We start from the raw sequence: 114,044 nt of genomic DNA, 5'->3' as shown, positions 1-114,044 counted from the left end.
CCGCCCTGCTCGATCCGTCGATGGTGGTGGAGGCCGTCGATGCGCTGGTGCTTTCCGGCGGTTCCGCCTTCGGGCTCGATGCCGCAGGCGGCGTGCAGGCGGGCCTGCGCTCCATCGGACGCGGCTTTCAGGTCGGCAATGTCCGGGTGCCGATCGTGCCACAGGCGATCCTGATGGACCTTTTGAACGGCGGCAACAAGGACTGGGGCCTGCAATCGCCCTATCGCGACATGGGCTACGACGCCTTCAAGGCCGCCGCGAAAGGCCCATTCGAGCTTGGAACGGTGGGGGCCGGCACGGGCGCGACGACGGCAACGTTGAAAGGCGGCCTCGGCTCGGCCAGCGCGGAAACATCGCGCGGCCACCGGATCGCCGCCATCGTCGCCGTCAACGCCATGGGCTCGGCCACCATCGGCACCGGCCCGCATTTCTGGTCGGCGCCGTTCGAACAGGAGGGCGAGTTTGGCGGCAAGGGCATGCCGCAGAATTTCACCGCATCCGACATTGCGCTGAGGGCAAAGGGCGTCAATCTCACCGCCACCACCATCGGCGCCGTCGTCACCGATGCGGTGCTCAGCAAGGCGCAGGTTCATCGCCTGTCGATCCTGGCCCACGACGGCCTTGCACGGGCGGTTCTTCCCGCCCATCTGCCGGCCGATGGCGATACCATGTTTTCCGCAGCGACGAGGGCGAAGCCGCTTACCGATCTCGCCGATTTCATGGAACTGTGCCATCTGGCGACCATCGTCATGGCCCGCGCAATCGCCCGCGGCGTCTACGAAGCGACCGCACTTCCGGTGGAGAATGCTCAAGCCTCTTGGCGCGACCGCTTCGGTTGAAGTCCGAAAATCGAAAGCGATTTCAGCCCGGTTCGTAGATTAAGGAAGCCCTCGGTTCGTGGTTTCCCGCCCTCTGCCACCATCTTGCAGTGTCCCCGTGCAGCGGATACACGGCAAATGCCTGCCGTCAAAGCCTGTGACGGAAGAGCCAAGCCGAGACCGGCAGCGTGACTGAGGCGATGGCGGCGAGCGCCAGCAGTTCATATTTCACCTCCGCCAGCCCGGCCCCCTGCAGATAGACCTGGTGCACAATGCTGATCGCATAACGCAGCGGGTTGATGAGCGTCAGATATTGCAGGACATCCGGCATGTTTTCGATCGGCGTCGTCATGCCCGAGAGCAGCGAGAAGGGCATGATGGTGACGAAGGACGAGATCATCGCCTGCTGCATGGTGAGCGCGAGAGCCGACAGGAAGAGGCCGATGCCAACCACGGCCGTCAGGAACAGCACGAGCCCCATATAAAGCAGGAAATAACTGCCCTCGAAGGGAATGCGGAACCAGAACTGCGCCACGAGAAGGATGATGGTCGATTGCAGAAGGCCGACCATCATCGACGGGATCGCTTTGCCGATCATCACCTCGCCCGGCCGGAAAGGCGTCACCAGCAGCTGCTCGAACGTGCCCTCCTCGCGCTCGCGCGCCACAGAGAGCGATGTCAGCACCATGGTCATCGTCATGGTAATCATCGCGACCATCGAGGTAATCATGTTCCAGCGCGTCTCCAGATTCGGGTTGAACCACGCGCGGGTCGAAAGCTTCACCTGCCCCGGCGCGGAAATGCCACGCTCCTCGCGCCAGTCTTCCGCGAACCTCTGCGCGATCTGCGAGACATAGCCTTGCGCCGTGCCGGCCGTATTCGAATTGCGCCCGTCGGCAATCGCCTGGACCGACGCCGTTTCGCCGGCGTTGAGCTTCCGCTCGAAACCATCCTCGACCACCACAACCACCAGCGCCCGCCGCGCATCGATCTGCGGCGCGATATCGGTGTCGTTGCCAAGCGTCGCCACCCTGCGGAAAACGCCGGAACCGTCGAAATGGGCGATCAGTTCGCGCGATGCGCCGCTGCGATCGAGATCGAGCACCGCATAGGGCACATCGTTCAGGTCATAGGTCGCGGCATAGCCGAAGATCAGGCTCTGCAACAACGGCGGCACCACCAGAAGAAACCGCGCCCGCGGGTCCTTGAGCATGGCGAGCAGTTCCTTGCGGATCAGGGCGAGGATGCGAAAGAGCGTATCCATGCCGTTCACCTCAGGCTCTTCTGCGTCGAACGGACCGCAATCGTCATCAGAGCCAAGGCCATGCCGGCGAGCACCGCCGCATTCGGCAGCACGACGCTCCAGACATTGCCGGCCAGGAAAAGCGTCTGGAGCACGGAGACGAAATAACGCGCCGGAAAAATGTAGGAAATCAACCGCACCGTGTCCGGCATGCTGCGAATATCGAAAATGAAGCCCGACAGGATCAAAGCCGGCAGGAAGGAGACGATCAACGTGATCTGGCTGGAGACGAACTGGTTGCGCGTCACCGAGGAGATCACCAGCCCCATGCCGAGCGCCACCATGAGATAGAGCGAGGAGACGAAAATGAGCAGCGGCAGCGAGCCGCGCATCGGCACGTCGAACAGCACCTGACTTCCGGCAATCGAAAGCCCGAGCCCGAGCATGCCGAGCACGAAATAGGGAACCGTCTTGCCGAGCAGGATCTCGACGGGCCGGACCGGCGTGACGAACAGCGCCTCGAACGTGCCGCGCTCCCACTCCCGCGCCACCACGAGGGAGGTCAGAAGCGCGCCGATCAGTGTCATCACCAGCACGATCAGGCCGGGCACGAGGAAGTGCTGGCTGTTGTTGGCGGCGTTGAACCACAGGCGGCTTTCGACGACGACCTGCGGCACGCCGGCGGTAAGACGGCCATCCGCCTGATGCCGCGCCGCCCAGCTTCCGACCGCCCCTTGCGCATAGGAAAGCACGATGCGGGCCGTGTTGGCGTCTGTTCCGTTGACCACCACCTGAACCTCGGCCTTGCCGAGCGCCAGATCGCGGGCAAAATCGGCCGGGATACGCGCGATGCCGTCGATCTTCGCCGTCTTCAGCAACCGCTCGGCATCCACCATGGTCTTCACGTCGATGGTCGAGAAATATTCCGACAGGCTGAAACCGGCAGCGAGCTCGCGCGCCTCGTCGCTCGATTCTTCCATCACCACCGCAAGCGGCACCCGCTTGACGTCGAAGCTCAGGCCGTAGCCGAAGAGAATGAGCAACACCATCGGCATCACGATGCCGACGATGATGCTGCTCGGATCGCGCAGCACCTGATAGCTTTCCTTGCGGATCAGGGCCGCGATCCGCGCAAGGCTCGCAAGAGTTCCTCCAGTGCCGGACGTCGTGCCGCTCATGCCGCCTGCTCCCGTTTGTCGCCGTCGCGGCCGTTGCGCGCCACCTCGATGATGGCAATGAAGGCGTCCTCCATGGTCGGCTCGCGTCCATCAACCGCCGGCGCATGCGCCCGGATTTCGGCCGGCGTCCCCTGCGCCAGATCCCGCCCGCCATCCATGATGACGATGCGGTCGCAATATTCGGCCTCCTCCATGAAGTGGGTGGTGACGATGACGGTCACGCCCTGCTCCGACAGCGCCGAGATCCGCGCCCAGAATTCCCGCCGTGCCCTGGGGTCCGCGCCGCTGGTCGCCTCGTCGAGAAAGAGGATATCGGGCTCGTGCAGCAGCGCGGCCGCCATCGCCAGCCGCTGCTTATAACCGCCCGGCAACTGCCCGCTCGGCATGCCCGCGTGATCGGAAAGCTCGAATTCGGCCTTTGCCCACGCCACCCTTTCCCGCCGCAGCCTGCCGGAAAGGCCATAGGCGCGTGCAAAGAAATCGAGGTTTTCATCGGCGTTGAGGCTGCCGTAGAGGGAAAACTTCTGCGCCACATAGCCAAGACGTCGACGGGCCTCCGCCCGCGCGGTGAAGAGATCGGCGCCTGCCACATTCAGCTTGCCGTCGCTCGCGGGAAGAAGGCCGCAGAGCATGCGGAACGTGGTGCTTTTCCCCGCGCCGTTCGGCCCGAGCAGGCCGAAGATTTCGCCGCGCCGCACCGAGAAGCTGACATTGTCGACGGCGGTGAAATCGCCGAACCGCCGCGTCAGGTGTTCGGCGGCAACCGTGACGTCGCCATCCTTGCCCGTACGCGGGGTGAAGGACACCTTCGCCTCTTTCCGCTCCCCGGCAACTTCCGAGAAGATCGCCATGAACCCGTCTTCGAAACGCGGCGCAACGGCCGTGGCCTCCAGAGGTTCGCCTGAAAGACGCGGCACCGGCCTCTCCGGCTTGTCCATGACGAGCCGCACCTGTCCGGCCTCCGGCACGGCATCGATGACATCTGCCTCGCGCGCAAGCGTCACCTGCAGGCTACGGGCATTCATGCCCGCGGGCGGCGCGACAAGATGAACCCGCCCCGTCGCCCTAGCGGTGATCTCGTCGGGCGTTCCCTGCGCCAGCATCGCGCCCTCATGCATGACGACGGCGCGGTCGCAGAACTGGGCCTCGTCGAGATAGGAGGTGGCGACGATCACCGACAGCCTGTCTTCACGCACAAGCTTGAGCACGATTTCCCAAAGCTCGCGGCGCGACAGGGGATCGACGCCGACGGTCGGCTCGTCGAGAAGCAGCAGGTCCGGGGCGCGCACCAGCGTGCAGGCAAGGCCGAGCTTCTGCTTCATGCCGCCGGAGAGCTTTCCCGCCGGTCTCTGGGTAAAACGGCCGAGCGCGGTCATTTCCATCAGCCGCGCATAGATATCCTTGCGGGCGGCCCGGTCGACGCCATGGAGATCGGCATAGAGATCGAGGTTTTCCTGAACGGTCAGATCTTCATAGAGACCGAATTTCTGCGGCATGTAGCCGATGCGGTTCTGCACTGCCTGCGGGTCATCGGCGACCGGCCGGCCGAAGACATCGAGCCGCCCGCTATCGGCCGGCATCAGGCCGGCCACCAGACGGATCAGCGTCGTCTTGCCCGCACCGTCAGGCCCGACCAGCGCCGTCAGCGTTCCCTCTTCGACCGCAAACGAGATCCCGGCAAGCGCCTGGGTCACCTTGCCGGCCTTGTGGCGGAAGGCTTTGCGAAGATCCTCGACGAGAACGAGGCTCGCCCGGCCGTCGTTCGTCATGATCCCGCCCCCTCGACCGGTTTGCCGTCACCACCCGGGAAAATCACGGTCGCCGGCATGCCGAGCCGGAGCTGGTCGTGGGGATCTTCGACATGCACCCGCACTTCATAGACGAGGCTGGAGCGCAGTTCCTCGGTCTGCACCGTCTTCGGCGTGAATTCGGCGACCGGCGAGATGAAGCCGACCCGCCCGACAAAGGTCTTGTCGGGCGCACTGTCGACGGAGACTTGCGCCGCCATGCCCTCGCGGATCAGGCCGAGTTCACTCTCCGAGACATAGGCCCGGACCCGCTTGTCGCCGGTCATCGCAAGCGACAGCACCGCACGACTGGGCGTCGCGATCTCGCCCGGCTCCATCAGCTTCGAGCGGATGACGCCATCCGCCGGCGCCTTGAGTTCCATGTCGGCCAGTTGCTCCTTCAGAACCGCAAGCTGCGCCCTGGCACCGTCGAGCTGCGCCTCCGCCTGGGCGATCTTTTCCGCGCGCGGGCCGGCAAGAACGAGATCGAGGGTCCGACGGCTCACGATCACCTTGGCGGCCGCGATTTCGGAAGCCGCCTTCGCCTCGTCGAGCGACTGCTGGCTCGCCGTGCTGGTGCTGACGAGCTGGCGAACGCGATCATATTGCTGCTTGAGATTGGCGGCATCGGTCTCCGAGGCGACCAGGTTCGCCCGTGCCTGGGCAATCTCCTCGGGACGGCTGCCGTTGCGCAGTTCGGCGACCACCGCCTCGTTATAGGCAATCGTCGCTTCGGCCTGCGCGATCTGCGGCTCGAGATTGCCGGTGTCCTGCCGGGCGAGCACCTGCCCGGCATGAACGGCAGATCCTTCGTCCACCAGGATTTCTGCGACACGACGGCTAGCGTGGAAGGCAAGGTCGGCCTGATCGAACTCCACATTGCCATAGAGCGCAAAGCCCGCCGCAGCGCTCTGGCTTTCACGATAATACCAGGCAGCAGCTCCGGCCAAAGCAAGCAAAACCACTACAACAAGCGCTTTTCGCATCGTCAGTCTCCCGGTGCACCCCTCCAGCTAACGCCGTCTCGCACCATAAGTCAAATTCAAATTTGAATTTTACTTTTTTGTCGCAATCCGCTAGCCTACCAGGCATGAAGGAAAGCATGCACGAAACGGAAAAGCGGCGCAGACGCGACGACGGGATCGCGACCCGCCGGCTGCTGCTCGACGAGGCCGCGAGGATATTCTCGGAAAAGGGCGTCGGCCGCACCACGAGCAAGGAGATCACGGCCGCGGCCGGTACGAACACGGCGGCGGTGAATTACTATTTCGGCAGCATCGGCAAGCTCTACGAGGAACTGCTTGTCGACGCCCATGATAGGCTGGTCAGCCTCGACAGGCTGACCGCGGTGGCGAGCCTCGACATTCCTCCGCAGCAGCGGCTGGCGCGCCTGATCGAGATGGTCTCCACCATTCTGCTCGCCTCTCCGGGAGAGACGGCGTCCATCCGGCTGCTGATGAGGGAGATCTTCTCTCCCTCCCCCGCCTTCGAGGTCCTGAGGCAAAGAGCCATCCTGCCCAAGAAACGGGTTGTGACCAACCTCGTTGCCGAAACGCTCGACCTGCCCCCCGAACATCCCGCCGTGGCCTCGGCCACCATCGCCTGCATCGGTCCCTTCCTGATGCTGCTGATCGGCGAAAAGACCGTCATTCCGACGCTCTTTCCCAATCTCGGCCTTTCGCGGGACGAACTGCCGCAATTGACCCGCAGTATCACCACCTTCATGCTGGGTGGACTGAAGGCGCTAGCAGATGAGACACATACTACGTCTGGTTGACCGTCATTTGCGTGGGTGACTATAGTGCCGGCAGCGGCGCATGGTCGGCCGCGTCGCGGAATGCGGGTGTTTCGGCTTCGCGAATTCGTCATGAAGACGTTCTATCGCTTCATGACATGGAGTGAGTTGCCTCCTGTCGGAAGAGAGGAAAAGCATGTCGACTGCCAGCATGATCCGGGCCGGAGACCCATCCCTTTCCAATTTCGAAACGGCCATCGCGGCCTTCGGACCCGATGAAGGCTCCGAGGCGGAAGCCTTCGAGGCCCTGACCCGCATGAACGAGGCGATGATCGCGCCCCTGACCGGCGGCCTTTCGCCGGCGGCGATTTCGCTTGCGATCTATGACTGGGCGATCCATCTCGGCATGGCTCCGGGCAAGCGCCTCGAACTCGTGCAGAAGGCGCTCCGCAAGAGCAACCGCCTGCTGACCCATCTCGCGGCAACCGCGGTCGATCCGAAAACACCGCCCTGCATCGAACCGCTGCCGGGCGACGATCGCTTCACAGCGGAAGAGTGGCGGCATTTCCCCTATAACGCCATGGCCCAGTGCTTCCTGTTGAACCAGCAATGGTGGCACAATGTCACCACCGACGTTCCCGGCGTGACGCCCCATCATGAGGACGTGATCTCCTTTGCCACTCGCCAGATCCTCGACATCTTCTCGCCCTCGAACTTTGCGCTGACCAACCCCGTTGTCATGAAACGCGCGTTTGAGACCGGCGGCATGAACTTCTTCGACGGCTTCAGGAACTTCATCGAGGACGCCAATCGCGAACTGACGAAACAGCCGGTTGCCGGCACCGAGGATTTCGTGCCCGGCGAAACGGTCGCGACGACACCCGGTCGCGTCGTCTATCGCAACCGCCTGATCGAACTCATCCAGTATTCGCCTGTGACGGATGCGGTCCATGCCGAGCCCGTCCTGATCGTGCCGGCCTGGATCATGAAATATTACATTCTCGATCTGTCGCCGCAGAACTCGTTGGTCCGTTACCTTGTCGAGCAGGGCCACACCGTCTTCTGCATTTCCTGGCACAACCCGACCGCTGCCGACCGAGAACTCGGCCTGGACGATTATCGCCGCCTCGGCGTGATGGCCGCGCTCGATGCGATCAACGCCATTGTGCCGGAGCGAAAGGTGCATGCGACCGGCTATTGCCTCGGCGGAACCCTGCTTTCGATTGCCGCTGCCGCCATGGCGCGCGCAAGGGACGAGCGGCTCGCCTCCGTCACGCTGTTTGCCGCGCAGACCGATTTTTCCGAACCGGGGGAACTGGCGCTCTTCATCGACCACAGCCAGTTGCATTTTCTCGAAAGCGTGATGTGGAACCGGGGCTTCCTCTCCGCCGACCAGATGGCCGGCGCCTTCCAGCTTCTGCGCTCCAACGACCTGATCTGGTCGCGCGTGGTGCGCGACTACATGATGGGTGAGCGCACCCCGATGATCGATCTTATGGCGTGGAACGCGGACACGACCCGCATGCCATTCCGCATGCATGCGGAATATCTGCAGCGCCTCTATCTCGACAACGAACTCGCGGCCGGCCGCTTCATGGTCGACGATCATCCGGCGGCTTTGCAGAACATCCGCGTTCCCGTCTTTGCCGTCGGCACCGAACGGGACCATGTCGCACCGTGGAAATCCGTCTACAAGATCCACTACCTGACCGACACCGACGTCACCTTCGTGCTGACCAGCGGCGGCCACAATGCCGGCATCGTCAGCGAGCCGGGCCATCCGCACCGGCACTATCGCATCACCACCAAGCTTGCCTCCGATCCATGCGTCAGCGCCGAGGAATGGGCGGCCGATACCCCCGTGCAGGAAGGCTCCTGGTGGACGAAATGGTCGCAATGGCTTGCCGGACATTCCTCGCCGGAAAAGGTGGCCCCGCCGCCGATGGGATCGAGCGAAAACGGCTATAGCGCCAAGGAGGCGGCTCCCGGAACCTATGTCCACCAGAAGTGAGACCGAGATGCACCAGACCCTCCTGACGAACCGGATCTTCGAGGAAATCGAGATCGGCGACAGCGCCAGCCTTGAACGCACCATCGGACGCGACGACATCGACCTCTTCGCCAGCGTCTCCGGTGACTATAACCCGGCGCATGTCGATCCTGAATTCGCTGCCAAGGATTTCTTCGGCCACATCGTCGCCCACGGCATGTGGACGGCGGCCCTCGTCTCCGCCGTTCTCGGCACCAGACTACCCGGCCCCGGCACCATCTATCTCGGGCAGGACCTGCAATTCCGCAAGCCGGTTTCCCCGGGAGACACCGTCACCGCAAAGGTAACGGTCAAGGAAAAGCGGCCCGATAAGAACATCGTCCTGCTCGACACCCGCTGCACCAACCAGCATGGCGAGGAAGTCCTGCTCGGCACAGCCACCGTCATCGCCCCGTCGGAACGCATCGCCTGGCCGCAAAGCGCGCCCACCGCCATCGCCGTGCAGCGGCACAACCGTTTCGATCCGATCGTTGAAGAGGCCCGCGCCCTTCCTCTTGCGAAAACGGCCTTCGTTCACCCCTGCTCGCCGGAATCCATTCAGGCCGCCGTCGAGATGCGTGAAGAAGGTCTGCTGGACCCCATTCTTATCGGCCCCGAAGCAAAGATCCGCGCTGCGGCGGAAAAGGCTGGCCTTTCTCTCGACGCCTTCGAGATCATATCCGTGGAGCACAGCCACGCTGCCGCTGCCAAGGGCGCGGAACTGGCCGCCACCTGCAAGGTATCGACCCTGATGAAGGGCAGCCTCCATTCCGACGAACTGCTGGGCGCCGTCGTCGCGGCCGGTTCCGGGCTCAGGACCGACCGGCGCATCAGCCATGTCTACATGATGGACGTGCCCGCCTATTCCAAGCTGCTGGCCGTGACAGACGCCGCGATCAACATCGCCCCCTCGCTCGAGCAGAAGCGCGACATCTGCCAGAACGCCGTCGACCTCATGCATATGCTCGGCCTCGTCGAGCCCAAGGTCGCCGTTCTCGCCGCCGTCGAAACGGTCAACGACAAGATGCAGGCCACCCTCGATGCGGCCGCACTCACCGTCATGTCGTCGCGCGGGCAGATCACCGGCGCAAAGGTCGACGGACCGCTTGCCTTCGACAATGCCATCAATCTCGACGCCGCCCGCACCAAGGGGATCGTTTCGCCGGTCGCCGGGCAGGCCGACATCCTGCTGGTGCCCGACCTCGAAGCCGGCAATATGCTCGCCAAGCAGCTGATCTATTTCGCCGGAGCCGATGCGGCAGGCATCGTGCTCGGCGCGCGGGTACCCATCATCCTGACGAGCCGCGCCGACAGCCTGAAAGCCCGCATCACCTCCGCCGCCCTTGCAAAGCTGGTCGCCGCCAAGCGCGCCCATCCGGAACTGACGCCCCTATGACGGAAAGACTGCTGCTGACCTTCAATGCCGGTTCATCGACGGTGAAGATCGGCCTCTTCCGGCGCGAGGATGGCCGCGCCCGCCGCATCGGCAAGGGCATGATCGATTTCCGCCACAAGCCGCTGACCTTCCATCTCGTCGAGGGCCCGGAAACCTTCGACGTCCCGCTGGAGGCCGAAGGCGGCGACGTGCTGCACGAAGTGCTCGACGAGACCTTCGGCTGGCTTGCCAATCACTTCGACCTGAATGCCGTGACCGCCGTCGGCCATCGCGTCGTCCATGGCGGCGATATCTTCCCCGGACCTGTCCTCATCGATGACGAGGTGATCGCGAAGATCGCCTCTTTGACATCGCTCGCCCCCCTGCATCAGCCGCAGAACCTGCGGCTGATCGAGGCGATCCGGCATCTCAAGCCCCACTTGCCGCAAACGGCCTCCTTCGACACCGCTTTCCACCGCAGCCAGTCGCCAACCGTCCGGCGCTTCGCCATTCCCCGCGGATTCCATGACAGGGGCATCAAGCGCTACGGCTTCCACGGCCTGTCCTACAAGTTCATCGCGAGCGCCTTGGCCAAAGCCCATCCGGAACACGCCGCGGGACGCATCGTGGTCGCTCATCTCGGCAGCGGCGCAAGCATCTGCGCCATCGAGGGTGGGCTGAGCCGTGACACTTCCATGGGCTTTTCCACCATCGACGGCATCCCCATGGCGACCCGCTCCGGCGCGCTCGATGCCGGCGTCATCTTCCACTGGATGGGAGAACTCGGCCTTTCCCGCGAAGAGGTCGAGGACATCGTCTACCACAAGTCCGGCCTCCTCGGCCTTTCCGGCATCAGCGCCGACAGCCGGGTGCTGCTGGAAACCGATGCGGATGCCGCGCGGGAAGCCATCGACGTCTTCACCTTCCGCATAGCAGGCGAAATCGCGAGGCTGACCGCCACCATCGGCGGGCTCGACACGCTGGTCTTCACGGCCGGCATCGGCGAAAACCAGCCCCTCATCCGCCAGTCCGTCTGCGACCGGCTCACCTTCCTCGGCGTTGAAATCGACGACGCCGCCAATGCAGCGAATGCGGAAACGATCTCCTCGCCCTATTCCCCCGTCGCTGTCATGGTCATCGCCACCGACGAGGAACAGGTCATCGCCGACGAAGCCCTTTCGGTTCTTTGACATAGAAGCGTCACGCAGCACGGCTAAGGACGGGCGCGCGGTCGGGTTGGTGAGTCGCTCCTCCTCGCATACCCCGTGATGAGAAACAGGAGAGATGAGCCCGTGCTGATGGACATGACTTCCGACAACGGCGCTGCCGGCGAAACCTCCACCCTCGTTCTCACCAACGCCCGCATCGTGCTTGCCGATGAAATCCTCCATGGAACCGTGGTCGCGGAAAACGGCCGCATCGTCTCGGTCGATGCCGGACGGACCGCCACGGATGCCATCGACCTCGGCGGCGACTATCTTGTGCCGGGCCTTGTCGACATCCATACCGACCATTTCGAAAAGCACGTCTATCCGCGCGCCCATGTTCGCTGGGATTTCATGCGCGCAGCCCTTGCCCATGACGCCCAGATCATCGGCGGCGGCGTCACCACCGTCTTCGACAGTCTTTGCGTCGGCGCCACGACCGACAATCCGGAACGCGCCCAGATCCTCGCCCCGATGATCGACGCTCTGGAACGGGCGCAGGCCGGCGGCATGCTACGCTCGGAACACCTCATCCATCTCCGCTGCGAGATCACTGACCCGGAAACCCCGGCCCTTACGGCCGCCAATATCGATCGCCCCATCGTGCGCGTCATCTCGGTGATGGAGCATCTGCCGGGCATCCGCCAGAGCCGGGACGTCGACGCCTACGTCTCCCGCGCCGCGAAATCGACCGGCGAAAGCCACGATCTGGTGCGCGAGAAGATCAAGGTGCTCCTCGCCGAGAAGAGCCATATCGGTGAGACGGTCCGCCCGAAGGTGGTGGAACTCGCCCGCTCGCGCGGCCTGCCGCTCTTGAGCCACGACGACACCGATATCGAGCACGTCGATCTCGCTGCCGACGAAGGTGTCGCAATCTCCGAATTCCCCTGCACCATGGAAGCGGCCCGCGAAGCGCGCGCCCGTGCCATGCTGATCGTCGCCGGAGCCCCCAACATCCTGCGCGGCGGTTCCCAATCCGGCAACATCGCGGTACGCGACCTGCTCAACGAGAAGCTGGTCGATATCCTCGCATCGGATTACGTGCCGCGTTCGCTGCTCGACGCCGCCTTCATGATCGCCGCCGATCCCGCGCTCGACTACGACCTGCCGGCAGCACTGCGCATGGTGACGAAAACGCCGGCGGAAGCAGCCGGCCTTGGCGACCGCGGCGAAATCGCCGCCGGCAGGCGTGCGGACCTGCTGCATGTCGGCCTGCATGACGGCCATCCATTCCTGAAGGCGGTCTGGCGTCAGGGCGTGCGGGTCGCCTGAGGCGTCCCGCTAAACTAGGCTTCGTGACGGACAAAGCCTTCGCTCGCCACCATCAGCTTGCGGGTGTAATCGGTCGCGACATCGTGGCGGCGCAGCTGCTCGACGCTCAGCGTCTCCACCACCTTGCCGGACTTCATCACGGCGAGACGCTCGCACATATGGCTGATTACCGCGAGATCATGGCTGACCATGACGAAGGTCAGGCCACGATCCTTGCGGGCCTGTTCCAGGAGGTTCAGGATTTCCGCCTGGATCGAGGCGTCGAGCGCAGACGTCGGTTCGTCGAGCAGCAGGATCTTCGGCTCGAGGATCAGCGCGCGCGCAATCGCGATCCGCTGTCGCTGGCCGCCGGAAAGCTGGTGCGAGAAGCGGAAGCGGAAACCGGACCCCAGCCCCACCTCGTCGAGCGCACGCTCGATGCGGGCTTCCGTATCGGTGAAACCGTGGATCGCGAGCGGCTCCAGCAGCAAGCGGTCGACGGTCTGGCGCGGGTGCAGGGAACCGTACGGGTCCTGGAACACCATCTGCACCGTGCGATAGAACTCGTGATCCCGCCGCCAGCCGGAATAGGCCCGGCCATTGACTTCGAGGCTGCCGCTTTCGAAGCGGTTCAGCCCCGCGACGGCCCTGAGCAAAGTCGACTTGCCCGAACCGGATTCCCCGACGATGCCGAAGGACTCGCCCACCGGAATTTCGAGGCTGACCGTATCGAGCGCCCGGAATTCGTCGAAGGTCACGACCATGTTGCGAATGGAAAGTGCCGATACCGTCATAGCCTCCACTCCGCCTGACGCTCCAGAACCGGAAGTGGATGCCGGTCGCCCTCGATCTTCGGAAGACAGTTGAGAAGCCCCCTCGTATAGGGATGCTGCGCCTCGGAAAGCCGCGACGCCGCCAGTTCCTCCACCACCTTGCCGGCATACATGACCAGCACGCGATCGCAGAAGGAGGAAACGAGACGCAGATCGTGCGAAATGAAGACCAGCCCCATGCCGCGTTCGACCACCAGCTTGTCGAGAATGGCCAGCACTTCGAGCTGCACCGTCACGTCGAGCGCGGAGGTCGGTTCGTCGGCAATCAGCAGTTCCGGACCGCAGACCAGCATCATGGCGATCATGATGCGCTGGCCCATGCCGCCGGACACCTCGTGCGGATAAAGGTTGAACACGCGCTCCGGATCGCGGATCTGCACCGCTTCAAGCATGGCGAGAGCGCGCGCTTTGGCCTCGGAGCGGGAGACCTTCTCATGGGTCTTCAGCGTCTCCATGATCTGCCGGCCGATCGGCATGACCGGGTTCAGTGAGTATTTCGGGTCCTGCAGGATCATCGCGATCTTCTTGCCGCGCAGCCTGCGCCGCTCGGACGCCTGCATTTTGAGAAGATCGGCCTCCCCGAAGGCGAGGCGGTCGGCGGTGATGTTCGCGTGCTTCGGCGTCAGGCCCATGATCGCCCGGCCGGTCTGCGACTTGCCGGAACCGGATTCGCCGACAATGCCCAGCCGTTCGCGGCCGAGCGTGAAGTTCACCCCGCGCACGGCCTCGACCATGCCGGTCCGGGTTGGAAAGCTGACCCGGAGATTCTCGACGGTAAGCAGTGGCGTCACTGTCCCGCCTCCTTCGGATCGAGCGCATCGCGCAGGCCGTCGCCGAGCAGGTTGAAACCGAGGCTGACGACGAGAATGGCAAAACCCGGCATGCCCGCGACCCACCACTGGTCGAGGATGAAGCGACGGCCGGAAGCGATCATCGCGCCCCATTCCGGCAGCGGCGGCTGCGCGCCGAGACCGAGGAAGCCGAGACCGGCCGCCGTCAGGATGATGCCGGCCATGTCGAGCGTCACGCGCACGATCAGCGACGAGATGCAGAGCGGCATGATGTGGAAGAACACGATGCGCATCGGCGACGCGCCCATCAGCCGGACCGCGGAGATGTAATCCGAATTGCGGAAGGTCATCGTCTCGGCCCGCGCGATGCGGGCGTAAGGCGGCCATGAGGTGATCGCGATGGCAAGCACCGCGTTCTCGATGCCGGGACCGAGCGCAGCGACAAGCGCCAGCGCCAGAACGAGCTTCGGAAAGGCGAGGAAGATGTCGGTGGTCCGCATCAGCACGCCATCCACCCAGCCGCCGGCATAGCCGGAAACCGTCCCGACGATAAGGCCGATCGGCGCGGCGATGATGGCGACAAGCACGACGACGAAGAGCGTCAGCCGCGAGCCGTGGATGAGGCGCGAAAGGATATCGCGTCCCTGGTCGTCGGTTCCGAGCAGATAGCCTCCCGAACCCGGCGGCAGCAGCCGCGCGCCGCGGAGGTCCCCCTGGATCGGCGAATGCGGCGCCAGCACATCGGCGAAAACGGCGACGAGCAGCAGCGCGATGATGATGCCGAGACCGAGCACGGCCAGCCGGTTAGCCGAAAACTGCCGCCAGATCACATAGAGCCGGCCGAGCCGGGCCTGACGGCGTGATTGCGGCCGGTCGGACAACAGCCATTGCCTGAGGGTCGGTTTTGCAGTCATGTCGTTTGCGGTCATCGGCTGCGGGTCCTCGGATCGAGAATGCGATAGAGAACGTCCGACAGGATGTTGATGGCGATGAAGACGGAACCGATGATGATCGTCCCGCCAAGCACGGCATTCATGTCGGCATTCTGCAGCGAATTGGTGATGTAAAGGCCAAGCCCCGGCCAGGAGAAGATCGTTTCCGTCAGCACCGAGCCTTCGAGAAGCCCGGCATAGGAAAGCGCGATCACGGTAATCAGCGGCACCGCCGCGTTTCTGAGCGCGTGGAACCAGATGATCCGGGTCTCGGAAAGCCCCTTGGCGCGGGCGGCGACGATATATTCCTGCGACAGCTCGTTCAGCATGAAGCTGCGCGTCATGCGGCTGATATAGGCGAGCGAAAAATAGCCGAGCAACGCGCCGGGGAGGATGATGTGGCGGAACACGTCCCGAAAGACGTCCCACTGCCTCTGCATGGCGGAATCCAGCAGGAAGAAGCCGGTCACGGGCGTAAACGAATACTCGTAGACGATGTCCACGCGGCCCGGATAGGCCACCCATTTGAGCTTGGCGTAGAAGAGCACCAGAGCCAGAAGACCGAGCCAGAAGATCGGCACGGAATAGCCGATCAGCCCGATGATCCGCACGATCTGGTCGGCGAAGCTGCCACGCTTGACGGCGGCGAGAACACCGAGCGGCACGCCGAAAAAGGCGCCGATCAGGGTGCCGACCGTGGCAAGCTCGATGGTTGCCGGAAAGACGCGGCGGATATCGGTCATCACCGGATTGGTGGTCAGCACCGACGTCCCGAAGTCACCCGTCAGCGCCTGACGAATGTAAATGACGAACTGCTTGTAGAGGGGAAGGTTGAGCCCGAGCTCTTCCCGCACCCGCTCGACGACATGAGCCGGAGCACGGTCGCCGACAATCGCCAGCGCCGGATCGATCGGCACGACGCGGCCGATGAAGAAGGTCACGGCGAGCAGGCCGAGATAGGTCGTCACCACGGTCAGCAGGAACCGCAGCAACGAGAAGACGAGCGCCGAGGCGCGGGCGCCGGAGCGCCGCGCCTCGATCTTTGTTTCTATCAGGGCCAAGGGAGCTTAGTCCTTGGAGACGGTATAGACGAAGTTGGTGTCGAAGCTCGGGCCGAGCTTGAAGCCCTTGAGCTTGTCGGAATAGCCGGCAACCTCGATCTGCTGGAACAGCATGACGAAGGGACCTTTGGCGAGGACTTCCTTCTGCAGGTCTTCGTAGATCGCCGCACGCTTGGCCGAATCCTTCTCAAGGAGGGCGGCCTGCGTCTTGACGGTCAGATCCTTCGGGTCCCAGGCATTGCGCCATGCCAGCGTCTTGTTCTTGCCTTCGTCGGAATTGTCCGGGTTGAAGGTGAAGGTCTCGGCGTTGGAGTTCGGATCGAAATAGTCCGAGCCCCACTGGCCGATATAGATATCGTGCTGGCGGGCACGGTACTTGGTCAGCGTCTGCTTACCGTCGCCCGGAATAATTTCCAGCTTGATGCCGGCCTGGGCAAGCGTCTGCTGGACGTTTTCGGCGATGCCGGTCACCGGCTGCGTGTTGCGCACGTCCATGGTGACGGTGAAGCCGTCGGCAAGGCCGGCCTTCGCCAGCAGTTCCTTGGCCTTGGCAACGTCGAGCTTGTAAGGCTTGTCTTCGAGCGCACCGAGCTGGCCGGCGGGCAGGAAGGTCTGGTGAATGCTGCCAATGCCCTTGATGAGGGTTTCGCCGATCGCATCGTAGTCGACGAGATACTTGAAGGCCTCGATGACCTCGGGTTTCGCCAGCTTCTCGTTCTTCTGGTTGAGGCTGAAGTAATAGAGCGTGCCCTTCGGCGCGGACGTCGTTGCGATACCTTCCTTCTTGGTCACGGCGTCGAGGTCGCCGGGCTCGAGGTTGCGCGCAACGTCGATGTCGCCGTTTTCAAGGGCGAGGCGCTGGCCGGAACTTTCCTTCATGTGGCGATAGATGACGCGGGCGAGCTTCGGCTTTTCGCCGAAGAAATTGTCGTTCCGCTCCAGCACCACGACTTCGTTGGCACGCCATTCGCGGATCTTGAACGGACCGGACCCGGCATAGCCGGTCTTCAGATATTCGTTGCCGAAGTCGGTATCGTACTTGTATTCGTCGGTCGGCGTCACCGGCTTGGCGTTTTCCATCACCAGCTTCTTGTCGACGACAGAGGCAACGGTGGAGGTCAGCACGTTGAGCACGAAGCTCGGTGCATAGGCCTTGTCGACTGTCAACACGAAGGTGGTTTCGTCGGCGGCCTTCGCCTTTTCGGTGATGTTGTCGCCGGTGAGGCCGAACTGGGTCAGCAGGAATGCCGGGGACTTGTCGAGCTTGACGGCGCGTTCGAAGGAGAAGGCGACGTCTTCGGCGGTGATCGGGTTGCCGGAGGCGAATTTCAGGCCCGGTTTCAGCTTGAATGTATAGGTCAGGCCGTCATCGGAAATCGTCCAGCTATCGGCCAGCTCGCCGACGACCTTCGACGTGTCGTTCATGTCGAGATTGACGAGCTTCGAATAGGTGTTGGCCGTGACTTCGGCGGTCGAAAGCTCGAAGGCCTCGCCCGGATCGAGCGTGATGATATCGTCAAAGGCAAAGCCCTCGACCAGCGTGTCGGCGGGCGTGACTGCAAAAGCCTGCGGTGCTGCCGCCAGCAGCAAGGCCATCGCCGCGCTGGTCGTCATCAGGCGCATACGCCTGCTCAGCGAATTCATCATCGTAGTATCCCCTGTTTGTTAGGTTGGTGCCCTTCGGGCAACCGCTGGCTTATTCGTGCCAGGCGGATGCCAGAACCCTCAGCCAGTTTTCCCGGCAGATTTTTTTCAACTCCTCGTCAGCGTATCCGGCGGCTTTCAGGGCCGCAACCAGTTTCTGGTTGCCGGCCGCATCGGCGATATCGGCAGGAACGGTCGCCCCGTCGAAGTCGGAACCGAGCGCCACGCAATCGATGCCCATGCGGTTCACGAGATGGTCGATGTGACGGATCATGTCGGAAAGCGGCGTCTTGGCATCGTCGCGCGCATCGTCGCGCAGCATGGTCACGGCATAATTCAGGCCGACGAGACCGCGGCTTTCCTTGATCGCGTCGAGCTGCTTGTCGGTCAGGTTGCGCGCCACCGGCGTCAGTACATGGGCATTCGAATGGCTGGCGATCAGCGGCTGGTCGCTGACCTTCGCCACGTCCCAGAACCCCTTTTCGGTGATGTGGGCGAGATCGACCAGGATGCCCATCCGGTTGCAGGCCTTGACCAGCTCGAAGCCGAGATCGGTGAGCCCCGGCCCTGTGTCGGGAGACATGGGAAAAGCAAACGGCACGCCGTGACCGAAGATGTTGTTGCGGCTCCAGACCGGCCCGAGCGAACGCAGGCCGGCGGCATGGAAGGTTTCCAGCGCGTCGAGATCGTCATCGATGGCCTCGCAGCCTTCCATGTGCATGACGGCGGCGAAGATACCCTCTTCCATGGCCCTGCGGATTTCCGCGGTCGAACGGCAGAGACGCCACGCACCCGCCCGGTCGAGACGCAATGCGATCGACGCCATGTCGAGCGCGATGTCGAGCGAGGGCTGGCGCTGCAGCGGCGCTTCGAGAGGGGTCGCATAATGCCCTTTCTCGTCCGGCTCCTTCAGAACGAAATCGCCACCCGTCGAGGGGATGTAGATGGCACAGAGGCCGCCGGCCAATCCGCCCGCCTTGGCGCGGGGGCCATCGATATGTCCCTCGCTGGTGCCGTTGCGGAACTCGGCGACCGGATCGGTCCCATTTGCTCGGCTCCGCCAGAGCCTCAGCAGGACGTCATTATGTCCGTCGAACACCAGTTCCATCGAAAAGCACCTGTAATTACAAAACCTTGACGAAGCGATCGTCGTCGAACCATTTCACCGTAGCAAGCCGTCGGCGCCGCTTCAGCTATCTGATATATTAATGGTTGGACCAAAATCCCGGCGTGTTCAAGTACAAAAAAAGATTGCGAACAACACCGCCGTTCATCGACAGCCAGACGCGAAACGAGGGCTGGAGACGCACGAAACCTCATTCAAGAGAAGGTTTCCTGCAAAGCCAGTCGGTTGCCCGCGCATAGGCCTGGGCCAAATCCAGAACCGCGGCATCGGCGCGCGGCCGCCCGACGATCTGAATGCCTGCAGGCAATCCGCCCGGCCCGAAACCGGCCGGCATGGCCGCAACTGGCAAACCGGCCATGCTGGGTCCGATCACCACCTCCATCCAGCGATGATAGGTATCCATCTTCCGCCCATCGATTTCGCGCGGCCATGGAATATCGGCATCGAAGGGAAACACCTGCGCGGCCGGCAGGACCAGGTAGTCGTGACGTTCGAAAAGCCGCAGCATCGTCTGGTACCAGGCCGTCCTGACGGACGATGCCTCATAGATATCGTCGGCGGTCACCTTGAGGCCGGTGCGGATCTCGAACAGGATTTCGGGTTTGAGAAGCGCGCGTTCGGCCGGGTTCTCGTAGTGGCTGCGAAGCGACCCGGCCGTCAGCCAGCCGCGCAGCGTCGTCCACGCCCACCACAGGCGTTCCATGTCGAAATCCGGGAGAACCTCGCTGACCCGGCATCCCATCCGCTCGAAAACCGGAAGTGTTGCCCGGCAAAGTTCCAGCACGCCGGGCTCGAACGGCAGGTATCCGCCGAAATCGCCGAGCCAGCCGACCCGGAGCCCCTTCGGATCGAAATCCGCGCGAAGCCGCACAGGCTCCTCGGGAAACGACAGCGGATCACGACCGTCATGGCCGGACTGAACGTTGAGGAGCGCGGCAGCGTCAGCGACGCTGCGCGCCATCGGCCCGAGAACCGAAAGCTGGTTCATGTAGGCATCCTTGCCCGGCAGGCCGGGAATGCGCCCGAAACTCGGCCTGAAGCCGACGACGTTGTTGAACGCCGCAGGATTGCGCAGCGACCCCATCATGTCGCTGCCGTCGGCCACCGGCACGAGCCTTGCGGCAAGCGCCGCCCCTGCCCCGCCGCTCGAACCGCCGGCGCTCCTCGCGGTGTCATAGGGATTGCGCGTCACGCCGAAGATCGGATTGTAAGAGTGCGATCCGAAGCCCCATTCCGGCGTATTGGTCTTGCCGATCACGATTGCCCCGGCGCGTCTGATCCGCTCCACCTGGATATCGTCGAAATCCGGCACGAAATTCCTGTAGATCGGAGAACCGTAGGTGCAGGTTATGCCCTTCGCTTCGCTCAGATCCTTGATCGCGAACGGCATGCCATGCAGCCATCCGTGCGAGCGCCCTGCGGCAAGCTCCCGGTCCCGCTCGCGCGCATCGGCCAAGAGGTCTGCGGGCTGCCTGAGGCTGACGATGGCATTGATCTGCGGATTGAGCCGCTGAATGCGCTCGAGAACCCGTTCCATCGCCTCTTCGCAGGTGATGCGCTTCTGGTGGATGGCTCGGGAAAGCGACAGGGCATCGAGGTCGGCGGGATCGGTCACGTCATCATTCCAGGCTTGAGGATGCGGCCATCAGAAGCGCTTGCGCAGCATCCGTCAAGGATTGCCGATGGCAGCGACCGGTGGAGTGAAGGCGACGGCGGAAAAATCTCCACAAGGCCTGAAATAAAAATGGTCAATCGACCAATTTTGAGGCAACATGCCGAAATCCTGCCCGTTCACGGCAGGATCGCCGAGACCGGAACGATGGGAGCGCTCCGCGGCGAAAAGGAGGAAAATGGCGAGAGTCCGGGCCGTGAAGGTCAAGGGACGTGCCCAAGGGGAGGATTCCGGATGCATTTCAGGGCGTGGCACGCTTATTGCGTCGATGTCTGGGGTCGGTAAGCGCAGGGCGGCAGCCTTGCCGCATGCCGGCTGAAGTGAAACAGTGCCGGAAAATTCCACCTAAAAACCGGGGATATTTCTTGAGTTCGACATCGAAGAAGGCCGCGATCGAAATCCGCGGGGTAAGCCGGCTCTACGGCGCCGGAAACGCACAGGTCACCGCCCTTGGCGGAGTCTTTCTCACCATTCAGGAAAATGAATTCTTCACGTTGCTCGGCCCCTCCGGTTGCGGCAAGACCACGCTTCTGAGGCTGATCGCCGGCTTCGATTTTCCGACCTCCGGCGAGATCCTGCTGCATGGCGAGGACATCGCGCCGCTGCCCCCCTTCAAGCGCCCGGTCAACACCGTCTTCCAGTCCTACGCGCTCTTTCCGCACATGACGGTTGCGGAAAACATCGCCTTCGGCCTGAAGATGCTCGGACGCCCTGCCGACGAGATCAGGACGCGGGTCGCCGAAATGCTGGAACTCGTGCACATGACGCCGATGCGCGACCGTCAGGTCAGCCAGATTTCCGGCGGCCAGCAGCAGCGCGTGGCGCTCGCCCGCGCGCTTGCTCCCAAACCGAAGGTGCTGCTGCTCGACGAACCGCTTTCGGCGCTCGACTACAAGCTGCGCAAGGAAATGCAGATCGAGTTGAAGCGCGTGCAGGCCGAAACCGGCATCACCTTCATCTTCGTCACCCATGACCAGGAGGAAGCGCTGACCATGTCCGACCGCATCGCGGTCATGTCGGCCGGCTCCGTCCGTCAGGTGGGTAGCCCCTGGGAGATCTACGATCATCCGGCCGAGCGTTTCGTCGCCAACTTCATCGGCGAGACGAATTTCCTCGAGGTCGAGGTGGTTTCCATCGAAGGCACGAGCGCCAGGGTACGTCTGCGTTCCGGCAAGGAGATCCCCGCGACCTTCCCCGAACAGACGAGCCCGAGCGGCAAGGTGACGATCGTGATACGCCCGGAACATGCGGCGCTGATGGAACCGACCGCCGATGCGACGCTCTCCGGCGTGGTCGAAAGTATCGTCTATCTCGGCACGGATACGGCCATCAACGTCCGCCTCGACGGAGGCTCGCTGTTCACCGTGCGCCAGCAGAACAGCCGCAGCGGCCCGTGCGGCTATAGCGAAGGCCAGACCGTCGGCATCAAGCTCAGCGACGATGTCGCGCAGATCCTGAAGGACTGAGGATGAGCGGAGCACAGCAAGCAGCCGAAAATGCCAGACGGCGGGATATCCGCAACCGCTGGCTTCTCAGCGCCCCGGCGCTTCTGATTATCGGTCTGGCCGGCGTCGGCCCGCTCTTCATCGTCCTCGTCTATTCCTTCCTTGCCCCCGGCAATTACGGCGATGTGAAATGGGAATTCTCGACCGAGGCCTGGTTCAACGTGTTCCTGCAAAGGGACATCTTCGATAACACCCTGTCCCTCGCCGATGCCCATGTCAGCATTCTCTGGCGCTCGATCAAGCTGGCGTTGGCGACCACGGTCCTGTCGCTGATCCTCGGCTTCCCGACCGCCTACTTCATTGCCAGCCGGCCGGCGAGTTATCGTCAGGTCTGGCTGTTCCTGATTACCATTCCCTTCTGGACCAACATGCTGATCCGCGGTTTCGCCATTCAGGAAATGATCCGCAACGAAGGCCTGGTGAACACGGTCCTGATGAAGCTCGGGGTAATCTCCGCGCCGATCCAGATGCTCTACACCGACTTCGCCATCCTGCTCGGCATGGCCTATGTGCACCTGCCGCTGATGGTACTGCCGCTTTATGCCAGCATGGAAAAGCTGGATTTCCGTCTCGTCGAGGCCGGTTACGATCTCTATGCAACGCGCTTCCAGGTGTTGCGACGCATCATCATTCCGCTGGTGAAGCCCGGCATCATCGCCGGTTCGATCCTCGTCTTCATCCCGGCGCTGTCGTCCTACGTCATCCCGCGCATCCTCGGCGGCGGCAAGAACCTGATGATCGGCAACCTGATCGAGCTGCAGTTCGGCCAGGGCCGCAACTGGCCGCTCGGCGCCTCGCTGTCGATCACGCTGGTCATCATCGTGCTCGCCGCCATGCTCTACTACGTGAAGAACGCCGGAAAGACGGGAGGCGGCCATGCGTAATCGCTTCGATATCCGGGTACAGCCGGGCTTCGCCACCATCGCGATGCTCTGCTTCTTCATCCTCTATCTGCCGATCGCCACGCTGGTCGTCTATGCCTTCAACTCAGGTTCGTCCATCGCCCGATGGGAAGGGTTCTCGCTCCAGTGGTTCGCGGCGGCCTGGAACAATACCCAAGTGATAGAGGCCTCGATCCGCTCGGTCGAGATCGCCACCTTCGCCGCCGTGATCGCGACCGCCGTCGCCACGCTTGCGGCCATCGCCACGACCCGGACGGAGGCCTATCGCGGCCTCACCTTCAAATATTCCTTCATCAACATGCCGCTGATGGTGCCGGAAATCGTCACCGCGGTGGCGCTGCTCATCCTCTTCTCGCGCATCAAGGTCTGGACCGGCTATTCCGGCCTCGGCTATCTCATCATTGCGCATACGGCTTTCTGCGTGCCGTTCGCCTACCTTCCGATCAGGGCGCGCCTCGAAAACATGGATCTTTCGCTGGAGCGCGCCGCCGCCGATCTCTATGCGACGCCGTTCAAGGCCTTCCGCTACATCACGCTGCCCCTGCTCTGGCCGGGCATCCTGGCCGGCCTCATGCTTGCCTTCGTCATCTCCCTCGATGACGTGGTCATTACGGAATTCGTGAAATCCGGCGGTCAGGACACCCTCCCGACCTACATGCTGGGCCAGTTGCGCCGGTCCATCACGCCGGAGATGAATGCCATCTCGACAGTGTTTCTGCTGCTGTCGCTGGCGGTTGTCACGATCTTCTTCTTCCTCAGCAGACCCAACGAAAAAACCGAGTGAACACAGGAGTGGGAACCATGAAGCATACCCTGAAGCTTGCCGCCAGCCTGGTGGCCCTGATGGCCTCCGCGGCGATCGCCCACGCGGAAGGCGAACTCAACATCTACAACTGGGGCAACTACACCAACCCCGAACTCATCAAGAAGTTCGAGGAGACCTACAAGGTCAAGGTCACGCTCACCGACTACGACAGCAACGACACCGCGCTCGCCAAGATCCGCCAGGGCGGCCATGGCTTCGACATCGTGGTTCCCTCGGCCAGCGCCCTGCCGATCTTCATCAACGAAGGGCTGCTGCTGGAATCCCGTCCCGACCAGATGGAGAACTTCAAGAACGTCGATCCGCAGTGGGTTGACGTGCCGTTCGATCCGGGCCGCCACTACTCGGTTCCGTGGCAGTGGGGCACGACCGGCATCGCCGTCGACAAGTCGGTCTATTCCGGCGACCCGAACACGTCCGCGATCTTCCTCGACCCGCCGCCGGAACTGGTCGGCAAGGTCAACGTCGTTCCGGAAATGTCCGATGTCATGCACATGGTCGTCACCTATGCCGGCGGCGAGCCCTGCACCGGCGACCTGACCGTTCTGAAGAAGGCCCGCGACCTGCTGGTCGCCGCCAAGCCGAAGTGGATCTCCATGGACTACGGCACGGTCGAAAAATACACCAAGGGCGACCTCGCCGCTTCGGTCGACTGGAATGGCGCCACCTTCCGCGGCCGCCTCGCCAATCCGAACATCGTCTACGGCTATCCCAAGGAAGGCTACCCGATCTGGATGGACAACGCCACCATCCTGAAGGACGCCAAGAACGTTGAAAACGCCAAGCTCTTCCTCAACTTCATCATGGACCCGCAGAACGCCGCCATGATCTCCTCCTTCGCGCGCTATGCAAACGGCATCAAGGGTTCTGAAGCCTATATGCCGGAAGACATGAAGACCGCGCCTGAAGTCAACATTCCGGATTCGGCCAAGGCAGCCGGCAAGTTCAACCTCGCCTGCGCTCCGGAAGTTCAGGAACTCTACACCAAGATCTGGACCGAAGTTCAGAAGTAAGTCTGTCCATATCGATGCCTGCATCAAGACGGGGGAGCCTTCACGGCTCTCCCGTTTCAGGGAAGTGTTTTTCATGACCACGGAATTCAACAGTGCCCATGGCTTCGAGCGCCGCGACGTGACGCTCGCCAACTGGCGCACCGCTCCTTTCAGCCGCTGGAGCTTCCAGAACCTGCGCGAGATCGTGCCGACAGCAGAGATCCGCGCGACGGCAGAGCAGCCGGAAACGACGCTTGAAAGCGCGCCCCTGCTGGACGCACCGCTGGACACCGGCATTGCCGACGCAAAGACGCCCCGCGCCTTTCTCGATTATGCCCATACCGATGCCTTCGTGATGATGAAGGGCGGGCGGATTATCGCCGAACATTACGCACCGCATTGCCACGTCAATGCCCGCCATATCGTCTTTTCCATCTCGAAATCGCTGACCGCCCTCGTCTCCGGCATCCTCGAAGGGCAAGGCGCAATCGACCCTGACCGCCCGGTCACCGACTATCTCCCCGAGGCGAAAGGTTCTGTTTACGGCGACTGCAGCTTCCGTGACGTGCTGGACATGCGCGTCAGCCTCGATTTCGAGGAAGCCTATCTCGACAGGATGGGCGCCTTTGCCCGCTATCGCCGCGCGACACTGTGGAATCCTGCAGAAGCCGGCACACCGACCGAAACCCTTCTGGAATTCCTGCTGACGCTGAAGAAGGCCGACCGCGCCCATGGCGGACGCTTCTACTATGCCTCGCCCAATTCCGACCTGCTCGGCATCCTGATCGAGCGCGCCAGCGGCCGCCGCTATGCCGACCTTTTCTCCGACCTGTTGTGGAAGCCGCTCGGCGCGAAGAACCATGCGTTGGTCAGCGTCGATGCAGCAGGTTCGGCGCGTTCGGCCGGCGGCGTCTGCGTGACGGCCCGCGATCTTGCCCGTATCGGCCAGATGCTGCTCGATGGCGGCACGGCGGGTGGCCGGCAGGTCGTGCCCGCCGCATGGGTCGAGGACATGAAGACTGCCGGCGATCCGGAAGCCTGGAAACAGGCCGGCCCGACCTTCCTGCCCAACGGCCGCTACCGCAGCAAGTGGTACCAGTCCGGCGAGGCCGACGGCGCATTTTGTGCAATCGGCATCCACGGCCAATGGCTCTATGTCGATCCCTCGACCGAAACCGTCATCGTCAAGCTCTCGTCGCAACCCAACCCGCTGGACGACGAACTGAAGCACGACAACTTCGCCTTCTTCCGCGCCATGTGCCGTGCGGCGGCCTGAAGCCTCAATCTGGATAAAAGACATGACTAAAACCGCAGACATCATCATCACGAACGCCAGGGTCCTCACCATGGACAGCGACAGCCCGAAGGCGGAAGCCGTCGCGCTTTCCGGCAACAGGGTTCTCGCCGTTGGCACCACGTCGGAGATCGAGGCCCTTGCCACCGCTTCGACGAAAATCGTTGATGCCGGCGGCGCGACGGTGATGCCGGGCTTCAACGAAGCCCATATGCACATCTTCCCCGGCTCCGTCTCTCTTCGCCAGCTCAACCTCCACGGCGTCGAAGGCTTCGAGGCGCTGAAGGCTGCCATGCTGGAATATGCCGCCGCCAATCCGGACGAGCCCCTTCTGATGGGCTTTTCCGCCGACTATTCGATCATCGGCCTCAACCAGCCGGTCACCCGCCAGCATCTCGACGCCATCATCCCCGACCGTCCCTTCATGATGTTCGCGCCCGACCATCACACCGCCTGGGCCAACACTGCCGCGCTGGAAAAGGCGGGCCTGCTTAACGGCAAGGATGTCGGCGTCGGCAACGAAGTGGTGATGGGTGAAGACGGACTGGCCAGCGGCGAACTGCGCGAAGGCAACGCCTTCGGTCCCGTCGCGGCGCTGGCCTCGACAGGCGGCCGCGAAGAACTCGGCATGGTGACCGGCATGGACCCGGAAAACGTCACGCCCGAGCAATACGCGCTCGACCGCGCCATCCTGAAGAACGGTCTCGAATACTGCGCCTCCTGGGGCGTCACCTCGATCCAGAATTTCGACGGCAACCACTACCAGCTCCGCATCATGCGCGATCTGGAACAGTCCGGCGAATTGCCCGTCCGCATCCGCATTCCCTTCCACATGAAGAATTTCATGGACCTTTCGGAGCTGGACAAGGCCGCCGAATGGAAGAAGGAATTCGCCACCGACATGCTGCGTGGCGATTTCGTCAAGGTGTTCATGGATGGCGTGATCGACAGCCAGACGGCCTACATGCTCGATGGTTATGGTGATCGCCCGGGTTATACCTACGAGCCACTGTTCACGCCTGAAGTTTTCGATGCCATCGCCATCAAGGCTGACGGGCTGGGCCTGCAGATCGCCGTGCATGCGATCGGCAGCGCCGCAATCCGCCAGACGCTTGACGGCTTTGAGGCTGCGCTCAAGGCAAACGGCAAGCAGGACCATCGCCACCGCATCGAGCATATCGAGGTGATCCATCCCGACGATATCCCGCGCTTCAGGGAACTCGGCGTCGTCGCCTCGATGCAGCCCGTGCATTATCCGGGCGGCACATGCTTCCCGCCCGAACCGACCACGGCAAGGATCGGCGAGGATCGCTGGCCCTATGCCTATGCATGGCGGACGATGAAGGACGCTGGCGCGACGGTCGTTTTCGCATCCGACTGGCCGGTCTCCCCGGTCTCGCCCTTCCAGTGCATCCAGGATGCGCTTACCCGCAAGCCGTGGAAGGACGGGCTGCCCGATCAGCGCTTCACGCTGGAGGAATCGCTCGAAGCCTACACCTCCATCGGCGCATGGGTGGAATTTGCCGAAGACCGAAAGGGCAAGCTGAAACCCGGCTTCCTCGCCGACGTTGTCATCCTCTCCCACGATATCGAACGCGTCCCGGCCGACGAGATAATGGCAACCGTTCGCGCGGTGACCACGATCTGCGACGGACGCATCGTCTATCAAGCGGCCTGACCAGCTTCTGCCGCCCACCAGCCGGGCGGCAGAAGCCCGCCCCGACCGACCATTTCAACGGACGAGCCACCCATGACCGAGACAGCCGACCTCATCATTCACAATGCCCGCATCCTCACCATGGACGACGAAAGCCCGCGGGCCGAAGCCATCGCCATTGCGGGAAACAGGATCTTGGCCATCGGCGGTAATGCCGAAATCCTGCCGCTCGCGAAGGCGGGCGCGCGGATCATCGACGCCGGCGGCGCGACCGTCCTGCCCGGCTTCAACGAAGCCCACATGCATATCTTCGGCGGCTCGGTCGGGCTGGGCGAACTTTCCCTCTTCAAGGTGCAGGGTTTCGAGGCGCTGAAGAACGCCATCCAGACCTATGCCGCCGCCAGTCCCGATCTTCCGCTGCTGGTCGCGCAATATGCCGACTACACCGTGATTTCGGAGGAAGAGCGCGTCACCCGCCACCATCTCGACCGCATCGTTCCCGACCGCCCCTTCCTGATGTTCTCGCCGGATCATCACACGGCCTGGGCGAACACGATTGCACTGGAAAAGGCGGGTATCCTGCACGGCCGCGATGTCGGCGTCGGCAACGAGATCGTCATGGGCGAAAACGGACTGGCGACGGGAGAACTGCGCGAAACCAACGCCATTCGTCCGGTTTCCAGCATGAGCGCGACGGGCGGCCGTGAGGGATTGGGCGTCGGAACCGGCGGCGATCCGGAGCACGTGACGCCGGAGGAACGCGCCGGCGACATCGCGGTCATCAAGCGCGGCCTTGCCTATTGCGCCTCTCTCGGCATCACCTCGTTCCAGAACATGGACGGCAGCCTCTACCAGCTCGAAATGCTGCAGGAGATCGAGGACACCGAGGGGCTACCGGTCCGCGTCCGCATGCCGTTCCACATGAAGAACTTCATGCCGCTCTCCCATCTGGAGGAAAAGGCGGCTGTCTGGCGCAAACGTTTCGACACCGACAAGCTGCGGTGCAACTTCGTCAAGATGTTCATGGATGGCGTCACGGAAGGCGAAACCGCCGTCTTCGTCGACGACTACAGCCACAAGCCCGGCTGGAAGGGCGAGCCGCTGTTTTCCGCCGGGCATTTCAATTCCATTGCGGTCGAAGCCGACAGGCTTGGCCTGCCGGTCGCGGTGCATGCGATCGGCGACGGCGCGGTCCGCATGGTGCTCGACGGCTACGAGGCCGCCATCGAAGCGAACGGCAAACGCGACAGCCGCAACCGCATCGAGCATATCGAGGTCGTCCATCCCGACGATATCCCGCGCTTTGCCAGGCTCGGCACCGTCGCCTCGATGCAGCCGACCCATCCGCCGGGCTCGGCCGGCCTGCCGCTTGAACCCTACCTCACCTATATCGGCCGCGAACGCTGGCCCTACGCCTTCGCCTGGAAGGCGCTGGTAGACGCCGGCGCGAAGATCGTCTTCGCCACCGACTGGCCCGTCTCGCCGCTTGCGCCCCTGAGCTGCATCGGCGACGCGATGACCCGCAAGCCCTGGGCTGAGGATATGCCCGACCATCGCCTTTCCCTGATGGAAACCCTTGCCGCCTATACCCGCACAAGTGCCTGGGTAGAATTCATGGAAGACCGAAAGGGCAAGTTGAAAGAAGGCTTCCTCGCCGATATCGTCGTTCTTTCCGGCGATATCGAAGCATGCCCGGCCACAGAAATCGCAGCCCTCAAGCCGGTGGCGACCATCTGCGACGGCCGCATCACCTACGAGGCACCCTGACGAGGACATGAAAGACGACAGCAGACAATCGGCCGGAACTCCCGCGGCCGGAACTCCCGCGGCAAGAAGTCCCGGTGCGACGAAGAAGGGGATAGAAACCCGCGCACGCATCATCAGGGGCGCGATCGAGGCGGTGGAAAGCGAAGGCATGGAATCGCTGACCACCCGCAAGATCGCGGCGCGCGCCGGCGTGCAGCTCGCCACGCTACACTACTATTTCGACAGCAAGGAAAGCCTGATGCTGGCGGTCCTTGAAGATCTCGTCACAGACATGGGCACGCGCTACACCAGCTCGGTGAACAGCACCGACATGGACGACCGTATTGCCCAGCTCATCCGGCTGATCTGGCGCTATATCGGCGAGAACCCCAACCGGGAAATTTCCCAGATCGAACTGACGATCTATGCCCTGCGGACCCAGGGTTCCGAATGGCTCGCCGCCAAGCAGTACAACACCTACATCGATTTCTACAGCCAGTTCATCTTCCGTAACAGCGACATACCGGAGCCCGAACGGACCCGCATCGCCAATGCCGTCACCCGCTTCATGCTAATCGGGATCGACGGGCTGATCCTGCAGAACTTCGCGCTCGGTGACACCGCCGTTGCCGCCGAGAGCGTGGAAGCGCTGATCTTCACCACCCAGGCCTATCTGAAAAAGCTGATCGCCGAAGCGGCGGCCTGACCCCTCATGGCACCGCGCTGCAAGCGTGATCCCCGGCCCGGCCGACCGGCCGGGGCGGCGCCCCCGAGCGCCCCGATGACGGAGGGCGCAAAATCGGGCTTGCAAGGAATACCCATATGTGAAAGATAAATTCAAATAAGAATTGCGACGATATTGGGTCGTCATTCATGCGTCCGGCGTCTGGGAGGAGATTGACATGCAGGATGAAGCAGGCCCGCTGCTCGGGGGGCTGACCGTGATCGATATGAGCCAGTTCCTGTCGGGGCCTTACTGTTCGCTCCGCCTGCTCGACCTCGGCGCGCGCGTCATCAAGATCGAGCGGCCGGATGGCGGTGATCTTTCCCGTCGCCTCTATCTCTCGGATACCGAGGTCGGCGGCGATTCCACGCTCTTCCATGCCATCAACCGCGGCAAGGAGAGCCTCGGGATCGACCTGAAGAACCCTGAGGATCTTGCCTTCCTGCGCAAGCTGCTCGGCAGCGCGGATGTCATGATCCAAAACTTCCGCCCCGGTGTGATCGAACGCCTCGGGCTCGACTACCAGGCGGTGAAGGCCATCAATCCGAGGATCGTCTATGCCTCGATCAGCGGCTATGGCGAAGAGGGACCTTGGGTCATGCGTCCGGGCCAGGACCTGCTTGCGCAAGCCCGCTCCGGCGTGATGTGGCTGAACGGCGACGAGGGCCAGGGACCGGTGCCGCTTGGCCTCTCCATCGCCGACATGCTGGCCGGCGCCAATACCTGCCAGGCCATCCTCGCCGCCCTCGTGCGCCGCGGCGTTTCGGGCAAGGGCGCGCATGTGCAGACCAGCCTTCTGGAAAGCCTTGTCGATCTCCAGTTCGAGCTTCTGACCACCCACCTGAACGACGGACGCCGCCTTCCGAAGCGCGCCTCCTTCCGCAATGCCAACGCCTATCTCTCCGCGCCCTACGGCGTCTATCCGGCCAAGGACGGCTATCTCGCCATCGCCATGACCCCGATCGGCCGCCTGCAGGATCTTCTCGGCATCGACGCCTTGGCCCCCTTCCGCGACGATCCGAAATCGTGGTTCACCCGCCGCGACGAGATCAAGAGGATCATCGCCGACCGCATCGCGACCGAGACCGTGGAACACTGGCTCGCCATTCTCGAACCCGCCGACATCTGGTGCTCGAAGGTCATGGAATGGCCGGAGCTTCTGGAGAGCGAGGGTTTCCGCCTGCTCGACATGCTGCAGACGGTCACACGCGAGGACGATGTCGCGATCGGCACCACCCGCTGCCCGGTTCGCATCGACGGCAAGCGTCCCCATGGCGGCCGCGGGGCGCCGCTGGTCGGGGAACACACGGCGAAGATCAGGGCGGAGTTCGCCTGATGGCCATCACCCTGAAGGGCATGACCTGGAGCCATCCCCGCGGCTACGACCCGATGGTGGCCTGCTCCGCCGACTGGCTGGAAAAAACCGGCGTGACGGTCGAGTGGAACAAGCGGTCTCTGCAGGATTTCGAGAGCTTTCCGGTGGAGGAACTTGCCCGCAGCTACGACCTGATCGTCATCGATCACCCCCATGTCGGGCAGATCACCGCGGAGAACTGCCTCGCCCCGCTGGACCGGCCGGAGCGGCAGGCCGAATTCGAGGCGTTGGCGGCAGGCTCGGTTGGCGCCTCCTTCCCGAGCTACCACTGGCAGGGCCATCAATGGGCCTTCCCCATCGACGCCGCAACGCAGGTGCTCGCATGGCGGCCCGACCGGCTGGAGGCTCCGCCGGCCAAATGGGAAGACGTGCTGCATCTGGCCCGTCGCGGCGCCGTGCTCCTGCCGCTACGCCCGCCCCATTCGCTGATGAGCTTCTTCACCCTTTGCGGCCAGCTCGGACGCCCCTGCTCCGTCGACAGGGACACGCCCTTTGCAGACCGCGAGACCGGCAGCAAAGCGCTGGAAATGATCCGTGAACTGGCGAGCCTGATCGATCCGGCCTGCCTGACAATGGACCCCATCGCAGTCCTTGACACCATGGGCGACACAAACTCACCCGTTGCCGCCTCACCGCTCATCTACGGCTATGTCAGCTATTCGCTGGCCGGCTTCCGCCCCGCCCGCATCGCCTTTGCCGACATGCCAACCGTCTCAGGCAGCGACCCCAGAGGCTCCGCGCTGGGCGGCACCGGCATCGCGGTTTCGGCCTTTTCCAAGAACCGGCAGGCCGCAATCGATTTCGCCTACTGGATCGCGGGAGGTCCGGTGCAGGCGGACGGCTACTGGCGCTCGGGAGGCCAGCCCGGCCATGCCGCCGGGTGGGAAGACGATGGTGCAAATGCCGCCACGCTCGACTTCTACCGCGCCACCCGCCGCACGCTGGAGGGCGCGTGGCTCCGGCCCCGGCATGACGGCTACATGCCGTTCCAGGAAGAAGCGTCCCATATCGTCAACAACGCGGTCACCGGCGCGATGTCCATCGACACGGCGATCGGGCAACTGAATGACGGCTTCGTGAAGAGTTTCCGGGGATAGCCCGGAGCCGCACTCTGGATCGGCAACTCCATCGATGTCACCATGAACGGGTTCGTTTCATGGTGACATCAATGCATCCGATCTTGTCCACCGGCGCCATTTACGCCGCTGCCGCCTTCTGCGAAATCGCCGGCTGTTTTACCTTCTGGGCCTGGTTGAAACTGTCGAAATCCATCGTCTGGCTGGCGCCGGGTACGGTCCTTCTCATCGCCTTCGCCTCGCTGCTGACGCTGGTGCCGAGCGAAGCCGCGGGCCGCGCCTATGCCGCCTATGGCGGCGTCTATATCCTCGCCTCGCTGGTGTGGCTGTGGCTGATCGAGGGGCAGATACCGGATCGCTGGGACGTTACCGGCTCGCTGCTGGCGCTTGCCGGCGCCGCCGTCATCCTGTTTGCCCCTCGCGCCGCCTGACCCGAATTTGGGGCGGATTTCGGCCGGATAAGGTCAGATCTTCCAGAGCGTGCGGGCATTTCCCGAGAGAACCCGTGCCTTCTCATCGGGGCTGACGCCGGAAAGCAGGGCATGGGTCGCGCCCACCCAGGTCGAGAGACCGCCACCCAGCGTGCAGACGGGCCAGTCGCTGCCCCAGACCATGCGGTCGAAGCCGAAGCTTTCCGCCACATGGGCGAAGTAAGGTTTCAGGTCTTCCAGCGTCCAGCTCTCCGCTCCATAGGCCGGCAGGCCGGACAGTTTGACCGTCACATTCGCTCTGCGCGCAAGCTCCGCAACCGGCCCCTTCCACACGGCAAAGCCGCCGCCCTTGATGTCGGGCACGCCGCAATGATCGAGCACGAAAGAGACATCCGGAGCGAGATCGGCAAGCGCCGCGGCCTTGTCCAGTTGATGCGGCAGAACGCAGATGTCGAAAACCAGCCCGGTACCTGAGAGACGCCGGATATTCTCGCGAAACAGCGCGCCTTCGGAAAGATCGTCCGGCATCACATGCAGCACGCGGCGAAACCCTCGCACGAAGCGATTGCCGCGCACCCGCTCGAGATAGGCGGGGAAATCCGCCGATTCGGGCCGACAGGCGGCAATCGCCCCGGCAAGCTGGCTTCCCTCGGTGGTGGCAAGGCGCTCGATCATCGCCGTTTCGGCCTCGATGTCCTCCTCCGCCACGTCCACTTCCATGTGCAGGCTCGCCGAAATTCCGAGACGGCGGGCCTCCTGCAGATAGGTGTCATAGGTGAAATCGGCATCGAGCGGCGGCACGCCGGCCAGCCACGGATAGGAAAGCTGCGCCCGGTAGATCAGGTGCAGATGGGTGTCGACGATCATCCGGGCCTCCTCCACGAAATCACGGAAGAACCTGCCACAGAAAAATCAGCTATTCAAATACGAATTTTTAAGCCACTAACCCTCAGCCTTGAAGCCGGAACCGGTCATCTCCGAAAGCTTGCGGGTCGTCTCCAGCAGAAGGTGAATGGTGTTGGTGATATCCGGCGCGCCGGGTGTGTTTATCAGCGTGATATAGGGCACCGTCAGCGATGCGATCACCTTGCCGTCCGCCCCCAGAACGGGGGCGGAAAGGTTGATGACGCCCGCCGTCTGCGCGCTCGGCATCATCTCGTAGCCCCGCGCACGGATCTGGTCGAGCCGCGAGAGGAATTCCGGCGTGACCTTGTTGTGGTCGCCGCTGCTGCCGAGGTTTTCGGCGATCATCATCTCGCGCTCCTCCTTCGTGTGGAAGGCGAGCAGCACATGGCCGGAACCGGTGTCGAACAGGCTGATCCGCGAGCCGACGCGAATGGAAATGCCCCAGTAACCAGGCGCTTCCTGCTGAGCGATGACCACCGGATAGCCCCGGTCGAAGACGACGAGTTGGTTCGCCTGGCGGGACGCCTCCGCCAACTCGCGCATCAGCGGCACGGCGAAGGAAACGAGCCGACGCACCGGCGCATGAAGCTGGGCCAGCCCGAAAAGCTTCAGCGTCAATGCAAAGCGGTCCCCGTCGATGCGGGTCACGTAACCGCGCTTCACCAGCCGGTCGAGCATGCGGTAGAACTCGTTGGGGCTGCGGTCGAGGCGTTTGGAGATTTCGGCCTGTGTCAGCCCGCCATCGACGGCCGCCAGAAGCTCGAGAATATCCAGCCCCTTGTCCAGCGCCGGCGCGCGATAGCGGTCATTGTCGTCTTCGGTCACCACGCCCTCCCCTATGAATAGATTCATTCATATACGCAGAAACAGGCCTCCGCAACACTTTCAGCTTGACGCATCATAAATAAATGGTTTGTATATGAATGAAGCTCTCATGGGTGAGGGCTGAGGCGCAAGCCGAATGGGAGGAGAAAATGTCGAAATTTTGGACCGGCGTCGCAGCCGGCGCAATACTATGTGCGTGGGCGGGCGCGGTCTTCGCGGCCGACCTGCCTGGCAAGTTCGAAGGCGTCTCCATCGATGCCAAGCTGATCGGCGGTCAGCAGTACGAAGCCCTTTATGCCCGCATTGCCGAATGGGAGAAGGCGACGGGCGCCAAGGTCAACGTCATTTCCAAGAAGAACCATTTCGAGCTCGACAAGGAGATCAAGTCGGACATCGCCACCGGAAACATTTCCTGGTGCGTCGGTTCCAACCACTCCTCCTTCGCTCCCCAGTATCCCGATATCTACACCGATCTCTCCGCGCTCCTGCCCAAGGAAGAGATCGACGCCTTCGTTCCGGCGAATATCAAGGCCTCGACGCTCGATGGCAAGCTGGTCATGCTGCCGCGCGCCCAGTTCGACGTCTCGGCGCTTTACTACCAGAAGAGCCTCTATCAGGACGAAGCGAAGAAGAAGGCCTTCAAGGAAAAATACGGCTACGAGCTCGCGCCGCCGGATACCTGGCAGCAGGTCACCGATCAGGCGATCTTCTTCGCAAGCCCGCCGGATTTCTACGGCACGCAGTTCGCCGGCAAGGAAGAGGCGATCAACGGCCGCTTCTTCGAAATGCTGGTGGCCGAAGGCGGCGAATACCTCGACAAGGACGGCAAGCCGGCTTTCAATTCCGAGGCCGGCGTTCGCGCGCTCGACTGGTTCGTCAATCTCTACAAGGCCAAGGCCGTTCCGGCCGGCACCACCAACTATCTCTGGGATGATCTCGGCCAGGGTTTCGCTTCCGGCACCATCGCGGTCAATCTCGACTGGCCTGGCTGGGCATCCTTCTTCAACGACCCGAAGTCGTCCAAGGTCGCCGGCAATGTCGGCGTGAAGGTGCAGCCGGCGGGCTCTTCCGGCAAGCGCACCGGCTGGTCCGGCCACCATGGTTTCTCGGTCACCGAGAGTTGCGCCAACAAGGAAGCCGCCGCTTCGCTCGTCTGGTTCCTCACCAACGAGGACAGCCAGAAGCTCGAGGCCGCCGCAGGCCCGCTGCCGACGCGCACCGCCGTCTGGGATTGGGACATCAAGCAGGCCGAGAGCGATCCTTACAAGAAGGAGGTTCTGAGCGCCTTCCAGGAAGCGGCCAAGCATGCCTTCGCCGTTCCGCAGACGCCGTCGTGGATCGAGATCTCCAACGCCGTCTATCCGGAACTGCAGGCCGCCATCCTCGGCGACAAGTCCTCCAAGGACGCCCTCGACGCAGCCGCGAAGAAGGCGACCGAAATCCTTGAGGACGCCGGCGCGCTGTAAGGCTCGCACGCGGGATGGAATTGCCCCTCGCCCTGCCCCTCTCCCCGCAAGCGGGGAGAGGAAACGGACAGGTCGCAGCCTGTTCCTTCTCCCCGCCTGCGGGGGGAGAAGGTGCTGGCAGGCGGATGAGGGGCAAGGCCCAATCAACAGGCAGTCGGAACACAGCGGGGATCTCGCACGATGCAAAGCTCCGCCGCGCCGTCATCCGGACCACGTCTATTAAAGCATACAGGAGAGGCATTTCATGAAAGGCTGGAGACCACCGGCACCCGTCCTGCTTCTGCTGCCCGCATTCATCGTCCTGGCAGCCGTCGTCGTCATCCCTCTTCTGCTGTCGCTGTATTCGAGCTTTACCGCTTTCCGGCTCACCCAGCCGGCATCGCTCTACACGCTGGTCGGCTTCCGCAATTATCAGCGCATCCTGACCGATCTGGAGTTCTGGAGCGCCTTCGGCCGCACCGTCCTCCTGCTCACCGTCGCGCTTAACCTCGAAATGCTGCTCGGCCTCGGCCTCGCCATGCTGGTCGAGAAGGCGACGCAGGGTCAGCGCATCCTCAGAACCGTCATGATGTTTCCGATGATGTTCTCGCCGATCCTCGTCGGCTTCCAGTTCAAGTTCATGTTCAACGACAATATCGGCCTGATTAACAATGCGCTGCAGTCGCTCGGCCTCACCGATCAGGCGATCCCGTGGCTGATCGACGGACAGCTCGCCTTCTGGGCGATCCTGACCGCCGAAATCTGGTCGTCCACCTCGGTCTTCGCCATCCTGATCCTCGCCGGCCTGCTCGCCATGCCGAAGGAACCGATCGAGGCCGCCCGGGTCGATGGCTGCACGCCCTTCCAGACCTTCCGCTACGTCACCTGGCCCTTCATCATGCCCTTTGCCTATATCGCCATGACGATCCGCTCGCTGGACGTCGCCCGTGCCTACGATATCGTCAAGATCATGACCGATGGCGGCCCGGCCAAGCGCACGGAACTTCTCTGGACGCTCGTCGCCCGCACCGCCTATTCCGACGCCCGCATGGGGCTCGCCAATGCCATGGCCTATTTCGCCATCCTGCTGTCGATCCTCTTCACCGTCTATTTCTACCGGAAGCTGGCGGCAGCCCGCACCCAGATCGCTGCGGAGTGGTGAGATGAACGAGAACGCACAACACCGCTTCAAGGCCACGCTGCTTTCGCTTGCCCATAAGGTCACCCTCTTCCTGGCGATGACCGTCATCTGCCTTCCCGGCCTCTGGATCGTGCTCGCCTCTTTCCGCCCGACGGTGGAAATCATGGCGAAGCCTCCGGTTTGGATACCCCAGGATCTTTCCCTCGATGCCTATATCGCCATGTTCTCCGGCATCGGCCAGGGCGGCATTCCGGTCATCGAATACTTCCGCAACTCTCTGATTGTCTCGATCACCTCGACGGTCGTCTCGCTCGCCATCGGCATGGCCGGCGGCTATGCCTTCGCGCGCTACCGCTTCAAGGGCAAGTCCGGCATCTTCCTCGGCCTGATGCTGACCCGCACCGTGCCCGGCATCGCGCTCTCCCTGCCGCTCTTCTTCGTCTATTCGAAACTCGGCATCATCGACAGCCATTTCGGCCTGATCCTCGCCTATGTCGCGCTGAACGTGCCCTTCACCATCTGGCTGATCGACGGCTTCTTCCGTCAGGTGCCGAAGGATCTCGCCGAAGCCGCACAGATCGACGGCTGCACCCGCTGGCAGGCCTTCTGGCAGGTGGAATTCCCCCTTGCCGGGCCCGGCATCGCGTCCGCCGGCATCTTCGCCTTCCTCACCTCTTGGAACGAGTTCGCGCTTGCCTCGCAGCTCACCCGTTCCGTCACCTCCAAGACCCTGCCCGTCGGCCTGCTCGACTACACCGCGGAATTCACCATCGACTGGCGCGGCATGTGCGCGCTCGCCGTCGTGATGATTATCCCGGCGCTCGTGCTGACCTTCATCGTGCAGAAACACCTCGTATCCGGCCTTACCTCCGGCGCAGTCAAAGGATAGACCATGGCAACCGTTTCCCTTGAAAAGCTGGTCAAGCGCTATGGCGCGCTCGAAGTGGTGCATGGCATCGACCTCGAAGTGGCGGACCGCGAATTCATCGCGCTTGTCGGCCCCTCCGGCTGCGGCAAGTCGACGACGCTGCGCATGATCGCCGGCCTGGAGCCGATCTCCGGCGGCAACCTCAAGATCGGCGGCCGCGTGGTCAACGACCTGCCGCCTCGCGCCCGCAATCTCGCCATGGTGTTCCAGTCCTATGCCCTCTACCCGCACATGACCGTGCGCGAAAACATGGGCTTCTCGCTGAAAATCGCCGGCATGAAGCCGGAGGACATCGCCCCCCGTGTCGAGGAAGCGGCCCGCACCCTGGACCTGACCGCCCTTCTCGACCGTCGTCCATCGCAACTGTCCGGTGGCCAGCGCCAGCGGGTCGCCATGGGCCGCGCCATCGTGCGCGATCCGGACGTCTTCCTGTTCGACGAACCGCTGTCGAACCTCGACGCCAAGCTCAGAACCCAGATGCGCACCGAGATCAAGAAGCTGCACGCCAAGGTGCAATCGACGGTGATCTACGTCACCCATGACCAGGTCGAGGCGATGACGCTTGCCGACCGCATCGTCATCATGCGTGACGGTTATATCGAACAGGTCGGCACGCCGGAGGAAGTGTTCCAGCGCCCGAATTCGAAGTTCGTTGCCGGCTTCATCGGTTCGCCGCCGATGAACCTCAAGGACGCCGAAATCGCCGACGGCCGCGTCGTCTTCGCCAATGGCGACAGCCTGCCTCTGCCGCAGCAGTTCGCCTCGCGTGTCAGCGCCGGCCGGAAGGTCACCTTCGGCCTTCGCCCCGACGACATCTATCCCACGGGTCACGGCATCCATTCCGGGGAGGAAACCGACGTCTACAGGACCGACCTCAAGGTGACGATCACCGAACCGCTCGGCAACGAGACGCTGGTTTTCGCCGAACTGGGCGGCAGCGAATGGGTGAGCCGCATGCTGAACCCGCGCGCGCTGAAGAGCGGCGAAAGCCTCTCCTTCTCGCTCGACCTTTCTCAGGCCCACATGTTCGACCGGGAAACCGGCAGGACCCTGAGAGGCTGACATGGCACGGATCGAACGTATAGAGCTGAAAATGGTCGACCTTCGCCCGAAGGTCGAGCGCACGGATGCGATCCAGAGTTTCGTCAGCCAGGAAACCCCGCTCGTCACCATCACCGACAGTGATGGCGCCATGGGCACCGGCTACAGCTACACCATCGGCACCGGCGGCTCCTCCGTCATGCGGCTTCTCGCCGATCATCTTAGCCCCCGCCTGATCGGCCGCGACGCCGACCGGATCGAGGCGATCTGGCATGAACTGGAATTCGCCACCCATGCGACCACCATCGGCGCGATCACCTCGATTGCGCTTGCGGCCATCGACACGGCTCTCTGGGATCTTCGCGCCCGCAAGCAGGGGCTGCCGCTGTGGAAGCTCGCAGGCGGCGCCAGGGATCGCTGCCCGCTCTACACCACGGAAGGCGGCTGGCTGCATATTCCGACCGAGGCGCTGGTCGAGGATGCGCTGGACGCGAGATCGAGGGGCTTCAGTGGCTCAAAGGTGAAGATCGGCAAGCCCAGCGGTTCCGAGGATTTCGCCCGCCTCTCGGCCGTTCGCAAGGCCGTCGGCGATGCCTATGAGATCATGACCGATGCCAATCAGGGCTTCGCCGTCGACGAGGTGATCCGCCGCGCCGAACGGTTGAGGGAACTCGATCTCGCCTGGCTGGAGGAACCGCTCCCGGCCGACGATATCGACGGTCACGTCAGGCTTAATCGTTCGACCGCAACGCCGGTCGCTGTCGGCGAGTCGCTCTATTCGATCCGTCACTTCCGCGAGTACATGCAGAAAGGGGCATGCTCCATCGTGCAGGTGGATGCCGGCCGTATCGGCGGCATCACCCCCTGGCTCAAGGTGGCGCATGCGGCCGAAGCCTTCGACATGCCGGTCTGCCCGCACTTCCTGATGGAACTGCATGTCAGCCTGACCTGCGCCGTGCCGAACGGCAAGTATGTCGAATACATCCCCCAGCTCGACGACATCACCACCTCGCGCCTGAGGATCGAAGACGGCATGGCGCTCGCGCCCGAGACGCCCGGCCTCGGCATTGCGTGGGACTGGGACGCCATCGACGGCCGCCGGATCACAGAATTCGACCGCGAGATCCGGTAAGGAGGAAACGACTATGCAGCGCATCGGCATGGTGATCGGCGTGAGGCCGGAAAAGCTCGAGGAATACAAGCGCCTGCACGCGGCCGTCTGGCCCGAGGTGCTGGCGATGATTTCCGCCTGCAACATCCGGAACTACTCGATTTTCCTGAAGGAGCCGGAGAACCTGCTCTTCTCCTTCTTCGAATATCACGGCACCGATTACCAAGCCGACATGGCGAAGATGGCCGCCGACCCGAAGACCCAGGAATGGTGGGCCGTCTGCATGCCCTGCCAGCAGCCCCTTGATAGCCGCAAGGATGGTGAGTGGTGGGCGTCGATGGAGGAGGTATTCTTTCATGCGTAACGCAGCGCCGGCTTGGGGAAAAAGCTTATGACCTTCGACCCGAAATCCCTTTCCCAGTCCTGGCCGCGGCCGGCAAAGCCGCGCCCGATCGTCACCTTCGGCGCCGGCTCCATCGTCAGCGACGCGCATTTTCCCGCCTATGCCAAGGGCGGGTTCCCCGTCGCCGGGCTCTACGATCCGGATTACGAAAAGGCGAAGGCGCTTGCCGACAAATGGGGTGTCACGGCCTATGCCTCCGTCGAGGAAGCGGCGGCAGTGGAGAACGCCATCTTCGATCTCGCCACCCCGCCGGCAGCCCATGCAAAAGTGCTGTCCGCCCTGCCGGATGGCGCACCGGTGCTGATCCAGAAGCCGATGGGTTCGGATCTTGCGGCCGCGACCGAAATCCTGAAGATCTGCCGGGCCAAAAACCTTAAGGCGGCCGTGAACTTCCAGCTCCGCTTCGCGCCGATGATGCTGGCGCTGAAGGATGCCATCGCCAAGGGATTGCTCGGCGAGGTCGTCGATTTCGACGTCTATCTGGCGCTCGATACGCCATGGCAGCTCTGGGCCTTCCTCGAGGGACTGCCGCGCATCGAGATCGCCATGCACTCGATCCATTATCTCGACCTGATCCGGCAGATACTCGGCGATCCGGAGGGTGTGCATGCAAAGTCGATCGGCCACCCGAACCACAAGATGGCGCAGACCCGCACCACCGCGATCCTCGACTATGGCGACCGGGTACGCTGCGCCGTCTCGATCAACCACGACCATAAGTTCGGCCGCAGGCATCAGGCCTGCGAATTCCGTGTGTGCGGCACAGAAGGTGCAGCTTATGTCCAGCTCGGCGTCAATCTCGATTATCCGCGCGGCGAGCCTGATATCCTGGAGATTTACCCGAAGGGCGGCAGCGACTGGGTAACCGTGCCGCTGGAAGGCACTTGGTTCCCCGATGCCTTCGTCGGCCGCATGGCCAACCTGCAGCGCTACGCCTCCGGCGAGGATGCCGAACTCGTCTCGTCGGTCGAGGACGCCTGGAAGACCATGGCGCTCGTCGAGGCGCTCTACCAGTCGAACGCGGCACCTGCGACCGCGCTCGAGACACTACCGCAGTAAGGACGATCGCGATGGAACAGCTGAGATATTTTGAGGACTACGAAGTCGGCGCACAGCGCCTGACGACGGGCCGCACCATCACCGAGACGGATTTCATCGTCCATGCCGGCCATACCGGCGATTTCTTCCCGCATCACATGGATGCCGAATTCGCCAGGACCACGCCGTTCGGCCAGCGCATCGCCCATGGCACGATGGTCTTTTCCATCGGCATCGGCCTGACCGCCAGCGTCATCAACCCGGCTGCCTTCTCCTATGGCTACGACCGCCTGCGGTTCATTCGTCCCGTCTTCATCGGCGACACCATCCACACCCGGGTCACCATTCATTTGAAGGAAGACGATCCGAAGCGTGCCGAAGTCGGCCGCGTCGTCGAACGCACCGAAGTCATCAACCAGAAGGGCGAGGTCGTGCTCGCCGCCGACCATATCCACATCGTCGAGCGCCGACCCAGGGCCGCCTGATCCGCCGACTTAAGGAAAGGAAGAAACCCCATGCCCCTCCCCCTCGAAAACAAGCGCGTGCTGGTCACTGCTGCCGGCCAGGGCATCGGCCGGGCGAGCGCGCTCGCCTTCGCCCGCGCAGGTGCGACCGTCGTCGCCACCGACATCAATGCCGATGCGCTGAAGAGCCTTGCCAGTGAGGTAAACATCGAAACCCGCCTGCTCGACGTGCTGAAGGACGAAGCGGTTACCGCCGTCGTCGCCGAGACCGGCCCCTTCGACGTGCTGTTCAACTGCGCCGGCTTCGTGCATTCCGGCTCGGTCCTCGAAATGGCCGACAAGGATCTGGACTTCGCCTTCGACCTCAACGTCCGCGCCATGGTGCGCACCATCCGCTCCGTGCTTCCTTCCATGCTGGAGCGTGGCGGCGGGGCGATCATCAACATGGCGTCGGTCGCCTCCTCCATCAAGGGCGTGCCGAACCGCTGCGCCTATTCCGTCACCAAGGCCGCCGTCATCGGCCTCACCAAGTCGGTCGCCGCCGATTATGTGGCACAGGGCATCCGCTGCAACGCCATCTGCCCCGGCACGGTGGAAAGCCCCTCGCTGCAGGACCGCATGAAGGCCCAGGGCGATTATGAAGCCGCCCGCGCCGCCTTCATCGCCCGCCAGCCGATGGGCCGCCTCGGCACGCCTGAGGAAATCGCCGATCTGGCGGTGCATCTCGCCACCGCGACCTATACCACTGGTCAGGCCTACGCCATCGACGGCGGCTGGACGATCTAATCTCATTTGAAAGGAATTCCCCGATGAAACTCATGCGCGTCGGCCCCCTTGGCCAGGAAAAGCCCGCCCTTCTCGACAAGGACGGCAAGATCCGTGACCTCTCCGCCCATGTCGCCGATATCGGTGGCGCGGCCATCGGCCCGGAAGGCCTTGCAAAGATCGCGGCCATCGACCCCGCCTCGCTGCCGGAACTCGCGCCGGGCCGCATCGGCGCCTGCGTTGCCGGTACCGGCAAGTTCATCTGCATCGGCCTCAACTATTCCGACCACGCCGCGGAAACCGGCGCTGAGGTTCCGCCGGAACCGGTCATTTTCATGAAGGCGACCTCGGCGATTGTCGGCCCGAACGATGACGTGCTGATCCCGCGCGGTTCGGAAAAGACCGACTGGGAGGTCGAACTCGGCGTCGTCATCGGCAAGACCGCGAAATACGTCTCGGAAGCCGAAGCCATGGACTATGTCGCCGGCTACTGCGTCTCCCACGACGTTTCCGAACGCGCCTTCCAGACGGAACGGGCGGGACAGTGGACCAAGGGCAAGTCCTGCGACACCTTCGGCCCCATCGGCCCCTGGCTGGTGACGAAAGACGAGATCGCCGATCCGCAGAACCTCTCGATGTGGCTGACGGTCAACGGCGAGAAGATGCAGAACGGCTCCACGAGGACCATGGTCTATGGCGTCGCCTATCTCGTCTCCTATCTGAGCCAGTTCATGTCGCTCCATCCCGGGGATGTCATCTCCACCGGCACGCCGCCCGGCGTCGGCCTCGGCATGAAGCCGCAGCGCTTCCTGAAGGCCGGCGACGTCGTCGAACTCGGCATCGAAGGCCTCGGCACCCAGAAGCAGACCTTCAAGGCCGACTCCTGACCCCCCTCACCCTGATCCCTCCCTCAAGCCCCAGGGCCTTGACCTATGACCAAGATCACCAGCCTGCGCTCGATTGACCTGCGCTTTCCCACCTCCCGGAGCCTCGACGGCTCGGACGCGATGAATCCGGACCCGGATTACTCGGCTGCCTATGTCGTGCTGGGTACCGACCAGCCCGGCCTTGAAGGCCATGGCCTGACCTTCACGATCGGCCGCGGCAACGAGATCTGCTGCGCCGCGATCGACGCCATGAAGCATCTGGTGGTGGGGCTGGATCTCGATTGGGTCAAGGCCAATCCCGGCCGCTTCTGGCGGCATGTGACGAGCGACAGCCAGCTGCGCTGGATCGGTCCGGACAAGGGCGCCATGCATCTTGCCACCGGCGCCGTGGTCAACGCCGTCTGGGACATTCTCGCCAAGCAGGCCGGCAAGCCGGTCTGGCGCCTTGTCGCGGACATGACGCCCGAGGAAATCCTCTCCATCGTCGACTTCCGCTACCTGACGGACGCCATCACGCCGGACGAGGCGCTGGCGATCCTGAAGAAGGCCGAGGAAGGCAAGGCCGAGCGCATCGCCCTCCTCGAAAAGGAAGGTTATCCCTGCTACACCACGTCTGCCGGCTGGCTCGGCTATTCCGACGAGAAGCTGCGCCGTCTCTGCCAGGAGGCCGTCGATCAGGGCTTCACCCACATCAAGATGAAGGTCGGCCGCGATCTGGAAGACGACAAGCGCCGCCTGAAGATCGCCCGCGAAGTCATCGGCGACGACCGCTACATGATGATCGACGCCAACCAGGTCTGGGAAGTCGGCGAGGCCATCGACTGGGTGAAGGAACTTTCGGTCTACAAGCCGTTCTTCATCGAGGAGCCGACCAGCCCCGACGATGTCGCCGGCCACAAGGCGATCCGTAAGGCCGTGGCGCCGGTCAAGGTCGCGACCGGCGAGATGTGCCAGAACCGCATCGTCTTCAAGCAGATGATCGCCGGCGGCGCGATCGACATCGTGCAGATCGACTCGTGCCGCATGGGTGGCCTGAACGAAGTGCTTGCCGTGCTGCTGATGGCTGCAAAGTACAATCTGCCCGTCTGGCCCCATGCCGGCGGCGTCGGACTTTGCGAATATGTCCAGCACCTCTCGATGATCGACTACATCGCCGTCTCCGGCACCAGGGAAGGCCGCGTCATCGAGTTCGTCGACCATCTGCACGAACACTTCATCGATCCCTGCCGGATCGAGAACGCGGCCTACATGCCCCCGTCGCTGCCGGGCTTCTCCATCGAGATGAAGCCGCAATCGATTGCGGACTATACGTTCAAGGGATAAGCAAGACGGCAATGGCGCGCGTCCGCAACACTGCGGACGCGCGCCATTGCGTCACGGATGTCGTCCTCAGTCGATGGTGACGACCAGCTTTCCGTCTGCCGCCCGCGTTTCGATCAGTTCGTGCGCCTCGGTCGCGGTCGAAAAATCGAACTGTCGCCGGTCCAGCCTCGGCACGATCTTTCCGGCCTCGGCAAGTCTTGTGGCTTCCCGCATGATCTCGCCGTGATGTTCGCGGCCTTCGCCGGTCAGGAGCGGCAGGAGCGTGAAGACGCCAGAATAGGTCGCGGCCTTGAAGGAAAGGGGCGCAAGGGCATGGGTGCCCCAGCCCAGACTGCTCGCCACATGGCCGAAACGCTTGACAGCCCTGAAGGCCGTGTCGAGCGAAGCGCCGCCGACCGTATCATAGACGACATCGAAGCCCTTCCCGCCGGTGTATTTCTGCACATAGGCCTCGACATCCTCGGAAGCATAGTCGATCGGCACCGCTCCAAGGCTGCGAAGGTAATCGGCCTTGCCGGCGCTATCGACACCGTAGACCTCGGCGCCGAACGCCTTGGCGATCTGCACGGCGATGTGACCGACGCCACCGCCCGCCCCCAGAACGAGCACGGTCTGGCCGGGCTTCACGCCCACGCGGTCGACGAGACCTTCCCAGGCAGTGATGAAGACCAGGGGAAGCGCCGCAGCCTCCCGCATGCTCAATGTTGCCGGCTTGACGGCAAGCAGCCTCGCGTCGACAGCCGCATATTCGGCGAGTGATCCCTGGTTGCCGCCCACACCACCCGTCATCCCGTAGACCTCGTCGCCACGCCGGAAACCGGTCACGCCGGGACCGACCTCCTCCACCGTCCCCGCAAGGTCGATGCCGAGAATGGCGGGTAGCGACTGGCGAGCATGCGCGCCGTTGCCGGCTCGGATCTTCGTGTCGAGCGGATTCACGCCGCTTGCCTTGATGCGGACAAGGACTTGTCCCTCGCCGGCAACCGGCCGGGCAATATGCGCGAGGCGGAACGGCGCGCCGTAGGTTTCGAGAACAAGCGCTTTCATATTGGTCATCTCCATCACTCCTTGAGTTGCGATGGGCAGAGATTGCGCTCACGTGAATTGAATGGAAATTATAGATATTGCATGATATCCATTCATTTTTGAATGAGGGTCCGTATGACGCCGGAATGGAGCGATTTTCGCATTTTCCTCGCGGTCGCCCGCGAAGGCACATTGGGCGCGGGTGCCCGACGGCTCGGCCTCACCCAGCCGACCATGGGTCGGCGGCTGAAAGCCCTGGAGGCAGCGCTCGGCACCGTGCTGTTCCAGAGAACGACCGACGGTTTTGTCCTGACCGACGAGGGCAGGTTGCTGCTGCCCCATGCCGAACGCATGGAGGAGGAGGCGATTGCCGTCGAGCGCGGCCTCGCGGGAAGCCGAAACGAACTCGATGGGCTCATCAGGATCTCCAGTTCGGACTGGTTCGGGGTGCATGTCCTGTCGCCCCTGCTTGCCGAGTTCTCCCGGCGGCATCCGAAGGTCGTGATCGAACTGCTGACGGATTCGCGGCTGCTCAACCTCTCCCGCCGCGAGGCCGATCTGGTGTTTCGCATCCGGCCCTTCACCGAGGTCGACGTCATCTCCCGCAAGTTCACGCATGTCGAGTACGGGCTTTACGTACCGGAGGGCTTCCCCGACCCGGTGATTGGCGACGGCGAGGGCTTGAGCGTGGTGACGATGGACGAGGCGTTCGGCAGCATGCCGGACGTGGCCTGGCTCCGCGAGAGCTTTCCCGGCGCATTCGTTGCCATGCGCAGCAACAACCGGGATGTCCAGGCCCGCCTATGCGCTGGCGGAGCGGGCATGGCGGTTCTCCCGGTGCCGCTCGGCAACAAGACATCGGGCATTCGCCGCGTCGAACTCCACGCACACCCGCCGGGACGGGACACATGGCTGGGCTACCACCGTGACATGCGCCGTCTGCCGAGGCTGCGCGCACTCCTCGACTTCCTGATCGCCGCCGTACGATCCTGAAACGGTCATCGCCGGAGACAAAAAAGCCGGGCGTCTCCACCCGGCTTTCCATGTCGCGTAACGCCCGGTCCTACTTTATCATCGGCAGGAGTTCGGAAACCGATTTCTTGGCGTCGCCATAGAACATCCGCGTGTTCTCCTTGTAGAACAGCGGGTTCTCGATACCGGAATAGCCGGTGCCCTGACCGCGCTTGGACACGAAGACCTGCTTGGCCTTCCACACTTCGAGAACCGGCATGCCTGCGATCGGCGAGTTCGGGTCTTCCTGCGCGGCCGGATTGACGATGTCGTTCGAGCCGATCACGATGACAACGTCCGTGTTCGGGAAGTCGTCGTTGATCTCGTCCATTTCCAGAACGATGTCGTAGGGCACCTTGGCCTCGGCGAGCAGCACGTTCATGTGGCCCGGCAGGCGGCCGGCGACCGGATGGATGGCGAAACGCACCTCCTTGCCGGCGGCGCGCAGCTTGCGGGTCAGTTCCGAAACCGCCTGCTGCGCCTGCGCGACGGCCATGCCGTAGCCCGGTACGATGATGACCGAATCCGCCTCGTTGAGCGCGGCGGCAACGCCTTCGGCGTCAATCGCCACCTGCTCGCCGGTGATCTCCATCGCAGGCCCCGTCGTCGCGCCGAAGCCGCCGAGAATGACCGAGACGAAGGAGCGGTTCATCGCCTTGCACATGATGTAGGAGAGGATCGCACCCGAGGAGCCGACCAGCGCGCCGGTGACGATCAGAAGATCGTTGCCGAGCGTGAAGCCGATGGCCGCCGCAGCCCAGCCGGAATAGCTGTTCAGCATCGACACCACCACCGGCATGTCGGCGCCGCCGATGCCCATGATGAGGTGGTAGCCGATGAAGAAGGCGAGCAGCGTCATCAGGATCAGCGTCCAGACGCCCGCGCCGTTGAAATACATCACCAGCATTATGAGCGACAGGATCGCAGCACCGGCATTGAGCATATGCCCGCCCGGCAGCTTCTTGGCCTTGCCGTCCACCTTGCCGGCAAGCTTGCCGAAGGCGATGACCGAGCCGGTGAAGGTGACGGCACCGATGAAGACGCCGAGGAAAACCTCGACCTTCATGATGGCGAGTTCGACAGGCTCCTTGTGGGCGAGGATCGCCGCGAAGCCCGTAAGCGCCGCGCGACCCGCCTCGTCCATGGTCGCCACGCGCCATGCTTCGATATGCGCGTTATAGCCGATGAAGACGGCGGCAAGACCGACGAAAGAGTGAAGTGCAGCAACGAGCTGCGGCATCTCGGTCATCTGCACGCGGCTTGCCACGTAGTGGCCGAGCACTGAACCGCCGGCGATCATCAGCAGGATAATGAACCAGTTGCCGACACCCGGACCGAAGACCGTGGCGACAACGGCAAGCCCCATGCCGATAATGCCGTACCAGACGGCGCGCTTGGCGCTTTCCTGGCCGGAAAGACCGCCGAGGGAAAGGATGAAAAGAACGGCCGCGGCGATGTAGGCGGCGGAAACGATACCGATCGTCATGATTATATCCCCTCCCCGATCAGGACTTCTGGAACATGGCGAGCATGCGCCGGGTGACGAGGAAGCCACCGACGATGTTGATCGTGGCGATCAACACCGACAATGCGGCAAGGATCACCACCAGCCAGTTGCCCGAGCCGATCTGCAGGAGCGCGCCGAGGATGACGATGCCGGAAATGGCGTTCGTTACCGCCATCAGCGGCGTGTGCAGCGAGTGGCTGACATTCCAGATGACCTGGAAGCCGATGAAGCAGGCGAGCACGAAAACGATGAAATGGCTCATGAAGCTGGCCGGGGCATAGGCGCCGACGATCAGCAGCAGCGCCGTGCCGATGGCGAGCAGACCGGCCTGGTTGCGGGTCTGGGCCTTGAAGGCGGCGACTTCCTGAGCGCGCTTTTCCTCCGGCGTCAGTTCCTTCGGCTTTTCCTTCGGCTTCTGCGCGGCAATCGCCTGCACCTTCGGCGGCGGCGGCGGGAAGGTGATCTCGCCCTGATAGGTCACGGTCGCGCCGCGGATGACGTCGTCTTCCATGTTGTGGACGAGAACGCCGTCCTTGGCGGGCGTCAGATCCGTCATCATGTGGCGGATATTGGTCGAATAAAGGGTCGAGGACTGGGCGGCCATGCGGCTCGGGAAATCCGTGTAGCCGATGACAATCACGCCGTTATCGGAAACGATCCTCTGGTCTGCGACCGTGAGGTCGCAGTTACCGCCGCGCTCGGCCGCAAGGTCGATCACGACCGAACCCGGCTTCATCGCAGCCACCATGTCGGCCAGCCACAGCTTCGGCGCATCGCGGCCCGGAATGAGAGCCGTGGTGATGACGATATCCATGTCGGGAGCGAGTTCGCGGAACTTCTCGAGCTGCTTCTCGCGGAATTCCGGCGATGACGGCGCGGCATAGCCGCCGGTCGCGGCACCGTCCTGCTGCTGATCGGCAAAGTCGAGGAAGACGAACTCGGCGCCCATCGATTCGATCTGCTCGGCCACTTCCGGACGCACGTCGAAGGCGTAGGTGATCGCGCCAAGCGAGGTCGCCGTCCCGATCGCGGCGAGACCTGCGACACCCGCGCCTATGACCAGCACCTTGGCCGGAGGAACCTTGCCCGCCGCCGTCACCTGACCGGTGAAGAAGCGGCCGAAATTGTTGCCCGCTTCGATGACGGCGCGATAGCCCGCGATATTCGCCATGGAGGAAAGCGCGTCCATCTTCTGGGCGCGGCTGATGCGCGGCACCATGTCCATGGCGACGACGTTTGCACCCTTCTCCTTGCAGAGCTCGAGAAGGTCCTTGTTCTGGGCGGGGTAGAAGAACGAGATCAGCGTCTTGCCGGCTGTCAGCCGCTCGGCCTCGGCCGTTTCCGGCGGACGCACCTTGGCGATCACGTCGGCGCCTGCGTAAAGCGCCTCGGCTCCGTCGACCACCGTTACGCCGGCGGCGCGATAAGCCTCGTCGGAAAAGCCCGCGGACTTCCCCGCACCGGCTTCTATCAGGCATTCATAGCCGAGCTTCTGCAGTTGGACCGCGCTGTCCGGTGTCATCGCCACGCGCGCCTCGCCTGCAAAAATCTCCTTTGGCGAACCGATCTTCAAACCCATCTCCTCAATCCCTAGCCAAAAGTCGAAACTCCCAGTCGGCGGACACGAGCAGAACCGAAGCCTCATGTCCAGCCCCAATGAGCCCCAATCCGTTCGGTTTTGTCCCTCGACGATTGGGCATCACCGAATATTTGCCGCCACCCGGCCTCGACCCGTCGAATGACACCGATCGAACCGGCCGTCCGCCATGGAACAAATCGCCTGCTCCACGGTTAACCGGCGGTTCCGCCGATGCAGGGAGACGATCATGTTGCGATGGATCCTGATTTTTCTTCTGATTGCCGCCGTTGCCAGCCTGCTCGGCTTTCGCGGCGTCGCCGGTGTGTCCGCCGGCATCGCCAAGATCCTCATATTCATCGTTCTGGTCATTCTTATCATCGCTCTTTTCACCGGCGTCATCATTGTTGCCTGACGCGGCGAAATGAAGCGGCGCCCGCCGGGGCAAAGCCCGCGGGCGAAGCAGGCTGCCGATTTCCTCCTCCACTAATCTGGGGATACCGTCAGATGAAGGGCCGGACGAGTGCATCGTCCGGCCGCCAGTTGGCGACTTCGCACAGGGCTTCGACGTCGAGCACGTCGCAGCCGCGATCCAGCCATCGGATCATGCCGCGGTCACCCAGACGCCGCAGCGTCTTGTTGGTATGAACGATCGACAGGCCGAGCGTATCGGCGACATGGGTCTGGGTTACCGGAACATATCGCCTGGTTTCGTCGAGCAATCCGGTAAGCCGGCCGCGCTCGTGGAGAAAGGCCAGGAGATAGGCTGCCCTTTCGAGCGCGGTGCGCCGCCCGATGCTGAGCAGATGCTCATCCAGGATCGATTCCTCGCGCGCGGCAAGCCAGGTGAGGTCATAGGCGAGGCTCGCATGCTTCTCGAAAAGCGTGAACAGCCGGCTTCGTTCGAACATGCAGAGCGTCATCGGCGTAAGAGCCTCGACCGAGTGCTGCATTTCCGCCATCAGCGCGCCCTGCAGCCCCACAAGGTCGCCCGGCACCACATAGTTGAGGATCTGCCTGCGGCCATCCTCCAGGATCTTGTAGCGAAACCCCCACCCCTCGAGAACGGTGTAGAGATGCGCGCTGTTGCTGCCCTCCACCACCACGGTCGCGCCCGCATCCGTGCTCAGTTCGCCTCTTTTGAACCGGGCGACGAAATCGAGTTCGTCCTCGGAAAACCGCCTAAAATGCGACATGGAACGAAGCGGGCAGGAATAGCAGCTCAGCCGAACGGAACTCTGACGAAAGTCGTTTGCCATGCAATGTCCTCTTTTTTACCGCAAAAGGGTTCCTTCAAGAAAATGTTCCATTCGGAACCCTCGTTGCCCAGGACATGTCTTTTTTAAATGACGGGCCGGTCAGTTCACGCCAAGGTCGCGGCGAACCAGAAGGAAAAGCCATGAACAACCCGTCGCTTCGTGTTCTCGTTGTCGAGAGCCAAGGTCTGATCGCGGTGGAGATAGAAGATATCCTCACGGAAAAACTCGGATGCAGCGTAACGATCACCGCGCATGCGGAATTCGGCGACGCTCTCGCCAACGGTCGCTATGACGTGGTTCTCGTGGATGCGGCTCCTTCGAAGGCGGAAAACCTTGCCCGTGCAGAGCAGATCGAGGCGTCCGGCGCCGCCACCGTCTTTCTGTCCGCCTATGAGGATTTTTCGCCGAATGTTCGGTCCTCGCACGGCTTCCCGATCATCGACAAGCCTTTCGATCCGTTCCATCTCGTGGAAACCGTCAAGGCGGCGGCTGCTCATCGCTACGATTCCGCCCCGGACGCACAAGGCTAGCCGTTCCGGCAAAGCCGAAACCGGCGTTCCGTCTGAAGTTCCTGGAAACCGGGACGTTGCAGCATCCTTGCGCATATGGATGCGCAGCGTCTTCGATCGGAAGACGCTGCGCGACGACCTTTCGTCAATATGACCGGAGCTACCCGGCAAAGGCACGCTTGGTGACGGCGGAACTGTCGGCGTCGGGGCCGTAATCGCCCTGGCCGCTGACGGCGAGAATTTCCTGCAGCTTGGTGCGGGCGCGGTTGATACGGCTTTTGATCGTGCCGACGGCACAGCCGCAGATTTCAGCCGCTTCCTCATAAGCGAAGCCGGAGGCGCCGACGAGAATGATCGCTTCCCGCTGGTCGCTCGGAAGCTGGTCCAGCGCGCGCTTGAAATCCTGGAAGTCGAGCGCGCCGTATTGCTGCGGATGCGTCGCAAGCTGTGCCGTGAAGATGCCGTCGCTGTCGGAAACCTCGCGGCCGCGCTTGCGCATCTGCGAGTAGAACTCGTTGCGCAGAATGGTGAAGAGCCAGGCCTTCATGTTGGTGCCGGGTTCGAAGTGATCCTGCTTGGCCCAGGCTTTCATGATCGTTTCCTGGACCAGATCGTCAGCCATGTGATGGCGACCGGTCAGGGAAACGGCAAAGGCACGCAGGTTAGGCAAGGCCGCAAGCAGCTCACGCTTGAAAGAGCGATCGTTCGTCAGGTTTTCTGCGGTCATTATGCGGTGTCCCTGATGCCGTAACTGTTATCGACCTGCTTCTCCGCCATGTCCAGTTTCTCCAGCAGGCTGAGAAAACGATCGGGAATCCCTTCCTCCTCCACGGAGCGATAATAGGCGCGAAGCTGGGCTGAAATTCCGGCATGCACGCCCGCCGGGCTTTGCCCGTTACCAGCGGCCGATGTTTGATTGGGTGACTTGGTCATTCTCGTCCAGTTGGCTGTTTGCGTTCGTGCCGGTAAACGATGAACTATCCCTAAGGTTCCACGGGTTCCCGATTTTTCCGCCAAGCCCCGAAATGGAACAATTGTAGAAGGCCGACGTTCTCCTGCCATCATCCAAGGAGGATCTCATGCTTTACTATGCTCTTGTTTTCCTGATCGTGGCCCTGATTGCCGGCGTGCTTGGCTTCGGTGGCATTGCCGGCGCATCGGCAGGCATCGCCAAGATTCTGTTTCTCGTCTTCATTGTTCTGTTCCTTGTCTCCCTGGCCACCCGCCTGTTCCGCAGGGTCTGAACGATCCCGCAAACAAAACACCCGGACGTCGTCCGGGTGTTTTGCGTTTCAGGATAGGCGGAGCGCGCGGCCCGCATCGGCATTCTCTCTCGTCATCGATGGGAAACGATCTTTCCTCTCGAAAGGGGGAAGGTTATGAACCGCCGGGCATCAGCGCGTCTGCGCCACAAGGGCAAACGGCCCTTCCGCTTTTGCCGTATTCGCCAGCGCCTGGGCCTCGACGGCAGGCAGTCCGCGCTTTGACAAGCCGGCCAGTCTCGCCGGGTCGATGGTCCGGTTTATCTGCGGCCGGCCGGCGAGAAGGGCCGGATCGACGGGAATGCAATTGCCGTAGATGATCCGGGCGAGCTTTTCCGCTTTCGCGGTTTCGCCCGGCAGGGCCAATCGACATTCCTGGGTCGAATGGTAGGACACGACAGCGATCGGCTCCTCCAGACAGCGAGCCGTATCCGGGGGGCATGCAATGAGAACCATCAGAGCTGCAAGCGTGTCCATTGGCGTTCTCCTCAAGTGGAAGATTAACGCAAAACGACGCCAGATGTTCCTCAAAGTATTAGTATAACACCAAAGTGATTTTCGCTCGCCGCCGGGTGTCAATCCATCGATTGTAATTAGCCCTTATGAATAAGGTCATGAATATATTGTAGCTTCGCAACCACCGGAATGGAGAGCACAAAGGGATAGAGATCCCGTTGTCCCATACTGCGGTTGATGCTGTTGATCGCGATCGTCAGGGGCACCCACGCATCGACCAGTACCTTCGCGTTGACCGCGCGGTAGCTGTCGAAGGTGGTGGTGAGCGATAGTCCGTCGGCGTCCGGTTCGGGACTGATCCGCAAACCGAAGGCATCGGCAGTGTCGAGCGCATCGACGATGTGGAAGTAATGCGCCCAGGTCTCGGCAAAATCCTCCCACGGATGGCTTGCCGCATAGGCGCTGATGAAATTCTGTTCCCAGCCCTGCGGCGGTCCTTCGGCATAGTGTCGCCGTAGCGCCTCGCCGTAATCCGCGCGCTCATCGCCGAAAACGGCACGGAAGTCGTCTGTCGCTCCGCGGTCACGCACCAGTTTTCCCCAGTAGTAATGCCCCACTTCATGGCGGAAATGGCCGATCAGCGTGCGGAAAGGTTCGCCCAAGGAAACCCGCCGCGCTTCGCGTTCGGCATCGGACGCCTCGGCGACATTGAGCACGATCAGGCCGTCTGTATGCCCGGTCATAACCGGAGAGCCGGCGGCCCCATTGCCTCTGTCGGAAAGAAACTCGAATCCGAGACCGCCCTGAGGATCGCCCGCCCGGGTGACGAGGGGAAGATCGAAGCGCGTCAGGGAATAAAACAGATAGCGCTTGGCGAGTTCGATCTTCTGCCAGTTCTCCACATTTTCAGGGATATCGAGGTCGGGGATCGTCAGGTTATGCCGGCAGGCGATGCAGAAACCGGAAGGGTCGCCATCCTCGACCAGCCAGTTGCATCCGCCCATCTGCGCATTGGCGCAAAGCTGAAGCGGCGTGGAGGGGGCGGCCGGGTCGACGGAACCGCCATCCCCAGGCTGAACCGCGACCATGTCGAAACGGCTCGGCCGATAGGCGAGCCCCATGCCGCAGGTCACACAGGCATTGTTGTCGAAATGCACGACATTGGCGCAGTTGCTGCAGGAAAAAAGCCGCATCGGTATCCCGTGACGTCAGGAGGAAAAAGATCGGACCCGCATCTTTCGACAACGGGAAACCCTCGGTCAATGCGGCGGAACGAGCTTGGTTCCCCTTCAGTCCTCGATCTCGAGCGGGAATCGCAGTTCATAGACCACCTCGCCAGCCTCCATCGTGTGCACCGCACTGCCGTTGACGGATGTCGGCACGACCCGCTCCAGCACCGTGCTGCCGAACCGCGACGTCCTCAAGGCATCTTCGGCCTCGCTGTCGGCCTTGCCGAGAGGCTCCCTCCACAGGATCACGATTTCGGGCCCCTTTTCGCCCTCGACCCGCATGCAGTTCACTTCGATCGGCTTTCGCCGGGCGATGAAGTCTCCGTGGCTGACGGCATTGACGATCAGTTCGTGCAGCGCCAGACCGATATGCAGCGAGGCATTCGGCGACAGCAGGATGTTTTCGCCGGTCGCGCGAACGAGGTCGACATTGTCCTGCACGTAGCGATCGACCTGCTGCTGGACGAGGTCGCGGAAATAGGCCCCGCGCCAGCTGGAATCGGTGATGAGATCCTGCGACTGGGAAAGAGCGTGCAGCCTTCCGCGAAACTTCGCGAGAAACATCTCCAGCGTTCCGGAATAGCGTGCGGTCTGCGAAGCGATGCTCTGAATGATCGCCAGCAGGTTCTTCGACCGGTGGCTGACCTCCCGCAGCAGGGCCCGCAGCAGGCGTTCACGGCGCCGGTCCTCGGTGCGGTCCATGACGATCGTCACGAGGTGAAGTTTTCCGTTGGACATCTCGATCAGCCGACACCGGAATTCGAAAAAGGTATCGTCTCCCGGCTCGATCTCGAGTTCGGCACGCTCCCCGGCTTTGCTCAGCCCTGCCTTGAGCTCCGCCAGTCTTGCCCCGATATCGGGGCCGAAGATCGTCTCGTCCGTCGGAACCGCCCCGGCGGGCAGAAACCAGCGGGGCGGCAGCGTCGTGATGCAGATATATTTCCCCTGACAATCCTGCAGCGTGAGGCTGGCGCTCATATCGATCAGGGCGGTTATGAAAAACTCGCGCAATAGCTCGTCGCCGCGCTGAGGTTCAAACCATGTCAATCGATGTACCAACTTCTCACTCCGCCGCTCTGGGCAATCCGCTTCCGTGAGGGTCTCCCTCACCCGCCGCAGGGGCGGATTCCCCCCGTGGCCGCGAGCTTAAAACACGGCTGCAATCAGGCTTGTTCCGCCACCCGTTCGTTGAAGAACAGCGCCTGGCTAATCAAAGCCTTGACCATGTCGGGATTGAACGGCTTCGTGACCAGGAAGGCCGGTTCCGGGCGCTCGCCCGTCAGCAGCCGCTCCGGAAATGCCGTGATGAAGATCACCGGCACCGTATCGACCTTGAGAATATCGTTGACCGCATCGATGCCGGAACTGCCGTCGGCAAGCTGGATATCGGCGAGCACCATCTTCGGATTGGTGCGGTTGTAGAGTTCGACGGCCTCGCCATGCGTGCGCGCAATGCCGGTGACGCGGTGGCCGAGGTCTTCCACCATCTGCTCGATGTCGAGCGCGATCAGCGGCTCGTCCTCGATAATCATGACATCGGTCGCGACCTGCCTGGAAATCTCGTGGGAGGCTTCGTTGAAGAGAGCGGTGAACTCGTCTTCGCCGACCCCCAGGATTTCCGCGGCCTCGACAGGGGTGAAGCCCTCGACCGTTATCAGCAGGAAGGCGTGACGCGCCCGCGTCGGCACGGCGGCAAGATTGGCGGCGGCGCGCTTTTCCCAGGCGAACGGCGAGGTGACCTCGGGAATTTCCACATCCGTTGAATCGAAGATGGTGACGAACAGTCTATAAAGTGCGACGCGGTCGTCGCCAGACTTCGGAAAGATCGATATATCCTCGATCAGCGCCTCCAGGACCGCTGCCACATAGGCATCGCCTGATGTCTGCGATCCCGTGACCGCACGGGCATAACGTCGGAGATAGGGCAGATGGGCAGCAACGCGGGCAGTCAGCGACATTCAATTTCTCCAATAGAGATAAGGTATGGTTATGCTTCGGCAGGGAACGCGGCCTGATAAAAATAGTTCCGCGCCCGAGGAACTTTTTTTATTTGACCCGCTTAAGGCAATAATCTCATCTTCGCGACAAGCTCAATCGGACTTCATGACCATGGCAGGCAAGCAATCGGACCGCAAGGACGGGCCAAAGACCGCAGAGACCAAAAGGCAGAATGCCAACGCCATGATTGCCTCCCGGCTTCGCAGCTATTACGACAGCATCATCGAGGAAGGCACGCCCCCGCAATTTCTCGATCTTCTCGAGCGGCTGGATCAGGCCGAGCGCAATAGCAAGGGATAGGCGGTCACTCCGCCGGCGGCCTTCCGAAGCCGCGGCTCTTCGCCAGCACGTAGACGAAACCTGCCACCAGCGCCGTCGTCGCAATCGGGTTTTGCCGCACCATTTCCGGCAGTTCCCGCATCAGTCCGCTGGCAAGCGGATCGGCCTGGCTGCGCATGGCAAGCTGGCGGGCGATCCGCGCCTGCTCCGTTTGCCGGTTGAGGACGGCCACGACCGCAAGCGTCACCACGGCGGCGGCAAAAGCGGCGGCGGCAACCACCAAAGCGGCGGCAACAGCTCCCGCCTCCGCGGAAACCCAGAGCGCCAGCGCCGTAACCAGCGCCCCATAGGCCGTGAGCAGGAACAGCCCGACCAGCACTCCGCCGATGGCGGAGCGTTTCGTCTCGACGATCGTCGAGCGCATGTCGACCTGGCCAAGCGCGAGGGCCAGTATCTGTGCGATCACTCCGTTCATGCTCACCGCCGCGTCAGAAGGGCGGCGACGAAACCGATACCGGCGGCAATCGCAACCGACTGCAGGGGACGGCTGCGGATATGCGCTTCCAGATCCTGTTCGGCGGCGGCAAGGCTGGTGCGGGCGGTATCGACATACTGGGCTGACGCTTCCGCGACATCGGCGCCGAGCTGGCTTGCGCGGTCTCCCGCTTCCTTCAGCTTGCCGTTTCCGAAAGAGGCCAGCGTCTGGGTAAGCGCCGCGAGATCGTTTCTGAGCTTTTCCAGTTCGGCCTGAATGTCTTCGACCGTGGCGTCGCTATTGCCTTTGCTACGACCTTCTGCGGCAAGCCCGTTTGCCTTTTCCGTGCCCGATATTGAAGCCATCTGACATCTCCTTTGATTTTCTCGTTCCGCTCCATAGAACACGCACCGGCGCGGATCGGTTCCAGAAAGATCCGCTTTTTCCGAGATGGCAAGAGACAAATGAGACGCAGGCGGATCAGTCCATGTTTCAGGGGCTGCGCTTCGTGACCGTGTCTTCTGGAGCGGAACCTCAACCGGCCTAAGACGTTCACCACTGGAGATCGCGACCTCTGAATGTGAACAAACCTCAAGGAGATTGAAGATGAACTGGAATCAGATCGAAGGCAATTGGGAGCAGTTCAAGGGCAAGGCCCAGGCCCAGTGGGGCAAGCTCACGGGCGACGACCTCGACGTGATCGCCGGCAACCGCAAGCAGCTCGCCGGCAAGATCCAGGAGGCCTATGGCAAATCGCAGGAAGAAGCCGAACGCGAAATCGACGTCTGGATGAACAGGCACTGATCGTGATCGCGGCGTGACGGTGGCGGCCTTTCCCAAACCGGGAAGGGCCGCTTTCGTATGCAATCATTCCCGGCCCGCGACATCTCCGTCCACCCATACGGTCGTGATGTTCGCCTTCGAGGCCGTGAAGACGATTTTCTGGAGAATGCCCTCGCCGCTGTCGAACTCGTCCCAGAGGCGGATCGAACCGGCCTTCGCCCGGGTATCGATGACGATCGCGTCGAAGCGGTATCCCGGTGAAAACTGACCGACCGGAAGATCGAGCGCCTTTGCTCCACCCGCCGTCGCGACATGGAAGGCGTGACGGAAATCGATCCGCGCCGGCTGGCCGCCCGCCCTGTCCGCCGCGCCCACCGCCGGATCGACACCCGTCTCCAGCATCCGCGATACCGTCACTGCAGCGCGGCAGTTCTCCAGCATGGAAGCGCTCGGCCCGCCGGAAATATCGGTTCCAAGGCCGACATGCAGCCCCTTTTCCAGCGCCGCCCGGAGCGGAAAGACCGCGCCGGCGAAATAGGCGTTCGAAAGCGGGCAATGGGCGACAGCCGCCTCACGCACCCTGATCTTCTCCATGTCGCTTGCCGTCAGGAGATTGGAATGGGCAAGCATCGTGTGCCGTCCGAGCAGGCCGAAACGGTCGAGGCTTTCCGTGTCCGTCACGCCATGCCGGGAAAGAACGTAGCCGTGTTCCCAGTCGCTCTCCGAGCAATGGGTCTGCACATGGCAGCCGCATTCCCGTGCGATCGCGCCAAGCCCTTCCAGCGCCGCATCGGTGCAGGAGGGAATGAAACGCGGCGTGACCACCGGCTTCACCCGTCCCTCGCCGTTTTCCGGATGCATCCGGACATAGTCGATCAGCGCCCGCGTACCTTCGAGCGCCGCATCGACGGACACATCCCGGTAATAATCCGGGCAGCTCTCGGCATTGTCCATGGCGACCTTGCCGATCAGGGCGCGCTGGCCCTTTTCGAGGCAGATATCGACGAGCGCCCGTGTCGCATCCTGATGCACGGTGGCGAAATAGAGCGCTGTCGTCGTGCCGTTGGCGATCAGGTCCTCGACCAGCAGCGAATAGGCCCGCTTGGCAAAGGCGAGATCGGCATAACGCGCCTCCAGCGGAAACGTATATGTCTGCAGCCAGACCTCGAGCGGCACGTCGAGCGCGCCGCCGAGCTGCGGATATTGCGGCGCATGCACATGACAATCGACAAAGCCCGGCAGGAGATACGCCCCTTCCGGCAGCCGCTCGAGCGTGCCAGACGCGATGGCCCCCTGTTTCGTTGCCTCGTAGCCCTCCTCCGCCGGCTTCAGCACGAAACGGATCGCCCCCTCCCCGTCGACCGCGATCAGGACGTCCGTCAGCACATCGATCTCGCCCGGAACCGGGGCATGGAAGCCGGAGGCGAGCAGGGTTTTGTTGCGAAGGGTGGAGATGGACATGGTGCCTGCTTTATCTGGGTGGGCGCTCGCCACTTGCGCCCTTCTCCCCGTTCACGGGGAGAGGTGGCGGCCGCCGGGCGAGGAACATCCCATGTCATTGCCTTGCGGAGGTCGGCAGAGCAAGGGGAGAATAAGGTCACCACACGTGGCTATCGTTCGGTCATGCGGCCCTTACGCCGCCATCGCGGACGTGCCGTAGGTGACGCCCTTTTCCTTCAGCCAGCGGCGATAGGCGATGGAGCTTGCATCCGCTCGCGTCGGGATTTCCGAGCGCGGTTCCATCGGCAGGAGCACCGGGCGCTGGTTTTCGAGAATGATGCGGTCCTGCAGGAAGATGAGCTGCTGGAAGTGGATGAGTTCGGTCGTGGTCGACACGTCGTCGATGAGATACATCACCGGATGCGCGCGGCAGCGGTCGGGATCGAGCGGCTGCACGAACAGGCAGATGACGTCCCAGCGATTGGCCGAGTTCGGGCAGGTCTTGTAGAGCAGCGTCGTGAACGGCGTCATCACCCGGTAGATATACTGGGTCATGATCCCGTCCTTGGCCGAGAGCGCCGCCTGCGGCTGGAAGAACTGGCAATTGGTCGCCCAGACCTCATCGACATCGCGACGGATCTCGACATTGTAGTGCATGACCTCCGTATTCGGCTCCGCCCCGAGGATATCGGTGTGCACGAAGGGGAAATGCGCCATGTCGAGGAAGTTCTCGACGATCCTGAGCCCCGACGCCTTCACCGAGACTGCACCGCAGGGCACGTAGCGGCGATCGGGCTCGTCGGCTTCCGGCACCGGGAAGATGTCCTTCTCCGGCTCGCCGAGCGTCGTCCAGATGAAGCCGAACCGGCGCTTGATCGGCAGCGCCTCCTCACGCCCCTCAGCCTTCACGGTGATTTCGCCGTCTGCCGCGCGGGTCACCGTCAGATCCGTTCCGAGCAGGCGGTTTGCCGATGTCCCGAACGGGATCTCCTTTTCCGTGTCGATGGGATACCACTGGTCGATAGAAGCCCTGTCCGTCGCCTTCATTGTACCCTTCCTTCCTATTGCTGATAGATCCGCTCCATCACAGCTTCATGCTTTTCCAGCAGGCTGTCGATGTCAGCGGAGACGAATTCGCCGTTTTCGATGATGGCACGACCGTTGACGAACGAGTGATCGACCTTGAACGGTCCGCACATGACGAGTGCGGCCAGCGGGTCCCGCTGCGTACCGGAAAGCCCGAGCTGTCGCAATTTGATCGCGATGAAATCGGCACTCATGCCGGGCGCGAGATAACCGACATCGTCGCGTCCGAGGATCGTCGCCCCGCCGCGCGTTGCCATGGTCAGCGCCTCGCGGGCGGAAAGCGCGGACGGAGTGCCGCCAAACCCGCCACGCCCGCCGGGCGCTTCGGAGAGATATTTGTTCGGCGCCACCCGCTGAAGCATCATGGCAAGCCGCGCTTCCATGAACATGTTGGAGGTGTCGTTGGATGCAGAACCATCGACGCCGAGACCGACATTCACGCCCTTGTCCAGCATTTCACGGATCTTCGCGATCCCTTGTCCGCAGCGCATGTTGGCCGAGGGACAATGGGCAACGCCGGTTCCTGTAGAGGCAAAGAGGCCTATTTCCTCCGATGTCATGAAGATAGAATGGGCGAACCAGACATCGGGTCCCAGCCAGCCGACCGATTCCGCAAAGCCGACCGAGCGCATCTTGTAGACGTCGTGGCAATAGATCTCCTCGAACAGGTCCTCGGCCAGATGAGAGTGCAAATGCACGCCCTTGTGGGAGCGGGCAAGCGCGGCCGCATCCTTCATCAGCGCCGGCGTCACCGAAAACGGCGAGCACGGCGCAAGGATGATGCGGCTCATCGAGTGCCGCGAATTGTCGTGATAGGTCGAGATCAGCCGTTCGGCATCCTTGAGGATGTCCTCTTCCTTCTCGACGCAATTGTCCGGCGGCAGGCCGCCCTGGCTCTGCCCGCGCGACATCGCGCCCCGCGCCGCATGGAAGCGAAGGCCCATGTCCTTCGCCGCATTGATGGTCGCGTCCAGCGTGCAGTTGTTCGGCAGGATGTAGAGATGGTCGGAAGACGTGGTGCAGCCGGAGGCGATCAGTTCCGCCATGGCAACCCGCGCCGAAGTGCCGATCGCATCGTCATCGAGGTTCGACCAGATCGGATAAAGCGTCTTCAGCCAGACCAGCAGCTCGTCGTCCTGCACCATCACCCGCGTCAGGTTCTGGTACATGTGGTGATGGATGTTCACCATGCCCGGCATGACGATATGGCCGGAAAGGTCGATCACCTCGTCCGCCGTCTCGCCGGCAAGTTCCGCCGTCGTCCCGACCTTCTCGATCACGTTGTCGCGGATGAAGAGCGCTCCGTCCTCGATCTCGCGGGCCGCGTCGTCGAAGGTCGCGAGATAGGTGATGTTCCTGACAAGCTTGGTGCTCACGCGAGCCTCCGGCTTTCGGCGATCATGGCGACGATCATCGGGCAGCCCGTCATGCATAGGTCCTTGCGTACATTTCCCGGAGATGGCCCTCGACCGTTGTCGGCTTGTATTTCGGCTCTTCGCCGGGCTTCAGGCAGGTCGGAATGCAGACCACCTTGTAGTTTGGCGCGCCGTCGTAGAAGAAGGGGATGGAATAGCGTTCCCGGCCCGAGGTGTTGATGACCCGGTGAAGGGTCGATTTGTAGAGATCGTTGGTCCAGCGGGCCATGGCATCGCCGAGATTGACGACGAAGGTGCCCGGCACCGGCTCGGCATGAATCCAGACTTCCTCGTTCTTGTCGAAGACCTGCAGGCCGCCGACATCGTCCTGCATCAGAAGCGTGATCGCGCCCCAGTCGGTATGGGCGCCCGCGCCGCGTTCGTTCTTCGGGGCATCAGGTGCCTGCGGCGGATAATGCAGGAGACGCAGCGTCGACACCGGCTCGATGTTGTAGCCCTTGAAATAGTCCTCATCGAGATCGAGCGACAGCGCGATACCCTGCATCAGCCGGTTTCCGAGTTCCTGCATCGCCGCCTGATAGGCAAGCATCGTCGGACGAAAGCCCGGCAGGCCGACCGGCCAGACATTCGGTCCGCAATTGAACAGGCCGCCCGTCACATAGGGGTGATCCTCCGCAAGTTCGAGGCCGATGTAATAGCCTTCCTTGCGGTCGGGCGGCGCACCGGCCTCCAGCGTCTGGCCGCCGAGCACCTCATAGCCGCGATTGCACTTGGACCGCCTGGATTTCTCCAGCTCCATCTTGGCTTCCGGTGACTGGGCGAAAAACCGCTTGGTTTCCTCGAAGACAGCGTCGATCAGCCCCTGCGGAATGCCGTGACCGGCGCAGTAGAAGAAGCCCTTGTCGATACAGGCGGCCCTGAGTTCTGCGGCGACCGCCCTGCGTTCCGTCTCGTCCGCCGAGGAAAGGCCGCCGATATCGATGACCGGCAGCGAGGCCCTGTCGATATGTTTTGCCGTAACCGTGTCCATGGCTTTCGCTCCGTTTCCAGGATGAACCGTTCGTCAATACCCTCCGCGCCCTCAGCGGACGCTGCGGTAATAAGGCTCGCCAAGCGCGGCAGGCGCGGCCATCAGCCGGCGCATGCGCTGCCAGGCGATAACCGGCACGATGATGAAGGCGATGGTGCCGAGATAGGGCAGCATCGACAGGAAGGGCGGCGCGATCGGCCAGCCGCGCGCTTGGCCGACGAAGCCGAGCGCGGTGATGAAGCCGAACAGCAGGCCGGACAGCACAGCCGGGACCGGCCGGTAGCCGGCGAAGATGACCAGCGCCACCGCGATCCAGCCACGCCCCGCGACCACGCCGTCCGACCAGGCCGGCACGAAGGCCAGCACCAGATAGGCGCCGGCGCCGGCGGCGAGCGCCGAACCGGCCGCGACATAGCCGAAGCGGATGAGGTTGACGGGAATGCCCGCCGCGTCGGCGGCGGCCGGGTTTTCGCCGACCGCCCGCAGATTGAGCCCGTGCCGGGTCTTGAACATCAGGTAGCTGAAGCCGAACGGCAGGACGATGTAGATCAGGTAGACGAGGATGTTCTGGCTGAAGAAGGCCTGTCCGAATACGGGGATCGACGACAGCAGCGGAACGGCCACGCCCTCGAAGGTGGCCGGCACCGGCATGCCGGAATAGCTCTTGCCGATCGTCTGGGCGAGGCCGGTTCCGATCAGCGTCAGCGCCAGCCCGCACAGCACCTGATTGGCCCGGATGGTGACGGTGGCGACGGCGAAGACACAGCCGAACAGGGCGCCGACCACCAGTGCCGCGAGGAAGCCCAGCAAGGGCGAGGGAAAGGCGGTGACGGTGGCGACGGCCGTGACGGCACCCATGGCCATCAGCCCCTCGGCACCGAGATTGACGACGCCGACCCGTTCGGCCAGCACTTCGCCCAGCGCCGCAAGAGCCAGCACGCCGCCGGCAAGGAAGGCCGTGGTGAAAAGTCCGGTCAGCAGATCCATGGGTCGATCCTTTTCACTCCTTGTCGCGCACGATGCGGTAGTGGGAAAGTTCGTCGCCGATCGCCGTCAGGAACAGGATGAGGCCGGTAATGGCGAGAACGGTGGACGTGGTCAGCCCCTGCGTCTGCAGGATGATGCCGGAATTGAGGATGAAGGCCATCAGCGCGCCCGCGAAGATCACGCCGACGCTCGATCCGCGCGCCAGCACCGCCACCATGATGCCGAGATAGCCATAGCTGTTGGAAATGCCGCCCTGCAGGCGATGCACCGTGCCGGCGATTTCCAGCATGCCGGCGACGCCCGCGATCGCGCCCGACAGCAGCATGACGGTGATCAGGTGCCTGCGCGCGGCAATTCCGGCATATTTGCCGGCGGACGGGTTGGAGCCGATCAGCCGCACTTCGTAGCCCCAGCGGGAGAAGGTCAAGAGCGCCGCCATGGCGACACACATGACCACCGCGATTGGGAGCCCCCAGTGCACCAGACCCCAGAATTCCGGCATTTCGGCGGGAATGCGCGGTGTCGCCGAATTGGCGATGCCGCCGCGTTCGCGCCAAAGATCGGTCGAGACATAGTAGACCAGCAGGATGGCGACGAAGTTCAGAAGAAGGGTCGTAATCAGCTCGTTGACATTGGCATAGGCGCGCGCCAGCGTCGGCACCAGGATCCAGACCAACCCGCCGAAGGCGCCGGCGAGGAACATGGCGACGAGGCTGAGGCCATCCGGCAGCGGCACGAACAGGCCGACCGCGGTCGCGGCGAAGGCGCCGGCATAGAACTGCCCTTCCGCGCCGATGTTCCAGGCGCCGATCTGCTGAGCCACCGTCACCGAAAGGCCGGTCAGGATCAGCGGTATGACGAGCAGGCCGAGATCCTCCATGCCGAAGGAGGAGCCCAACGACGAGGACACGACCTGCGCGCCGAGTTCGAGCGGATTTCGTCCGGTGGCGGCGAGGATCACGCCGGACACGACCAGCGCCAGCGCGATCGCGGCGATGCGGGCGCCGAGCGCCGTGCTGGGCTGCGCCGAGGGAAGCCGCTGGAGACGCAGGTTAGCCATGGGCGGCCTCCCCGGACTGGCGCACGCGCCCGCCCATCAAGAGGCCGATTTCCTCAATGTCGACATTGTCGTTCTCGACGATGCCCATGATCTTCCCTTCGTAGAGGACGGCGATACGGTCGGAGAGGTTCAGCAATTCCTCCAGCTCTTCCGAGATCAGCACGATCCCGGCGCCGGCATTCCTGAGCTCCACGATGTAGCGCAGCATGGTGTTGATCGCACCGACATCGAGCCCCCGGCTCGGATAGGCCGCGACGAGGATCTTGGAGGCGACCCGCATTTCCCGGCGCGCGACGAGACGCTGCTGGTTGCCGCCGGAAAGGTTGCGGATCGGCATGCCGAAATCTGGAATGGCGACCTCGGCGACGGACGCGATTTCGCGGGCGAGCGCATGGGCCGCCCTCGGCTTGTAGAGGCCGCCCGATGTCACCGGCGGCTTGCGGTATTCGCGCATGACCGCGTTGACGGTGATCGAAAGCCCCGGCGCCAGGCCGCTGTGCAGCCGGTCTTCCGGAATATGGCCGATGCCGCGGTCGACGAATTCGGCGGCGTTGGCCTTGCCGATCGGCTGGCCGTCGAGCAGGATCGTGCCGGCCGAAACGCCGCGCGTCCCGGTTAAAACCTGCGACAGCTCGCGCTGGCCGTTGCCCGCCACCCCGGCGATGCCGACGATCTCGCCGGCGCGGATATCGAGGTTGATGCCCGCAAGCGCCTCGCCCCCGGCATCGTTGAGCGCAAAGACATTCTGCAGGCTCATCACCGGCTTCTCGGAAATCGGGGAGGCCCCTTCCGGCCGTCCCCGCATGTCGGCCAGGACGATATCGCGGCCGACCATCAGCCGTGCGAGCTTTGCCGGCGTGCAGTCGGCCGAAAACTCCGTGCCGATCTTGCGGCCGCCGCGCAGGATGGAGATGCGGTCGGAGATTTCCAGTACCTCGTCCAGCTTGTGGGAAATGAAGATCACCGCATTGCCGGAGGCCACGAACTCGCGGAGCGCCTTGAACAGTTCCCGCGCCTCGGCCGGCGTCAGCACGGCGGTCGGCTCGTCGAGGATCAGCACCCGCGCCTGCCGCGCCAGAACGCGCAGGATTTCCACGCGCTGCTGCTCGCCGGTGGAAAGCTCGGTAATCCGCGACGACGGCCGAACCTGAAGATTGTATTTCTCGGCAAGCGCTGCGGTGCGCGCTTCGAGAACGGCAGCGGACGCACGGCGCGGCGTCTCGCTCCAGCCGAGATGGATGTTTTCCGCGACGGTGAAGGCATTCACCAGCTTGAAGTGCTGATGCACCATGCCGATGCCGGCGGCAATCGCCTGCACGGGCGAGGAGAACTGCTGTGCATAGCCGTCGATGATGATTTCACCGGCATCCGGCTGGTAGATCCCCGTGAGGATGTTCATCAGCGTCGATTTGCCGGCGCCGTTTTCGCCCAGAAGCGCATGGATCTCGCCGGGCATGACTTCAATGTCGACATCCTGGTTGGCGATCACGCCGGGGAAATACTTGGCGATCCCCTTCAGTTGCACCAGCGGGGCCGTGCCGGGCGGCACCACGTATTTGCTGCGTTGTTCAGTCATTCGCCACTACCGGAGGACAGGATGTTTGTGCAGTCGTGAGGCGACGGACCGGACGACGAGCGCCCGGTCCGTTTTGAAAGGAATACTTCCCGATCAGAGCCCGGTGACGCCCTCGACGGACCAGTCCCAGTTGTAGAGCTCGAGTTCGGTCATGCGCTGGCCCTTGGCGACCTTGACATTGCCCTTGGCATCCTTGAGCTCGCCCTCGAACGGCGACCATCCGCCCATGATCTTGGCGCGAACCTCGTCGGCGGCCTTGCCGACCTCGGCCGGGACCTTTTCGCCCCAGACGTCGCGGTCGACGCCCTTGCCCATTTCGAACAGGTTTTCCGACGGCGCCCATTCGCCGGCCAGACGCTTGCGCACCTGCTCGACATAGAAATCCTTGAAGTCGATGATGATCGACGAGACGTAGGAATTCGGGCCGTAGCGACGGATGTCGGTGTTCCACATGGCGGCCCAGACGCCGCGCTTCTCGGCGACCTGCAGATAGCCGGCCTCGTCCATGATGCCGAACAGGAAGTCACAGCCATTGTCGATCAGCGCCGTGCCGGCCTGGGTGGCGGCCTGCGGGTCGAACCAGGAATTGATGACGATGGTCTGCAGCGTGGCGTTCGGATTGACGGTGCGCGCACCCATCAGGAAGGCGTTGGTCGAGGCGTAGACCGAGGCGACCGGGAAGGAGGCGACATAGCCGAGCTTGCCGGTCTTCGACAGGTGGCCGGCAGCAACGCCGAGCACATAGGTCGGATACCAGTGCGCCAGATAGTACCAGCCGAGATTGTCCATGGTCACATGGCCGTTGCACTCCATGAAGGCGACGTCCGGCGCACGGCGCACGACTTCATGCAGGAAGTCGCCGTTCGACGAGGTGTCGAAGATCATGTTGGCGCCTTCCGCCACGAACTGGCGGTAGGTGCGGGTCGCATCGGCGGAATAGGGAATGTTCTCGACCTCGAGGATCTTCTTCAGCTTCGGGAATTTCTCCTTCACCGCAAGCAGACCCTGGTGGTGGCTCCAGGTCCAGCCTTCATCCGTGATCGGGCCGACATGGCCGAAGCCGATGACGGCGTCTTCCTCCTTGACGGCCGCCAGCGGAGCGGCAGCCATGGCCGGGCGCACGAGGCCGGCGGGAAGCATCAGCGAGGCACTGCCGGCGGCGGCCATATTGAGAAAGCCGCGACGGGAAAGATTACGCAAGTCGATCATGTGAACCCCTTAGTTCTGGTTATAACGCGCCTATGACGAAAAGCGGGTTTCCATTCGCTCACCGGGACGCCATCCGTTCAGAAACGCAACAACCGTGCCAGTCTGAACCCGCATTCGCCAAACGGCCTGCAATGCGCAATGCCGGAAAAAGCCCACCCTCGGACACCTTGACGATCGTCAACCGGAACCGCCGCGCCAACTCCGGAGCAGACATCGGCCAACTCCCGGGAAAAGCCCGGAAAACCTTCTGCCCGAGCGAAGAAACCGCCTTCTGCTCCCGACCTTTCCAAATTGCCGATGTTCCGAATAGTCGTAAAAACGGGGAGGCCGTGATGCGTCAAAGGCAACATCTGCGGCGAAAAAACCGCTTGAAACCTGATCGCGCCCAAGGCTAGATTGATGAAATACAAGGCATGCACATATTTTGTGCATAAGCGCAAAAGATAACCAGAGGACAGGGCAGCTTGCGCAACAGACACCAAACCGACGCCGGCACGGCGGCATGTCCCACGATGCTGAGTGCGGTCAGGAGAAGGGCATGACTTGCGCCGTGGATTTCGTGTTCAGGGGCAGGCTCGACTGCGACAGCTTCATCGGCTTCGCGCGCCATCGCGCCGGCCGACTCGATCTCGACATGCGCGTGGATAATTGCAGCGAAAGCGCCGTCTCGGTCCATGTCGCCGGACAGGAGGCGCTGGTCGACATGTTCGAGATGGCCTGCAGCCTCGGGCCTTACGATTGCATCGTGCTGGATGTCAGCCGCTCCGAAAGCAGGTTGGCATCGGCTCGACAGGACTGATTTTTGAAGGGGATTTGAAGATGAGCAAGGAAACGGCCGGGGAAACAGCCAAGGAGCCGGTATGGATGCCGGTGGCGCTCTCCGCATCGATCGAGCCGGGCACCTCCGCCGGCGCGGTGATAAACGGCGCGGAAATCGTCGTATGGCGCGACAGCAAGGGCGCCGCCCATGTCTGGGAAGACCGCTGTCCCCATCGCGGCATGCGCATGAGCTTCGGCTTCGTGCGCGGCGATCACATCGCCTGTCTCTATCACGGCTGGGCCTATGACACCGCCGGCCAGTGCCAGTACATCCCTGCCCATCCCGATCTCGAAGTGCCGAAGACCATCAAGATCCCGACCTATGCCGTGGAGGAACGAAGCGGCCTCATCTGGACGGCGCTAGCCGACGATACCGATGTCGCCGGCGTTCCGGATCTCGGTGCCGTCGTGCCGGTCCGCAGCCTCTATACCGACTGCTCCCTCGAACACGCTCTCGCGGTTCTGGGGAAGGCCGAGCTCCCCGAAGCCGGGTCCGCCCCCGCCCCGGCTTCGCTTGAAAAGCTCACTGCCAATTGCTGGGCGCTGACCGCCGGAACTACCCGGCTTCTCGTCGCCGCACAGACCGTCGGCGCGGCGAAGACGGCGCTTCACATCCTGATCGACGACACCGGCGGCAAGGCTGCGGCACTTCGCGCACCCGTCGCCCGCTGGGCCGAAGCCCTGCGCGGCACGCTGGAGGCATCGGCTCCCGGCGCCCTCATGGCGGAGGTCGCCTGATGTCCGCCATCACGCTCTACAATTACGAACTCGATGACAGCTGCTACCGCGTTCGCCTGCTGCTTTCCATGCTCGGCAAGGACTATACGACCTATGCCGTCGACATGGTTCCCGGCCATGAGGAAAAGAGCCCGGCCATGTTGGCGCTCAATCCGCTTGGGTCCCTGCCGATCCTGACGGACGGCGATCTCACGCTTTACGGCACGGAGGCAATCCTTGCCCATCTCGCCAGGGCCTATGACACGACGGGAGCCTGGCTCCCGGCGGATACCGCAGCCTTTGCCGCCACCATGCAATGGCTGATTTTCTCGGCCTCGGTCTTGCCGGATGCGATCGCCGCCCGCAAGGTCGCGCTGTTCGGTCTACCGGGCGATTTCGAAGCCCTGAAAGCCGCCGCCCGCCGCGCCTTCCGCATCATGGACGACCACATGACGCTCCGTCACTTCGATGGCATCGAGTGGTTCGCCGGCAGCACGCCGACGCTCGCCGACCTGACGCTCTTCCCGATCTTCGCGCTTTCCCGCGACTTCGGCATCGATCACGACGAATTTCCCGCACTTCGCCGCTGGGTCCGCCGCTTCCGCACCCTGCCCGGCTTCAAGACCATGCCGGGCATTCCGGATTATCATTGAGGGGAGATGCCCGGCAGGGCAGAGGGAGGGGTGCTCCCGCATGACAAGCGCCCGCAATAGGCGCCAGAGCATAATCCGACCGGAGTGAAGCGAGGATCGGCAAGATTATGCTTCAAAAGGAAGGATTTAGAGCCCCAACCTGATGAATTCAGGCCGAAAAACGCTATCGACAAGAAACCGCCGCGAGGAGACACGTATGCCGCCCATCACCCGCTTTTCCGTCGCCCCGCTTGCGACGATGACCCGCAAGCTTGCCGACGTCGCCTCAGGCCGCGTTTCGCCCGATCTCGTCATCACCGGCGCCCGGGTGCTCTCCACCTATTCCGAGCGCATCCTGCCCGACCGCGAGGTCTGGATTTCCGGCGGCCGCATCGCCGCCGTCAAGCCGGCCGGCACTTACCGCAACGGCTCCGCGAAACTCTATGACGCCAGGGGCGGCATCGTCGCTCCCGGCCTCGCCGACCCGCATATCCATATCGAATCGAGCATGGTGACAGCCTGCGCCTATGCGGAAGCGGCACTCCTGAACGGCACCACCACCATCTTCTGCGACAGCCACGAAATCGGCAACGTCATGGATGTCGCCGGCGTCGAGGCCATGCTGGAAGACGCCCGCCACGCGCCGCTTTCCATCTTCCTCACGGTGCCCTCGACCGTTCCGGCCACCTCCCCGGACCTCGAAACCGCCGGCGGCGACCTGACGCCGGAGAAGATCGCGGCCCTCTTCGACAAGTGGCCGGAAGCCGTGGCGCTTGGCGAGAAGATGGACTTCGTGCCGGTCACCATGGGCGACGAGCGCTCCCACGCCATTCTGGCGGCCGCCCTTTCGCGCGGACGGCCCGTCTCCGGCCATGTCTACGGACGCGAATTCGTCTCCGCCTATGCCGCATCGGGCGTGACCGATACCCATGAGGCCATTGACCGCGACATCGCCGACGACATGCTGGAAGCGGGCATCTGGCTCTTCCTGCGCGGCGGCCCGCCGACCACGCCCTGGCATTCGCTGCCGGAGGCTATCAAGACGGTGACCGAACTCGGCGCTTCTCACAAGCGGATCGCTGTCTGCACCGACGACCGCGACGCCGACGACCTCCTGAACTTCGGCCTCGACTGGGTGGTGCGCGAAGCCCGCCGCGCCGGCATGACGCCGGAACAGGCCTGGGCCATGGGTTCGCTGCATGGCGCCACCCGCTTCGGCATGGAAGGCGAGATCGGCGGCATGGGCGGCAGCCGCCGCGCCGACCTCGTCATGCTCGACGACGACCTGAAGCCTGTCAGCACCTGGTATGGCGGCGAACTCGTCGTCGACCAGAAAAAGATCACGCCGCTGCTCGACGAGACGCTGTCGAAGCCATGGCGCTATCCGGACGCGGCCTACCACACGGTCAAGCTGCCGAAGGCGCTGAAGCTGACGCCGGAACTGCCGACCGAAAAGGTCGTCGCCAACACGATCAGGACCGAACTGCCGGGCATCATTCTCGGCCATGTGAAGGTCGCGCTGGAACCGGCCAACGACTGGCAGACCCATTTCGAACGCCATGGCCTCTGCTTCGTCACCGTCATCGAGCGTCACGGCAAGTCGGCCGGAAACGTCGCCTACGGCCTGCTCTCCAACTTCGCCTTGAAGAGCGGCGCGGTTGCCTCTTCCGTCGGTCATGACAGCCACAACATCATCATCGCCGGCACCAACGAAGCGGACATGCAGGTGGCGCTGCGCGCCATCGAGGACCATCAGGGCGGCGCCTGCGTCGTGCAGGACGGCAAGGTCACGGCCATCGTGCCGCTGCCGATCGCCGGCCTCCTCTCCGACAAGCGCGTGCATGAGGTGGCGAAGGAAGTGCAGGCGCTCAAGGTCGAATGGGAAAAGGCCGGCTGCACCATCCCCTATATGGGCTTCAACCTGATCCCGCTCTCGGTCATCCCGGAAATCCGCATCACCGACATGGGCCTCGTCACCGTGCCGCAGATGGAAATCGTGCCGCTCTTCGAGAGCCCGGAGGCCTGAGGACCATGGACCCCTACCGCCTCGGGCTGGTCGCCACCCGCATCCACTATTTCCAACTCGTGGCGCGGCTTGGATCGATCCGCCAGGCGGCCTTGGCGCTGAATGTCGCCCCCTCCTCCGTCAGCCGCATTCTCCGGCAGCTGGAGGATGAGTTGGGAACGCCGCTCTTCGAGCGCGTTCGCCAGCGCCTCAAGCTGACGAGCGCGGGCGAACTTCTTCTCTACCACGCCCGCATCTCGCTCTCCGAACTCAACCGCGCCTGCAACGAAATCAACGATCTCCACGGCCTGCATCGCGGCACGGTGTCCGTCGCCATCGTCGAAAGCGTGGCCCGCGGCCTGATGCCGGCGGCGCTCGAAGCCTTCTGGAACCGCCATCCGGCGATCACCGTCGACATCAAGGTCATGGGATCGCAGCAGGCCGCCAATGCCGTATCCGATGGCGAGTGCGACCTCGCCGTCGTCTTCGACATCCGCGTGCCCCGCACCGTGCGCCGCATTGCAACGGCATCGCTTCCTCTCGGCGTCCTCGCACTCCCCGGCGGCGCGATGGCGAAGCGCAACGAACTCAAACTGTTCGACCTCGCCAACGAACGCGTCATCCTGTCGGACTCCAGCCTGACACTGGGCTCCTCCGTGGAAGAGGCCTTCAACCGCTCGCTGGTCGATCTTTCCCGCCGCTCGCGCACCAATTCCATCGGCCTGATGGTCGACCTCGCCAAGCGCAATCTCGGAACGGTGCTGCAGACCCGCGTCGGCGTCGAGCAGGAACTCGCAGAGGGAACCCTGAAATTCGTGCCGCTGGTCGATAGCCGCCTGCCGCCGCGCAAGCTGATGCTGCTCTCCCGCTCGGAAAAGGAAATGTCGGATGCGGCATCCGCGCTTGGCAAGCTCCTGGAACAGGCAATCGACCGCATGACCCATTCTCTGGCCCCGGCCCCCACACCGTAGATGTTGCATATGACGCAACGAGATCGTCAAAAATTGTCGTCTATTCGGAACATCTCGGTTTTGCGAACCTCGCCGCACAATGAGGGCAAGCCATGAAACAATCATCCGTTGACGCCGTGATCCGCGGCCTCAAGAAAGCAGGCGTCAGCATCGTCTGCTATCTCCCCGATTCCCTGTTCAAGGAACTCTATCCGGCGCTCGACGCCGATCCCGATATCCGCACCATCCGCGTGACCAACGAAGGCGAGGGAGCCGCGATCTGCGGCGGCGTCTTCCTGTCCGGCAAGCGCGCGGCGCTCATCATGGAAAATTCCGGCCTCAGGGCCTCCGTGGAACCGCTCGCCCGCATGGGCCTCGGTGCCGGCATTCCGGTCGTCATGCTGATGAGCTATCGCGGCGAACTCGGCGAGAACAACTGGTGGGCCATTCCTCACGGCATCACCATGGAGCCGGTGCTGAACGCGCTGCGCATCCCCTACCGGATCGTACGCGAGGAGGATCAGATCGAGCAGTCGATCGCCGACGCCTACAACTGGTCCTACAACGCCTATTACCACTCGGCCATCGCGCTCGGGGGGAGCATCGTCCGATGAAACGTTTCGACTGCATGCAGCGTCTCGCTGAACGCCTGAAGGACGAACTGGTCATCCTCTCGCTCGGCGCCTCCGTCGATGAATGGTATAATGCGGCACCCCACATGCGCGAGGCGAGCCTGTTCCAGCAGCAGCTCGGCTGCGTCACGCCGCAGGCCTTTGGCCTTGCAGCCGGCCTTCCCCATCGCCGCATCGTCTCGCTCGATACGGATGGCGGCATGATGTTCAATCTCGGCATCCTCGCCACCCTCGGCAACGAGCAGCCGAAGAACCTCTTCGTCGTCGTCTGGGACAACGAGTGCTACCAGTCGATCGGCGGCCCGCCGACCCACACCGCGTCAGGCCGCGTCGATATCGCCGCGATCGCCCGCGGCGCCGGCGTCGACAATGCCTATACCGCCCGCACGCTCGAGGAATTCGAGGCCCATTGCGAGGCCGGCCTGAAAGCCGACGTTCCCTACATCGTCGTCGCCAAGGTCGCCGGCACCGTCCAGCCCGATATCAAGCGCAAGCATTCGGACGGACGCGAGGACAAGTACATCTTCGTCCGCCATGTCGAAGCCACCGAAGGCATCGTCATCATGGGACCGAGCGAGCACAACTAAAGGACATCGCATGTTCGAGCAGGCGAAAACCCCTCCCCAACCCCTCCCCACAAGGGGGAGGGGCTTAATTCGTGGCACGACAGGCGGGATCGACAGGAACGTTGCCACGAGTCTTCTCCCCCCTTGTGGGGGAGATGGCCGGCAGGCCAGAGGGGGTTTTCACAAACGCATCTTCCGGTCGGTCCCATGAGGCCACCCATCATCCCCACCCGCCCCCTCGCTAGATCCTATGACTACGTCGTCATAGGTTCCGGTTCGGGCGGTTCGCCGGTGGTGCGGCGCCTGATCGACGGCACGGACGCCACCGTGCTTCTGATCGAAGCCGGCGAACCCGGCATCGGTGTTGCAGAGATCGACGATCCGCGCGAATGGGTGCCGCTCGGCCGGAGCCGCTGGGACTGGGGCTACAGCTACTCTCCGACGCCGCGCGTCAACGGCCGGACCATCGGCATCCCGCGCGGCAAGGCGCTCGGCGGCTCCTCCGCCATCAATGCGCTGATGTGGTATCGCGGCAATCCGCTCGATTACGACGCCTGGCAACAGGCCGGCTGCGACGGCTGGTCCTTCGCCGACTGCCTGCCCTTCTTCCGGAAGGCCGAGGACTGGGAAGGCGGCGAGACCGCCCTTCGCGGCGCCGGCGGTCCGCTCAGGATCACCACCAGCCGGAAACTGCATCCCGTCGCCCGGGCCATGCTCGACGGCTCGAGCGAAATCGGCATTCCCGTGATCGCCGATCCGAATGGCGAGACCAACGAGGGCGCCTGCCCCTCCAACTTCAACATTTTTGACGGCAGGCGCTGGAGTTCGGCGAACGGCTATCTCCTGCCCGTTCTGGACAACGAGCGGCTGACAGTACTCACCGGCTCCCACGCCATCGGCCTCATCGTCGAAGCCGGTCGCTGCACCGGCGTGCGCCATCTCATCGACGGCAAGCCCGTCGAAACCCGCGCCACGACGCAGGTCGTGCTGGCAGCAGGCGCGATCGGCACGCCGCGCCTGCTGATGCTCTCCGGCATCGGCGATCCCGCCGAGCTGAAACGCCTCGGCATCCCGCTCGTCCATGCCCTGCCCGGCGTCGGCCGAAACCTGCAGGATCACCCGCTGGTACAGGCCTGCGTCTTCCGCTCCAAGGTGCCCATGGGCGAAAAGCTCGACAATGGCGGCGGCACCATGCTGAACTGGAAATCGCGGCCAGATCTCGTCCAGCCCGACGTCCATTCCTTTCCCGTCCAGGGCAACAGCGCCGAGCCGCGCCTGCGCGAACTCTACGACATGTCGGGAGACGTCTTCTCGCTCGGTGCCGGCCTGATGCATTCGAAAAGCGTCGGCTACCTGAAGATGCTCTCCGCCGATCCCTTCGGCCCGCTGGACATCCAGCCCAATTATCTCGCCGAGGCTTCAGACCTCGAAGCGCTCGTCTCGGCGGTCTACACCATCATGGACCTCGCCCAGACCTCGGCCTTTGCCGATCTCTTCGCCGGCTTTGCCGCCCCGGACCGCAAGCTTTCCCGCAAAGAAGCCGTCGAGTTCGTCCGCAATGGCTGCTCAACCTTCTTTCACACATCGGGAACGGCGAAGATGGGCAAGGACGACATGGCCGTCGTCGATGCCCGCCTGAAGGTCCACGGACTGGAAGGCCTGACGCTCTCGGATGCCTCGGTGATCCCGGTGATCCCGACCTGCAACACCCATGCCCCCGTCACCATGATCGGTGAAAGAGCCGCCGCCTTCCTCATGGAAGCGGCCTGAAACTTGCTTTCATTCCGCGATGGTGCGGAAGAAACGGAGATGACATGACTTCGAGCGGAATGATCCTGGCAGGTGACTATCTTCTGACCATGGATGACAAGAACAGCGTCATACCCAAGGGGGCGGTAGCGATCGAGGATGGCCGCATCCTCGCCGTCGGCCGGCTGGACGAGATCTGCGCCGCCTATCCCGCCTATGCGCTGAAGCGGCTGGACAACGCCGTCCTGATGCCCGGCCTCGTCAACGCCCATGCCCATTCCGGCTTCCTCCGGGGCACCGCCGAGCATCTGCCGGTCTGGGACTGGCTGACCATGCACATCAATCCGATGCACCGGGTTCTGGAACCGCATGAGGCGGAGGCGGCCTCCTTCCTCTGCTACGCCGAATCCGCATTGGCCGGCACCACGACGGTCGTCGACATGTGGCGCTACATGGATGGCAGCGCCCACGCCGCCGAAGCCATCGGCACGCGCCTCGTCGCTGTCCCCTATGTCGGCGAACATCTCGACTATGACTATTTCGACACGCTCGACATGAACGAGGCCATGATCGAGAAGTGGCATCGCAAGGCCAATGGCCGCATCAATGTCTGGGTCGGTCTGGAGCATCTCTTCTACGCCGACGAGGACGGCCAGGAACGGGCCATCGAAATGGCGAACCGCCACAACACGGGTTTCCACACCCATTGCTCGGAAGCGGAAATCGAGGTCGCGGAATTCATCGAGCGATATGGCAAACGCCCGATGTTCGCCCTGAAGGATCTCGGCTTCTTCGAGACACCGCGCACCATGCTCGCCCATGCCGTCTGGCTCGATCCGTCCGAGGTCGAACTGATCGCGCAACATCGCGTGTCCATCGCCCACAATCCGGTGTCCAACATGAAGCTCGCCTCGGGCATCGCGCCCATCGCCGACATGCTGGCGCTTGGCGTACCTGTCGGGCTCGGCACCGATGGCGAGAAGGAAAACAACAATTTCGACATGTTCGAGGAAATGAAGACCGCCTCGCTGCTCGGCAAGCTCCGTCATCGCGACGCGGCCGCCATGGACAGCTGGCAGTGCCTGCGCATGGCCACCATCCTCGGCGCGAAGGCCATCGGCCTCGATCACGAGATCGGCTCCCTGGAGGCAGGCAAGCGGGCCGACATCATCGCCGTCCGCACCGACACGCCGCGCATGACGCCGCTCTTCGGCGAAGGCCCCTACTTCAACCTGCAGCATAATCTCGTCCATGCCGTGCGCGGCGGCGATGTCACCATGACCGTGGTCGATGGCGAGATCATCGTGGAAGACGGCGAACTCGAAACCGCCGACATCCACACCATCATCCGCGACATCCACCGCATGGCGCCGGGGCACTTTGCCCGCCGCGCCGAATGGCTTGCGGAAAACCAGGGCGGCACCATGCAATGGACCAAGAAAGAGGAAACAGCGGCATGAAGACCACCGATCGGGTCGCGCTCAACGACTGGTATGCCATTGCGACCGCAAGCGAAGTAACGGCGCAACCTCTCACGACGCGCCTGCTCGGCCAGGATATCGAATACCGGCTCTCGGAAAGCGGCGCCCCGCTGGTGCGCGAGATCCTCGATGACGGCGCGCGCGGCCCGGTCCTTCCCGTGCAGGTCCGCTACGGCTGTCTCTTCACCTCGCTCGGCACACCGGTGAAGGACATCGTCCACATCGAGGAAGCGGAAGAGGAAGACCGTCGCTTCGTCCCCTGCGGCTGGGTCACCATGCGTGCGTCCGGCCTGCGCGTGGTGGAAAATTTCCTCGACATGGCGCACTTTCCCTTCGTTCATACCGATATCCTCGGTTCAGAACCCCATACCGAGGTGCCGACCTACCAGAGCGAAATCCGCCGCGATGTTGACGAGGTCTGGGCCACCAACTGCACCTTCTTCCAGCCGCGTATCGCCGCGACAGAAGACAAGGGCGACTTCGTGCATCTGACCTACCGGGTGCCCTCCCCCTTCGTCGTCATGCTCTACCGCGTCTGCCCGACCTCGCCGAACCGGCTGGACGCCATCGCCCTCTTCATCCAGCCCATGGAGGAAGGCCTCTGCCGGGCGCAGCCGGTCATGTATCTGGTCGACAGCATTTCCACCCACAAGGCGCTCCTGAACTTCGAACAGGTCATTTTCCTGCAGGACCGCATCATCGTCGAAAACCAGCGCCCCCTGCTGCTTCCGCTCGAACCGCGCGCCGAAATCCCGACCCGCGCCGATTCATCCTCCATCGCCTATCGCCGCTGGCTGAAGGAAAAGGGCGTCCGCTTCGGCACCACCGCCGGAGCGGCGTGATGGACACAGAGCTGGGATGGCGCATGCCGCCTCTCACCCCCCTCAAGGAGGGAGAGATCCTATGGAAAGTGTGGCGTTGCGGCATTCTTAACCCTCCCCCTTGTGGGGAGGGTGGCCGGCAGGCGGAAGGGGTTTTTATGTGTGGCCAAGCCCCCTCCCCAACCCCTCCCCACAAGGGGGAGGGGCTCCACGGCGCCGTCCCATGCTTTCTATGCGATAGCTCTGCCATCAAGGGGGGTGAGTGGCGATCCGCGCAGCGGAGTAATCGATCCAGTGAATCGATTACAGCCACGAACGTCGGCAGAGCGGAAAGACCCAACCACAATCTCCATCAGGAGAGCTCAGCATGCGCATCCTGACGCCTACTACCCTCGAACAAGCCCTCGCCCTCGCCGTCTCCCATCCTGGCGCCTTCCGTTTCGTCGCCGGCGGCACGGCACTCCAGCTCGAATGGGCCAAGGGCCTGCCGAAACCGGACGCGATGATAAACCTCGCCCGCCTTCCCGGCATGAACGGGATCGAGCCTACCCCGCAAGGCCTCCGCATCGGCGCGCTAACCAACCTGAACAGCCTGATCGCTGTTCCCGCCATCGCAGCCGGCCTCCCCCTGCTGCATGCGGCCCTCAAGGTCGTCGCCGGCCCCTCGGTGCGCAATCTCGCCACCATCGGCGGCAACATCGCCGGCCGCACCGGATGCTTGCTGCCCGCCCTTCTCGCACTCGATGCCGGACTGGAAATCGCGACACCGTCGGGTCCGACAATTCTCTCCCTTGAAGACTGGCTGGCCCGCCCCGCCGACCCGCTTGCCTTCCTCACCGCCGTGTATATCGCCCCGCAGGATGCCGGCGAGCACCGCGTCTTCCGCAAGACCGGGCTGCGCGCCGCTTTCACGCCGAGCGTCATCAACGCCGCCGCCCGGCTGACCGTTGCAAACGGCATTGTCTCGCAGGCACGCCTTGCAGTCGGCGGCGGTGTCGTTCCGCCAGCCCGTCTGAAAAACGCCGAGACTCTCCTGACCGGTCAACCGCTCGCCGATATCGACTGGACCGCCCTGCACGCCTGCCTTCTCGACACGATCATCGCGCCCGATGACGACTTCCGCAGCGGCGCCTATCGCCGCCGCGTCGCCGCCAACGCCATCGTTCACGGCCTTGGCGGCCGACTGCCCGGACGCAGTCTGTTTCCCGCCGCCCGCCCCCCGGAACCCGCTGAAGGTCTTGCCGACGAAACGGAACTCTCCCGCAGTCTTGTGCCGTCCCGCTGGCATGTCCGCCCGGATGCCCGGCCGAAGATCCGCGGCGAGATGGCCTATCTCACAGACCGGCGGCAAGACGGCATGCTCGTCGGCCGCATCCTTCGCGCCGGCATTCCCCATGCGAAGATCCTGTCCATCGACACCAGCGCGGCGGAAGCCCTGCCCGGTGTCGCTGCCGTCGTTACCCATCGGGACGTGAAGGGCCTCAACGCCTTCGGCATCGTCGTGCAGGACCAGCCCGCCATGTGCCACGACAAGGTGCGCCATCGTGGCGACACGGTCGCAGCCGTCGCGGCAATCGACGCCGAAACCGCCGAAAAGGCGCTCGCCCTGATCCGCGTCGAATACGAACCGCTGCCGCCGGTCGACGACATGGAAACGGCACTCGCCGCCGAAACGCCGCTGGTTCACGAACAGGGCAATCTCCAGCGCGAGCTGTTCTTCCATCGCGGCGACATCGGACAGGGCTTCGCCAAAGCCGCCCACATCGTCGAAGACACCTACGTCACCCCGCGCCAGATGCACGGCTTCATGGAAACCGAAGGGGGCTATGCCTTCATGGAAGGCGACGGCACGTTGAACGTCTTTGCCGGCGGCCAGCATGGCGGCCGCGACCGGCTGCAACTCTCCCGCATCCTCGATCTTCCCGAAGAGAAGATCCGCATCGTCACCTCTCCGACCGGCGGCGCCTTCGGCGGCAAGGACGAGCTTTCCGTCCAGCCGGCGCTGGCGCTCCTTGCGTTGAAGACCGGAAAGCCCGTCCGCCTGCAGCTTTCCCGCGCCGAGTCCGTTCTTGCCGGCCAGAAGCGCAATCCGATGACGATCCGCATGAAGACCGCCTGCGACGCCGAGGGCATGCTGCTCGCGCAGGAAGTCGAAGTGCTGGCGGATGCAGGCGCCTATGCCTCGCTCGGCCCCGGCGTCTTGGAAACCGCGCTGGAACACGCGACCGGCCCCTATGAAGCACTGCATATTTCCACCCATGGCCGCCTCGTCTATACCAATAACGGCATCTGCGGCGCCTTCCGCGGTTTCGGCGCCAACCAGATGACCTATGCCGTGGAATGCCAGATGGATCGGCTGGCGAAGCTCTGCGGCCTCTCGCCTTTCGAGATCCGCGCCCGTAACCTTCGCGTGCCCGGAACCCCGGGCTATCTCGGTCAGGAAGTGTCGAAATCCGAGCGCGTCGTCGAAATGCTCGCCGCCGCCCGCGCCTCCGACATCTGGCAAAAACCGCAGGGCATCTCCGATGACGGCGAGTGGATCACCGGCACCGGCATGGCGATGAACTATCAGGGCAACGGTCTCGGCTCCGTCGTCCCCGACCCGGCCGGCGGCCGCCTCGCGCTGACGAAAGACGGCTTCATCGAAGGCGCCTACGGTCTCGACGAGATGGGACAAGGGCTTCTTCCGCTCATTCAGGCCACCGTCTCGGTCGAGCTCGGCTGCGCCCGCATGGATGTGAAGCCGCTGATCGGTGACACAAGGCTCGCGCCCGAATCCGGCTCGACCACGGCCTCGCGCGGCACCTATGTCGTCTGGGCCTCGGCGAAGAAGGCCGCCCCCGAATTTTCTGCAAGGGTCCGCGCCGCCGCCGGTAAAATCTTGGGCCGCGATCCCGAAACCCTCGTCTTCGCCCCCGGTGGCCTTGCCGAACGCGGCTCGAACAGCGGCGAAATCCTGATCTCCTATCGCGACCTTGCGGACAACATTCCCGAAGCTGACCTGCCGAGCGTCACCGTTACCTACGAGTTCCCGAAGACCGATTACCCCACCGCCAATGCCCGTTACATCTTCGCCTTCGGCGCAGCGCTTGCCCGCGTGGCGGTGAGCCGCGTCACCGGCGAGATCCGCGTGCTCGACCTCCACCAGCATTCCGCCGCGGGTCCCGTGATGGACCTGGCCGCCTATCTCGGCCAGCTCGAAGGCGGCGCGGTGCAGGGCCTCGGCTTCACCCTCACCGAGGATGCGCCGATGCGGGACTGTTCCTATCTCACCGCCAATCTCGATACCTACATGCTGCCCGGCATACAGGATGCGCCGAAGACCATGCGGGCCTTCGCACTGGAAGACCTCGATCCCGGCGACGATCTCGGCCCCCGCGGCTCGGGCGAACTCGGCATCGGCGCGGTCACCCCGGCCATCGCCAATGCGGTCGCCGCCGCCATCGGCCACTGGCCGGTCACGACCCCCGTTCCGCCCGCCGCGATCCTCGAGGTCATGGAGTTGCCCGCATGACCATGACCATGACCGTCACCTTCACTCTCAACGGCCAGCCGGTCACCGTCGGCTGCCCGCCGGACACCCGCCTCGCCGATATCCTGCGCGACCGGCAGGCACTCACCGGCACCAAGATTGCCTGTTCCGTCGGCCGCTGCGGCGCCTGCACCGTGCTCGTCGGCGGCAAGGCCGTGAACGGCTGCCTCATCATGGCCTGGCAGATCGAAAACGCCGATATCGTCACCGTCGAAGGCCTCGACGCCCATCCGCTCGGCCCCGCCATCCGCGCCGGCCTGGAGGAGGAAAGCGCCTTCCAGTGCGGCTATTGCGCGCCGGGCTTCTCCATTGCGCTGACCGCCCTGCTCACGGAAAATCCCGATGCAGGCGAAGAGGAAATCCGGGCCGGACTGGAAGGCAATATCTGTCGTTGCACCGGCTATCATTCGATCATTCGCGGCGCGCTCAATGCCGCCCGCCGCATCCGCGAGCAGTCGCTCGCCATCGGAGACTGACATGACCATCACCATCAAGACGCCCGAACCCCGCAGCGAAGGCGCGAGGGTCTTCCTCGCCCGCCGGCAAAAGCAGATCCTCATCGACGGCGTCTGGCGGGATGCCGGCTCCGGCAAGCGCTTCGAAACCTTCGACCCGGCATCCGGCAGGCTGCTCGCCGAACTCGCCGAAGCCACAGCATCGGATGTCGATGAGGCCGTCGCCAGCGCCCGCGCCGCGCTGACCTCGAAGGAATGGAAGGGCATGACGCCTTCGGCGCGCGGCAAGCTTCTGTGGAAGATCGCCGAGCTGATCGACGCTCATGTCGAGGAACTGGCCGAGCTGGAAACGCTCGATCAGGGCAAGAGCTTCAGGACCGGCCGCTTCGGGGAGATCCCGGCATCCGCCGAACAGTTCCGCTATTTCGCCGGCTTCTGCACCAAGATCCTCGGCACCACCATTCCCACATCGATCGCCTATCAGCCGGAAGGCAGAGAGATCTTCGCCTACACCACGCGCGAACCGGTCGGCGTCGTCGCCGCAATCACGCCGTGGAATTCGCCCATGCTGATGGCGGCGATGAAGCTCGCGCCAGCGCTGGCCGCCGGCTGCACCGTGGTCCTCAAACCGGCCGAAGAAACCTCGCTCACCGCCATCCGCCTCGTCGAACTGATGCTGGAGGCAGGCCTTCCGAAGGGCGTCGTCAACCTCGTCACCGGTTTCGGCGAAGTGGTCGGCGCAGCCCTCACCGCCCATCCCGATGTCGACAAGGTCGCCTTTACCGGCTCGACCGAGGTCGGCAAGCTGATCGTTTCGGCCGCAGAGGGAAACCTCAAGAAGCTGACGCTCGAACTCGGCGGCAAGTCACCCGCCATCGTCATGCCGGATGCCGACATGGCGCTCGCCATCCCCGGCATCGCCCGCGGCATCTTCTCCAATTCCGGACAGGTCTGCGTCGCCGGCTCCCGCGTCTATGCTCACCATGCGGTCTATGACGAGGTGGTCGAAGGCCTGTCGAAGGCAGCAGCAGCCCTCACCCTTGGCCACGGCCTCGACGCCGGCACCGATCTCGGCCCGCTGGTCAACCGCAAGCAGGCCGACCGCGTGGCGGGCTTCATCGCCGAAGGCCGGTCGGAAGGCGCGGAGATTACCTCCGGCGGCAACCAGACCGGCGAATTCGGTACCTTCTTCGAACCGACCGTCGTCACCTCGGTCCGCCCTGATATGCGCATGATGCGGGAAGAGATCTTCGGCCCCGTCGTCGCCGTCACCCCCTTCGACGATCCGGAAGAGGCGATTGCCTATGCCAATGACAGCCCCTACGGCCTCGCCGGCAGCGTTTGGACACAAGACCTGTCATCTGCCCACCGGCTCGCCGCCCGGGTGAAGGCCGGCACCATCTGGATCAACTGCCATTCCTATTTCTCCCCCGAACTGCCGAAGGGCGGCCACAAGCAATCCGGCTGGGGCTATGAAAACGGCGCCCCCGGCCTCGAAAACTATCTGGAGACGAAAACCGTCTGCGCGGTGATCTGAGGATGTCGGGAAGCTGCCCGGCGTCTTTCCGCGCCGTCCGGTTTCATTGACTTCTCGAACTCTTGACAAAATGTGTAAAACTCGCATTTTACACAAAAAGGAGATTGGCAGCCATGGCTCAGGTTCTGAGAGTGCCGGCGACCGAGTTCGCCCGTAAATTCACGACATACAGGGAACGGGTACAGTCGGCGGGTGTGATTGAGATTACGGCTCATGACCGCACGATTGGAGGTTTCCTGTCTGCCGCCGAACTCAGCCATTATCATGACATGAAAAGGCGTGAGCGCGAGGTAATCCGTGTCAGCGAAATGGATGACGAAACCATGGCGTTGATCGTGAACTCTGAATACGGCAAAGTCTCCGAGTGAGTTACCCGACTCCGGTCCCAGGCCTCGTCATTCGGTACAACTACTTATGGGACAAGGAAAAAAGCGAAGGATTTTCCTTGGGAAGCAAGGACAGGCCTTGTGCTATTGTCGTATACCATTCCCGCACCAACGATACGATCGTCGTGCCGATCACGCACTCTCCGCCCGAACTTGGCGAAGAAGACCTCTCGATCGAGGTTCCGGCAGAACTGAGTAATCAGCTCGGCTTGGACGATAATGCCAACTGGATTCGAGTGAGCGAGGTCAATAGATTCGAGTGGCCCGGTATCCATCTTAGGGCGTTGCCGTCTGATCCGAACCGTTATGATTATGGAATGGTTCCGCCTGAGCTCTTCGAACGGATCAAAGCCAAACTTCATGAGACGATGAAAAACGGCCGGGTGGCCTTGGCTAAACGTTAGAATATTCCAGCTGAAGTGAGAACCGGTTTTGCCTCCGGAATTGCGAAAAACCAAAGAGATAGAGAATTTTCGCGGTTCAAGGAAAAGCGAAAATTCTCTAGTTGATGTGTAGCCTGCGAGCTTGCGCCGCGCCACCCGCCTCCGACTTTCGACCGGGGTGATTGCCTCGGCAAACCCATGCTAAGCCTTTGAGCGAATGCCGTTCGGGAGAAACGGCGGAATGCGGAGGAGTAGGCATGGATTTCACCCTGAGCGATCAGCAACAGGCCTTCGTCGACATGGCGACGGAATTCGCCGACGACGAACTGGCGCCTTTCTCGCTGGAATGGGACCAGAAGAAGCACTTCCCCATCGACACGCTGAAGAAGGCGGGAAGCCTCGGACTCGGCGCGATCTGCGTGGCCGACGATGTCGGTGGCTCCGGTCTCGGGCGGCTCGACACCGCCCTCATCATCGAGGCGCTCGCCACCGGCTGCCCGACGGTCGCCGCCTATATCTCGATCCACAACATGTGCGCGACGATGATCGACCGCTACGGCACGCCCGAGCAGCGCGAGGAACATCTGCCCGCCCTTGCGACCATGGACGCGCTGGCAAGCTACTGCCTGACGGAACCCGGCTGCGGTTCGGATGCGGCGGCGCTCAAAACCCGCGCCGTGCGCGACGGCGACGACTACGTGCTGACCGGCCAGAAGCAGTTCATCTCCGGCGCCGGCGCAAGTGCGCTCTACATCGTCATGGCCCGCACCGGCGAGGAGGGTCCGAAGGGCATTTCCGCCTTTCTCGTGCCGGGCAATGCAAAGGGCCTCACCTTCGGCGCCAACGAGAAGAAGATGGGCTGGAACGCCCAGCCCACCCGCGCCGTCATGCTCGACGGCGTGCGCGTGCCGGAAAGCCAGCGGCTCGGCGCCGAGGGCGAAGGCTTCCGCATCGCCATGTCCGGCCTCGATGGCGGCCGCCTCAACATTGCCGCCGCCTCGCTCGGTGGAGCGCGCGCGGCGTTCAAAAAAGCGACGGCCTATGTTCAGGAACGCAAGGCTTTCGGCCAGCCGCTTGCCGATTTCCAGTCCCTGCAGTTCACGCTTGCCGATATGGCGATAGACCTGGAAGCGGCCCGCACCTTCCTCTGGCGCGCGGCAACCGCTCTCGACGACAAGGCGTCCGACGCGACCGTTCTCTGCGCCATGGCCAAGCGGCTGGTGACCGATCGCTGCTTTGCCGTCGCCAACCAGGCCTTGCAGCTGCATGGCGGCTATGGCTATCTCGCTGAATACGGCGTTGAAAAGATCGTCAGGGATCTGCGTGTGCACCAGATCCTGGAAGGGACCAACGAGATCATGCGGGTGATCGTCGCCCGCTCGATCCTGGGGCGCTAAGGGGGGAGACGGGACATGCGCTATCTTTCGGCGGAAATGACGGGCGGGGATGTGCTGACGGGCAGGCAGGGCAGCCTCGGCCTGATCCTGCTCAACCGTCCGCGGGTGCTGAACAGCCTCTCGCTCGACATGGTGAAGGCGATCGAGGAAGCACTCGACCGCTTCGAAAAGGACCCCGCAATTGCCGCCGTGCTGATGACGGGCGACGGAGAACGCGGCCTGTGCGCCGGCGGCGACATCCGCACTTTCTACGAAAGCGGCAAGGCAGGCGACGGACGCGCGGCCGATTTCCTGCGGGCGGAATACCGCATGAATGCCCGCATCGCTGCCTATCCGAAACCCTATGTGGTCTTCATGGAAGGCATCACCATGGGCGGCGGCGTCGGGGTATCGAGCCATGGCAGCCACCGCGTCGTGACCGATACGACCAAACTCGCCATGCCGGAAACCGGCATCGGCTTCTTTCCCGATATCGGAGCCACCTGGCTGCTGGCGAAGGCGCCCGGAGAACTCGGCACCCTCATGGGCCTGACGGGCGAGGCCGTCGGCGCTGCGGATGCCATCGAGGCCGGTCTCGCCGACTGGTTCGTCCCGGCGGACGCCCTGGCTGATCTTGCGGAAAAGCTGACAATCCTGCTGCCCGGCACGACGCACAAGGACGTCTCCCTGCTGGTCGACGCCGCAGCGACCACGCTGCCCGGAGGCGACTTCGCCGACAATCGGGCGCTCATCGATCGCTGCTTCGGCTTCGATGCGGTCGAGGAGATCGAGGCTGCCCTCGCGGCGGAGGCGAATCCGTTTGCGGCCAAGGTCCGCTCCGCCATGATGGCGAAATCGCCGACCAGCCTGAAGGTCACGCTGGCGCTCCTGAGGGCGGCCAGAAAATCGCCCGACCTCAGGACCTGTCTCGAACGGGAATTCGCCGCGACAGCCCAGATCCTGCACACGCCGGATTTCTACGAGGGCATCCGCGCCGCCATTATCGACAAGGACCGCAACCCGAAATGGTCGCCCGCGAGCCTCGACGCCATCGGCGCCGAGATCGTCGAGCCCTTCTTCAGGCCCCATCCGCAGCCGCTGTTCGGCTGAGATCAGGACGGCAGGCGCACCACCATCTCCATTTCCATCTGGAGATCCGGCCCGGCGAGCGCGGCGACGCCGATGCCGGTCAGGCTCGGCTTTGCGCCGTCGAGAAAGGCGAGCACGGCGGGCATCGCCTCTCCTATCCGATCCGGGGTGAGGTCCGTCAGATAGAGCCGCACCATGACAATGTCGTGCGGTGTCGCCCCGACTGCATCGAGCGCCGACTTCGCATTGGCGACCACGAGTAGCGCCTGTCCGGCAAGATCGTCAGGCGCACGTCCGCCGCCCGGCTGCCACGCCACCTGCCCGGAAATGAAGGCAAGCCGGCCCGGCTCCACGGTGGTGATCTGCGAATAGCCGAGCGCGCCCGCATCGGGCAGCGTCGGCGGGTTCAAACGGCCAAGCGTTTGTGTCATGTCTCTGTTCCTTCCTGTCGTCGTCGACCGGTCCGCACGCCGATCCGCGCCGGACGGGATTGCTATAGCCGGTCGATTGACGAATGGACGTCGACACAGAAGCGAACCGCCGGAGTGTTCATGCAGCGTGCCAATCTGAGCGATATCCAGGTCTTCATGGCCGTTGTCGATGCCGGGAGCTTCGTTGCCGGCGGCAAGGCCATGGGCCTGTCGCGCTCGGCGGCCGGAAAGGCCGTTCTCCGGCTTGAGGAACGCCTCGGCACACGCCTCCTGAACCGCACGACGCGCACGCTCAGCCTCACCGACGAAGGACGGACCTTCTACCGGCACGGCCTGCAGATCTTCGCCACGATCGACGAAGCCGAAGCAAGCGTGGCCGGAACGACCGGCACGCCCCGCGGCGTGCTGCGGCTGACGGTTCCCGACGCCTTCGGAAGGCTGGTCATGCTGCCGCTTATCGGCAAATATCTGGAAGCCTGGCCCGAGATGCAGGTGGAGGTGAGTTTCACCGATCGCATCGAGGACATCGTCGACGAAGGCTTCGACCTCGCGATCCGGATCGGCGTCACAACCTCCGAATCCCGGCTGGTGTCCCGTGTCGTCGCCCGCTTCAAGGCCGTGCTCTGTGCGGCTCCCGCCTATCTCGCCGAACGCGGCGAACCCGAAACCGTCGACGATCTTGCCACCCATGACTGCCTGATCTTCACCAGCCGCAACCAGCGGCAGGCCTGGCGCTTTCCCGCAGAAGACGGCGGCTGGATCAGGGCGCAGGGACGAAGCCGCCTGCGGCTGGACAGCGGCGAGGCACTAAGGGATGCCGCCGTCGCGGGGCTCGGAATTGCCCTCCTCCCCGATTTTCTCGCCGCGCCCGATCTCGCCGCCGGACGCCTGCGGCAGGTCCTGCCCGACCGTCAAACAGCGGACGTCAACATCGTCGCGCTTTATCCGGACAAGCGCCTGCTGGAGCCCCGCGTCAGGCGTTTCATCGATCTCATGACGGACGAGTTGCGAAGCTGACGGGCCGGTCTTTCGCCAGCCCGTCCCTCACTCGATCTCGTAAGGGTTGGCATTCCTGACGGTGTGGTCGACCACCAGCCTGTGCTTGAGCGGCGGCACGGCGCGGCTCGTGCATTTCACCCGCTCGCAGATCCGGCAGGAAATGCCGATCGGATCGAAGGCCGCGCGGTTGGAAAGATCGAGATCGTCGGCATAGACGAACTGGTCCGCATAGGAAATCTCGCAGCCGAGCGCCAGCGCATAGCGGGGCTGCGCCGCGCGGAAGCCGAGCGTGCCCTTGTTCACCTGCGTCGCCAGACAGAGGTAGCGCACGCCATCGGGCGTTTCGGCAAGCTGGCGGATGATGCGGCCCGGCGCCTCGAAGGCCTGATGCGCGTTCCACAACGGACAGGCCGCGCCGAAGCGGGCGAACTGCAGACGGGCGGCGCTGTGCCGCTTGGTGATGTTGCCCGCCCGGTCGATACGGGCGAAGAAGACCGGCACACCCTTCTGACCCGGACGCTGCAATGTCGACAGCCTGTGGCAGACCTGCTCCAGCGACGCGCCGAAACGGGCGGCCAGCAATTCGAGATCGTGGCGCAGTTCCCGCGCCGCCTGCAGGAAGCTGCGATAGGGCAGGATCAGCGCGCCGGCGAAATAATTGTGCAGGCCGATGCGACAGATTTCCGCCGCCTCCTCCGTGCGGAAGCCCGCCGACTTCACGACCTGGTCGATCTTCGCCTCGGCGTGAAGCTGGGCGATCTGGGTGGCGATCTGGAAGTCGCGCGTCGGCGCCGAGGCATAGCGGGAGAGCGTCAGGATGCGCGATTTCGGATCGTAACGGCGGATCGCCTCGTCGCCGGCCTCGCCGCGCACCACCCGCACGCCATGGCGGCTTTCGAGAAAGCCGGTCATGGCCGCGTAGTTTTCGCCCTCGCCGAGCTTCAGGTCCGCCGCCAGCCCCTCCGCCATCGCATCGATATCGTGGATGTAATTGTCGACGAAATGGAAGAAGTCCCGCACCTCGTCATAGGAGGTCGTCTCGTTGGCGGTCGCACCGCCCGCACGGTCGGCATAGCTCGCAAGCTGCTCGCCGTTGCGCCGATAGGCCTGGTGGCAGGTGATTAGGGCATGGGCAAGGCCCGGCGCGTTCTGGGTGACGAGCTTCAGTTCCTGCAGGCTCGGCGTATAGGTCTCGAACAGCGGGTCCGACAGCGCCTCGGAAAGCGCCGACAGCAACCGGTCGTTCTGGCCGGAGGAAAGCTCGGTGATGTCGATCCCGAACTTTTCCGCAAGCGCCAGAAGCACGGACGCCGAAACGGGCCGCTGGTTGTTCTCGATCTGGTTAAGATAGCTGGTGGAGATGCCGATCATGTCGGCGAACTGGGCCTGCGTGCCGCCGCTCGCCTGCCTGATTTCGCGCACCTTGCGGCCGATGAAGAGCTTGCCGATCGCCATTTGCAATTTCGCATTTTTCAGTTTGCAAATTTATAAATCCACAATTGCACCTCTTCAATCATTTTCTTTGCCTCGCCTGCCGTTTAAGGGCACAAATCATCCTGAAAAGCTTCATGAAAATGTCGGGAGGAAGCATGCGAATGGTATTGGACCAGCTCGAGGCGCGTCGCGCCGAGGCTCATCTCGGCGGTGGCCAGCGCCGCATCGACGCCCAGCACGCCAAGGGCAAGCTGACGGCGCGCGAGCGCATCGAGGTTCTGCTCGATGAGGGCTCCTTCGAAGAATACGACATGTATGTCACCCATCGCTGCACCGACTTCGGCATGGAAAACCAGAAGGTCGCCGGCGACGGCGTCGTCACCGGCTGGGGCACGATCAACGGCCGTCAGGTCTACGTCTTCTCGCAGGATTTCACCGTGCTTGGCGGTTCGCTTTCCGAGACCCATGCCCAGAAGATCTGCAAGATCATGGACATGGCGATGAAGAACGGCGCACCGGTGATCGGCCTCAACGATTCCGGCGGTGCCCGCATCCAGGAAGGCGTCGCCTCGCTCGCCGGTTATGCCGACGTGTTCAAGCGCAATGTCGATGCCTCCGGCGTCGTGCCGCAGATCTCCGTCATCATGGGCCCCTGCGCCGGCGGCGCGGTCTATTCGCCCGCCATGACCGATTTCATCTTCATGGTACGTGACAGCTCCTACATGTTCGTCACCGGCCCCGACGTCGTGAAGACGGTGACGAACGAGATCGTCACGGCCGAAGAACTCGGCGGCGCCTCGACCCACACCAAAAAGTCTTCGGTCGCCGACGGCGCCTACGAGAACGACATCGAGGCCTTGGAACAGGTCCGCCTGCTCTTCGACTTCCTGCCGCTCAACAACCGCGAAAAGCCGCCGGTCCGCCCCTTCCACGACGATCCGGCCCGCGTCGAGAACCGTCTCGACACGCTGATCCCGGACAGTTCCAACAAGCCCTACGACATGAAGGAGCTGATCTACGCCCTGGCCGACGAGGGCGATTTCTTCGAGATCCAGGAAGCCTTCGCCAGGAACATCATCACCGGCTTCATCCGCATGGAAGGCCAGACGGTCGGCGTCGTCGCCAACCAGCCGATGGTGCTCGCCGGCTGCCTCGATATCGATAGTTCGCGCAAGGCCGCCCGTTTCGTCCGCTTCTGCGACGCCTTCAACATTCCGCTCCTGACGCTGGTCGACGTTCCCGGCTTCCTTCCCGGAACCAGCCAGGAATATGGCGGCGTCATCAAGCATGGCGCGAAGCTGCTCTTCGCCTATAGCCAGGCCACGGTTCCGATGGTGACGCTCATCACCCGCAAGGCCTATGGCGGCGCCTACGACGTCATGGCCTCCAAGCATATCGGCGCGGATATCAACTATGCATGGCCGACCGCCGAGATCGCCGTCATGGGCGCCAAGGGCGCGACCGAAATCCTCTATCGCTCCGAGCTCAACGATCCCGAAAAGATCGCGGCCCGCACGAAGGAATACGAGGAGCGCTTCGCCAACCCCTTCGTCGCCGCCGAACGCGGCTTCATCGACGAAGTCATCATGCCGCATTCCTCGCGCCGCCGCATCGCCCGTGCCTTCGCCTCGCTGCGCAACAAGCAGCTCGGCACGCACTGGAAGAAGCACGACACGATCCCGTTGTAAGGGGGTAGACCGATGGCTGACCTTCCCGACATGACCAAGCACAAGGGCTTCCCGTCCGGGATGCCCGGCACCGGCGTGCAGTTCACCATCCGCCGCGCCAATCCGAAAGGCGTGACGCCGCTGAAAGCCCTGCCGCGCAAGGCCCGCCCGGGCACCAAGGAACACCGCATCGACGCGGCCTTCCTGCATGCCCTCTGGCACCATTTCGGCGACGAGCCCTTCGAGCGCGGCAACCTTGATGCCGCCCGGCTGAACCTTCTTTTCGGCCGCGAAGTCATCGCGGCGGACAAGGATTTCGATCCGCTTTCCTACGAAGCCATGCTGGTGATTAACGAAAAACTCGCCCGGCAGAACTTCCCGGAATCTTTTGAAGACGTATTCGAGGTGTGACGGTGACAATCAAGAAAATCCTCATCGCCAACCGTGGCGAAATCGCCTGCCGGGTCATCAAGACCGCGAAGAAGATGGGCATCGCCACCGTCGCCGTCTATTCCGACGCCGACCGGGACGCGCTGCATGTGAAGATGGCTGACGAGGCCGTCCATATCGGTCCGGCTCCGTCCAACCAGTCCTATATCGTCATCGAGAAGATCCTCGAGGCGATCCGCAAGACCGGCGCAGACGCCGTTCATCCGGGCTACGGCTTCCTGTCGGAAAACGCCGTCTTCGCCGATGCGCTCGCCAATGAAGGCATTACCTTCGTCGGCCCGCCGGTCGGCGCGATCCAGGCCATGGGCGACAAGATCACCTCCAAGAAGCTTGCGGCCGAAGCCGGCGTCTCCACGGTTCCGGGCCATATGGGCCTGATCGAGGATGCAGACGAGGCTGTGAAGATCTCCGACCAGATCGGTTATCCCGTGATGATTAAGGCCTCTGCCGGCGGCGGCGGCAAGGGCATGCGCATTGCCTGGAACGCCGAGGAAGCCCGCGAAGGCTTCCAGTCATCGAGGAACGAAGCCAAGAAATCCTTCGGCGACGACCGCATCTTCATCGAGAAGTTCGTCACTGAGCCGCGCCACATCGAAATCCAGGTGCTCGGCGACAAGCACGGCAACGTGCTCTACCTCGGCGAGCGCGAATGCTCGATCCAGCGCCGCAACCAGAAGGTCATCGAGGAGGCCCCCTCGCCCTTCCTCGACGAAGCGACCCGCAAGGCCATGGGCGAACAGGCCGTGGCGCTCGCCAAGGCCGTGGGATACCACTCCGCCGGCACGGTCGAGTTCATCGTCGACGGCAAGCAGAACAAGTTCTACTTCCTCGAAATGAACACCCGCCTGCAGGTGGAACACCCGGTCACCGAACTCATCACCGGCCTCGACCTCGTGGAGCAGATGATCCGCGTCGCCTCCGGCGAAAAGCTTTCCTTCGGCCAGACGGACGTCAAGCTCAACGGCTGGGCGATCGAAAGCCGCCTTTATGCCGAAGACCCCTACCGCAACTTCCTGCCCTCCATCGGCCGCCTGACGCGTTACCGCCCGCCGGTCGAAGGCAGGGAGGATGACGGCACCGTTGTCCGCAACGATACCGGCGTCTACGAAGGCGGCGAGATCTCGATGTATTACGACCCGATGATCGCCAAGCTCTGCACCTGGGCACCCGACCGCCTGACCGCGATCGACGCCATGTCGAAGGCACTCGACAATTTCGAGGTCGAGGGCATCGGCCACAACCTGCCCTTCCTCTCCGCCGTCATGCAGCAGGAGCGCTTCCGCTCCGGCAAGCTGACCACGGCCTATATCGCCGAGGAATTCAAGGACGGTTTCACCGGCGTCGCCCCGGACGAGAAGGCCGCCCGCAAGCTCGCCGCCATCGCCGCGGTCATCAACCAGACGCTTCAGGAGCGCGCCGTCGCCATTTCCGGCACCATCGGCAATCATCCGCGCAAGGTCGGCAAGGACTGGGTGGTTACGCTTGCCGGCCATTCCTTCCCGCTGACGGTTGAAACCGGCACGGACGGCACCGCCATCGCCTTTGCCGATGACGGCAAGTGCTCCGTCACCGGCGGCTGGCTTCCGGGCCAGAGCCACACGGTCTTCCATGTCGATGGCGAAGCCGTCGGCGTGAAGGTGGACCTGAAGGGCGCCGCGATCCGCCTGCGCTGGCGTGGCATGGATGTCACCGCCCGCGTCCGCTCGCCCCGCATCGCCGCACTCGCCAGGCTGATGCCGGAAAAGCTGCCGCCGGATACCTCGAAGATGCTGCTCTGCCCGATGCCGGGCGTCATCACCTCGGTTGCCGTCAAGGAGGGCGATCAGGTGGAAGCGGGTCAGGCGCTCGCCACCGTCGAAGCCATGAAGATGGAGAACATCCTCAAGGCGGAAAAGCGCAGCGTGGTGAAGAAGGTCGCCGTCAACGCCGGCCAGAGCCTCGCCGTCGACGAGTTGATTATGGAGTTCGAATAAGGCAGAGGGCGATGGTGGATATCCCCCTCTGCCCTGCCGGGCATCTCCCCCACAAGGGGGGAGACAGGATGGGGAAACGCCTCGCGCCTCTGCAAACAGGAAGTCCGGACTGATTGAGTGCCTCGGCGGAAATCGCCGCCCCGGATTTGGAAATGGCCAGACGACCGCTTGTTGTCTCCCCCCTTGTGGGGGAGATGCCCGGCAGGGCAGAGGGGGAAACAAGGGGAAGACAAAGTGGATTTTCCATTTGTTTTCAACCTCCCTCCCCGCCATTCGTCCCCGGCCGATGGCGTCATGTCACCATGGCGTCGTTGCTTCATCGGATACACTGCGAGGCGTCGCGGCGAGAGGCAACCGGCGCCCGGTGCGGGGAAGAGACGCAAGAGCCGTGTCGGGGGTTCGTGGAATTGGGTCCTCTCGCTGAAAAAGCGACGTGCCGTTACGGCAGAGAGGCGGACGGCAGCCGGTGAAACCCCGGCGCCCTTTGAAACCCGGCAAGAAGGCTGCAAACCGTGGCCTTGACTGCCGGACGCGAAATCGGGACGAGCCGATTTCTGTTCGTGCGAGGAACCCGGACCGCGGGCAAAAACCGCTGAACGGGGTGCCGGAAGGTGCCACCTTTTATACACTAAACGAGGCAGCTCCGGCGCCCCGTCCGATCTAGAGCATGTCGCGCAAAAGTGTTGAGCGGTTTTGCGGCAACGACATGCGACAAGACAAAGTATTCAAGCCACGGCCCCGCGCGCGTGGTTAAAGGCGCAGGAGGAAAATGGATGTCGAGCGAGAAGACCATCAAGGACTGGGAAGCGCTGGCCGAGAAGGAGCTGAAGCGTCCGGCCGAAACGCTGACCTGGCATACGCCCGAGGGCATCGACGTCAAGCCGCTCTACACGGCTGAAGACCTTGAGGGCATCGATCACCTGAAATCCCTGCCGGGCTTTGCGCCTTTTGTCCGCGGCCCGCGCGCCACCATGTATGCCGGTCGTCCCTGGACGATCCGCCAGTATGCCGGCTTCTCGACTGCGGAAGAGTCCAATGCCTTCTACCGCAAGGCGCTTGCCGCAGGCCAGCAGGGTGTCTCCGTCGCCTTCGACCTCGCCACCCATCGCGGCTACGACTCGAACCATCCCCGCGTCGAAGGCGATGTCGGCAAGGCAGGCGTGGCGATCGACAGCGTCGAGGACATGAAGATCCTGTTCGACGGCATTCCGCTCGAAAACATCTCCGTTTCCATGACCATGAACGGCGCGGTCATCCCGATCCTCGCCAATTTCATCGTCACCGGCGAGGAACAGGGCGTTTCCCGCGACAAGCTTTCCGGCACCATCCAGAACGACATCCTGAAGGAGTTCATGGTCCGCAACACCTACATCTACCCGCCGGAACCCTCGATGCGCATCATTGCCGATATCATCGAGTACACGGCAAAGCAGATGCCGAAATTCAACTCCATCTCGATTTCCGGCTACCACATGCAGGAAGCCGGCGCGACGCTGGTGCAGGAACTGGCCTTCACGCTGGCGGACGGTCGCGAATACGTTCGCGCCGCGCTGAAGAAGGGCCTGAACGTCGATGATTTCGCCGGTCGGCTGTCCTTCTTCTTCGCTATCGGCATGAACTTCTTCATGGAGGCCGCCAAGCTGCGCGCCGCCCGCCTGCTCTGGACCCGCATCATGGAGGAATTCGAGCCGAAGAAGGCCTCCTCCCTGATGCTGCGCACCCATTGTCAGACCTCCGGCGTCTCGCTGCAGGAACAGGACCCCTACAACAACGTCATCCGGACGGCCTATGAGGCGCTGTCGGCGGCACTCGGCGGCACCCAGTCGCTGCACACCAACGCGCTCGATGAAGCCATCGCGCTGCCGACCGAGTTCTCGGCCCGCATCGCCCGCAACACCCAGCTCATCCTGCAGAACGAGACAGGCGTCACGAAGGTCGTCGATCCGCTCGCCGGTTCCTACTATGTCGAAAGCCTGACCAACGAACTGGCAGAGAAGGCCTGGGCGCTGATCGAGGAAGTGGAAGCCATGGGCGGCATGACCAAAGCCGTCGATGCCGGCCTGCCCAAGCGCCTGATCGAGGAAGCCGCGACCCGCCGTCAGGCGGCGATCGACAAGGGCGAGGAAGTCATCGTCGGCGTCAACAGGTTCCGCCTGGAGAACGAGGAGCCCATCGACATTCTGGAGATCGACAATTCCGCCGTCCGCGCCTCCCAGATCAGGCGCATCGAGGAAACCAAGCGCCGGCGCGACACGAAAAAGGTCGAAAAGGCGCTGGCCCGCCTGACCGAAGTCGCCCGCACCGGCGAGGGCAACATTCTCGAGGCAGCCGTCGATGCCGCCCGGGAGCGCGCCACCGTCGGCGAAATCTCGGATGCCATGCGCGCCGTCTTCGGCGACCATGCCGCAGTCCCGAAGGTCGTGCGCAACATCTACGGCAAGGCCTATCAGGGCGATCCGGAACTCTCGATCCTCTCCGACCGCCTCGACGGCTACAGGAAGGCCAAGGGCGCTGCCCCCCGCATTCTCGTCGCCAAGCTCGGCCAGGACGGGCATGATCGCGGCGCCAAGGTGATCGCATCCGCCTTCGGCGACATCGGCTTCGACGTCGTCGCCGGCCCGCTCTTCCAGACACCGGACGAGGCCGCCGATCTTGCGGTCAGGGAAAAGGTCCAGGTTGTCGGCATGTCTTCGCTCGCAGCCGGCCACAAGACGCTGGCGCCGCAACTGGTCGAAGCCCTGAAGGCCAAGGGCGCCGAAAACGTCGTCGTCGTCGTCGGCGGCGTCATTCCCCGGCAGGACTACGACTACCTCATGGACCACGGCGTCTCCGCCGTCTTCGGCCCCGGCACCAACGTCATGGACGCCGCCCGCTCCGTCCTCGACCTCGTCGAGGGCCGCCTGCGCAACGACTGACGACGAGAGTTCCGGGGATCACCTCAGGTGTTTCCCGGAAGCGCCGGGAAGCGAGGGACACGGAGCTTCGGCGGTTGTACCCAGGATGCCGTTACATAAGTCTGGCACTTGTGGCTCACCCCCGCGACACCAGCCCAACCTTCGCCCCCGAATTCCCGATGAACCCGCGGACATTGGCCTGAACCGATTCCCGCAGGAATTCGATCACGGTACGGATGCGCGCCACCTGCCTCAGATCGTGATGGCAGGCGATCCAGTAGTGGCGCAGCAGGTCCACCTCGTCCTCCAGCACCACCTGCAGCTCCGGATAGCGCTGGGCGATGAAGAGCGGCAGCACGCAAAGCCCGAGCCCGCTGCGCGTGGCGGTCAGCTGCGAGAAGATGCTGGAGCTCTGGAAATTCGGCCGGATCTTCGGATGGATGTCGCCGAGATAGTCGAGTCCCGGCGCGAAGATCATGTCCTGCACATAGCCGATGAAGGAATGCTCCAGCAGGTCGTCGCGGGTCTTCGGCACGCCCCGCGCCTCCAGATAGCCGCGCGTCCCATAGATCTGCAGATGGTAGTCGGTGAGCTTCTCGGAAAAATACGGACCGGCCTTCGGGGGATCGAGAACGACCGCGAGATCGGCCTCCTTGCGCGACAGCGCCATGATCTGCTGGATGGTCACCAGCTCCAGCGAGATGTTCGGATGACGGACGGAAAAGTCGGTCAGCGTGTGGCTGAAGAAGAAGTTGGAAAAACCCTCCGGCGCGGAAAGCCTGACGACGCCGCGCTGGGCGGTTGCGCCACCGGCAAGCTCGGCCTGCAGCCGCTCCGTCTCCTGCTCGATCTTCTCCGCCGTCTCGACGAAACGCTGCCCCATGCCGGTCAGCACGTAGCCGCGTGGATTGCGCTCGAAGAGCTTCACCTTCAGCGCGAATTCCAGCCGGTCGATCCGCCGCGACACCGTCGCATGGCTGGTCCTGAGCTGCCGGGCGGCCGTGGAAAGCTGGCCTGTACGGGCAACCGCGAGGAAGAACTGCAGGTCGTCCCAGGTGAAATGTCCGCTGCTCATCGCCCTCCCCTTCTGTTCAAAAACGAACAGACCCTGTTTGCAATTAGTTAAACCGGGCGCTTGCGTCAACAAGCGCTTTCCCGGATCATGCCCGCCATGATCCGCCGTTTTGAGGAGAAGGGCTGGTCAATTTTGAACAGGTTCGCGACCTGCACTCTGGGAGGAGATCAAATGCGAAACAAGCTCATTGCGTCCATGGCTATTCTTTTGGCAAGCAGCACGGCAGCCCTTGCCGATGCATCGGACGGCAAGGTGAAAATCGGCATCCTGAACGACCAGTCCGGCGTTTATGCCGACTTCGGCGGCAAGTCCTCGGTCGAGGCCGCGAAGATGGCGGTCGAGGATTACGGCGGCAAGGTCCTCGGCGTGCCGGTCGAGATCGTCGACGCCGACCACCAGAACAAGGCCGACATCGCCTCCAACATCGCCCGCCAGTGGTTCGACACCGACCAGGTCGACGCGATCATGGAACTGACCACCTCTTCCGTTGCGCTCGCCGTCCAGGCCATCGCCAAGGAAAAGAAGAAGATCGACATCGTCACCGGCGCTGCGACCACCGAACTCACCGGCAAGCAGTGCAGCCCCTACGGCTTCCACTGGGCCTATGACACCCACGCGCTTGCGGTCGGCACCGGCGGCGCGCTGGTGAAGCAGGGCGGCGACAGCTGGTTCTTCCTGACCGCCGACTACGCCTTCGGCTATTCGCTCGAACAGCAGACCAGCGATTTCGTGAAGTCGTCAGGCGGTAACGTGGTGGGATCGGTTCGCCACCCGCTTGCCACCACCGACTTCTCCTCCTTCCTGCTGCAGGCCCAGTCCTCCGGCGCCAAGGTCATCGGCCTTGCCAATGCCGGCGCCGACACCCAGAACGCCATCAAGCAGGCCGCCGAATTCGGCATCACCCAGGGCGGCCAGCGCCTTGCGGCCCTTCTCTTCACCCTTGCGGAAGTCCACGGCCTTGGCCTCGAGGCGGCACAGGGCCTGACGCTGACGGAAGGCTTCTACTGGAACCGCGACGAGGAGAGCCAGAAGTTCGGCAAGCGCTTCTTCGAGCGCACCGGCAAGATGCCGAACATGGTTCATACCGGCACCTATTCCGCCGTGATGCAGTATCTGAAGGCGATCGACAAGGCCGGCACCGACGAGACGGAAGCCGTCGCCAAGCTGCTGCACGAAATGCCGGTGGACGACGTCTTCGCCAAGGGCGGCAGCGTCGGCCCGAACGGCCGCATGTTCCACGACATGTACCTGCTCGAAGTGAAGAAGCCCGGCGACAGCAAGGAGCCGTGGGATTACTTCAACGTGCTCGCCACCATTCCGGGCAAGGAAGCCTATATCGATCCCGCCAAGAGCGGTTGCGAGCTGGTCAAGTAAGCCCGGCCGGTCGCAATGACGAACGCTTCGGCACATCTCAACGGGGAGTCGCGGGTGGTCTTGTCCGCCCGCGGTCTCCGCCGCGATTTCGGCGGCTTCACCGCCGTGCGCAACGTCGATCTCGACGTCCATCACGCGCGGGTCCACGCTCTGATCGGCCCGAACGGGGCCGGCAAGACGACCGTCTTCAACCTGCTGACCAAGTTCCTGCAGCCCTCGGCCGGAACGATCAACCTGCTCGGCACCGACATCACCCAGACGCCGCCGGACAAGGTTGCGCGCATGGGGCTCGTCCGTTCCTTCCAGATTTCGGCGGTCTTCCCGCACCTCACCGTGCTCGACAATGTCCGCGTGGCGTTGCAGCGGCCGAACGGGCTTGCCCATCAGTTCTGGCGGCCTCTCTCGGCCCTCGACACGTTGAACGAACGCGCCGAGCAACTGCTGTCCACCGTCGGCCTTTCCAAGGAGCGCGACGTCGTCGCGGCGGACCTCTCCTACGGCCGCAAGCGCGTCCTCGAGATTGCGACCACGCTCGCGCTCGATCCGAAGGTCCTGCTGCTGGACGAGCCGATGGCCGGCATGGGGCAGGAAGACGTTGGCGTCATCGCCGATCTCATCCGTGAAGTCGCGAGAACCCGCGCCGTCCTGATGGTCGAGCACAACCTCTCGGTCGTCGCCAACATCTGCCATCACGTGACGGTGCTGCAGCGGGGCGAGATCCTCGCCGAAGGCAATTACGAGACGGTGAGCAACGATCCGCGCGTCCGCGTGGCCTACATGGGCACGGAGGAGGCCTGACATGACGGCACTTCTGGAAGTCCGAAACCTCAATTCCTGGTACGGCGAAAGCCATATCCTGCATGGCGTCGACATGAATGTCGGCGAAGGCGAGACCGTCACCATTCTCGGCCGCAACGGCGTCGGCAAGACCACGACGCTGCGCACCGTCACCGGCATCGTCCGGGCCCGCAAGGGCGAAATCCGTTTCGCCGGCAAGGACATGATGCAGGTGCCGCTGCACCGCACCGCCCATCACGGCATCGGCTTCGTGCCGGAGGAACGCGGCATCTTCTCGACGCTCAACGTGCTCGAAAACCTGATGCTTCCGCCGGAAGTCGCCAAGGGCGGCATGACGCTGGACGAGATCTTCGAGCTCTTCCCCAATCTCCACGAACGCAGGAACAGCCCGGGCACGCGCCTTTCCGGCGGCGAACAGCAGATGCTCGCCATCGCCCGCATCCTGCGCACCGGCACCCGCCTGCTGCTGCTCGACGAACCGACGGAAGGCCTTGCCCCCGTCATCGTGCAGCGCATCGGCGAGGTGCTGAAGACACTCAAGCAGAGAGGCATGACCGTGCTTCTGGTCGAACAGAATTTCCGCTTCGCAAGCCGCGTCGCCGACCGCTTCTACCTGATGGAGCACGGCCAGATGGTGGCCGAGTTCAAGGTGAGCGAGCTGCCCGAACGCATGGACATGCTTCACAAGGTTCTGGGGGTCTGATGCCATGACGATGATATTCGGCGTTCCCCTCCAGGCGCTTCTCGGGCAATTGCTGATCGGCCTCATCAACGGCTCCTTCTATGCGCTCCTGTCGCTCGGGCTGGCGATCATCTTCGGCCTGCTCCGGATGATTAACTTCGCCCACGGCGCGCAATACATGCTCGGCGCCTTCGTGGCCTACCTGCTGCTCACCTTCCTCGGCATCGGCTACTGGCCGGCGCTCATTCTTGCGCCGCTGATCGTCGGCATCCTCGGCGCGATTGTCGAACGCCTGTTCCTGCGGCGTCTCTACGATCTCGATCCGCTCTACGGCCTGCTCTTCACCTTCGGCCTGGCGCTGACCATCGAGGGCACCTTCCGTTACCTCTACGGCTCGTCCGGCCAGCCCTATGCGACGCCATCGGCCCTTTCCGGCGGCACCAATCTCGGCTTCATGTTCATGCCGATCTATCGCGGCTGGGTGGTCGTCGTCTCGCTCGTCGTCTGCATCGGCACATGGCTTCTGATCGAGAAGACCAAGCTCGGCGCCTACCTTCGCGCCGCAACGGAAAACTCGACGCTGGTGCAGGCCTTCGGCGTCAACGTGCCGGTGCTCTTGACCTTCACCTACGGTCTCGGCGTCGCGCTCGCCGCCTTTGCCGGCGTGCTCGCCGCGCCCGTCTACCAGGTGTCGCCGCTGATGGGATCGAACATCATCATCGTCGTCTTCGCGGTGGTCGTGGTCGGCGGCATGGGCTCGATCATGGGCGCCATCCTCACCGGCTACATGCTGGGTATCGCGGAAGGCCTGACCAAGGTATTCTATCCGGAAGCCTCCAACATCGTGATCTTCGTCATCATGGCGATCGTTCTTCTCATCCGGCCCGCGGGCCTCTTCGGTCGGGATGCGTGACATGGCTCATTCGACAACAACGACAACCACCTCGTCGCATTCGGCGTCTCCGACGACCGGCAACGCTTCCGCCGCGCGCACGATCCTGCTCGGCATCGGACTCATCCTGCTGATTGCGGCCCCCTTCTTCCTCTACCCGGTCTTCCTGATGAAGATCCTGTGCTTCGCGCTGTTTGCCTGCGCGTTCAACCTGCTGCTCGGCTATACCGGCCTCCTCTCCTTCGGCCATGCCACCTTCTTCGGCGGCGCGGCCTATTTCACCGCCCATGCAGTGAAGGAATGGGGCTTCTCGCCGGAACTCGGCATTCTCGCGGGCGTGCTGGGTGCTGCCGTTCTCGGCCTCATCATGGGCTTCTTCGCCATCCGCCGGCAGGGCATCTACTTCGCCATGATTACGCTCGCCCTCTCGCAGATGTTCTTCTTCTTCTGCCTGCAGGCCGAGTTCACCCATGGCGAGGATGGCATCCAGTCGGTGCCGCGCGGCCATCTCTTCGGCTTCATCGATCTCTCGCAACCGCTCAACATGTACTATCTGGTGCTGGCGATCTTCGTCATCGGCCTCTTCGTCATCTGGCGCTTCATCAACTCGCCCTTCGGCATGATCCTGAAGTCGATCCGCGAAAACGAGGCGCGCGCCGTCTCGCTCGGCTATTCCGTCGCCCGCTACAAGCTCGGCGCCTTCGTGATGTCCGCGGCGCTGGCCGGCCTTGCCGGCGCGGTAAAGGCGCTGGTCTTCCAGTTCGCCACGCTGACCGACGTCACCTGGCAGATGTCGGGCGAGGTGATCCTGATGACATTGCTCGGCGGGATCGGCACGCTGATCGGGCCGGTGGTCGGCGCCGGCCTCGTGGTGACGCTCGGCAACTACCTCGCAACCACCGGCTTCCCGGTGACCATCATCACCGGCATCGTCTTCATGGTCTGCGTGCTGCTCTTCCGGCGCGGCATCGTCGGCGAGTTCTATGCGTCCTGGATCGGCCGCAAACTCGGCTTCGAATACCGGCGATAGGCCTGGGCCGGCATCCCGCCGGCTCCGGCACATTGACACAACATATCGGATTGCAGCCGCGCCGACAGCCGTTCGCGCGACGGTACCCTGCGGAGTAAAACATGGAGACTTATGACTACATCGTCATCGGAGCCGGTTCGGCGGGATGCGTCCTGGCGAACCGCCTGTCCGCCGACCGGAACAGCCGCGTCCTGCTGCTGGAAGCCGGCGGTTCCGACAATTACCACTGGATCCATATTCCCGTCGGATATCTCTATTGCATCAACAATCCGCGAACCGACTGGTGCTTCACCACGGCGAAGGAAGAGGGCCTGAACGGCCGCGCGCTCAGCTATCCGCGCGGCAAGGTGCTCGGCGGCTGCTCGTCCATCAACGGCATGATCTACATGCGCGGCCAGGCCCACGACTACGACCAGTGGCGACAGATGGGTTGCGACGGCTGGGGCTGGGACGACGTGTTGCCCCTCTTCCGCAAATCCGAGGACTTCTACAAGGGTGCCGACGAGATGCATGGCGCCGGCGGCGAATGGCGCGTCGAAAAGGCCCGTGTCCGCTGGGCGGTGCTCGAAGCCTTCCAGCAGGCGGCGAAGGAAGCCGGCATTCCCGAGACTGCCGATTTCAACCGGGGCACCAACGAGGGCTCAGGCTATTTCGACGTCAACCAGCGATCCGGCATCCGCTGGAACACCGCCAAGGCCTTCCTGCGTCCGGCCGTCAAGCGCGGCAACCTGACGGTTCTCACCAAGGCCCATGTCATGCGCCTGCTGATCGAGGACGGTGCGGTGACCGGCGTCGAGGCGTATCATGACGGCGTGGCGAAGCGCTTTACGGCCCGCCGCGAGACCGTGCTTTCGGCCGGCGCCATCGGCTCGCCGCATATCCTCGAACTCTCCGGCATCGGCCGGGGCGATGTGTTGCAACAGGCAGGGATCGACGTGGTGAAAGAGGTTCGCGACGTCGGCGAAAACCTGCAGGACCATCTGCAACTCCGCATGGCCTTCAAGGTCACCGGTGTTCCGACACTCAACGAAAAGGCGTCGAGCCTCTATGGCAAGGCCGCGATCGGTCTCGAATACCTGCTGAAGCGATCCGGTCCCATGGCCATGGCGCCGAGCCAGCTTGGCATCTTCACCCGCTCCGGCCCGGACAAGGAAACCCCGGACCTGCAATATCACGTCCAGCCGGTGACGCTGGAAAAGTTCGGCGAGCCCGTCCACCCCTTCCCGGCGATCACCGCAAGCGTCTGCAACCTTCGCCCTGAAAGCCGCGGCTCGGTGCATCTCAGCGCTCCCGACTTCGCCGCCAAGCCGGTGATCGCGCCGCATTATCTTTCGACCCCGGCGGACCGGGACGTCGCGGTCAAGGCCATCAGGCTGACGCGCCGGATTGCCGAACAACCCTCGTTCGCCCGCTATCGTCCGGAGGAATTCAAGCCCGGCCCGCGTTTCGAAACCGATGAGGAACTGGCGCGTGCCGCGGGCGACATCGGCACGACCATCTTCCATCCGGTCGGCACCTGCCGCATGGGCGCCGACGAGCAAAGCGTGGTCGACCCGCGCCTCAGGATGCGGGCGCTGAAGCGCCTCAGGATCGCGGACGCCTCGATCATGCCGACCATCACCTCCGGCAACACCAATTCCCCGACAATCATGATCGCCGAAAAGGCGGCCGAAATGATCCTGGCGGACAACCGCTGATCCCGCGAAGGAAGGAAACACGAAATGACGAACATCGCATTCATCGGTCTCGGCAACATGGGTGGCCCGATGGCCGCAAACCTCGTCAAGGCAGGCCACAAGGTGAGGGGCTTCGACCTGTCGTCGGAAATTCTTCAGGCGGCGGCAGGCCATGGCGTTGCCCCCGCAACATCGCTCGAGGAGGCGACCGCCGATGCGGACGCCGTCGTCACCATGCTGCCGAAGGGCGTTCACGTCCTCTCGGTCTGGTCCGACCTCGTCAAGGCGGTGAAGCCCGGCACCCTGCTGATCGATTGTTCGACCATCGACGTCGACAGCGCCCGCCGCGCCCATGAACTCGCGGCGGCGGCCAACTGCCTATCGCTCGACGCGCCCGTCTCCGGCGGCACCGGCGGAGCGGCGGCCGGAACGCTGACCTTCATGGCCGGCGGCAGCGACGGCGCCTTCGCTGAGGCCTCTCCCCTGCTTGAGGCCATGGGTCGGAAAATCGTCCATTGCGGCGGCAACGGCGCCGGACAGGCCGCCAAGATCTGCAACAACATGATCCTCGGCATTTCGATGATCGGGGTCTGCGAAGCCTTCGCGCTCGGCGAGAAGCTCGGCCTCTCCCACCAGGCATTGTTCGACGTTGCCTCGACATCGTCGGGCCAGTGCTGGTCGATCAACACCTATTGCCCGGTGCCGGGGCCGGTGCCGACCTCGCCCGCCAACAACGATTACAGGCCGGGCTTTGCCGCGGCACTGATGCTGAAGGACCTGAAGCTTGCGCAGGAAGCAGCACTTGGCTGCGGCGCCGCAACCCCGCTCGGCGCCGAAGCGGCGCAGCTCTTCGATCTCTTTGCGAAACAGGGCCACGGTAACCGGGACTTTTCGGCAATCATCGAGATGCTGCGCGGCTGAACCTCCACCTGCCGACCGGATACGGCCGGCCGAGAGCTCCCAGACCGGCCATACCGTCGAAAAAAGGATGGGAGGAACATAACTTGGGGGGTGGGGATGTCACGCACAACGCCTTCCAGGGGTGTTCGGAGACTGATTGCGACCGCAGCGGGGGACTTGATCGCAAACGCCTGTTGGTAGGGTATCGGACGTTGGCCTGGAGAATCGCACGTTCGGAAGGTAGGCTCGAATGAGCATCGCGCAAGATGCGCTTGGTATAGCTAACGCGATTGCGCGCTTGGACCGGATGGGGCGACGACGGTGAAATCGGCAGCCACGCCCCAAGTCGTGGCGAAAGCCGAGGCGGCGCGCCAGCGAGGTGTCTCCATGGAGATGCCAAGGGTTGTCCAACGGCTCGGTGGCGAACTCCAGCTTTTCGCCGACCAACGCTGCGAGCCAATAGACTGAACTCGGCGCCTCATCGGAAATGCTGACGATTCAGCCGTCGGGCACGCCGTCCAAGGCAAGTTTCCTTGCCTTGGCGATGTCGCGATAATGCATCGTGCCGATCCGCTTTGCCGAATGCCACTTGCCGACGACCGCGTGTTTAGGCAGATCTCCCAGGCCTCAACCTGGGATTAAAGACTGCTAATGTTCGGAAGGCGAAAGCGGCAGGAGGAAGCCTTCGAAGAACCGTGCAAGCTCGTTATGCGCGTTAAACGGCAGGACGTGCGCGACATGCTGGTCGGGGCGGACAAGCACGAGGCATCCCTGTTCGCGATCGATCGCCCGCAGATCGAAGATGTCGCGCCCTTCTTTCGAGCAGGCACAGAAGATCTTTTCGTAGTCGACCAGCCCGAGCTTGCCTTTTCGCGGCAGGAGGAAATTCGGCAGCGTTTCCAGCGCCAGGTCGCGACTATGCTGCTGGAAGACCACCCGCAGATCGATTGCCGAGTCGATGTCCTCGCCAAATCGTGTGTATTTGCGTATCGGCGAATTGGGAGAACTGTCGAGGAAAGCACAAAACCCACGAACGGCAGAGCCCTCTGCGGCAGGATCGCCTGACGGGCTGAAGGCGAAAAGCCGCCAGCGCGCATCCGCCTTCACCACATGGCCGAGCTCGATCTGCTTGGCATCCGCAAGCCGGACGACCGGAGCGGAATGGAACCGGGCGCCGATTTCGAAGCCGGCCGCCAGCGACTGCCAGGACTTTTCTCCCGTCAACACCGAAGGCGAGTAGACGACGGACATGCCCGCCGTGTAGCGGCCGTGCTGGATGAAGTAGCGCTGGAATTTCGGTTCGTCGCCGTCCTGGCCCGGCTCCGGTCGTTCGCTCATGATCCGCGACCATTCGCGATCGAACTCGATCAGGTCCTTGGCCACGGCCTGGCGCTCGGCGGAATAGCTGTGCAGGATCTCGGGCGGGCAGCGACCCTTTAGGACGGAGATGAGCTTCCAGCCGAGATTGAAGGCGTCGCCCATCGAGACATTCATTCCCTGGCCCGCCTTCGGACTGTGGGTATGGCAGGCATCGCCAGTGATGAAGACATGCGGAAGGCGCGTGCCGACGGCCGCTTGCGGGACGTCGTCGAACTTGTCCGTCAGCCGCTGGCCGATCTCGTAGACCGACCACCAGACGACCTCTCTGACGTCGAAGGAGAACGGCTTGAAGATACGCTGCGCCGCGGCGATCAGATGATCGACCGTGATGTTGCGGTTGGCGACCCGTTCACCCGCATTGAGCTTGTCGAGCTCGATATAGAGACGGACGAGATAGCCGCCCTCCCGCGGGATGATGATGATGTTGCCCTCTTTCGCCGACTGGATCAGCGTCTTGCAGCGGATATCCGGAAAGTCGGTGACCACGAGAACGTCCATCACGCCCCAGGCCTGGTTTGCGGAATCGCCGACCAGTTCGCGCCCGATCGACCGACGCACGGCGCTTCTCGCCCCATCGCAGCCCACCACGTAGCGGGCCCTGACAGTGTGCGCCTGCTCCCCGTCCACGCCCTCCGCCCGCTCGAGCGACACGGTGACGGGATAATCGGCGGCGTCGGGGTCGACCGTCAGATCGACGAGTTGCCAGGCATAGTCCGGCTCGAGCCGCGAGGGAGACTTGCGCATGACATCGAGATACATGTCGTGCACACGCGCCTGGTTGAGGATCATGTGCGGCATCTCCGACAGGCCATCCTCGACGTCCTGGATGCGCCCGTTGCGGGCGATATGTTCGGGCCTGGTCGCGTCCGGCTTCCAGAACGTGGTCTCGTTCACCCAATAACCCTGCTTGAGGATCTTCTCGGCAAACCCGAAAGCATTGAACATTTCCATGGAACGGCAGGAAATTCCGTCTGCCTGTCCCTTTTCCATCGGACCCGGCCGGCGTTCGACAATGCGGGTGGATATTTCCGGAAAGGCGGAAAGCTGGGCCGCAAGCGTCAGCCCGGCGGGACCGGCACCGATGATGAGAACATCGACCGTCTCGGGCAGGTCGGCTTGCGGAACATCCCGGCCCGCCGCAGCCGCACTGAGTTCCGGATCGCCGGGGCGAAATCCATTGAGGTGATACTGCATCCATAGTCCTCCCTATGATGTGATTTAGTATGTCGACTTATCATTTCGGAACACCCTCGGCAGATCAAATAAAAAAGTATGTCAGCTTATCATTTTTTGCTATGAAGACGGAAATCGACGAGGAACGTTCATGATCGAAGGAAGCGACGGCGCCGTCAGTGCCATGATGCCCGGACATCTGATCCGGCGGTTGCACCAGATATCGACCCAGATCTTTGCCCGGCGGATTCGCGAGGCGGGATCGGATCTGACGCCCGTCCAGTTCGCTGCCCTCGATGCCATCAATCAACAGCCGGGTGTCGACCAGGCCAGCCTCGCCCATTCCATCGCCAAGGACCGCGCGACCGTGGGCGCGGTCGTCGACCGCATGGAACAGAAGGGCCTTCTGACGCGGGTCGTCAGCGATCAGGACAAGCGCGCCCGCGAACTGACGCTGACCGACAAGGGTCGCCGGGCGCTTGCTGCGCTGATGCCGGTCGTCGCCGATCTGCAGAAGGAGATTCTCGGCGGGCTGAGCGAGGACGAGTACCGCCAGTTCATCGCGCTCGCGGCCAAGGCCGCGCGGTCCGGCGAACCAGCGAACGAGAACTGACGTCGGGCCGAGACGACAATGGCCCGCCCGGCTATCCGGGCGGGCCATCTTTTTGTCGACGATGCGCCCGCGGGGTCTCCGCGACCCCGCGGCGCGACGCCTGTCTCAATTGCCCTTCAGGGCCTTGACGAAGGCGCTTGCCTCGAGCCCCTGGGCATCGGCGTCGGCGATGATCTTGTCGACGGCCGCGCTGCTTGCAGCGTTGAACTTGGCGGCTTCCTCCGGCGCGAGCGTGATCACTTCCTTGCCATCGGTGCCCGCGAAGTCCGAGAGCGCTTTCGCAGCAACCGAGAGCCATGCCTTGTTGCCGTTGATGGCGGCGGTACGGCCCGCATCCAGCACAATCTTCTGCTGGTCTTCGTTCAGATCGCCGAAGCTGTCGCGGTTCATAACAAGGAAGAAGTCCGACATCGTGGTGTCCATGCCCTGCGTGATGTACTTCGTGACTTCGGCAAGCTTGAACGCCTTGAGCGTCGTCGCATCGGTCATCGCGCCGTCGATGACGCCGGTCTGTATCGCATTATAGATTTCCGACGCCGGCATCGAGACCGGCGTCGCACCCCAGGCCTCGACGACGAGGCCTGCATTGCGCGACGGCACGCGGATTTTCAGCCCCTTCAGGTCATCCAGGCTGCGGATCGGTTTCGCACCCGTGAACAGCAGGTTCGGCGCGTTGTTCCAGAGTCCGAGCAGGACCACGCGCTTGTACTCGTCCGACAGCTTGTCGAGATTGGCAAGTATGCGCTCCGTGCCATTCTCGGCGGTGATCACGCCCGGCAGTTCGGCCAGAAGCGTCTTCGGGAAATTCGCAGCCGTGTAGCCCGGCAGACCGAAGGCGATGTCGGCGACACCTTCGAGCGCCCGGTTATACTGCTCGACCGGCCCCGGACCGATCTCGCCGCCCATGTAGAGCGTGACCGTCACCGCACCGCCGGTCTTGTCGGCGATGGTGGCCGCAAAGGGCTTGTAGGTGGAATCGACCACGAAATGGGTCGGCGGCTGGAAGTCGGCAAGCTTGAGGTCTTCGGCGGATGCAAAGGATGCAGCCAGCGTGAACGTTGCTGCAAGAGCAGCCGTGAGTGTCTTCAGTTTCATCCTGTGTTCCTCCCACTTTTGGATGATTGAACGCAGCCAGACCGGCGCGACCGGTACTGGCCATTGGCCTGGCGTGTCCGCCCGGCCGGCATGCGAAGTATTGAGCGAACCGTCTGTCATGCGGTTCACCCGAACATCGTATTGGGCAGAAACAGCGCAATCCCAGGTATCGCGATAATCAGCAGCAGGCCGACGATCATGGCGAGAAGGAACGGCGCGACGCCGCGAAAAATGGTGGTCAAAGGCACATCCCCGGCCACCGCACGGACGACGAAAACGTTCAGTCCGACGGGCGGCGTGATCATGCCCATTTCGATGACGATCACCGCCACGACGCCGAACCAGATCGGATCGAAGCCGAGCGCCGTAATGACCGGAAAGACGATCGGGATCGTGATGACCAGCATGGACAGCCCGTCCATGAACATGCCCAGCACGATATAGGCGAGGATGATGACGAAGAGCGTGCCGTAGGCTCCGAGACCCAGTGCGCCGAGACCATCGCCAAGCGTTGCCGGGATGCGGGTGACCGCAAAGAACGGATTGAGCACGTTCGCGCCGATCACGATGGCATACAGCATGGCCGACGTGCTGAGCGTGCTCATCACGGCGTCGCGGAAATCGCCGAACGACAGGCGCCGCTTGACGACGGCCAGCAGGATGACCAGCGCCGCGCCGACGCCGGAGGCTTCGACGGGGGTGAAGACGCCGATATAGATGCCGCCGATGGACAGGACGATCACAAGAAGGAGCGGAGCGGCCCGACCCAGGATCCGGAAACGGTCGGCAAGCGCGACGGGTTCGCCACGTGGGCCTGCATTGGGATCGAAGTACGAGATCAGCCAGACCACCACCATGAACAGCGCCGTCAACAGCAGTCCGGGCACCACGCCGGCCATGAACAGGCGACCGATCGATTCCTCGGTGAGGATCGCGTAAAGAACGAATCCGGTCGACGGCGGTATAAGAAAGCCGAGCGTGCCGCCGGCGGCGATCGCGCCGGTGGACAGACCAGGAGCGTAGCCAAGACGGCGCATTTCCGGCAGTGCCACCTTGCCGAGTGTCACGGCGGTAGCGACCGAGGAGCCCGAAACGGCGGCAAAGACCGCGCAACCCAGCACCGAGGCGGAGGCGAGCCCCCCGCGGAACCGGCCAACCCAAGCGAAGGCGGCGTCATAAAGGCCGCGGCTGAAGCCCGCGGCCGACGAGATGTTGCCCAACAGCACGAACATCGGCACGACGATGAGATTGTAGTTGGATATGGCCGAGTAACTTTCCGTCAGCAGGACGCCTCCGGCACTCCGCGGTCCTTCCAGAACCCAATAGCCGCCGAAGCCGACGAGGAGCATGGAAAATGCCACGGGGACACGCACGGTAAGGAGGGCAAACAGGCAGGCAATGCCCACAAAGCCGGCAACGAAGGGCGTCATCACTTCTCCCCCTTCAACAGGAGCACGACAAGCTGCACAGCAAAGGTCAGCACGCAAAGCGCTGCCCCGGCCGCAAGGATCGCGTAGAACGGCCAGATCGGCATGCGCAGCATGTTGGTTGCGTCGCCCCATTGCCAGGCATCGAGCGCCTTCAGGACGGCGCGCTGCGCCAGGATGGACATCACGAATCCGGACAGGCAGTAGGCGACGACATCGCCGATAAACCGGCCCCAGCGACCGAGAATGCGCTCGAAGACATCGACGGCGACATGCTCCCGCCTCGCGGTGCAGAACGGCAGGGACGCCATGATGAGCGCGACGGCGGTCAATTCCACGAATTCGTTGACGCCCAGGATCGGAATGCCGAGGACATAGCGCATGACAACCCCCAGCGTGACGATGGCGACGATTGCCAGCAGGCAGACTGCGCCGACCAGGGCCAGATAGAAGGTCGCCTTCTCAAATCGCGCAGACCAGATATCAATTGCGTCACGCATCGCTTCCCAAAGCTCCTGCGCAATGGGTTTCGCGGTGGCGACGATCGGCCAAGCCGGCCGGGGTCACCTCAATGCAGACGGTCCATCCCTCCGTCAGCAGCTTAATATTTGCCGGCACCATGCAACCTCCCATTCAAATTGCGTTCGAACCTCATTCGACTTTTCAAGATGAGACTATTGGGAATATCGGCGCATTAGCCAATTCAAAGGCGGCGACCCTGGATTAGTTCAGGCTATAGCGTTTCGTCTTCGACACTTTCGCGCAGCAACGCCAGGAACAGTTCCTGCGCCTTGGTTGGCGCCCAGGTGGCGCGATAGGTCAGGCCAATCTGCCGCGACTGCCAACCGACCTTGACCTTGACTTCCGTGACCAGCCCCTTGGATATTTCCGCGCGCGCCTGCGCACTGGAAATGCAGCCGAGATGATCGCTGTTGTCGAGGACTTCTCGCATGAACAGGATCGAACCGGCCTCCGTGATGCTGTCCGGCTGACCGAGCCCGGCAAAGAATGCGTTGAACTGGTCGCGTGCGGGCGTCCCCTGACGGGGAACCACCCAGGCGTATTCCCTGAGCTCCGCAAGGCTTACATCCTCCCGGCCGGCCAGCGGATGGTGATTGCCGGCCAGCACCGTGAGCTTGTCTGAAAACAGAGGCTCCTGAACGATGTCTCCGATCGGCGCCGGCACCCTCAGCGCCCCGACGATCATGTCTATTTCGCCCCGCCTGAGCCCGCCCAGCAACTCGTCATAGAGCCCGTCCATAATCAGGACGGGATGGTGGGGACGCTGCTGACGGAAGCGCACCAGGGTCCGAGGCAACAGCACGGATCGCGACAGCGGCAGTGCGCCGATGACGATGCGGCCGGCCTCGCTGCCATCGAGTTCCGCAAGGTCCGCCTCGAGTTGATCCAGTTCCCGAAAGGCCAGCATCACCGCCTGCACCAGCGTGCGCGTGGCGCGCCCGGCAATCATGCCGAACGAGGTGCGCTCGAACAGGTTGCGGCCCGCCTCCTGTTCGAGTTGCGAGATCGCCCGATGTACGGTGGGCTGCGCGAGCCCCAGCCGGCGGGCGGCGAGCGTGAAATTCTCGGTTTCGTGCACGGCGACCAGAGCCTGCAATTGCGCTGTGGTTGCGGTCAGCCGCAGACGCGGCGAGATATCGGAGAGCGCCGGATCGAGGAGAGCGAAGGCGCGCTTCACCCGGTTGGCAAGAACCTCGCCGCGCAGCGTGGCGAAAAACCCCTGCCGGGTCCGGTCGAAAAGCGGACCGCCGGCCTCATTCTCCAACTTGCCGAGCGCTTGCGTCACCGCAGGCTGCGACACATGGCAGACCTCCGCCGACTGCGTCAGCGACCCGGTCTTCACGACCGACAGATACAGGCGAAGATGGCGGAGGTTGCGTGAAATCACATTCGATCCAATAATGTCTTGAGACGGTCCTTGAGATCGGCGGCTCCGGGATCGGCATGCAGCGCGCCGATGCGCTCCTGCCATTGTGCAGTCGCTGAACTCATGGCTCCGGAAAAGCCAAGTTCCTGTATCGTCAGCGCGACTTCCCGCATTTCCGCCGCCCGGCGCATGCCGTGCACCATCATGCGCTCCAGATTGTAGGCGCCGCGGCGGCGCCATTCGAACGCCGGGTCGGATGCCTCGAGGGAGGCAATGACGCTCTCCTCCACGCCGGCCCGCTGCGCGGCAAGGAAACATTCCGCAGTCAGCGCCTCGATGCCCTTGACCATCACCGAGCGGATCATCTTGATCGACGAAGCCTGCCCCACCTCGCTTCCGGCGATCTGCGGGCACATGTCGAGCGATTGCAGCGCGGCGGCGGCGTCT

At 63.3% G+C, this 114,044-nt stretch carries 108 protein-coding genes (2 of these 108 running past the window's edge); 64 read left to right on the top strand and 44 right to left on the bottom strand.

The annotated features are described in order from the left end of the window. Nucleotides 1-839: the 3' portion of a P1 family peptidase gene (locus J5N58_RS04560; protein ID WP_113340811.1), read on the top strand. Its footprint begins 157 nt before the window's first position; the window shows 839 of its 996 coding nt (coding positions 158-996); its start codon lies off the left edge, out of view; its stop codon occupies nt 837-839. Between the two features lie 127 nt (nt 840-966). Here J5N58_RS04560 and J5N58_RS04555 read toward each other — a convergent pair whose 3' ends face one another. Genes J5N58_RS04555 through J5N58_RS04540 form a run of 4 tightly spaced genes read right to left on the bottom strand, consistent with a single transcriptional unit; the run spans nt 967 to nt 6,012 of the window. Then, nucleotides 967-2,082, bottom strand: a complete 1,116-nt coding sequence (locus tag J5N58_RS04555) for an ABC transporter permease (RefSeq protein ID WP_112829380.1) — start codon at nt 2,080-2,082, stop codon at nt 967-969. 5 nt (nt 2,083-2,087) lie between these two features. Then, the gene (locus tag J5N58_RS04550; protein ID WP_112829320.1) at nt 2,088-3,239 is read right to left on the bottom strand and encodes an ABC transporter permease; all 1,152 of its coding nucleotides are present in this window, start codon (nt 3,237-3,239) and stop codon (nt 2,088-2,090) included. Further along, a complete protein-coding gene (locus J5N58_RS04545; RefSeq protein WP_244709859.1) occupies nt 3,236-5,008 on the bottom strand; it encodes an ATP-binding cassette domain-containing protein in 1,773 nt (590 codons plus the stop codon). The genes J5N58_RS04550 and J5N58_RS04545 overlap by 4 nt, the downstream gene beginning before the upstream one ends. After that, entirely contained in the window at nt 5,005-6,012 is a 1,008-nt protein-coding gene (locus tag J5N58_RS04540; protein ID WP_244709857.1) for an HlyD family secretion protein, read from the bottom strand. Before J5N58_RS04540 ends, J5N58_RS04545 begins: the two co-directional genes overlap by 4 nt. Nucleotides 6,013-6,128: 116 nt before the next feature. Here J5N58_RS04540 and J5N58_RS04535 point away from each other — a divergent pair, with 116 nt between their 5' ends. From J5N58_RS04535 to J5N58_RS04515, 5 genes are all read left to right on the top strand, one after another. Continuing rightward, nucleotides 6,129-6,803, top strand: a complete 675-nt coding sequence (locus J5N58_RS04535; RefSeq protein WP_162748380.1) for a CerR family C-terminal domain-containing protein — start codon at nt 6,129-6,131, stop codon at nt 6,801-6,803. 154 nt (nt 6,804-6,957) lie between these two features. Further along, nucleotides 6,958-8,772 (top strand): PHA/PHB synthase family protein, encoded by a 1,815-nt coding sequence (locus tag J5N58_RS04530; RefSeq protein WP_280519897.1) that lies wholly within the window; start codon nt 6,958-6,960, stop codon nt 8,770-8,772. A gap of 7 nt (nt 8,773-8,779) precedes the next feature. Next, nucleotides 8,780-10,186, top strand: coding sequence for a bifunctional enoyl-CoA hydratase/phosphate acetyltransferase (locus tag J5N58_RS04525; RefSeq protein WP_113424421.1), 1,407 nt, complete (start codon nt 8,780-8,782; stop codon nt 10,184-10,186). After that, nucleotides 10,183-11,355, top strand: a complete 1,173-nt coding sequence (locus tag J5N58_RS04520) for an acetate/propionate family kinase (protein ID WP_244709854.1) — start codon at nt 10,183-10,185, stop codon at nt 11,353-11,355. Before J5N58_RS04525 ends, J5N58_RS04520 begins: the two co-directional genes overlap by 4 nt. A 108-nt stretch (nt 11,356-11,463) precedes the next feature. Then, nucleotides 11,464-12,642: an alpha-D-ribose 1-methylphosphonate 5-triphosphate diphosphatase gene (locus J5N58_RS04515; RefSeq protein ID WP_244710090.1), complete on the top strand. Its 1,179-nt coding sequence runs from the start codon at nt 11,464-11,466 to the stop codon at nt 12,640-12,642. 14 nt (nt 12,643-12,656) lie between these two features. On the opposite strand, the gene J5N58_RS04510 is transcribed toward J5N58_RS04515, so the two are convergent. The 8 genes from J5N58_RS04510 to J5N58_RS04475 all read right to left on the bottom strand — a co-directional run bounded on the left by J5N58_RS04510 (nt 12,657) and on the right by J5N58_RS04475 (nt 20,887). Beyond that, nucleotides 12,657-13,415, bottom strand: a complete 759-nt coding sequence (locus J5N58_RS04510; RefSeq protein WP_113439251.1) for an ABC transporter ATP-binding protein — start codon at nt 13,413-13,415, stop codon at nt 12,657-12,659. Then, complete coding sequence (locus tag J5N58_RS04505; RefSeq protein WP_113340819.1) at nt 13,412-14,245, bottom strand: ABC transporter ATP-binding protein; 834 nt, start codon at nt 14,243-14,245, stop codon at nt 13,412-13,414. The genes J5N58_RS04510 and J5N58_RS04505 overlap by 4 nt, the downstream gene beginning before the upstream one ends. Further along, nucleotides 14,242-15,174, bottom strand: coding sequence for an ABC transporter permease (locus J5N58_RS04500; protein ID WP_112829312.1), 933 nt, complete (start codon nt 15,172-15,174; stop codon nt 14,242-14,244). Before J5N58_RS04500 ends, J5N58_RS04505 begins: the two co-directional genes overlap by 4 nt. Beyond that, nucleotides 15,171-16,238 (bottom strand): ABC transporter permease, encoded by a 1,068-nt coding sequence (locus J5N58_RS04495; protein WP_244709852.1) that lies wholly within the window; start codon nt 16,236-16,238, stop codon nt 15,171-15,173. Before J5N58_RS04495 ends, J5N58_RS04500 begins: the two co-directional genes overlap by 4 nt. A 6-nt stretch (nt 16,239-16,244) precedes the next feature. Further along, complete coding sequence (locus tag J5N58_RS04490; protein ID WP_112829310.1) at nt 16,245-17,885, bottom strand: ABC transporter substrate-binding protein; 1,641 nt, start codon at nt 17,883-17,885, stop codon at nt 16,245-16,247. A 49-nt stretch (nt 17,886-17,934) separates the two neighbouring features. Next, nucleotides 17,935-18,990 (bottom strand): dipeptidase, encoded by a 1,056-nt coding sequence (locus J5N58_RS04485; RefSeq protein ID WP_113439253.1) that lies wholly within the window; start codon nt 18,988-18,990, stop codon nt 17,935-17,937. Between the two features lie 208 nt (nt 18,991-19,198). Next, nucleotides 19,199-20,623 (bottom strand): amidase, encoded by a 1,425-nt coding sequence (locus J5N58_RS04480; RefSeq protein WP_113443304.1) that lies wholly within the window; start codon nt 20,621-20,623, stop codon nt 19,199-19,201. A gap of 54 nt (nt 20,624-20,677) precedes the next feature. Next, nucleotides 20,678-20,887 (bottom strand): hypothetical protein, encoded by a 210-nt coding sequence (locus J5N58_RS04475; RefSeq protein ID WP_113443305.1) that lies wholly within the window; start codon nt 20,885-20,887, stop codon nt 20,678-20,680. Between the two features lie 158 nt (nt 20,888-21,045). On the opposite strand from J5N58_RS04475, the gene J5N58_RS04470 reads away from it, so the two are divergent. The 11 genes from J5N58_RS04470 (at nt 21,046) to J5N58_RS04420 (ending at nt 33,205) form a co-directional block, all read left to right on the top strand. Further along, nucleotides 21,046-22,146: an ABC transporter ATP-binding protein gene (locus tag J5N58_RS04470; protein WP_113438097.1), complete on the top strand. Its 1,101-nt coding sequence runs from the start codon at nt 21,046-21,048 to the stop codon at nt 22,144-22,146. Between the two features lie 2 nt (nt 22,147-22,148). Then, nucleotides 22,149-23,069 (top strand): ABC transporter permease, encoded by a 921-nt coding sequence (locus J5N58_RS04465; RefSeq protein WP_112829305.1) that lies wholly within the window; start codon nt 22,149-22,151, stop codon nt 23,067-23,069. After that, complete coding sequence (locus J5N58_RS04460) at nt 23,062-23,871, top strand: ABC transporter permease (protein WP_113447718.1); 810 nt, start codon at nt 23,062-23,064, stop codon at nt 23,869-23,871. The genes J5N58_RS04465 and J5N58_RS04460 overlap by 8 nt, the downstream gene beginning before the upstream one ends. Before the next feature lie 17 nt (nt 23,872-23,888). Then, a complete protein-coding gene (locus tag J5N58_RS04455) occupies nt 23,889-24,923 on the top strand; it encodes an extracellular solute-binding protein (RefSeq protein ID WP_113340828.1) in 1,035 nt (344 codons plus the stop codon). Between the two features lie 73 nt (nt 24,924-24,996). Continuing rightward, entirely contained in the window at nt 24,997-26,178 is a 1,182-nt protein-coding gene (locus J5N58_RS04450) for a serine hydrolase domain-containing protein (RefSeq protein WP_244709850.1), read from the top strand. Between the two features lie 22 nt (nt 26,179-26,200). Next, on the top strand, nt 26,201-27,874 hold the full coding sequence (locus tag J5N58_RS04445; RefSeq protein ID WP_112829301.1) for an amidohydrolase: 1,674 nt from the start codon (nt 26,201-26,203) through the stop codon (nt 27,872-27,874). 72 nt (nt 27,875-27,946) lie between these two features. Next, nucleotides 27,947-29,620 carry an amidohydrolase gene (locus J5N58_RS04440; protein ID WP_244709847.1) on the top strand — a complete coding sequence of 558 codons (1,674 nt, stop codon included), beginning with the start codon at nt 27,947-27,949 and terminating at the stop codon, nt 29,618-29,620. Nucleotides 29,621-29,627: 7 nt separating this feature from the next. After that, nucleotides 29,628-30,305, top strand: a complete 678-nt coding sequence (locus J5N58_RS04435; RefSeq protein WP_113443310.1) for a TetR/AcrR family transcriptional regulator — start codon at nt 29,628-29,630, stop codon at nt 30,303-30,305. A gap of 196 nt (nt 30,306-30,501) precedes the next feature. Further along, entirely contained in the window at nt 30,502-31,659 is a 1,158-nt protein-coding gene (locus tag J5N58_RS04430; RefSeq protein ID WP_244709845.1) for a CaiB/BaiF CoA transferase family protein, read from the top strand. Further along, entirely contained in the window at nt 31,659-32,795 is a 1,137-nt protein-coding gene (locus J5N58_RS04425; protein WP_113443312.1) for an ABC transporter substrate-binding protein, read from the top strand. Before J5N58_RS04430 ends, J5N58_RS04425 begins: the two co-directional genes overlap by 1 nt. A 71-nt stretch (nt 32,796-32,866) precedes the next feature. Continuing rightward, nucleotides 32,867-33,205 carry a YnfA family protein gene (locus J5N58_RS04420; RefSeq protein WP_244709843.1) on the top strand — a complete coding sequence of 113 codons (339 nt, stop codon included), beginning with the start codon at nt 32,867-32,869 and terminating at the stop codon, nt 33,203-33,205. 33 nt (nt 33,206-33,238) lie between these two features. Here J5N58_RS04420 and J5N58_RS04415 read toward each other — a convergent pair whose 3' ends face one another. Both J5N58_RS04415 and J5N58_RS04410 read right to left on the bottom strand, forming a co-directional pair. Then, complete coding sequence (locus tag J5N58_RS04415; RefSeq protein WP_244709841.1) at nt 33,239-34,072, bottom strand: amidohydrolase family protein; 834 nt, start codon at nt 34,070-34,072, stop codon at nt 33,239-33,241. Nucleotides 34,073-34,147: 75 nt separating this feature from the next. Next, nucleotides 34,148-34,936, bottom strand: coding sequence for an IclR family transcriptional regulator (locus tag J5N58_RS04410; protein WP_113340836.1), 789 nt, complete (start codon nt 34,934-34,936; stop codon nt 34,148-34,150). A gap of 149 nt (nt 34,937-35,085) precedes the next feature. On the opposite strand from J5N58_RS04410, the gene J5N58_RS04405 reads away from it, so the two are divergent. From J5N58_RS04405 to J5N58_RS04355, 11 genes are all read left to right on the top strand, one after another. Further along, on the top strand, nt 35,086-36,402 hold the full coding sequence (locus J5N58_RS04405) for a type 2 periplasmic-binding domain-containing protein (protein WP_244709838.1): 1,317 nt from the start codon (nt 35,086-35,088) through the stop codon (nt 36,400-36,402). 244 nt (nt 36,403-36,646) lie between these two features. Next, nucleotides 36,647-37,543, top strand: a complete 897-nt coding sequence (locus tag J5N58_RS04400) for a carbohydrate ABC transporter permease (RefSeq protein ID WP_112829292.1) — start codon at nt 36,647-36,649, stop codon at nt 37,541-37,543. A 1-nt stretch (nt 37,544) separates the two neighbouring features. Then, on the top strand, nt 37,545-38,411 hold the full coding sequence (locus tag J5N58_RS04395; RefSeq protein WP_244709836.1) for a carbohydrate ABC transporter permease: 867 nt from the start codon (nt 37,545-37,547) through the stop codon (nt 38,409-38,411). 3 nt (nt 38,412-38,414) lie between these two features. After that, nucleotides 38,415-39,512, top strand: coding sequence for an ABC transporter ATP-binding protein (locus J5N58_RS04390; RefSeq protein WP_113466435.1), 1,098 nt, complete (start codon nt 38,415-38,417; stop codon nt 39,510-39,512). Nucleotide 39,513: 1 nt separating this feature from the next. Then, on the top strand, nt 39,514-40,623 hold the full coding sequence (locus J5N58_RS04385; protein WP_244709833.1) for a mandelate racemase/muconate lactonizing enzyme family protein: 1,110 nt from the start codon (nt 39,514-39,516) through the stop codon (nt 40,621-40,623). 13 nt (nt 40,624-40,636) lie between these two features. Beyond that, entirely contained in the window at nt 40,637-40,966 is a 330-nt protein-coding gene (locus J5N58_RS04380; RefSeq protein WP_244709831.1) for an L-rhamnose mutarotase, read from the top strand. Between the two features lie 27 nt (nt 40,967-40,993). Continuing rightward, nucleotides 40,994-42,064, top strand: a complete 1,071-nt coding sequence (locus J5N58_RS04375) for a Gfo/Idh/MocA family protein (protein WP_112829287.1) — start codon at nt 40,994-40,996, stop codon at nt 42,062-42,064. An 11-nt stretch (nt 42,065-42,075) separates the two neighbouring features. Continuing rightward, on the top strand, nt 42,076-42,528 hold the full coding sequence (locus tag J5N58_RS04370; RefSeq protein ID WP_112829286.1) for a MaoC/PaaZ C-terminal domain-containing protein: 453 nt from the start codon (nt 42,076-42,078) through the stop codon (nt 42,526-42,528). Nucleotides 42,529-42,558: 30 nt separating this feature from the next. Continuing rightward, nucleotides 42,559-43,293, top strand: a complete 735-nt coding sequence (locus tag J5N58_RS04365; RefSeq protein WP_112829285.1) for an SDR family oxidoreductase — start codon at nt 42,559-42,561, stop codon at nt 43,291-43,293. A gap of 23 nt (nt 43,294-43,316) precedes the next feature. Continuing rightward, a complete protein-coding gene (locus tag J5N58_RS04360) occupies nt 43,317-44,159 on the top strand; it encodes a fumarylacetoacetate hydrolase family protein (protein WP_112829284.1) in 843 nt (280 codons plus the stop codon). Between the two features lie 45 nt (nt 44,160-44,204). Further along, the gene (locus tag J5N58_RS04355) at nt 44,205-45,482 is read left to right on the top strand and encodes an L-fuconate dehydratase (protein WP_113340841.1); all 1,278 of its coding nucleotides are present in this window, start codon (nt 44,205-44,207) and stop codon (nt 45,480-45,482) included. 66 nt (nt 45,483-45,548) lie between these two features. Here J5N58_RS04355 and J5N58_RS04350 read toward each other — a convergent pair whose 3' ends face one another. After that, nucleotides 45,549-46,538, bottom strand: a complete 990-nt coding sequence (locus J5N58_RS04350; protein ID WP_244709829.1) for a zinc-dependent alcohol dehydrogenase family protein — start codon at nt 46,536-46,538, stop codon at nt 45,549-45,551. 105 nt (nt 46,539-46,643) lie between these two features. Between J5N58_RS04350 and J5N58_RS04345 the strand changes: the two genes are divergently transcribed. Then, a complete protein-coding gene (locus J5N58_RS04345) occupies nt 46,644-47,501 on the top strand; it encodes a LysR family transcriptional regulator (RefSeq protein ID WP_113443322.1) in 858 nt (285 codons plus the stop codon). 70 nt (nt 47,502-47,571) lie between these two features. Here the strand turns inward: J5N58_RS04345 and J5N58_RS04340 are convergent, their stop codons facing one another. Then, nucleotides 47,572-49,005 carry an NAD(P)(+) transhydrogenase (Re/Si-specific) subunit beta gene (locus tag J5N58_RS04340; protein ID WP_244709826.1) on the bottom strand — a complete coding sequence of 478 codons (1,434 nt, stop codon included), beginning with the start codon at nt 49,003-49,005 and terminating at the stop codon, nt 47,572-47,574. Between the two features lie 19 nt (nt 49,006-49,024). Then, nucleotides 49,025-50,599 carry a Re/Si-specific NAD(P)(+) transhydrogenase subunit alpha gene (locus J5N58_RS04335; protein WP_112829377.1) on the bottom strand — a complete coding sequence of 525 codons (1,575 nt, stop codon included), beginning with the start codon at nt 50,597-50,599 and terminating at the stop codon, nt 49,025-49,027. 253 nt (nt 50,600-50,852) lie between these two features. On the opposite strand from J5N58_RS04335, the gene J5N58_RS04330 reads away from it, so the two are divergent. Beyond that, nucleotides 50,853-51,017, top strand: a complete 165-nt coding sequence (locus J5N58_RS04330; protein WP_112829279.1) for a DUF1328 domain-containing protein — start codon at nt 50,853-50,855, stop codon at nt 51,015-51,017. 88 nt (nt 51,018-51,105) lie between these two features. Here J5N58_RS04330 and J5N58_RS04325 read toward each other — a convergent pair whose 3' ends face one another. Continuing rightward, on the bottom strand, nt 51,106-51,861 hold the full coding sequence (locus tag J5N58_RS04325) for a Crp/Fnr family transcriptional regulator (RefSeq protein WP_112829278.1): 756 nt from the start codon (nt 51,859-51,861) through the stop codon (nt 51,106-51,108). 140 nt (nt 51,862-52,001) lie between these two features. Between J5N58_RS04325 and J5N58_RS04320 the strand changes: the two genes are divergently transcribed. Further along, nucleotides 52,002-52,391, top strand: a complete 390-nt coding sequence (locus tag J5N58_RS04320; RefSeq protein ID WP_112829277.1) for an ANTAR domain-containing protein — start codon at nt 52,002-52,004, stop codon at nt 52,389-52,391. Nucleotides 52,392-52,530: 139 nt separating this feature from the next. Here J5N58_RS04320 and J5N58_RS04315 read toward each other — a convergent pair whose 3' ends face one another. Together J5N58_RS04315 and J5N58_RS04310 are read right to left on the bottom strand one after the other, a co-directional pair. Further along, complete coding sequence (locus J5N58_RS04315; protein WP_112829276.1) at nt 52,531-53,097, bottom strand: RNA polymerase sigma factor; 567 nt, start codon at nt 53,095-53,097, stop codon at nt 52,531-52,533. Then, on the bottom strand, nt 53,097-53,303 hold the full coding sequence (locus J5N58_RS04310; RefSeq protein WP_112829275.1) for a NepR family anti-sigma factor: 207 nt from the start codon (nt 53,301-53,303) through the stop codon (nt 53,097-53,099). The genes J5N58_RS04315 and J5N58_RS04310 overlap by 1 nt, the downstream gene beginning before the upstream one ends. Nucleotides 53,304-53,449: 146 nt before the next feature. Here J5N58_RS04310 and J5N58_RS04305 point away from each other — a divergent pair, with 146 nt between their 5' ends. Further along, entirely contained in the window at nt 53,450-53,614 is a 165-nt protein-coding gene (locus J5N58_RS04305; RefSeq protein ID WP_112829274.1) for a DUF1328 domain-containing protein, read from the top strand. A gap of 150 nt (nt 53,615-53,764) precedes the next feature. Here J5N58_RS04305 and J5N58_RS04300 read toward each other — a convergent pair whose 3' ends face one another. The 4 genes from J5N58_RS04300 to J5N58_RS04285 form a co-directional block, all read right to left on the bottom strand. Then, nucleotides 53,765-54,109, bottom strand: coding sequence for a hypothetical protein (locus J5N58_RS04300; RefSeq protein WP_112829273.1), 345 nt, complete (start codon nt 54,107-54,109; stop codon nt 53,765-53,767). A 116-nt stretch (nt 54,110-54,225) separates the two neighbouring features. Continuing rightward, nucleotides 54,226-55,281, bottom strand: a complete 1,056-nt coding sequence (locus J5N58_RS04295; protein WP_112829272.1) for a zinc-binding metallopeptidase family protein — start codon at nt 55,279-55,281, stop codon at nt 54,226-54,228. 96 nt (nt 55,282-55,377) lie between these two features. Next, nucleotides 55,378-56,376 carry a sensor histidine kinase gene (locus J5N58_RS04290; RefSeq protein ID WP_112829271.1) on the bottom strand — a complete coding sequence of 333 codons (999 nt, stop codon included), beginning with the start codon at nt 56,374-56,376 and terminating at the stop codon, nt 55,378-55,380. A gap of 104 nt (nt 56,377-56,480) precedes the next feature. Further along, the gene (locus J5N58_RS04285; RefSeq protein WP_112829270.1) at nt 56,481-57,275 is read right to left on the bottom strand and encodes a response regulator; all 795 of its coding nucleotides are present in this window, start codon (nt 57,273-57,275) and stop codon (nt 56,481-56,483) included. Nucleotides 57,276-57,426: 151 nt separating this feature from the next. Between J5N58_RS04285 and J5N58_RS04280 the strand changes: the two genes are divergently transcribed. Continuing rightward, on the top strand, nt 57,427-57,615 hold the full coding sequence (locus J5N58_RS04280; protein WP_112829376.1) for a NepR family anti-sigma factor: 189 nt from the start codon (nt 57,427-57,429) through the stop codon (nt 57,613-57,615). Nucleotides 57,616-57,619: 4 nt separating this feature from the next. On the opposite strand, the gene J5N58_RS04275 is transcribed toward J5N58_RS04280, so the two are convergent. Both J5N58_RS04275 and J5N58_RS04270 read right to left on the bottom strand, forming a co-directional pair. After that, on the bottom strand, nt 57,620-58,069 hold the full coding sequence (locus tag J5N58_RS04275; protein WP_113340848.1) for a hypothetical protein: 450 nt from the start codon (nt 58,067-58,069) through the stop codon (nt 57,620-57,622). A 2-nt stretch (nt 58,070-58,071) separates the two neighbouring features. Then, on the bottom strand, nt 58,072-58,434 hold the full coding sequence (locus tag J5N58_RS04270) for an ElaB/YgaM/YqjD family protein (RefSeq protein ID WP_112829268.1): 363 nt from the start codon (nt 58,432-58,434) through the stop codon (nt 58,072-58,074). Nucleotides 58,435-58,675: 241 nt separating this feature from the next. Here J5N58_RS04270 and J5N58_RS04265 point away from each other — a divergent pair, with 241 nt between their 5' ends. Continuing rightward, nucleotides 58,676-58,873, top strand: coding sequence for a CsbD family protein (locus J5N58_RS04265; RefSeq protein WP_112829267.1), 198 nt, complete (start codon nt 58,676-58,678; stop codon nt 58,871-58,873). Nucleotides 58,874-58,936: 63 nt separating this feature from the next. Here the strand turns inward: J5N58_RS04265 and guaD are convergent, their stop codons facing one another. The 9 genes from guaD to J5N58_RS04220 all read right to left on the bottom strand — a co-directional run bounded on the left by guaD (nt 58,937) and on the right by J5N58_RS04220 (nt 69,095). Next, nucleotides 58,937-60,313: a guanine deaminase gene (gene guaD, locus J5N58_RS04260; protein ID WP_244709824.1), complete on the bottom strand. Its 1,377-nt coding sequence runs from the start codon at nt 60,311-60,313 to the stop codon at nt 58,937-58,939. 171 nt (nt 60,314-60,484) lie between these two features. Beyond that, nucleotides 60,485-61,339, bottom strand: a complete 855-nt coding sequence (locus J5N58_RS04255; protein ID WP_113340850.1) for an aromatic ring-hydroxylating oxygenase subunit alpha — start codon at nt 61,337-61,339, stop codon at nt 60,485-60,487. A gap of 14 nt (nt 61,340-61,353) precedes the next feature. After that, on the bottom strand, nt 61,354-62,754 hold the full coding sequence (locus J5N58_RS04250) for an 8-oxoguanine deaminase (RefSeq protein ID WP_244709822.1): 1,401 nt from the start codon (nt 62,752-62,754) through the stop codon (nt 61,354-61,356). 49 nt (nt 62,755-62,803) lie between these two features. After that, nucleotides 62,804-63,784: an isopenicillin N synthase family dioxygenase gene (locus tag J5N58_RS04245; protein ID WP_113340851.1), complete on the bottom strand. Its 981-nt coding sequence runs from the start codon at nt 63,782-63,784 to the stop codon at nt 62,804-62,806. A 51-nt stretch (nt 63,785-63,835) separates the two neighbouring features. Continuing rightward, on the bottom strand, nt 63,836-64,771 hold the full coding sequence (locus J5N58_RS04240; RefSeq protein WP_112829263.1) for an ABC transporter permease: 936 nt from the start codon (nt 64,769-64,771) through the stop codon (nt 63,836-63,838). A gap of 13 nt (nt 64,772-64,784) precedes the next feature. Next, complete coding sequence (locus tag J5N58_RS04235; protein WP_244709820.1) at nt 64,785-65,831, bottom strand: ABC transporter permease; 1,047 nt, start codon at nt 65,829-65,831, stop codon at nt 64,785-64,787. Beyond that, entirely contained in the window at nt 65,824-67,407 is a 1,584-nt protein-coding gene (locus J5N58_RS04230) for an ABC transporter ATP-binding protein (protein WP_112829261.1), read from the bottom strand. The genes J5N58_RS04235 and J5N58_RS04230 overlap by 8 nt, the downstream gene beginning before the upstream one ends. A 93-nt stretch (nt 67,408-67,500) precedes the next feature. Beyond that, the gene (locus J5N58_RS04225; protein ID WP_112829260.1) at nt 67,501-68,616 is read right to left on the bottom strand and encodes a BMP family ABC transporter substrate-binding protein; all 1,116 of its coding nucleotides are present in this window, start codon (nt 68,614-68,616) and stop codon (nt 67,501-67,503) included. 77 nt (nt 68,617-68,693) lie between these two features. Beyond that, complete coding sequence (locus tag J5N58_RS04220) at nt 68,694-69,095, bottom strand: hypothetical protein (protein ID WP_244709818.1); 402 nt, start codon at nt 69,093-69,095, stop codon at nt 68,694-68,696. A 59-nt stretch (nt 69,096-69,154) separates the two neighbouring features. Between J5N58_RS04220 and J5N58_RS04215 the strand changes: the two genes are divergently transcribed. The 17 genes from J5N58_RS04215 (at nt 69,155) to J5N58_RS04135 (ending at nt 87,767) form a co-directional block, all read left to right on the top strand. Then, complete coding sequence (locus J5N58_RS04215) at nt 69,155-69,415, top strand: hypothetical protein (RefSeq protein WP_113447748.1); 261 nt, start codon at nt 69,155-69,157, stop codon at nt 69,413-69,415. Nucleotides 69,416-69,435: 20 nt separating this feature from the next. Next, nucleotides 69,436-70,173, top strand: coding sequence for a Rieske (2Fe-2S) protein (locus J5N58_RS04210; RefSeq protein ID WP_244709816.1), 738 nt, complete (start codon nt 69,436-69,438; stop codon nt 70,171-70,173). Continuing rightward, complete coding sequence (locus J5N58_RS04205; RefSeq protein ID WP_244709814.1) at nt 70,173-70,805, top strand: glutathione S-transferase family protein; 633 nt, start codon at nt 70,173-70,175, stop codon at nt 70,803-70,805. Before J5N58_RS04210 ends, J5N58_RS04205 begins: the two co-directional genes overlap by 1 nt. Before the next feature lie 196 nt (nt 70,806-71,001). Then, nucleotides 71,002-72,810: an adenine deaminase gene (locus J5N58_RS04200; protein WP_244709812.1), complete on the top strand. Its 1,809-nt coding sequence runs from the start codon at nt 71,002-71,004 to the stop codon at nt 72,808-72,810. 5 nt (nt 72,811-72,815) lie between these two features. Continuing rightward, entirely contained in the window at nt 72,816-73,760 is a 945-nt protein-coding gene (locus J5N58_RS04195) for a LysR family transcriptional regulator (RefSeq protein WP_112829255.1), read from the top strand. Between the two features lie 92 nt (nt 73,761-73,852). After that, nucleotides 73,853-74,353 (top strand): thiamine pyrophosphate-binding protein, encoded by a 501-nt coding sequence (locus J5N58_RS04190; RefSeq protein WP_112829254.1) that lies wholly within the window; start codon nt 73,853-73,855, stop codon nt 74,351-74,353. After that, nucleotides 74,350-74,958 (top strand): thiamine pyrophosphate-dependent enzyme, encoded by a 609-nt coding sequence (locus J5N58_RS04185; protein WP_113424385.1) that lies wholly within the window; start codon nt 74,350-74,352, stop codon nt 74,956-74,958. Before J5N58_RS04190 ends, J5N58_RS04185 begins: the two co-directional genes overlap by 4 nt. Nucleotides 74,959-75,144: 186 nt before the next feature. After that, nucleotides 75,145-76,707, top strand: coding sequence for a GMC family oxidoreductase (locus J5N58_RS04180; RefSeq protein ID WP_244709810.1), 1,563 nt, complete (start codon nt 75,145-75,147; stop codon nt 76,705-76,707). Nucleotides 76,708-76,751: 44 nt separating this feature from the next. Continuing rightward, a complete protein-coding gene (locus tag J5N58_RS04175; RefSeq protein WP_244709808.1) occupies nt 76,752-78,146 on the top strand; it encodes an amidohydrolase family protein in 1,395 nt (464 codons plus the stop codon). Further along, entirely contained in the window at nt 78,143-79,009 is an 867-nt protein-coding gene (locus J5N58_RS04170) for an aromatic ring-hydroxylating oxygenase subunit alpha (RefSeq protein ID WP_113424383.1), read from the top strand. The genes J5N58_RS04175 and J5N58_RS04170 overlap by 4 nt, the downstream gene beginning before the upstream one ends. Before the next feature lie 346 nt (nt 79,010-79,355). Beyond that, the gene (locus J5N58_RS04165; protein WP_244709806.1) at nt 79,356-82,502 is read left to right on the top strand and encodes a molybdopterin cofactor-binding domain-containing protein; all 3,147 of its coding nucleotides are present in this window, start codon (nt 79,356-79,358) and stop codon (nt 82,500-82,502) included. Further along, nucleotides 82,499-82,996, top strand: a complete 498-nt coding sequence (locus J5N58_RS04160; RefSeq protein WP_244709804.1) for a (2Fe-2S)-binding protein — start codon at nt 82,499-82,501, stop codon at nt 82,994-82,996. The genes J5N58_RS04165 and J5N58_RS04160 overlap by 4 nt, the downstream gene beginning before the upstream one ends. Nucleotide 82,997: 1 nt before the next feature. Beyond that, nucleotides 82,998-84,512 (top strand): aldehyde dehydrogenase family protein, encoded by a 1,515-nt coding sequence (locus J5N58_RS04155; protein ID WP_244709802.1) that lies wholly within the window; start codon nt 82,998-83,000, stop codon nt 84,510-84,512. 113 nt (nt 84,513-84,625) lie between these two features. Then, nucleotides 84,626-84,880 carry a hypothetical protein gene (locus tag J5N58_RS04150; RefSeq protein WP_113340863.1) on the top strand — a complete coding sequence of 85 codons (255 nt, stop codon included), beginning with the start codon at nt 84,626-84,628 and terminating at the stop codon, nt 84,878-84,880. Nucleotides 84,881-84,957: 77 nt separating this feature from the next. After that, nucleotides 84,958-85,302, top strand: a complete 345-nt coding sequence (locus tag J5N58_RS04145; protein WP_244709800.1) for a type II toxin-antitoxin system PemK/MazF family toxin — start codon at nt 84,958-84,960, stop codon at nt 85,300-85,302. A 236-nt stretch (nt 85,303-85,538) separates the two neighbouring features. Continuing rightward, nucleotides 85,539-86,678, top strand: coding sequence for an acyl-CoA dehydrogenase family protein (locus J5N58_RS04140; protein ID WP_113444306.1), 1,140 nt, complete (start codon nt 85,539-85,541; stop codon nt 86,676-86,678). A gap of 15 nt (nt 86,679-86,693) precedes the next feature. Further along, nucleotides 86,694-87,767: an enoyl-CoA hydratase/isomerase family protein gene (locus J5N58_RS04135; protein WP_244709798.1), complete on the top strand. Its 1,074-nt coding sequence runs from the start codon at nt 86,694-86,696 to the stop codon at nt 87,765-87,767. Nucleotides 87,768-87,769: 2 nt separating this feature from the next. Here the strand turns inward: J5N58_RS04135 and J5N58_RS04130 are convergent, their stop codons facing one another. Next, entirely contained in the window at nt 87,770-88,177 is a 408-nt protein-coding gene (locus J5N58_RS04130) for a RidA family protein (protein WP_112829246.1), read from the bottom strand. A gap of 120 nt (nt 88,178-88,297) precedes the next feature. On the opposite strand from J5N58_RS04130, the gene J5N58_RS04125 reads away from it, so the two are divergent. Beyond that, nucleotides 88,298-89,194, top strand: coding sequence for a LysR family transcriptional regulator (locus J5N58_RS04125; RefSeq protein WP_113444305.1), 897 nt, complete (start codon nt 88,298-88,300; stop codon nt 89,192-89,194). 27 nt (nt 89,195-89,221) lie between these two features. On the opposite strand, the gene J5N58_RS04120 is transcribed toward J5N58_RS04125, so the two are convergent. Next, nucleotides 89,222-90,631: a helix-turn-helix domain-containing protein gene (locus J5N58_RS04120; protein ID WP_112829244.1), complete on the bottom strand. Its 1,410-nt coding sequence runs from the start codon at nt 90,629-90,631 to the stop codon at nt 89,222-89,224. Nucleotides 90,632-90,765: 134 nt separating this feature from the next. On the opposite strand from J5N58_RS04120, the gene J5N58_RS04115 reads away from it, so the two are divergent. From J5N58_RS04115 to scpA, 4 genes are all read left to right on the top strand, one after another. After that, on the top strand, nt 90,766-92,298 hold the full coding sequence (locus J5N58_RS04115; RefSeq protein WP_112829372.1) for an acyl-CoA carboxylase subunit beta: 1,533 nt from the start codon (nt 90,766-90,768) through the stop codon (nt 92,296-92,298). Between the two features lie 12 nt (nt 92,299-92,310). Continuing rightward, a complete protein-coding gene (locus J5N58_RS04110) occupies nt 92,311-92,688 on the top strand; it encodes a hypothetical protein (RefSeq protein WP_113340869.1) in 378 nt (125 codons plus the stop codon). Continuing rightward, nucleotides 92,685-94,700: an acetyl-CoA carboxylase biotin carboxylase subunit gene (locus tag J5N58_RS04105; RefSeq protein ID WP_342345978.1), complete on the top strand. Its 2,016-nt coding sequence runs from the start codon at nt 92,685-92,687 to the stop codon at nt 94,698-94,700. Before J5N58_RS04110 ends, J5N58_RS04105 begins: the two co-directional genes overlap by 4 nt. A gap of 773 nt (nt 94,701-95,473) precedes the next feature. Next, the gene (gene scpA, locus J5N58_RS04090) at nt 95,474-97,615 is read left to right on the top strand and encodes a methylmalonyl-CoA mutase (protein ID WP_244709796.1); all 2,142 of its coding nucleotides are present in this window, start codon (nt 95,474-95,476) and stop codon (nt 97,613-97,615) included. 115 nt (nt 97,616-97,730) lie between these two features. On the opposite strand, the gene J5N58_RS04085 is transcribed toward scpA, so the two are convergent. Further along, nucleotides 97,731-98,669 (bottom strand): LysR family transcriptional regulator, encoded by a 939-nt coding sequence (locus J5N58_RS04085; RefSeq protein WP_112829240.1) that lies wholly within the window; start codon nt 98,667-98,669, stop codon nt 97,731-97,733. A 171-nt stretch (nt 98,670-98,840) separates the two neighbouring features. On the opposite strand from J5N58_RS04085, the gene J5N58_RS04080 reads away from it, so the two are divergent. The 7 genes from J5N58_RS04080 (at nt 98,841) to mmsB (ending at nt 106,042) form a co-directional block, all read left to right on the top strand. Further along, a complete protein-coding gene (locus J5N58_RS04080; protein ID WP_112829239.1) occupies nt 98,841-100,043 on the top strand; it encodes an ABC transporter substrate-binding protein in 1,203 nt (400 codons plus the stop codon). A gap of 15 nt (nt 100,044-100,058) precedes the next feature. After that, nucleotides 100,059-100,841 carry an ABC transporter ATP-binding protein gene (locus tag J5N58_RS04075; RefSeq protein WP_113424376.1) on the top strand — a complete coding sequence of 261 codons (783 nt, stop codon included), beginning with the start codon at nt 100,059-100,061 and terminating at the stop codon, nt 100,839-100,841. Nucleotide 100,842: 1 nt separating this feature from the next. Beyond that, nucleotides 100,843-101,544, top strand: a complete 702-nt coding sequence (locus J5N58_RS04070; RefSeq protein ID WP_112829237.1) for an ABC transporter ATP-binding protein — start codon at nt 100,843-100,845, stop codon at nt 101,542-101,544. A 4-nt stretch (nt 101,545-101,548) separates the two neighbouring features. After that, nucleotides 101,549-102,436, top strand: a complete 888-nt coding sequence (locus tag J5N58_RS04065) for a branched-chain amino acid ABC transporter permease (RefSeq protein WP_112829236.1) — start codon at nt 101,549-101,551, stop codon at nt 102,434-102,436. 1 nt (nt 102,437) lies between these two features. Further along, nucleotides 102,438-103,445 carry a branched-chain amino acid ABC transporter permease gene (locus J5N58_RS04060; protein ID WP_244709794.1) on the top strand — a complete coding sequence of 336 codons (1,008 nt, stop codon included), beginning with the start codon at nt 102,438-102,440 and terminating at the stop codon, nt 103,443-103,445. A 101-nt stretch (nt 103,446-103,546) separates the two neighbouring features. Further along, the gene (locus tag J5N58_RS04055; RefSeq protein WP_112829234.1) at nt 103,547-105,142 is read left to right on the top strand and encodes a GMC family oxidoreductase; all 1,596 of its coding nucleotides are present in this window, start codon (nt 103,547-103,549) and stop codon (nt 105,140-105,142) included. A 24-nt stretch (nt 105,143-105,166) separates the two neighbouring features. Beyond that, nucleotides 105,167-106,042 (top strand): 3-hydroxyisobutyrate dehydrogenase, encoded by an 876-nt coding sequence (mmsB, locus tag J5N58_RS04050; RefSeq protein ID WP_112829233.1) that lies wholly within the window; start codon nt 105,167-105,169, stop codon nt 106,040-106,042. Nucleotides 106,043-106,669: 627 nt separating this feature from the next. Here the strand turns inward: mmsB and J5N58_RS04045 are convergent. Continuing rightward, nucleotides 106,670-108,595, bottom strand: coding sequence for an FAD-binding monooxygenase (locus J5N58_RS04045; protein ID WP_112829232.1), 1,926 nt, complete (start codon nt 108,593-108,595; stop codon nt 106,670-106,672). Between the two features lie 130 nt (nt 108,596-108,725). Here J5N58_RS04045 and J5N58_RS04040 point away from each other — a divergent pair, with 130 nt between their 5' ends. Further along, the gene (locus tag J5N58_RS04040; RefSeq protein WP_244709792.1) at nt 108,726-109,187 is read left to right on the top strand and encodes a MarR family winged helix-turn-helix transcriptional regulator; all 462 of its coding nucleotides are present in this window, start codon (nt 108,726-108,728) and stop codon (nt 109,185-109,187) included. A 105-nt stretch (nt 109,188-109,292) separates the two neighbouring features. On the opposite strand, the gene J5N58_RS04035 is transcribed toward J5N58_RS04040, so the two are convergent. The 5 genes from J5N58_RS04035 to J5N58_RS04015 all read right to left on the bottom strand — a co-directional run. Next, nucleotides 109,293-110,282 (bottom strand): TRAP transporter substrate-binding protein, encoded by a 990-nt coding sequence (locus J5N58_RS04035; protein ID WP_112829231.1) that lies wholly within the window; start codon nt 110,280-110,282, stop codon nt 109,293-109,295. A 125-nt stretch (nt 110,283-110,407) separates the two neighbouring features. Further along, nucleotides 110,408-111,712, bottom strand: coding sequence for a TRAP transporter large permease (locus J5N58_RS04030; RefSeq protein ID WP_113426760.1), 1,305 nt, complete (start codon nt 111,710-111,712; stop codon nt 110,408-110,410). Continuing rightward, nucleotides 111,712-112,209, bottom strand: coding sequence for a TRAP transporter small permease (locus J5N58_RS04025; protein WP_113426761.1), 498 nt, complete (start codon nt 112,207-112,209; stop codon nt 111,712-111,714). The genes J5N58_RS04030 and J5N58_RS04025 overlap by 1 nt, the downstream gene beginning before the upstream one ends. Before the next feature lie 233 nt (nt 112,210-112,442). Then, entirely contained in the window at nt 112,443-113,618 is a 1,176-nt protein-coding gene (locus J5N58_RS04020; RefSeq protein ID WP_244709790.1) for a LysR family transcriptional regulator, read from the bottom strand. Next, on the bottom strand, nt 113,615-114,044 hold the 3' end of the coding sequence (locus tag J5N58_RS04015; protein WP_244709788.1) for an NAD(P)-dependent oxidoreductase. Its footprint extends 443 nt past the window's final position; the window shows 430 of its 873 coding nt (coding positions 444-873); its start codon lies beyond the right edge, outside the window; the stop codon is at nt 113,615-113,617. The genes J5N58_RS04020 and J5N58_RS04015 overlap by 4 nt, the downstream gene beginning before the upstream one ends.

The organism is Paenirhizobium cremeum, assembly GCF_022884085.1.
Taxonomy (GTDB): Bacteria; Pseudomonadota; Alphaproteobacteria; order Rhizobiales; family Rhizobiaceae; genus Allorhizobium; species Allorhizobium cremeum.
This window is presented reverse-complemented; position numbering and strand designations above follow the sequence as displayed.

What these genes read in the sequence shown, in the direction of transcription:
- J5N58_RS04555 (WP_112829380.1), bottom strand. Translation starts at nt 2,082, where the DNA reads ATGGATACGCTCTTTCGCATCCTCGCCCTGATCCGCAAGGAACTGCTC.
- J5N58_RS04550 (WP_112829320.1), bottom strand. Translation starts at nt 3,239, where the DNA reads ATGAGCGGCACGACGTCCGGCACTGGAGGAACTCTTGCGAGCCTTGCG.
- J5N58_RS04545 (WP_244709859.1), bottom strand. Translation starts at nt 5,008, where the DNA reads ATGACGAACGACGGCCGGGCGAGCCTCGTTCTCGTCGAGGATCTTCGC.
- J5N58_RS04540 (WP_244709857.1), bottom strand. Translation starts at nt 6,012, where the DNA reads ATGCGAAAAGCGCTTGTTGTAGTGGTTTTGCTTGCTTTGGCCGGAGCT.
- J5N58_RS04535 (WP_162748380.1), top strand. Translation starts at nt 6,129, where the DNA reads ATGCACGAAACGGAAAAGCGGCGCAGACGCGACGACGGGATCGCGACC.
- J5N58_RS04530 (WP_280519897.1), top strand. Translation starts at nt 6,958, where the DNA reads ATGTCGACTGCCAGCATGATCCGGGCCGGAGACCCATCCCTTTCCAAT.
- J5N58_RS04525 (WP_113424421.1), top strand. Translation starts at nt 8,780, where the DNA reads ATGCACCAGACCCTCCTGACGAACCGGATCTTCGAGGAAATCGAGATC.
- J5N58_RS04520 (WP_244709854.1), top strand. Translation starts at nt 10,183, where the DNA reads ATGACGGAAAGACTGCTGCTGACCTTCAATGCCGGTTCATCGACGGTG.
- J5N58_RS04515 (WP_244710090.1), top strand. Translation starts at nt 11,464, where the DNA reads ATGGACATGACTTCCGACAACGGCGCTGCCGGCGAAACCTCCACCCTC.
- J5N58_RS04510 (WP_113439251.1), bottom strand. Translation starts at nt 13,415, where the DNA reads ATGACGGTATCGGCACTTTCCATTCGCAACATGGTCGTGACCTTCGAC.
- J5N58_RS04500 (WP_112829312.1), bottom strand. Translation starts at nt 15,174, where the DNA reads ATGACCGCAAACGACATGACTGCAAAACCGACCCTCAGGCAATGGCTG.
- J5N58_RS04490 (WP_112829310.1), bottom strand. Translation starts at nt 17,885, where the DNA reads ATGATGAATTCGCTGAGCAGGCGTATGCGCCTGATGACGACCAGCGCG.
- J5N58_RS04485 (WP_113439253.1), bottom strand. Translation starts at nt 18,990, where the DNA reads ATGGAACTGGTGTTCGACGGACATAATGACGTCCTGCTGAGGCTCTGG.
- J5N58_RS04465 (WP_112829305.1), top strand. Translation starts at nt 22,149, where the DNA reads ATGAGCGGAGCACAGCAAGCAGCCGAAAATGCCAGACGGCGGGATATC.
- J5N58_RS04460 (WP_113447718.1), top strand. Translation starts at nt 23,062, where the DNA reads ATGCGTAATCGCTTCGATATCCGGGTACAGCCGGGCTTCGCCACCATC.
- J5N58_RS04455 (WP_113340828.1), top strand. Translation starts at nt 23,889, where the DNA reads ATGAAGCATACCCTGAAGCTTGCCGCCAGCCTGGTGGCCCTGATGGCC.
- J5N58_RS04450 (WP_244709850.1), top strand. Translation starts at nt 24,997, where the DNA reads ATGACCACGGAATTCAACAGTGCCCATGGCTTCGAGCGCCGCGACGTG.
- J5N58_RS04445 (WP_112829301.1), top strand. Translation starts at nt 26,201, where the DNA reads ATGACTAAAACCGCAGACATCATCATCACGAACGCCAGGGTCCTCACC.
- J5N58_RS04440 (WP_244709847.1), top strand. Translation starts at nt 27,947, where the DNA reads ATGACCGAGACAGCCGACCTCATCATTCACAATGCCCGCATCCTCACC.
- J5N58_RS04435 (WP_113443310.1), top strand. Translation starts at nt 29,628, where the DNA reads ATGAAAGACGACAGCAGACAATCGGCCGGAACTCCCGCGGCCGGAACT.
- J5N58_RS04430 (WP_244709845.1), top strand. Translation starts at nt 30,502, where the DNA reads ATGCAGGATGAAGCAGGCCCGCTGCTCGGGGGGCTGACCGTGATCGAT.
- J5N58_RS04425 (WP_113443312.1), top strand. Translation starts at nt 31,659, where the DNA reads ATGGCCATCACCCTGAAGGGCATGACCTGGAGCCATCCCCGCGGCTAC.
- J5N58_RS04420 (WP_244709843.1), top strand. Translation starts at nt 32,867, where the DNA reads ATGCATCCGATCTTGTCCACCGGCGCCATTTACGCCGCTGCCGCCTTC.
- J5N58_RS04415 (WP_244709841.1), bottom strand. Translation starts at nt 34,072, where the DNA reads ATGATCGTCGACACCCATCTGCACCTGATCTACCGGGCGCAGCTTTCC.
- J5N58_RS04405 (WP_244709838.1), top strand. Translation starts at nt 35,086, where the DNA reads ATGTCGAAATTTTGGACCGGCGTCGCAGCCGGCGCAATACTATGTGCG.
- J5N58_RS04400 (WP_112829292.1), top strand. Translation starts at nt 36,647, where the DNA reads ATGAAAGGCTGGAGACCACCGGCACCCGTCCTGCTTCTGCTGCCCGCA.
- J5N58_RS04395 (WP_244709836.1), top strand. Translation starts at nt 37,545, where the DNA reads ATGAACGAGAACGCACAACACCGCTTCAAGGCCACGCTGCTTTCGCTT.
- J5N58_RS04390 (WP_113466435.1), top strand. Translation starts at nt 38,415, where the DNA reads ATGGCAACCGTTTCCCTTGAAAAGCTGGTCAAGCGCTATGGCGCGCTC.
- J5N58_RS04385 (WP_244709833.1), top strand. Translation starts at nt 39,514, where the DNA reads ATGGCACGGATCGAACGTATAGAGCTGAAAATGGTCGACCTTCGCCCG.
- J5N58_RS04380 (WP_244709831.1), top strand. Translation starts at nt 40,637, where the DNA reads ATGCAGCGCATCGGCATGGTGATCGGCGTGAGGCCGGAAAAGCTCGAG.
- J5N58_RS04375 (WP_112829287.1), top strand. Translation starts at nt 40,994, where the DNA reads ATGACCTTCGACCCGAAATCCCTTTCCCAGTCCTGGCCGCGGCCGGCA.
- J5N58_RS04370 (WP_112829286.1), top strand. Translation starts at nt 42,076, where the DNA reads ATGGAACAGCTGAGATATTTTGAGGACTACGAAGTCGGCGCACAGCGC.
- J5N58_RS04365 (WP_112829285.1), top strand. Translation starts at nt 42,559, where the DNA reads ATGCCCCTCCCCCTCGAAAACAAGCGCGTGCTGGTCACTGCTGCCGGC.
- J5N58_RS04360 (WP_112829284.1), top strand. Translation starts at nt 43,317, where the DNA reads ATGAAACTCATGCGCGTCGGCCCCCTTGGCCAGGAAAAGCCCGCCCTT.
- J5N58_RS04355 (WP_113340841.1), top strand. Translation starts at nt 44,205, where the DNA reads ATGACCAAGATCACCAGCCTGCGCTCGATTGACCTGCGCTTTCCCACC.
- J5N58_RS04350 (WP_244709829.1), bottom strand. Translation starts at nt 46,538, where the DNA reads ATGACCAATATGAAAGCGCTTGTTCTCGAAACCTACGGCGCGCCGTTC.
- J5N58_RS04345 (WP_113443322.1), top strand. Translation starts at nt 46,644, where the DNA reads ATGACGCCGGAATGGAGCGATTTTCGCATTTTCCTCGCGGTCGCCCGC.
- J5N58_RS04340 (WP_244709826.1), bottom strand. Translation starts at nt 49,005, where the DNA reads ATGACGATCGGTATCGTTTCCGCCGCCTACATCGCCGCGGCCGTTCTT.
- J5N58_RS04330 (WP_112829279.1), top strand. Translation starts at nt 50,853, where the DNA reads ATGTTGCGATGGATCCTGATTTTTCTTCTGATTGCCGCCGTTGCCAGC.
- J5N58_RS04325 (WP_112829278.1), bottom strand. Translation starts at nt 51,861, where the DNA reads ATGGCAAACGACTTTCGTCAGAGTTCCGTTCGGCTGAGCTGCTATTCC.
- J5N58_RS04320 (WP_112829277.1), top strand. Translation starts at nt 52,002, where the DNA reads ATGAACAACCCGTCGCTTCGTGTTCTCGTTGTCGAGAGCCAAGGTCTG.
- J5N58_RS04315 (WP_112829276.1), bottom strand. Translation starts at nt 53,097, where the DNA reads ATGACCGCAGAAAACCTGACGAACGATCGCTCTTTCAAGCGTGAGCTG.
- J5N58_RS04310 (WP_112829275.1), bottom strand. Translation starts at nt 53,303, where the DNA reads ATGACCAAGTCACCCAATCAAACATCGGCCGCTGGTAACGGGCAAAGC.
- J5N58_RS04305 (WP_112829274.1), top strand. Translation starts at nt 53,450, where the DNA reads ATGCTTTACTATGCTCTTGTTTTCCTGATCGTGGCCCTGATTGCCGGC.
- J5N58_RS04300 (WP_112829273.1), bottom strand. Translation starts at nt 54,109, where the DNA reads ATGGACACGCTTGCAGCTCTGATGGTTCTCATTGCATGCCCCCCGGAT.
- J5N58_RS04295 (WP_112829272.1), bottom strand. Translation starts at nt 55,281, where the DNA reads ATGCGGCTTTTTTCCTGCAGCAACTGCGCCAATGTCGTGCATTTCGAC.
- J5N58_RS04285 (WP_112829270.1), bottom strand. Translation starts at nt 57,275, where the DNA reads ATGTCGCTGACTGCCCGCGTTGCTGCCCATCTGCCCTATCTCCGACGT.
- J5N58_RS04280 (WP_112829376.1), top strand. Translation starts at nt 57,427, where the DNA reads ATGGCAGGCAAGCAATCGGACCGCAAGGACGGGCCAAAGACCGCAGAG.
- J5N58_RS04275 (WP_113340848.1), bottom strand. Translation starts at nt 58,069, where the DNA reads ATGAACGGAGTGATCGCACAGATACTGGCCCTCGCGCTTGGCCAGGTC.
- J5N58_RS04270 (WP_112829268.1), bottom strand. Translation starts at nt 58,434, where the DNA reads ATGGCTTCAATATCGGGCACGGAAAAGGCAAACGGGCTTGCCGCAGAA.
- J5N58_RS04265 (WP_112829267.1), top strand. Translation starts at nt 58,676, where the DNA reads ATGAACTGGAATCAGATCGAAGGCAATTGGGAGCAGTTCAAGGGCAAG.
- guaD (WP_244709824.1), bottom strand. Translation starts at nt 60,313, where the DNA reads ATGTCCATCTCCACCCTTCGCAACAAAACCCTGCTCGCCTCCGGCTTC.
- J5N58_RS04255 (WP_113340850.1), bottom strand. Translation starts at nt 61,339, where the DNA reads ATGAAGGCGACGGACAGGGCTTCTATCGACCAGTGGTATCCCATCGAC.
- J5N58_RS04245 (WP_113340851.1), bottom strand. Translation starts at nt 63,784, where the DNA reads ATGGACACGGTTACGGCAAAACATATCGACAGGGCCTCGCTGCCGGTC.
- J5N58_RS04240 (WP_112829263.1), bottom strand. Translation starts at nt 64,771, where the DNA reads ATGGATCTGCTGACCGGACTTTTCACCACGGCCTTCCTTGCCGGCGGC.
- J5N58_RS04235 (WP_244709820.1), bottom strand. Translation starts at nt 65,831, where the DNA reads ATGGCTAACCTGCGTCTCCAGCGGCTTCCCTCGGCGCAGCCCAGCACG.
- J5N58_RS04230 (WP_112829261.1), bottom strand. Translation starts at nt 67,407, where the DNA reads ATGACTGAACAACGCAGCAAATACGTGGTGCCGCCCGGCACGGCCCCG.
- J5N58_RS04225 (WP_112829260.1), bottom strand. Translation starts at nt 68,616, where the DNA reads ATGATCGACTTGCGTAATCTTTCCCGTCGCGGCTTTCTCAATATGGCC.
- J5N58_RS04215 (WP_113447748.1), top strand. Translation starts at nt 69,155, where the DNA reads ATGACTTGCGCCGTGGATTTCGTGTTCAGGGGCAGGCTCGACTGCGAC.
- J5N58_RS04210 (WP_244709816.1), top strand. Translation starts at nt 69,436, where the DNA reads ATGAGCAAGGAAACGGCCGGGGAAACAGCCAAGGAGCCGGTATGGATG.
- J5N58_RS04205 (WP_244709814.1), top strand. Translation starts at nt 70,173, where the DNA reads ATGTCCGCCATCACGCTCTACAATTACGAACTCGATGACAGCTGCTAC.
- J5N58_RS04200 (WP_244709812.1), top strand. Translation starts at nt 71,002, where the DNA reads ATGCCGCCCATCACCCGCTTTTCCGTCGCCCCGCTTGCGACGATGACC.
- J5N58_RS04195 (WP_112829255.1), top strand. Translation starts at nt 72,816, where the DNA reads ATGGACCCCTACCGCCTCGGGCTGGTCGCCACCCGCATCCACTATTTC.
- J5N58_RS04190 (WP_112829254.1), top strand. Translation starts at nt 73,853, where the DNA reads ATGAAACAATCATCCGTTGACGCCGTGATCCGCGGCCTCAAGAAAGCA.
- J5N58_RS04185 (WP_113424385.1), top strand. Translation starts at nt 74,350, where the DNA reads ATGAAACGTTTCGACTGCATGCAGCGTCTCGCTGAACGCCTGAAGGAC.
- J5N58_RS04180 (WP_244709810.1), top strand. Translation starts at nt 75,145, where the DNA reads ATGAGGCCACCCATCATCCCCACCCGCCCCCTCGCTAGATCCTATGAC.
- J5N58_RS04175 (WP_244709808.1), top strand. Translation starts at nt 76,752, where the DNA reads ATGACTTCGAGCGGAATGATCCTGGCAGGTGACTATCTTCTGACCATG.
- J5N58_RS04170 (WP_113424383.1), top strand. Translation starts at nt 78,143, where the DNA reads ATGAAGACCACCGATCGGGTCGCGCTCAACGACTGGTATGCCATTGCG.
- J5N58_RS04165 (WP_244709806.1), top strand. Translation starts at nt 79,356, where the DNA reads ATGCGCATCCTGACGCCTACTACCCTCGAACAAGCCCTCGCCCTCGCC.
- J5N58_RS04160 (WP_244709804.1), top strand. Translation starts at nt 82,499, where the DNA reads ATGACCATGACCATGACCGTCACCTTCACTCTCAACGGCCAGCCGGTC.
- J5N58_RS04155 (WP_244709802.1), top strand. Translation starts at nt 82,998, where the DNA reads ATGACCATCACCATCAAGACGCCCGAACCCCGCAGCGAAGGCGCGAGG.
- J5N58_RS04150 (WP_113340863.1), top strand. Translation starts at nt 84,626, where the DNA reads ATGGCTCAGGTTCTGAGAGTGCCGGCGACCGAGTTCGCCCGTAAATTC.
- J5N58_RS04140 (WP_113444306.1), top strand. Translation starts at nt 85,539, where the DNA reads ATGGATTTCACCCTGAGCGATCAGCAACAGGCCTTCGTCGACATGGCG.
- J5N58_RS04135 (WP_244709798.1), top strand. Translation starts at nt 86,694, where the DNA reads ATGCGCTATCTTTCGGCGGAAATGACGGGCGGGGATGTGCTGACGGGC.
- J5N58_RS04130 (WP_112829246.1), bottom strand. Translation starts at nt 88,177, where the DNA reads ATGACACAAACGCTTGGCCGTTTGAACCCGCCGACGCTGCCCGATGCG.
- J5N58_RS04125 (WP_113444305.1), top strand. Translation starts at nt 88,298, where the DNA reads ATGCAGCGTGCCAATCTGAGCGATATCCAGGTCTTCATGGCCGTTGTC.
- J5N58_RS04120 (WP_112829244.1), bottom strand. Translation starts at nt 90,631, where the DNA reads ATGGCGATCGGCAAGCTCTTCATCGGCCGCAAGGTGCGCGAAATCAGG.
- J5N58_RS04115 (WP_112829372.1), top strand. Translation starts at nt 90,766, where the DNA reads ATGCGAATGGTATTGGACCAGCTCGAGGCGCGTCGCGCCGAGGCTCAT.
- J5N58_RS04110 (WP_113340869.1), top strand. Translation starts at nt 92,311, where the DNA reads ATGGCTGACCTTCCCGACATGACCAAGCACAAGGGCTTCCCGTCCGGG.
- scpA (WP_244709796.1), top strand. Translation starts at nt 95,474, where the DNA reads ATGTCGAGCGAGAAGACCATCAAGGACTGGGAAGCGCTGGCCGAGAAG.
- J5N58_RS04085 (WP_112829240.1), bottom strand. Translation starts at nt 98,669, where the DNA reads ATGAGCAGCGGACATTTCACCTGGGACGACCTGCAGTTCTTCCTCGCG.
- J5N58_RS04080 (WP_112829239.1), top strand. Translation starts at nt 98,841, where the DNA reads ATGCGAAACAAGCTCATTGCGTCCATGGCTATTCTTTTGGCAAGCAGC.
- J5N58_RS04075 (WP_113424376.1), top strand. Translation starts at nt 100,059, where the DNA reads ATGACGAACGCTTCGGCACATCTCAACGGGGAGTCGCGGGTGGTCTTG.
- J5N58_RS04070 (WP_112829237.1), top strand. Translation starts at nt 100,843, where the DNA reads ATGACGGCACTTCTGGAAGTCCGAAACCTCAATTCCTGGTACGGCGAA.
- J5N58_RS04065 (WP_112829236.1), top strand. Translation starts at nt 101,549, where the DNA reads ATGACGATGATATTCGGCGTTCCCCTCCAGGCGCTTCTCGGGCAATTG.
- J5N58_RS04060 (WP_244709794.1), top strand. Translation starts at nt 102,438, where the DNA reads ATGGCTCATTCGACAACAACGACAACCACCTCGTCGCATTCGGCGTCT.
- J5N58_RS04055 (WP_112829234.1), top strand. Translation starts at nt 103,547, where the DNA reads ATGGAGACTTATGACTACATCGTCATCGGAGCCGGTTCGGCGGGATGC.
- mmsB (WP_112829233.1), top strand. Translation starts at nt 105,167, where the DNA reads ATGACGAACATCGCATTCATCGGTCTCGGCAACATGGGTGGCCCGATG.
- J5N58_RS04045 (WP_112829232.1), bottom strand. Translation starts at nt 108,595, where the DNA reads ATGCAGTATCACCTCAATGGATTTCGCCCCGGCGATCCGGAACTCAGT.
- J5N58_RS04040 (WP_244709792.1), top strand. Translation starts at nt 108,726, where the DNA reads ATGATCGAAGGAAGCGACGGCGCCGTCAGTGCCATGATGCCCGGACAT.
- J5N58_RS04035 (WP_112829231.1), bottom strand. Translation starts at nt 110,282, where the DNA reads ATGAAACTGAAGACACTCACGGCTGCTCTTGCAGCAACGTTCACGCTG.
- J5N58_RS04030 (WP_113426760.1), bottom strand. Translation starts at nt 111,712, where the DNA reads ATGACGCCCTTCGTTGCCGGCTTTGTGGGCATTGCCTGCCTGTTTGCC.
- J5N58_RS04025 (WP_113426761.1), bottom strand. Translation starts at nt 112,209, where the DNA reads ATGCGTGACGCAATTGATATCTGGTCTGCGCGATTTGAGAAGGCGACC.